84 protein-coding genes, 1 pseudogene and 3 CRISPR repeat arrays (2 of these 88 cut by a window edge) are annotated in these 115,343 nt (G+C 53.1%); of the genes and pseudogenes, 28 read left to right on the forward strand and 57 right to left on the reverse strand.

The annotated features are described in order from the left end of the window. Window positions 1-998 carry the 5' portion of a globin-coupled sensor protein gene (locus tag GON22_RS06880; RefSeq protein ID WP_160395373.1) on the reverse strand. 52 nt of this gene lie to the left of the window's left edge, so the window shows 998 of its 1,050 coding nt (coding positions 1-998); it begins with the start codon at window positions 996-998; its stop codon lies off the left edge, out of view. 152 nt (window positions 999-1,150) lie between these two features. Here GON22_RS06880 and GON22_RS06885 point away from each other — a divergent pair, with 152 nt between their 5' ends. The 6 genes from GON22_RS06885 (at window position 1,151) to GON22_RS06910 (ending at window position 7,010) form a co-directional block, all read left to right on the forward strand. Next, a complete protein-coding gene (locus GON22_RS06885) occupies window positions 1,151-2,023 on the forward strand; it encodes an aldose epimerase family protein (protein WP_160395374.1) in 873 nt (290 codons plus the stop codon). Window positions 2,024-2,168: 145 nt separating this feature from the next. Beyond that, on the forward strand, window positions 2,169-3,038 hold the full coding sequence (locus GON22_RS06890; RefSeq protein ID WP_160395375.1) for an SDR family oxidoreductase: 870 nt from the start codon (window positions 2,169-2,171) through the stop codon (window positions 3,036-3,038). A 180-nt stretch (window positions 3,039-3,218) separates the two neighbouring features. Next, entirely contained in the window at window positions 3,219-3,512 is a 294-nt protein-coding gene (locus GON22_RS06895) for a hypothetical protein (protein ID WP_160395376.1), read from the forward strand. 200 nt (window positions 3,513-3,712) lie between these two features. Continuing rightward, window positions 3,713-4,717 (forward strand): LacI family DNA-binding transcriptional regulator, encoded by a 1,005-nt coding sequence (locus GON22_RS06900; RefSeq protein WP_160395377.1) that lies wholly within the window; start codon window positions 3,713-3,715, stop codon window positions 4,715-4,717. After that, window positions 4,714-5,703 carry an N-acetylglucosamine kinase gene (locus GON22_RS06905; RefSeq protein WP_160395378.1) on the forward strand — a complete coding sequence of 330 codons (990 nt, stop codon included), beginning with the start codon at window positions 4,714-4,716 and terminating at the stop codon, window positions 5,701-5,703. The genes GON22_RS06900 and GON22_RS06905 overlap by 4 nt, the downstream gene beginning before the upstream one ends. Window positions 5,704-5,708: 5 nt before the next feature. Then, the gene (locus GON22_RS06910; RefSeq protein WP_160395379.1) at window positions 5,709-7,010 is read left to right on the forward strand and encodes a 6-phospho-beta-glucosidase; all 1,302 of its coding nucleotides are present in this window, start codon (window positions 5,709-5,711) and stop codon (window positions 7,008-7,010) included. A 66-nt stretch (window positions 7,011-7,076) separates the two neighbouring features. Here GON22_RS06910 and GON22_RS06915 read toward each other — a convergent pair whose 3' ends face one another. The 15 genes from GON22_RS06915 to GON22_RS06980 form a co-directional block, all read right to left on the reverse strand. Further along, entirely contained in the window at window positions 7,077-7,682 is a 606-nt protein-coding gene (locus GON22_RS06915; protein ID WP_160395380.1) for a hypothetical protein, read from the reverse strand. A gap of 348 nt (window positions 7,683-8,030) precedes the next feature. Next, the gene (locus GON22_RS26420) at window positions 8,031-8,162 is read right to left on the reverse strand and encodes a hypothetical protein (RefSeq protein WP_272898774.1); all 132 of its coding nucleotides are present in this window, start codon (window positions 8,160-8,162) and stop codon (window positions 8,031-8,033) included. A gap of 82 nt (window positions 8,163-8,244) precedes the next feature. Beyond that, the gene (locus GON22_RS06920) at window positions 8,245-9,348 is read right to left on the reverse strand and encodes a toxic anion resistance protein (RefSeq protein ID WP_160395381.1); all 1,104 of its coding nucleotides are present in this window, start codon (window positions 9,346-9,348) and stop codon (window positions 8,245-8,247) included. A 19-nt stretch (window positions 9,349-9,367) separates the two neighbouring features. Next, window positions 9,368-10,081, reverse strand: coding sequence for a hypothetical protein (locus GON22_RS06925; RefSeq protein WP_160395382.1), 714 nt, complete (start codon window positions 10,079-10,081; stop codon window positions 9,368-9,370). A gap of 127 nt (window positions 10,082-10,208) precedes the next feature. Continuing rightward, window positions 10,209-11,267: an ATP-grasp domain-containing protein gene (locus tag GON22_RS06930; RefSeq protein WP_160395383.1), complete on the reverse strand. Its 1,059-nt coding sequence runs from the start codon at window positions 11,265-11,267 to the stop codon at window positions 10,209-10,211. 17 nt (window positions 11,268-11,284) lie between these two features. Then, entirely contained in the window at window positions 11,285-12,118 is an 834-nt protein-coding gene (locus tag GON22_RS06935; RefSeq protein ID WP_160395384.1) for an HAD family hydrolase, read from the reverse strand. Further along, window positions 12,115-13,278 (reverse strand): cysteine protease StiP family protein, encoded by a 1,164-nt coding sequence (locus GON22_RS06940; RefSeq protein ID WP_237179058.1) that lies wholly within the window; start codon window positions 13,276-13,278, stop codon window positions 12,115-12,117. Before GON22_RS06940 ends, GON22_RS06935 begins: the two co-directional genes overlap by 4 nt. 31 nt (window positions 13,279-13,309) lie before the next feature. Further along, window positions 13,310-14,860 (reverse strand): phosphoribosyltransferase family protein, encoded by a 1,551-nt coding sequence (locus GON22_RS06945; RefSeq protein ID WP_202113125.1) that lies wholly within the window; start codon window positions 14,858-14,860, stop codon window positions 13,310-13,312. Next, window positions 14,805-16,025, reverse strand: a complete 1,221-nt coding sequence (locus GON22_RS06950; protein WP_160395386.1) for an HpcH/HpaI aldolase/citrate lyase family protein — start codon at window positions 16,023-16,025, stop codon at window positions 14,805-14,807. The genes GON22_RS06945 and GON22_RS06950 overlap by 56 nt, the downstream gene beginning before the upstream one ends. 90 nt (window positions 16,026-16,115) lie before the next feature. Further along, window positions 16,116-16,856, reverse strand: coding sequence for a TerC family protein (locus GON22_RS06955; protein WP_160395387.1), 741 nt, complete (start codon window positions 16,854-16,856; stop codon window positions 16,116-16,118). Window positions 16,857-16,915: 59 nt separating this feature from the next. Continuing rightward, window positions 16,916-18,172, reverse strand: coding sequence for a TerD family protein (locus tag GON22_RS06960; RefSeq protein WP_160395388.1), 1,257 nt, complete (start codon window positions 18,170-18,172; stop codon window positions 16,916-16,918). A gap of 73 nt (window positions 18,173-18,245) precedes the next feature. Beyond that, window positions 18,246-18,827 carry a TerD family protein gene (locus GON22_RS06965; protein ID WP_160395389.1) on the reverse strand — a complete coding sequence of 194 codons (582 nt, stop codon included), beginning with the start codon at window positions 18,825-18,827 and terminating at the stop codon, window positions 18,246-18,248. An 89-nt stretch (window positions 18,828-18,916) separates the two neighbouring features. Beyond that, a complete protein-coding gene (locus tag GON22_RS06970; protein ID WP_006038836.1) occupies window positions 18,917-19,492 on the reverse strand; it encodes a TerD family protein in 576 nt (191 codons plus the stop codon). A 51-nt stretch (window positions 19,493-19,543) separates the two neighbouring features. Continuing rightward, window positions 19,544-20,137, reverse strand: a complete 594-nt coding sequence (locus GON22_RS06975; RefSeq protein WP_160395390.1) for a TerD family protein — start codon at window positions 20,135-20,137, stop codon at window positions 19,544-19,546. Window positions 20,138-20,453: 316 nt separating this feature from the next. After that, on the reverse strand, window positions 20,454-23,273 hold the full coding sequence (locus GON22_RS06980; RefSeq protein WP_160395391.1) for a glycoside hydrolase family 3 protein: 2,820 nt from the start codon (window positions 23,271-23,273) through the stop codon (window positions 20,454-20,456). Between the two features lie 321 nt (window positions 23,274-23,594). Here GON22_RS06980 and GON22_RS06985 point away from each other — a divergent pair, with 321 nt between their 5' ends. Continuing rightward, window positions 23,595-24,317, forward strand: a complete 723-nt coding sequence (locus GON22_RS06985; RefSeq protein WP_160395392.1) for a GT-D fold domain-containing glycosyltransferase — start codon at window positions 23,595-23,597, stop codon at window positions 24,315-24,317. A gap of 52 nt (window positions 24,318-24,369) precedes the next feature. Here GON22_RS06985 and GON22_RS06990 read toward each other — a convergent pair whose 3' ends face one another. Continuing rightward, a complete protein-coding gene (locus GON22_RS06990) occupies window positions 24,370-25,698 on the reverse strand; it encodes a nucleotide sugar dehydrogenase (RefSeq protein ID WP_160395393.1) in 1,329 nt (442 codons plus the stop codon). A gap of 145 nt (window positions 25,699-25,843) precedes the next feature. Between GON22_RS06990 and GON22_RS06995 the strand changes: the two genes are divergently transcribed. Then, on the forward strand, window positions 25,844-26,617 hold the full coding sequence (locus GON22_RS06995) for a glycosyltransferase family 2 protein (protein ID WP_160395394.1): 774 nt from the start codon (window positions 25,844-25,846) through the stop codon (window positions 26,615-26,617). A 76-nt stretch (window positions 26,618-26,693) separates the two neighbouring features. On the opposite strand, the gene GON22_RS07000 is transcribed toward GON22_RS06995, so the two are convergent. Continuing rightward, window positions 26,694-26,903 carry a hypothetical protein gene (locus GON22_RS07000; RefSeq protein ID WP_160395395.1) on the reverse strand — a complete coding sequence of 70 codons (210 nt, stop codon included), beginning with the start codon at window positions 26,901-26,903 and terminating at the stop codon, window positions 26,694-26,696. Window positions 26,904-27,170: 267 nt separating this feature from the next. On the opposite strand from GON22_RS07000, the gene GON22_RS07005 reads away from it, so the two are divergent. Beyond that, a complete protein-coding gene (locus tag GON22_RS07005; RefSeq protein ID WP_160395396.1) occupies window positions 27,171-29,477 on the forward strand; it encodes an ATP-dependent helicase in 2,307 nt (768 codons plus the stop codon). Between the two features lie 204 nt (window positions 29,478-29,681). On the opposite strand, the gene GON22_RS07010 is transcribed toward GON22_RS07005, so the two are convergent. From GON22_RS07010 to gcvH, 3 genes are all read right to left on the reverse strand, one after another. Beyond that, window positions 29,682-31,229 carry a metallophosphoesterase gene (locus GON22_RS07010; RefSeq protein WP_160395397.1) on the reverse strand — a complete coding sequence of 516 codons (1,548 nt, stop codon included), beginning with the start codon at window positions 31,227-31,229 and terminating at the stop codon, window positions 29,682-29,684. A 9-nt stretch (window positions 31,230-31,238) separates the two neighbouring features. Then, a complete protein-coding gene (locus GON22_RS07015; protein WP_160395398.1) occupies window positions 31,239-33,272 on the reverse strand; it encodes a putative bifunctional diguanylate cyclase/phosphodiesterase in 2,034 nt (677 codons plus the stop codon). Between the two features lie 141 nt (window positions 33,273-33,413). After that, on the reverse strand, window positions 33,414-33,815 hold the full coding sequence (gcvH, locus tag GON22_RS07020) for a glycine cleavage system protein GcvH (protein WP_160395399.1): 402 nt from the start codon (window positions 33,813-33,815) through the stop codon (window positions 33,414-33,416). Window positions 33,816-33,955: 140 nt separating this feature from the next. Between gcvH and gcvT the strand changes: the two genes are divergently transcribed. From gcvT to GON22_RS07055, 7 genes are all read left to right on the forward strand, one after another. Continuing rightward, the gene (gene gcvT / locus GON22_RS07025; RefSeq protein ID WP_160395400.1) at window positions 33,956-35,083 is read left to right on the forward strand and encodes a glycine cleavage system aminomethyltransferase GcvT; all 1,128 of its coding nucleotides are present in this window, start codon (window positions 33,956-33,958) and stop codon (window positions 35,081-35,083) included. Window positions 35,084-35,088: 5 nt separating this feature from the next. Further along, window positions 35,089-36,468, forward strand: coding sequence for an aminomethyl-transferring glycine dehydrogenase subunit GcvPA (gene gcvPA, locus GON22_RS07030; protein ID WP_160395401.1), 1,380 nt, complete (start codon window positions 35,089-35,091; stop codon window positions 36,466-36,468). Continuing rightward, window positions 36,465-37,934 (forward strand): aminomethyl-transferring glycine dehydrogenase subunit GcvPB, encoded by a 1,470-nt coding sequence (gcvPB, locus tag GON22_RS07035; protein ID WP_160395402.1) that lies wholly within the window; start codon window positions 36,465-36,467, stop codon window positions 37,932-37,934. Before gcvPA ends, gcvPB begins: the two co-directional genes overlap by 4 nt. Window positions 37,935-38,166: 232 nt before the next feature. Continuing rightward, window positions 38,167-40,059 (forward strand): LTA synthase family protein, encoded by a 1,893-nt coding sequence (locus GON22_RS07040; RefSeq protein ID WP_336604272.1) that lies wholly within the window; start codon window positions 38,167-38,169, stop codon window positions 40,057-40,059. 8 nt (window positions 40,060-40,067) lie between these two features. Beyond that, a complete protein-coding gene (locus GON22_RS07045; protein ID WP_160395404.1) occupies window positions 40,068-40,736 on the forward strand; it encodes a phosphatase PAP2 family protein in 669 nt (222 codons plus the stop codon). 97 nt (window positions 40,737-40,833) lie between these two features. Next, window positions 40,834-41,880 carry a hypothetical protein gene (locus tag GON22_RS07050; RefSeq protein WP_160395405.1) on the forward strand — a complete coding sequence of 349 codons (1,047 nt, stop codon included), beginning with the start codon at window positions 40,834-40,836 and terminating at the stop codon, window positions 41,878-41,880. 87 nt (window positions 41,881-41,967) lie between these two features. Beyond that, window positions 41,968-42,219, forward strand: a complete 252-nt coding sequence (locus GON22_RS07055) for an NHLP leader peptide family RiPP precursor (protein ID WP_160395406.1) — start codon at window positions 41,968-41,970, stop codon at window positions 42,217-42,219. Between the two features lie 65 nt (window positions 42,220-42,284). Here the strand turns inward: GON22_RS07055 and GON22_RS07060 are convergent, their stop codons facing one another. The 6 genes from GON22_RS07060 to nirB all read right to left on the reverse strand — a co-directional run bounded on the left by GON22_RS07060 (window position 42,285) and on the right by nirB (window position 53,655). Further along, the gene (locus tag GON22_RS07060; RefSeq protein WP_160395407.1) at window positions 42,285-44,222 is read right to left on the reverse strand and encodes a sensor histidine kinase; all 1,938 of its coding nucleotides are present in this window, start codon (window positions 44,220-44,222) and stop codon (window positions 42,285-42,287) included. A gap of 231 nt (window positions 44,223-44,453) precedes the next feature. Next, window positions 44,454-44,927: a cupin domain-containing protein gene (locus tag GON22_RS07065; RefSeq protein ID WP_160395408.1), complete on the reverse strand. Its 474-nt coding sequence runs from the start codon at window positions 44,925-44,927 to the stop codon at window positions 44,454-44,456. A gap of 79 nt (window positions 44,928-45,006) precedes the next feature. Next, window positions 45,007-46,260, reverse strand: coding sequence for an ABC transporter substrate-binding protein (locus tag GON22_RS07070; protein ID WP_160395409.1), 1,254 nt, complete (start codon window positions 46,258-46,260; stop codon window positions 45,007-45,009). Beyond that, entirely contained in the window at window positions 46,257-48,833 is a 2,577-nt protein-coding gene (locus tag GON22_RS07075) for a putative bifunctional diguanylate cyclase/phosphodiesterase (RefSeq protein ID WP_160395410.1), read from the reverse strand. Before GON22_RS07075 ends, GON22_RS07070 begins: the two co-directional genes overlap by 4 nt. 227 nt (window positions 48,834-49,060) lie before the next feature. Beyond that, window positions 49,061-51,265 (reverse strand): assimilatory nitrate reductase catalytic subunit NasC, encoded by a 2,205-nt coding sequence (gene nasC, locus GON22_RS07080; protein WP_442954360.1) that lies wholly within the window; start codon window positions 51,263-51,265, stop codon window positions 49,061-49,063. A 5-nt stretch (window positions 51,266-51,270) separates the two neighbouring features. After that, window positions 51,271-53,655 carry a nitrite reductase large subunit NirB gene (nirB, locus tag GON22_RS07085; RefSeq protein WP_160395411.1) on the reverse strand — a complete coding sequence of 795 codons (2,385 nt, stop codon included), beginning with the start codon at window positions 53,653-53,655 and terminating at the stop codon, window positions 51,271-51,273. Window positions 53,656-54,149: 494 nt separating this feature from the next. Here nirB and GON22_RS07090 point away from each other — a divergent pair, with 494 nt between their 5' ends. Both GON22_RS07090 and GON22_RS07095 read left to right on the forward strand, forming a co-directional pair. Continuing rightward, window positions 54,150-54,359 carry a cysteine-rich CWC family protein gene (locus tag GON22_RS07090; RefSeq protein WP_160395412.1) on the forward strand — a complete coding sequence of 70 codons (210 nt, stop codon included), beginning with the start codon at window positions 54,150-54,152 and terminating at the stop codon, window positions 54,357-54,359. Beyond that, a complete protein-coding gene (locus GON22_RS07095) occupies window positions 54,356-55,303 on the forward strand; it encodes a helix-turn-helix transcriptional regulator (protein ID WP_160395413.1) in 948 nt (315 codons plus the stop codon). The genes GON22_RS07090 and GON22_RS07095 overlap by 4 nt, the downstream gene beginning before the upstream one ends. 586 nt (window positions 55,304-55,889) lie before the next feature. On the opposite strand, the pseudogene GON22_RS07100 reads toward GON22_RS07095, so the two are convergent. Next, window positions 55,890-56,396: pseudogene (locus GON22_RS07100) on the reverse strand (acyl-CoA thioesterase); the annotation flags it as partial. Between the two features lie 257 nt (window positions 56,397-56,653). On the opposite strand from GON22_RS07100, the gene GON22_RS07105 reads away from it, so the two are divergent. Next, window positions 56,654-57,571: a LysR family transcriptional regulator gene (locus GON22_RS07105; RefSeq protein WP_160395414.1), complete on the forward strand. Its 918-nt coding sequence runs from the start codon at window positions 56,654-56,656 to the stop codon at window positions 57,569-57,571. A 67-nt stretch (window positions 57,572-57,638) separates the two neighbouring features. On the opposite strand, the gene GON22_RS07110 is transcribed toward GON22_RS07105, so the two are convergent. Next, on the reverse strand, window positions 57,639-58,328 hold the full coding sequence (locus tag GON22_RS07110; RefSeq protein WP_160395415.1) for a hypothetical protein: 690 nt from the start codon (window positions 58,326-58,328) through the stop codon (window positions 57,639-57,641). Between the two features lie 62 nt (window positions 58,329-58,390). Here GON22_RS07110 and GON22_RS07115 point away from each other — a divergent pair, with 62 nt between their 5' ends. After that, complete coding sequence (locus GON22_RS07115) at window positions 58,391-59,293, forward strand: prohibitin family protein (RefSeq protein WP_160395416.1); 903 nt, start codon at window positions 58,391-58,393, stop codon at window positions 59,291-59,293. Window positions 59,294-59,551: 258 nt separating this feature from the next. Next, window positions 59,552-59,916: direct repeats of the CRISPR family, unit length 32 nt; unit sequence GTTTCAATCCACGCTCCCGCATGGGGAGCGAC. An 806-nt stretch (window positions 59,917-60,722) separates the two neighbouring features. Here the strand turns inward: GON22_RS07115 and GON22_RS07120 are convergent. From GON22_RS07120 to GON22_RS07170, 11 genes are all read right to left on the reverse strand, one after another. Continuing rightward, complete coding sequence (locus GON22_RS07120) at window positions 60,723-61,784, reverse strand: Fic family protein (protein ID WP_202113126.1); 1,062 nt, start codon at window positions 61,782-61,784, stop codon at window positions 60,723-60,725. Window positions 61,785-62,003: 219 nt separating this feature from the next. Continuing rightward, window positions 62,004-65,369: a CRISPR direct-repeat array (repeat unit 32 nt; unit sequence GTTTCAATCCACACTCCCGCACGGGGAGTGAC). 172 nt (window positions 65,370-65,541) lie between these two features. Then, the gene (gene cas2 / locus GON22_RS07125; protein ID WP_160395417.1) at window positions 65,542-65,835 is read right to left on the reverse strand and encodes a CRISPR-associated endonuclease Cas2; all 294 of its coding nucleotides are present in this window, start codon (window positions 65,833-65,835) and stop codon (window positions 65,542-65,544) included. Between the two features lie 10 nt (window positions 65,836-65,845). Next, complete coding sequence (cas1c, locus tag GON22_RS07130; protein WP_160395418.1) at window positions 65,846-66,874, reverse strand: type I-C CRISPR-associated endonuclease Cas1c; 1,029 nt, start codon at window positions 66,872-66,874, stop codon at window positions 65,846-65,848. Further along, a complete protein-coding gene (gene cas4, locus GON22_RS07135; protein WP_160395419.1) occupies window positions 66,867-67,562 on the reverse strand; it encodes a CRISPR-associated protein Cas4 in 696 nt (231 codons plus the stop codon). The genes cas1c and cas4 overlap by 8 nt, the downstream gene beginning before the upstream one ends. Next, window positions 67,552-68,412 carry a type I-C CRISPR-associated protein Cas7/Csd2 gene (gene cas7c / locus GON22_RS07140; RefSeq protein ID WP_160395420.1) on the reverse strand — a complete coding sequence of 287 codons (861 nt, stop codon included), beginning with the start codon at window positions 68,410-68,412 and terminating at the stop codon, window positions 67,552-67,554. The genes cas4 and cas7c overlap by 11 nt, the downstream gene beginning before the upstream one ends. Next, the gene (gene cas8c, locus GON22_RS07145; protein ID WP_160395421.1) at window positions 68,393-70,324 is read right to left on the reverse strand and encodes a type I-C CRISPR-associated protein Cas8c/Csd1; all 1,932 of its coding nucleotides are present in this window, start codon (window positions 70,322-70,324) and stop codon (window positions 68,393-68,395) included. Before cas8c ends, cas7c begins: the two co-directional genes overlap by 20 nt. After that, window positions 70,321-71,040: a type I-C CRISPR-associated protein Cas5c gene (cas5c, locus tag GON22_RS07150; RefSeq protein ID WP_160395422.1), complete on the reverse strand. Its 720-nt coding sequence runs from the start codon at window positions 71,038-71,040 to the stop codon at window positions 70,321-70,323. Before cas5c ends, cas8c begins: the two co-directional genes overlap by 4 nt. 206 nt (window positions 71,041-71,246) lie before the next feature. Further along, window positions 71,247-73,682 (reverse strand): CRISPR-associated helicase Cas3', encoded by a 2,436-nt coding sequence (cas3, locus tag GON22_RS07155; protein WP_160395423.1) that lies wholly within the window; start codon window positions 73,680-73,682, stop codon window positions 71,247-71,249. 177 nt (window positions 73,683-73,859) lie between these two features. Next, window positions 73,860-74,625: direct repeats of the CRISPR family, unit length 32 nt; unit sequence GTTTCAATCCACACTCCCGCACGGGGAGTGAC. Window positions 74,626-74,884: 259 nt separating this feature from the next. Then, complete coding sequence (locus GON22_RS07160) at window positions 74,885-75,025, reverse strand: DUF4023 family protein (RefSeq protein ID WP_160395424.1); 141 nt, start codon at window positions 75,023-75,025, stop codon at window positions 74,885-74,887. A gap of 63 nt (window positions 75,026-75,088) precedes the next feature. Next, the gene (locus GON22_RS07165) at window positions 75,089-75,814 is read right to left on the reverse strand and encodes a hypothetical protein (RefSeq protein ID WP_160395425.1); all 726 of its coding nucleotides are present in this window, start codon (window positions 75,812-75,814) and stop codon (window positions 75,089-75,091) included. A gap of 86 nt (window positions 75,815-75,900) precedes the next feature. Further along, window positions 75,901-76,116 (reverse strand): hypothetical protein, encoded by a 216-nt coding sequence (locus tag GON22_RS07170; RefSeq protein WP_160395426.1) that lies wholly within the window; start codon window positions 76,114-76,116, stop codon window positions 75,901-75,903. Between the two features lie 348 nt (window positions 76,117-76,464). Between GON22_RS07170 and GON22_RS07175 the strand changes: the two genes are divergently transcribed. The 4 genes from GON22_RS07175 to GON22_RS07190 all read left to right on the forward strand — a co-directional run bounded on the left by GON22_RS07175 (window position 76,465) and on the right by GON22_RS07190 (window position 82,865). Further along, window positions 76,465-77,238, forward strand: a complete 774-nt coding sequence (locus GON22_RS07175; RefSeq protein ID WP_160395427.1) for a Cof-type HAD-IIB family hydrolase — start codon at window positions 76,465-76,467, stop codon at window positions 77,236-77,238. 109 nt (window positions 77,239-77,347) lie between these two features. After that, entirely contained in the window at window positions 77,348-77,968 is a 621-nt protein-coding gene (locus GON22_RS07180; protein ID WP_160395428.1) for a M15 family metallopeptidase, read from the forward strand. 179 nt (window positions 77,969-78,147) lie between these two features. Beyond that, entirely contained in the window at window positions 78,148-79,764 is a 1,617-nt protein-coding gene (locus GON22_RS07185; protein ID WP_160395429.1) for an SWIM zinc finger family protein, read from the forward strand. Next, complete coding sequence (locus GON22_RS07190) at window positions 79,761-82,865, forward strand: DEAD/DEAH box helicase (protein WP_160395430.1); 3,105 nt, start codon at window positions 79,761-79,763, stop codon at window positions 82,863-82,865. The genes GON22_RS07185 and GON22_RS07190 overlap by 4 nt, the downstream gene beginning before the upstream one ends. 100 nt (window positions 82,866-82,965) lie before the next feature. On the opposite strand, the gene GON22_RS07195 is transcribed toward GON22_RS07190, so the two are convergent. The 15 genes from GON22_RS07195 to GON22_RS07265 all read right to left on the reverse strand — a co-directional run bounded on the left by GON22_RS07195 (window position 82,966) and on the right by GON22_RS07265 (window position 108,873). Continuing rightward, window positions 82,966-84,141 (reverse strand): RDD family protein, encoded by a 1,176-nt coding sequence (locus GON22_RS07195; RefSeq protein WP_160395431.1) that lies wholly within the window; start codon window positions 84,139-84,141, stop codon window positions 82,966-82,968. Between the two features lie 350 nt (window positions 84,142-84,491). Then, window positions 84,492-85,061 (reverse strand): adenylyltransferase/cytidyltransferase family protein, encoded by a 570-nt coding sequence (locus GON22_RS07200; RefSeq protein WP_160395432.1) that lies wholly within the window; start codon window positions 85,059-85,061, stop codon window positions 84,492-84,494. A gap of 31 nt (window positions 85,062-85,092) precedes the next feature. Beyond that, window positions 85,093-86,478 carry a nicotinamide phosphoribosyltransferase domain-containing protein gene (locus GON22_RS07205; protein WP_160395433.1) on the reverse strand — a complete coding sequence of 462 codons (1,386 nt, stop codon included), beginning with the start codon at window positions 86,476-86,478 and terminating at the stop codon, window positions 85,093-85,095. A gap of 78 nt (window positions 86,479-86,556) precedes the next feature. Further along, complete coding sequence (locus GON22_RS07210) at window positions 86,557-87,333, reverse strand: NUDIX domain-containing protein (protein WP_160395434.1); 777 nt, start codon at window positions 87,331-87,333, stop codon at window positions 86,557-86,559. Between the two features lie 214 nt (window positions 87,334-87,547). After that, window positions 87,548-89,851, reverse strand: coding sequence for a GH36-type glycosyl hydrolase domain-containing protein (locus GON22_RS07215; RefSeq protein ID WP_160395435.1), 2,304 nt, complete (start codon window positions 89,849-89,851; stop codon window positions 87,548-87,550). Between the two features lie 37 nt (window positions 89,852-89,888). After that, on the reverse strand, window positions 89,889-91,487 hold the full coding sequence (locus GON22_RS07220) for a response regulator transcription factor (protein ID WP_160395436.1): 1,599 nt from the start codon (window positions 91,485-91,487) through the stop codon (window positions 89,889-89,891). Beyond that, window positions 91,480-93,282 carry a cache domain-containing sensor histidine kinase gene (locus tag GON22_RS07225; RefSeq protein WP_160395437.1) on the reverse strand — a complete coding sequence of 601 codons (1,803 nt, stop codon included), beginning with the start codon at window positions 93,280-93,282 and terminating at the stop codon, window positions 91,480-91,482. The genes GON22_RS07220 and GON22_RS07225 overlap by 8 nt, the downstream gene beginning before the upstream one ends. A gap of 100 nt (window positions 93,283-93,382) precedes the next feature. Further along, window positions 93,383-94,735, reverse strand: coding sequence for an extracellular solute-binding protein (locus tag GON22_RS07230; protein WP_160395438.1), 1,353 nt, complete (start codon window positions 94,733-94,735; stop codon window positions 93,383-93,385). A gap of 105 nt (window positions 94,736-94,840) precedes the next feature. Beyond that, window positions 94,841-95,626: a carbohydrate ABC transporter permease gene (locus GON22_RS07235; RefSeq protein ID WP_160395477.1), complete on the reverse strand. Its 786-nt coding sequence runs from the start codon at window positions 95,624-95,626 to the stop codon at window positions 94,841-94,843. A gap of 48 nt (window positions 95,627-95,674) precedes the next feature. Next, window positions 95,675-96,598 (reverse strand): ABC transporter permease subunit, encoded by a 924-nt coding sequence (locus GON22_RS07240; protein ID WP_160395439.1) that lies wholly within the window; start codon window positions 96,596-96,598, stop codon window positions 95,675-95,677. A 149-nt stretch (window positions 96,599-96,747) separates the two neighbouring features. Next, the gene (locus GON22_RS07245; RefSeq protein ID WP_160395440.1) at window positions 96,748-98,106 is read right to left on the reverse strand and encodes a glycoside hydrolase; all 1,359 of its coding nucleotides are present in this window, start codon (window positions 98,104-98,106) and stop codon (window positions 96,748-96,750) included. Between the two features lie 179 nt (window positions 98,107-98,285). Continuing rightward, on the reverse strand, window positions 98,286-99,479 hold the full coding sequence (locus GON22_RS07250; RefSeq protein ID WP_160395441.1) for an AraC family transcriptional regulator: 1,194 nt from the start codon (window positions 99,477-99,479) through the stop codon (window positions 98,286-98,288). 66 nt (window positions 99,480-99,545) lie between these two features. After that, on the reverse strand, window positions 99,546-105,785 hold the full coding sequence (locus tag GON22_RS07255; RefSeq protein ID WP_160395442.1) for a fibronectin type III domain-containing protein: 6,240 nt from the start codon (window positions 105,783-105,785) through the stop codon (window positions 99,546-99,548). A gap of 194 nt (window positions 105,786-105,979) precedes the next feature. After that, window positions 105,980-107,842: a DUF2264 domain-containing protein gene (locus GON22_RS07260; protein WP_160395443.1), complete on the reverse strand. Its 1,863-nt coding sequence runs from the start codon at window positions 107,840-107,842 to the stop codon at window positions 105,980-105,982. 152 nt (window positions 107,843-107,994) lie between these two features. Further along, a complete protein-coding gene (locus GON22_RS07265) occupies window positions 107,995-108,873 on the reverse strand; it encodes an AraC family transcriptional regulator (protein WP_160395444.1) in 879 nt (292 codons plus the stop codon). A 110-nt stretch (window positions 108,874-108,983) separates the two neighbouring features. Here GON22_RS07265 and GON22_RS07270 point away from each other — a divergent pair, with 110 nt between their 5' ends. Genes GON22_RS07270 through GON22_RS07285 form a run of 4 tightly spaced genes read left to right on the forward strand, consistent with a single transcriptional unit; the run spans window position 108,984 to window position 112,715 of the window. Beyond that, window positions 108,984-110,096 carry a glycoside hydrolase family 88 protein gene (locus GON22_RS07270; protein ID WP_160395445.1) on the forward strand — a complete coding sequence of 371 codons (1,113 nt, stop codon included), beginning with the start codon at window positions 108,984-108,986 and terminating at the stop codon, window positions 110,094-110,096. A gap of 26 nt (window positions 110,097-110,122) precedes the next feature. Further along, complete coding sequence (gene kduI / locus GON22_RS07275; protein ID WP_160395446.1) at window positions 110,123-110,956, forward strand: 5-dehydro-4-deoxy-D-glucuronate isomerase; 834 nt, start codon at window positions 110,123-110,125, stop codon at window positions 110,954-110,956. A 26-nt stretch (window positions 110,957-110,982) separates the two neighbouring features. Then, window positions 110,983-111,738: a 2-dehydro-3-deoxy-D-gluconate 5-dehydrogenase KduD gene (gene kduD, locus GON22_RS07280; protein WP_160395447.1), complete on the forward strand. Its 756-nt coding sequence runs from the start codon at window positions 110,983-110,985 to the stop codon at window positions 111,736-111,738. After that, window positions 111,735-112,715 (forward strand): sugar kinase, encoded by a 981-nt coding sequence (locus GON22_RS07285; RefSeq protein ID WP_160395448.1) that lies wholly within the window; start codon window positions 111,735-111,737, stop codon window positions 112,713-112,715. Before kduD ends, GON22_RS07285 begins: the two co-directional genes overlap by 4 nt. Before the next feature lie 148 nt (window positions 112,716-112,863). Here the strand turns inward: GON22_RS07285 and GON22_RS07290 are convergent, their stop codons facing one another. After that, a complete protein-coding gene (locus GON22_RS07290) occupies window positions 112,864-113,808 on the reverse strand; it encodes a copper amine oxidase N-terminal domain-containing protein (RefSeq protein ID WP_160395449.1) in 945 nt (314 codons plus the stop codon). Between the two features lie 391 nt (window positions 113,809-114,199). After that, window positions 114,200-115,343: the end of a choice-of-anchor I family protein gene (locus tag GON22_RS07295; protein WP_160395450.1), read on the reverse strand. The gene runs 3,032 nt beyond the window's last position; the window shows 1,144 of its 4,176 coding nt (coding positions 3,033-4,176); its start codon lies off the right edge, out of view; it ends in the stop codon at window positions 114,200-114,202.

The raw sequence follows: 115,343 nt of genomic DNA on the forward strand, positions 1-115,343 counted from the left end.
ACAAATGCCGAGAGTTCCTGCGAGCTTGCCGCCTGTCCCTCTGCGAGGAGTACCGTCTGGTCACTGCCACGCTGCACTTGGTTCAACGCCGTGTAGATGCTGCCCAACTTCTCTTGGATCAGCCCGAGCGATTGTTTCGAGTTAGCCGCAAGCTTGCGGATTTCATTCGCGACAACGGCAAAGCCGCGCCCCTCGTCTCCCGCCCGCGCTGCTTCAATTGAAGCGTTCAAACCGATCAGATGCGTCTGGTCAGACACTTCCTTCATTGTCGTGCCCAGCGAACCGATGTCCTCAACTTGGCGGTGAAGCTCCTTCACTTGCTCGTTTGAGCTTCGTTGAAGCTCAGCTGTATTTTCCGCGGAAGCGGCCATTTTGCGGCTGCTCTCGTTGAGTTCTGCGATCATGGACGTCAGCTCTTGGACGGCTGCATTAACGCGGAGGAGCAAGTGCTGCTTCTCTTCGACCATCCTTTGAATTTTATCCTTCTCATCTTCCTCATAAGCTTCCAGTACAATCTGGGAATCAAGATTAAACAGCTTGCTTAAGGACATGACAATGGTTGCCCATTGGTCCGGCAGCGCGCGCTTCAACTGCTGCGTCGCAATCTGGAGATAGAGCATATACGTGCCCAAATACCAGTTCGTCGTAAGCCCGATTCGCGAATGAATGCGTCCAATATGGAGCCGGCGCTCGAAGAACGGCTCGTCGATTAAGCCGTCCGTCAACGATTGGAAATACCAGCGCTGCGTTCCTTTCAACCGATCGAGCGTGCTATGTTTGTTAATGATTTCGGCCAGCTCTGGCTCCTGCAGCAGACGGTCATACAGCTCGTCTACGACCAAGTTCGTGATGGTTTGAAACAGCGCTTCTTGTGAATGAAGAAGCTTCAAATCTTCTTCTGTTATCCCCGTAAATGTAACTTGTTGAAGCCGTGCACCTGTTAAATGGATGCCGAGGCGGCCAGACGCCGTTGTCTGGCCCATCATGTGATTGTTCATTCGGAGTCCCCCCATAAATGGCTGCTATATGGGACTTTATATCGGTTACATAGGACGTAAGGTTTAGATTGACAACGGCCGTTGTGGTATGCTAAATAAAGTTACACCTTTTTGGTGTTGTTGCTAATTCGTCATATTTGGAGGAAATTAAGATGAGCGCACCTTATGCAGTCCGTACGTACCATGAGCATTACACGATGATTGAGCTGTCCGAGGCTTCTACCTCCTCTAGCGTAACCCTTTGCCCCGAACGTGGCGGCATTGCGATCAGTTGCAAGCTGAACGATCTAGAGCTGTTCTATTTGGACGAATCCACCTTCATTGATCCGAATGCAAACATTCGCGGTGGCAATCCTATCTTGTTCCCAATCTGTGGCCAGTTAGAAAATGCAGAATACAACTGGAACGGCACCACCTATCCAATGCGCAATCATGGCGTAGCCCGCACGTCAGCTTGGGAGGTTGTCAGCCAATCTGACGAGGAACAAGCTTCCGTCACGCTGCGCTTGGCCAGCAATGCCACTACGCTGCAATCGTACCCTTTCGATTTCGAGCTGCTCTTCACCTACACGCTAAAAGACGGCCAACTTCTGCTGGATCAGCAATACCGGAATAACGGTTCAGAGACGATGCCCATGTACGCCGGCTTCCACCCTTATTTCAATACGGAAACAAAAAACATCGCGTACGAAACCGATGCGACAGTTTACCTCGACTATAACGATATGGCAGAAAAGCCGTTCGAAGGCTCCCTCGACCTGTCCGGCATGGTCGAATCGGTAACGCTGCTTGATCCTGTGAAACCAACGATTGCTTTCCCAGTTGCTGGCGGCCGTACAGTACGCCTGTCCTACAGCGATAACTTCCGCTACGTCGTGCTCTGGTCGGTCGATGGCAAGCCGTTCTTCTGCGTAGAGCCATGGATGGCAAAAACAACCGAGCTAAATGTGCAGCAGGAGCTCGTAATGGTAGAGCCAAGCAAAACTGTGCATGCTTCGTTAACTATCGCGCTTGACCCCAAGTAAGGATTCATCCAAGGAAGCGAGCCAGGAAGCCTCTTGTACGGCATGTGAATAGAAACACCCGCTTCATCCATAATAAGGACGGGTTAAGTTCGCAACACATTCTAATTCGCAAAATGTGCCATCGCACATAAGGAGGCTTCCTACGATGAGCCCACAGCCACAGAAGCATCAAGTCTTGCCGCCGCAGCATCAAAACCGCCAACCCGGCATCGAATCCGAAATGAATCCGCTGCCTGCATTCGAATCGCCTTCTTATAAAGCAGCCGGCAAGCTGCAGGGCAAGGCCGTGCTTATTACCGGCGGCGACAGCGGCATCGGCCGCGCAGCATCGGTCGCCTTCGCTAAGGAAGGCGCCGACGTTGCAATCATCTACTTGGATGAGCATGGCGATGCGCAGGCGACCAAGGCAATCATCGAGTCGCATGGCCGCCGCTGCTTGCTCATTGCCGGCGATATAGGCGATGAGGCGTTCTGCCAACAAGCAGTCGATCAGGCGAAGCAGGCGCTGGGCGGCGTTGATGTGCTCGTCAACAATGCAGCAGAGCAGCATGTCGTCCAGCAGTTCGAGCAGTTGACCGCGCAGCAGCTAGAACGAACATTCCGCACGAACGTTTTCGGCATGTTCTATCTGACGAAGGCTGCCCTTCCACTGCTTAAGGCTGGAACCTCGATCATTAATACTGCATCAGTCACTGCGTACAAAGGCAACCCACTGCTCGTCGACTATTCCTCGACGAAGGGCGCCGTCGTCTCGTTTACCCGTGCGCTCGCTGTCCAACTTGCGGATCGCGGCATCCGCGTGAACGGCGTCGCGCCAGGCCCGGTCTGGACTCCACTTATTCCTGCGTCGTTCGACGCCCAGCTCGTATCGGAGTTCGGCTCCGACACGCCGCTGAAGCGTCCCGGCCAGCCATATGAGATGGCGGCAGCATATGTGTTCCTCGCCTGCGATGACTCCTCGTATATGACAGGCCAGATGATTCACCTCAATGGCGGCGAAATCGTTAATGGCTAGCTTGCTGAGCTGCTAATGTTGGCTGATCATTGCTGATCATTAGAGGCGGATCGATCCAAGGCGGTGCAGAGCGTTCGTAGCAACTGCATCGCCTTTTCTTATTTCATTTGGGCACATTTATTTCTGTGAGCCTCGCCCAGCATGAAGCGCCGTTGCATTCTATACAATGAGCAGACACGTATGGCCAGCCAAATTCATGCGCCAATGCAGTCTGTACAATGGCGCATCGCGATTGCCCGCCAATCAGGCAAATTAAATTCCCAAAACATATTTTGCATTGCACAAACTGCAACGGCAGCGTATTTATGCCAATTAATTGCTGTTGCCATTGCACCAAATACAATTCTGGCAACGAAAACAGCACGGCTCCCTTTCCTCTGCCCTCACCGGTCTCCCCTTGCCTTAAAGCAACGGATACTAACCGCTTTCCGCTATACACCAGTTGCGGGTTTCGCCTTATTCCGTTATAGTTAATATTAATAAAAGTTTAATCGGTTTAACTTTTAATTATTGATTCATTCATTATCACCGGTCTAACCGTTGCTTGTGCAGCATGAACTTACATCATGAATACATCCATTCAACATACGATTCATTGCTTGCTATTCATCACATCTCGTTCGCCCAAAAAGTTAAACCGTTTTAACTTTATTGCTTCCGGAGGAATGCTATCCATGAAAATCAACATCCATGACGTCGCCAAAAAATCCGGCCTTTCCGTCGTCACGGTCTCCCGCGTGCTAAACGGCTCACCGTCCGTCCGCGAGCATAACCGGCAGAAGGTGCTTGATGCTGTAAAAGAGCTCGGCTACCGCCCCAACGCAGCGGCGCGGTCATTATCGAGCGGCCGCACTGGCATTATCGGCGTCATTCTGACGACGCTGCAGGACTCGATGTTTGACACCGTCGTACAACGGCTCAATGAAGAGCTTGCCATGCAAGGCTACTTCCTTGCCGTAGCGGTCGTCGGCAATATGTCAGAGGATGACAGCCATTATTTGATCCAAGAGGATCGGGTTGACGGGCTCGTGCTCCTTTCTCCAGTCGAGGAAGATGCTTTTATCGTGGAGATGAAGCGGCGCGGCATCCCTTATGTGCTTATTGATAACCAGAAGCCGGACAATGATGCGTGGTCCGTCACGATTGACAATTATACCGGCGGGCAAACAGCGGCACGCCATCTGCTGGAGCTCGGGCACACGTCGATCGCCCATCTATGCGGGAGCGAGCGGTTCCGAAGCACGCGTGAGCGCCGAACCGGCTTTCTCGACGAGCTTCAGCGTGCGGGCATCGAACCGTTCGAGCTCGTGCTGGGTGAATATGATGTGGAGTTCGGCTATGAGACGGCACGAGGGTGGATCGAGGAAAACCGCCTGCCTACTGCCGTATTCGCTGGCGACGACCATATTGCACTCGGCGTGATCAACGCACTGTCCGAAGCAGGCCTGCGCGTGCCCGATGACGTTTCTGTCATCGGCTATGACGACCAAACGCTCGCCTCTAAGCTGCGGCCGCACCTGACGACGATTCGCCAGCCAGCCGATGGCATCGCCCACTCTGCCGCCCACATGCTGCTTTCCCGAATTGGCGGAGCACAGCGCAGCATGCAGCAGAAGCTACAGCCAACATTAATCGTACGCGACACGACAGATCAGCCGCGAAAGGGGACACCAACATGACCGTATATTTAGGAATCGACAGCGGAGGCAGCAAAACGTACGCCCTGCTGACGGATGCGCAAGGCAACATTATCGGCAAAGGCAAAGGCGGCCGTGGCAACCACCAGAATGGGAGAGATGAAGCCGAATTCAGCATTCGAGCCGCAACGGCGCAGGCCCTGGAGCAAGCTGGGCTCACCAAAGAAGACGTCACCCACGCCTGCTTCGGCCTCGCAGGTGCCGATCGTGAAACCGACTACCAAATTCTTCGCCCGCTCGTCGCGTCGATCGATTTTCCTCGATGGTCCATTGAGTGTGACACCTTAATCGGGCTTCGTGCCGGAACAACGCGCCCATATGGCATTGGCATTATTTGCGGCACGGGCACAAACTGCGTCGGCATTAACCCCGCGGGCACTCCGTTCCAATGCGGCGGCTTCAACTATATGTATGGCGATTTTGGCGGCGGCGGCGCACTCAATGTCGAAGCTTTCCGCTCCGTCATCCGTGCATGGGATGGGCGCGAGCAGCCAACCGCGCTTACGCCGCTGCTGCTTGAGCTGCTCGGTTATCCCGATGTTGAGGCGATGTATAACGACTATCTAGACCATGACAAAGCCGTTCCTCTGGATGCGGCGAAGCTTCTGTTCCAAGCAGCTGCACAGAACGATGCCGTTGCAATCGCGATTCTAAACCGGCAAGGCGTTGAGCTGGGCAAATCGATAAGCGCGGTCGTACACAAGCTCGGCATGAGCGGCGATACGTTCGACGTCGTGCTTGCAGGAAGCTTAGTGACGCGTGGCGACACTGGCGGCTGGATTCGCGGCCCAATCGAGCAAGCAACCTTGGCAGCCGCCCCTCATGCACAAGTTGTAACGCTAGCAACCGAGCCGGTCGTCGGCGCCGTATGGCGCGCAATGGAGACGGCTGGACAGCCCGTATCCCCCGATGTCCATCGCAAGATGAGTGCCTATAGCGAATTTAATCAACTACCAGAAGGGATCTGACAATCATGGCAAACGGACTAAAAATCGCAGTAATCGGCGGCGGCTCCTCCTATACCCCTGAGCTTGTAGAAGGTTTTATCCAAAATTATGAGCAACTGCCCGTTCGCGAGCTCTGGCTCGTCGATATCGAAGAAGGCCTGCACAAGCTCAACATTGTCGGCCAGCTCGCGCAGCGCATGGTGGAGCAATCCGGACTGCCCATGCAAGTGCATCTGACGACCGACCGCCGCCGGGCAATCGAAGGTGCTGACTTCGTTAGCACGCAGATGCGCGTCGGCATGCTGGCTGCACGCGGCCGCGATGAGACAATTCCGCTTCGCTATGGCGTCATCGGCCAAGAAACGACCGGTCCCGGCGGCATGATGAAGGCGCTGCGGACGATCCCGGTGCTGCTCGACATTTGCCGCGACATTGAGGAGCTTGCCCCGAACGCTTGGCTGCTCAACTTCACCAACCCTGCTGGCATGGTTACCGAAGCCATTCTCCAGCATGCTAAAGTGCGCAGTATCGGGCTTTGCAACGCACCGATTGGCCTGCGGAAGTGGCTATCCGGCAAATATAGCGTGCCTGCTGACCGCATTTACACCGAGTTCGTCGGCCTCAACCATCTGCACTGGGTATCGCGCGTCGAAGTGGATGGCGTCGATAAGCTAACGGAGCTGCTGAACAACCAAGAAGATTACAGCGCGAAGAATGTGCCGCAGCAAGGCTGGAATCCGGCGTTCCTCCGTTCGCTCGGCGCATTGCCTTCGTATTATTTGAAATATTTCTATATGACGGACAAAATGCTAGCCGAACAACAGAAGGCGCTACAGCAGGATGGCATCCGTGCTGAAGTCGTCAAGCGCGTCGAAGACGAGCTGTTCAAGCTATACGCCGACCCAGCGCTAACGGAGAAGCCGAAGCAGCTGGAGCAGCGCGGCGGCGCATACTATTCCGAAGCAGCGGTCAACTTAATGCGCTCGCTCTACAACGGGACGAACGACATTCAGGCGCTCAACGTTGCAAACCAAGGCGTTCTCGACTTCCTGCCGGACGATGCTTCAATTGAAGTCAACTGTATTGTGACCAAAAGCGGCCCGCTGCCGTTGCCCGTCACGAACGTGCCCGCGCAAGCGAAAGGCCTCATCCACGCTGTCAAAACGTATGAGCAGCTCGCAATCCGCGCGGCTGTGACAGGAGACCGCGGCTTAGCGCTCCAAGCGATGGCCCATCATCCGCTCGTCCCATCCGTTGACACGGCCGTGGCACTGCTCGATGAGATGCTGGAAGCGAACCGCGCTTACTTGCCGCAATTTTTCGCTTAAACCAATGACAAAAAAGACGGATGCCAGGGAGCTTCTCGCTCCTCAAGGTATCCGTCTTTGCTTAAATCACCATCTCTTCCGGTCATCCGGCCGTATATCAAAGTTGCCAAGGTCCGACAATTGATCGTATGCATCTTTATAAATTCGAATAATGGCTTGCACATTACGAAACTCTTCATCCTCTGGCCCATAGCCTTCCATAAACATCTTCTCAATGATGCGCCGGAAGAAGCCCATTCGCTTCTCCATCCGCTCCCGCTCCATTTGAACAATGTCCTCGAAGGTGTTTTCCTCGATAAACGTATCCAGCAGGTCTGGACCGTCCTCTAAATGATTGCGCCTTGAGCGGCTTCGCGATCCGAATCGCTCCTGTTCTCCACTCGAGTCTACATCCCGCGCAGGGCTATCTTGTGGCTGAAGATCAATCGAGGTGCGGAGCGCAGACAATGTAATATTTTCCCGGGCAAGCATGACATGAAAATCTTTGTGCTGGAGCAGCTCGGCGACGACTAACCTGCACATTTCCCGATTCTGGAGCAGCATGCCATCGAACGGATGAAGCGTCCAATTATTCTGCTGGTAATACAGATTGAAAGTAAACATCGCGCTGCCATAACGATATTGCATATTAATCCGTGTCTCATCGATAATCTCGAACGAGAAATCTAGCATGTCTTTACTCCCTCCCGGAATGATCTTCTGTATATTTTATAAATTATACCACATTGCGGCTGGCTGGACTTTACGCCGCTTAAAGATTTACGGTAAAGTAGAAGGTACTGCTACATACGCCTAATGAACGGAGTGTCGCTCCATGAAATTTATACGGGAAAACAAAATGAACCTATGGCTCGGCATTCTCCTTCTCATCAACCTCGTCCTTCTGCTTGCCTTCTTTCGCCCTAACTCCTAATTAATACCCACTTGCTTCGGCTTCCTAACGTTGCTTCACCCCAGCCTTTGGCCACGCCCTGACAGCAAGAAAGGCCGGCCCGCCACGCGCCTTAAGCGCGTAACGGATCAGCCCTTCTTGCTGTCGTTGTTGTAATAAAAACCTTGTGGGTCATTTAATTCCGCGATGGCTTCTGCCCGCTCGCTGCTTGTAATGACAATCAAGACGGCAATGACACAGCCCAATATGACGGAAAGCATCCGATCAATCAGCCTCCCTCCATGCGCAGACGGCTTTTATGCCAATCTATGCAGGGGAAAGCTGGAATATGCCAGTTGTTTCCTAGCTTAACAAGGAGCTGATCTCATTCTCAGCCGGCACAGCGGACTTCAATGCTGGAGCCGATGCATCTGCACCGTGGCCCAATCGGTTCGCAAGCTGCGTATTAATCGACGTCATTTTGTTCGTATAATCGTTGCAGCTATCGATGATGCGCCTGTTCGACTGCTCCGACAGGTCGATTGCTGCCATCAAATCGCCAATGGCACGATTGACCGCTTCCATCGACATCGACGGCTTGGCCAGCAGCTCGTTCGTTTTCTCGGTCGTCTGGCGCAGCAGGCGCGCATTTTCTTGGAACTGGTTTTCAATCGTCTTGTTCGTCGCATCTACAGCGCTAATGACTTTCTCTTGGTCGTTCAGCGCAAGCGCGATCATCGCGGATACGGTAATGAGATTCGACGTCTTATCGATCGCATTGTTAACGGAATCGATCAGCTTATCATTATTGTCATTAATGATGTCCGTTGCCGCAATCGCCTGATTGTAAAGCATAATCATCTCGGTCATCGACTGAATCCGCGTAACTACCTTGCGGAGCCCGCGTTCCAGCTGTGCCTTGCGGCCCGCATTGTCAGGGTTCGCAATCTCCGACTCAAATAGCTCCTTAAGCTTGTCCCCGAACGTAATCTTCGTTTGAAGGGAATAGATCTCTTCTAGGGAACTGCGCTTGAGTTGGCGCATATTGACGATGCTTTCCTCCAGCGTATCCTTGCCGTCACGCAAGCCGTTAATGATGGCGTCCACGTTCGTTTTGACCGTCTGGTACTTGTACACGTAGTTTTTCAACGGGCTTTTACGAAGCATTTTGCCAAGGAATCCGACATTCTTGCTCTGCTGGAGCGATTCGCACTCGCTGCGCAACTTCAAAATCATGTTGGACACTTCCGTGCGGCCGCCGTTCATCAGGTCGTTAACCGGACGGTCGAGCAGCTTCAACGTCTGGCCCGCTTTTTCCTGTGTTTTAATGCCGAGCTTCCCGATTTCGTCCATCAAGGTATCGAGCTGAACCGAATCCGTCTGCGCGACTTGTCCGATCAGCCGGGACGCTTCTTGAACGACCTTCTGTTCATCCTCTTGCTTCAACTGCACCAATTGCGTCGACATCTAACAGGCCTCCCTATCGTTATAGCTCTGATTGATTATACCGCTGGTGAATCAGTTCTGCTTTGGTCTGCAATTCCAGCAAATCCTTATGTTCAATCGTAGATGCGATCGCTGAAATTTTGGAATCAACATCCTTCAAGCCGTTAAGCAGCATTCGGCGGTTTTTGCTCTTCATCTCGCCGCTTAAGCGCAGGAACGGGTTGATTACCCCATTAAGGTCTTTGAGAATCAGCCTGCGAATCGTATGATTCGTGTTGCTGTCCCCAAGCTGCTCAAGCAGCGGAATAATCCGTTGTACACGAGAGAACAAGGAAAGCGACTTCTCAACGATTTCGCTATCGAGATTATGCTTCTGCCCCTCGGAAATAATCATATCTTCAAGCACCTGCAAATACTCAACTACCGGGCCAAAGCCTTCTGGCAACACCGCCGCTGATGCCGCTGCGGATTGCGTTGGAGCTGGCACTGGTGCAGCTTGTGGCTGCCGCCCTCCCGCACCTTGAAGCTGCGGTTGCTGCTGTTGATTAGGCTGCAAACGGTCTGGCAATGGCCCTGCCGGATGGCCGGACACGTCCAAGCTTGGAGCTGGAACACGGTTCCGGGCTGGAAGCAGGCTGCCGAATATAGCGCCTATCGCTGGAATGAACAGCGTCAAAATCTCGGGCAACATAAAGCTTAATACAACTGCAGCAACATATCCAATAGCACCGCCGACCAGTACATTTTTCCTCACGGGCAATTCCCTCCACCTAGACACGTTAGTCTCTCCCACTATTGTAGAAACCCTCGTTAACGCTGTCAATGGAGCCGGGGAAGCATGGAGCCCCCCGCCGCAGGGCGGGGCAGCGCCGTTTCACCCATTATGCCTGCACTCGCTGCAAACTTTCTGCAAAAGTCTGCATGCGCATCGACAGCTCAATATGGCTCGTTGTAATGCCGAACTCCGGCGCCAGCGGCTCAATCGGCTGCCCCAGCGCTGCTTTAACACCCAAATAAGGGAAGTTAATGCCTGCTAAGCAGGTTGCATGCAGCCCGCCGGACATCCGCGGATTAATTTCCAGAAGCTTCGGCACGCCGCCGTTACAACGCATTTGGATATTAAAGTTGTATGGAATCCGATACGTCTCTGCTACGCGATGGGCAATGGCGATCAGCTCAGCATTATTCTCCAGCACGCGCAGCCTCCCATCCGCTTTGCGGCGCGGCACGGCTGCCAGCAGCTTCCCGTCCCGGTCAGCTAAGCAATCGATGCTGTACTCCGGGCCATCCAGCAGCTCCATCACCATCATCTCAGGGAACGTTTCCACTCGGGATAAAATGCCGTATGCCTCATCGAATGTCAACTCGTTAGTCACATATCCGAACAGATCTTTCAACGCATCGCGATTATCGTTCACGATACGGAACCCAAGCCCTCCCTCAGAATCGGTCGGCTTGAAGCAGACACGGTGCCCCGCAGCGGCTAACCGCGCATACGCTTGCTTGAAGCCTTCCGCATCTCGGACAACCTCGTAAGCCGGAACCTCCATAATCCCCGTCGTTCGAACCTCTTCGTAAAACTTGTCCTTAATCGTCAACTTCTCGAGCAACTCCACGTCACGGCATACTGTTACTTGCGTTCCGATTTCATCGAACAGTGCAACGTGGCGGGCGATATCGAGCATATGCAGCCTGGGGATAAAGACATCAATTTCATGCTTTCGGCAGAAGTCAACGCAAAACTGAACATAATCCAATCCGCCTAGCACAGGCTCGACCGTCGCATAATCTGCACCCTGCAGCGCCATATGGCCGGGATCAGGATGCGTGCCGTATAGCTTAAACGCAACGCCGTCCTCATTGTGGCGAATGCTGTTCATATAATGGTAAGCGACGGAAAACCAACGGTTAAAATATACGCGAAGCTCTTTTTTGCTCATGTTGAACTTCCCCCTATTCACTCGACTGCCTTGCCCACTCTTGCATAACCCACTGCCTGCGACGCCACATACGAAACAATTTCTTCGGCTGCGAACAATCCAGACTGCTGCGTAAACCTCCAGCTTCCCTTTATGCCTGTCTCTTGATAAATCCGATAAAGCTCGCCGTGAGCCGGCGCGATGGCATAATCCGCGGATTCCAGCAAGCTGCGATCTAACAAGGAATCGCCTGACGCTGCCAGAGGCAACTCCGGGTGACGCTGGCGAATGTATGCTGCTGCATCACGCTTATTAACTACAGACGGCACGATGTAAACCTTGCGCCCTTGTACGGACAGCTCCCATCCAAGCTCGGCAAGCGCCTGAGCCCGCTCCTGGACAGCCTCCGCCGGCATCCGTTCGCGGTCCATCAGATAGACGTAGAACAGCTCGTCGCAAAGCCGGCTTTCCAGCACCCAATCTTCGCTTACGATCGGCGCAAACGTGCGAAACGCCTCTTCGGGCGAGCATGCTTCTTTTCGCAGCCGCTGTTGAACAAGGCGCTGCCATTGCGTATCCACTTGCCCATTATGCAAAATGTTGCCGCCATTGCTCGTAATCGCATAAGCCGGGACAATATGCTGCTGGAACACTTCAATCCGCTGGTATTGCGCCATCGTTCGCGTCGTTACCGGCACGAATATAACCCGCTCTGCTAGCGCCTTTAGCTCTGCCATCGCAACGTCAGACATGAACGCTCCCGACTTGCCGCCGTAAGTCTCCACTACGCTTATGCCCTGCGTATCTGGTGGCACGAGCATTGCACGATGCGAGTAAATTAACGTCATATCTAGATCGCTTGCATATATCATGGTGTTCCTCCATTGAGCGGTTTAATAATGCCGCAGCAAGAATAAGCAAGTCCCGGAAATACTTCGACCGGGACGCCTCGCTCCTCCGCGAGCAACGTTATATGCTTCAAATGCGGATTATCTGCCCGGTCAACAAGAATTTTCCAAGGCACGCGCCGCAGCAGTACTCGGCTCGTCTCGCCTACACCCGGCTTAACCAGATTCATATCTGTAATGCCATACGCAGCTTGCACCTGCTTAATATCAGCAAGCCCCCGCCACGTCACGGTTGGTGGCACGCGCAGCTGCTCCTCCGCGAAAGCCTTTGCCCGCGTGGCAACCCTATCGTAATGTGCGGCAATCTTCTCGATAAACAAAGCCGAGACATCGATATCCCGCCAATGGCCATAATACTTGGAGCCGTGAAAATCATCCGGCCCAATCAACCCTTCCTTCAGCACCGTTCGGCTCATCAAGCCAGATACGGTTGCATTCAAACAAGCGCTCGGGATGAGATAATCTTCCCTTGTCCCGAATGTTTCCGAGCAATGCCCAGGATCAGCCAACACGGCCAAATCGTCATTCAGCGCTATGCCGTATTTGCCTTCAAACTGTTTGCATGCTTGAATGAGCGTCTTTCGAATGGCCCCTTTGCCCGTCCAGCCATCCACGAATTGCAACTTGGCATCCGCGCCATGCTGCTGAAGCATATAGAGAAGTGCGTTCTCATCGATGCCCTTGCCGCGAATAATGGAAATGCTATAATGCGGCAATGCAACGCCATACTGCTGCTCAATATACCGTTTTATTAATACGCCAATCGGCGTGCCTGCCCGCGCTAGCGAGACGAGCACGCAATCAAGGCCGCGCTTGCGGACGATTAGCTCGGCAACAGCCGCAACGCCCTCTGCCACTAGCTCCTGCGTTGCATCGAGCGAATCATGGAACAATTGCAAATACCGTTCCGATGGCTCGTACTCGGCTGGCAGCATTTCCGAATAATGCACGCCAGACTGAATCGCCTCTTCCCGGTCCTCGGTTGGCATCTCCAATTGAGCGCCTCTTAAATCTTTAAGCAGAAAAGTGACATCCGATGAGGCGTAGCTGCCAAGTGGCATAGGCGGCGCGATGATCCGTTCAAATAACCGGCTCGACGCACGATCCGGACCAGCGCTTCCCATGCCGCCAGATGAAAATGCCGGATAATCCGTGCTACTCATACGCAATAGCCTCCACTCGATCAAATCGCCGGCTCGCACAGCTTACGACATGGATCGCTCTGCAAGGCAACGTCCGGAAAGCGGCCAGCATCGGCGCAAGCCGCTCCGCCGTTGCCTCCCGCTCCAGCACGATAAAAACATCATCATAGGTGTGGGCACGCAGATTATATATAAAATGCTTCACCTGCCCATCGTCAGGCGAAGGGAAGGAAACGCCGTCACGTACCGCATAATCGGCATGTTGAAGCGGATGGATCGGGCTCCGCGTCGTCGACTGGTAATAAACGCCTTCGCCTAGTTCAGCTGCAATGCGCATCGGCACGTACATGAACTCCCCCGTACCGACGACAAGCGTTTTGCCGCTAGTTGCCTGTTCGCCAACAGATTCTGCTGCTGAGCCCAGTTGGGCGCCACTCGCTTCCACACGCTGCTGGCGGATCGCTCGCAGCCGCTCGGCAGCAGCTAGAATAGCCGGCTCGGACTTCACACGGTCGCTGGCGCTAATGCCGAACCGCCCAGTTTCCCGTATATAAGGCGTATCGTTGCGCTGATTGGCCAAGTCAGCCGAAACAGTCAGAACCTCTTCGAAAATGCCGTTCAGTTGATGCATCTGCACGAACGGCTCAATAAGCGGCTTCCTTGCAACGCTTCCAGCAGCCCCGTCAGCCAGCGCTTCGCCACCTTCGAACACTTGGACTAGCCCTTGCGGCGCGCCATCGGGGAAAGCGGCGCCCTCCACCTCGATCGTGCCCCGATACAAGCAGATCGTCTCGATTGAGATGCCGAACTCCTGCTCCATCGCGGCAAAAGCAGCTTCATCCGCCGCGCTTCGCCAATCCAGCAGCGCTGCAACGACATATCGCTTGCGCGAATATTTGCCTTGCATATCACGAATTAAATTGAGCGTCGTCTTGCCCGTTGTCATCTCGTCATCGACGAACACAACGACCTCATCATCGGCCAGAAAATCCTGCTGCTCTGCATAACAACGGTGCGCTACCGCATGGGAATGCTCCTCATCGAATTGGAGCACGGATTCCCGGTCCAGCAGCAGCTCCCGTGTCGTATGCAAGTAGGCCGCCTGCTCCTCCAGCGCATCAAACATCGCATGGCCAAGCGCAGTCGCCGTCTCCGCGAACCCAAGCAGCTTCACCGGCATCGGCTGCCGCAGCCGCTTAGCGATTAGCTGCCTGTATACCTCCGCTGCGCGCGATGGGTCCGTTAAGCCCTCCATCGTCGCTTGCAGCACCGGTGCCAGTTCGCCTTCCCGCTCCGGCTGCAAATGCCGGCACAGCAGCGCAGCGAGCGCGTAACCGCCAAGCAGGGAGGTGTGCGGGTTAATCGGAATATGTTTGCCTAACAGCTTGCTCACGAACAGAAACGACCGCTTCGGATTGTTCCGGGCCGCCATGCTGAACAGCTGCGCAATCGGGAGGCCAAACGGATTATCCGCTTCAGTGACCGTTACCTTCAAGCTGCCGGCGATGTTATAAACGTGCGTAGTCTTGTTCTCGGAATAAGGCCGAGTAGCGTTGTTGTTCATGCAGCACCCCATAGATTTTGGCTCGGGCTATGATGCGCCGTGCCCAGTTATAATGCGGTTTCATCTCATTCATCTTGTTTGAATACTCGCTCTTCATTACGCCCAGGCTGCCATCGCTGCCAGCAATAATGGCATAAGCATCCGTATATTCCTCATGCGTAACCGCGTAGATCGCTTGAACTGCTCTTATATGCGAAGGATGAATCACGGTCTTGCCGATGATTCCGTTCTCTTTGTCCAACATAATTTCCCGCTCAAACTGGCCATTACCGCTCGCCTCTCGCCGCCCTTGCAACAAGGCAGGCGATAGCTCCAGCTCAGGCAATAGCGCCTCTCGCAATCTCGAATCTCTTAAAGATGCTAACGGCAGACGGTTAGGAGACGAAGCGAAATATTCCCACACCGGGCCTGAGATGACGTAGCCATCCTCCGCCCGCCCGAAAACATTAATAATATCGCCAATACAGTCGCGAATCGCAGCAATATCATACACCGTCGAATCTGGGCTTCTGCGCAATCCGAACAAGCTAGAGAAATCAGTCGCCCCGATCCGCACGTTCAACACGTATGGCCTGTAGTAGTCGAGCAAACGCTTGATGCCAAGCAATGACTCCAAACGCGACTCCTTGTAAATGATCGACGCGCTTTCGAGCACTGGCATGCCATATAACGGCGGCTCCCCCGCCGTTCTGGCACAGTTATATCGCTCCAGAAGCCGGAAGTAACGCTCGCCATTAGCCACCGTAAACTTTGGAAAAACAAAACCCGTAAGCACATGGGCCGAATGCCCAAGCTCCTCTATGAATCTCTCTAGCTGATCGGCCGAACGGACGCGAACAAAAAGAAGCGGAAGCCGCTCGAGCGGCATCATGCCGCTCTCGATCGCAAATGCGATCCGGCTAAGCTGTTGGACCGCAGAGCGCTCTGCTGCCTCAACCTCGTTGTCGCCGACCGCATCTTCCAAATCAATAACAGCTGTCACTAAGCTCTCCAGCTTCCCCGTCGTAATATCGCTCGCGATAGTCGTTCGTGTTGCTGGCATATATAGAGCAGCGCCTACTGCGTAGGCTAACAGCTCCTGCGGAGACCGATTCGTAAATGAACCGGGGGGCGAATAGAACACTGCCTGTAGCTCGTCCTCAGACAATTCATTAAAATAGCGCATCGCGATATACGCTCCTTTCTTTCGCCTAATACCAACGAATCCCTCCGAGAAGGGAGGGATTCGTGCCGCAGCTAATGTTTAGTCGCAGTATTATGCTTCTTTGTTTGATTTGTTCTTGCTGCGCATCGCGCTGAGCACCATCGTGCCGCCGAATACGAGAATCATCGCTGCAAAGAACAGGTAGTGGGATACATGATAGCCGAATGCGCCTGCAAGCATTTTCACTGCGATAACCGCGATGAGAATGAATGCCGCTTGCTCCAGCTCTGGGAAGCGGTCGATCAGCTTCAGGAACACTTGTGCAACACCACGCATCATCAGGACGCCGAGAATGCCGCCGACGAACAGTACCCATACTTGGTCGCTGACGCCGAATGCTGCGATAACGCTATCGATACTGAAGGCGATATCCATAAGTTCGACCATAAGCACGGTTTTCCAGAAACCATAATTCTTATTACTCGTTTCCCCATCATCTGAACCTTTGAACAACCCTTTATACGCAATAAATAACAGATATGCCGCGCCTAGCACCTTCACCAATGTAATCTTGACGAGATATGTACCTAAGCCAATCGCTAGGAAACGGAACACGTACGCACCGAGCAAGCCGTAGAACAATGCACGCTTCTGCTGCTCCTTCGGCAAGTGGCGAACCATGACCGCCAGAACGAGCGCGTTATCCGCTGACAACAAGCCCTCCAGAAGAATTAAGCTTGCGATAATTCCCCAGCTTACAGGATCGGAGAATGTCGCCGCAACGTCACTCCAAGAGAAGAAATGCCCGTAGCTTTCCCCTATGCTTTTAATAAAATCTGAAAACCAACCCATCTAAACTGCCTCCATTGCGCAAAATTGTTGTTATGGCATCTCTGCCGACATCCTTCGTGTTACTTCTTGCCTGCTACCCAGCGCATACCCCAGTCATAAGCGCGGTCCAGCTCGGAATGGCCGTTATAAAACTGAACAAGCCGCTCGATGCTGAATGTCTCGTTGCCGACGTTATGAATCATCGCAATGGCGCACATGCCCTTCTGGTTATCATGCTCATTCATATGGACAACAATGTCTGGCCCGCCTTGTTGCTCAATCGTAACGACGCCGTCCGCATCCTTCCAGTTCGCCGCGCCTTGATAGATAAACGTAAATATAAGAATGCGTTTGATCTCGCTAACGCGAGCGCCATTAATCCGAATGTTTTCGCCCGTTGCTACTGTACCTGTCCGGTCATCCCCATCAAGCGCAACATATGGAGCCCGCTCCAGCGAACCGAACGAATTGCCGAGCGCCTGGACAACGCCTTTGCGCCCATCATTAAGCTCATACAAGCAAGCCAAGTCGAGATCGACCGTACGGCTTTTGCTGAATAGCCCGCCCTTGCCCTGCTGCTTGTTCCAATTCAAATTAATCCGGATCTCGCCGAGCACGCCCTTAGGGCCCTTCGTCAGATTAATTTTATCGCCTTTCTTCTTTAACTCGATCTTCTTCAAATTCAAGTTAACCGGCGTTCCTTGGCTCCCTTCAGAAGAAGGCGGCGAAGGAACTGGTGCGGGAGGAGGCGTCGGGACTGGCGGCGTTGGTACAGAAGGCTTGGACAACGAAGGCTCGTCCTGCTGTACGGCAATGCCGAAGTTTTTACATAACGCCTTTAATCCGCCAGAGAACCCGGATCCAATCGCATTAAATTTCCACTCTCCGTTATATCGATAGAACTCTCCGACGACAACTGCGGTTTCGACGGAGAAGTTGTTTCCAAGGTCATACCGGACCGCTTCTTGGCCGGTGGCTCCATTGATGAACCGGATATAAGCATCGTTCACTTGTTTAAACCCTTGCTGCTCATCATATAACGTTAGGCTAAATGCAACACGGTGAATGTTCGCCGGTATGCGCTGCAAATCAATAACAAATTGTTTCTGGTCAGGTGCTTGCCCATTCTCGTAACGAATAAAGCCATTGGAGGGCTGATTATAAAAAATTAAATCTTCGTCGCCCGATGTCATGCCATTCTCGCCAAGCAAAAATGCCGATGTATCGACTTCGACAGCCACAGACGGCTGCCACCCGATCGCCACCCTCAACTGCGTGAGGCCAGGATTGGTTTTCGTAATGTCAACCTTCTGTCCTTTGACTACTGTTACCGCCATATGTGGTCACCCTCTAAGTAAGATAAGTGGAACAAGAAGGCCCGCATGACGGGCCGTCTGGCCTTGCTTGTTATTACTTAGCATCCAATCCGTAGTTCTGGCAAAGTGCCGTCAAGCCGCCAGAGAAACCGCTGCCGATCGCTTGGAATTTCCACTCTTCGCCATGGCGATAAAACTCGCAGAATACAACTGCCGTTTCCGTCGAGAAGTCTTCGCCCAAATCATAACGCATCAATTCACGATTCGTTGCTGCGTCTACGACGCGTACGAAAGCGTTCGATACTTGTCCAAAATTTTGCCCGCGCGACTCATAGTCGTAGATGGTAACCGTAATGCCGATACGGCTAATATTAGCAGGCACTTTGCTAAGGTCGACATCGATTTGCTCATCGTCCCCGTCGCCCTCGCCTGTCCGGTTATCGCCTGTATGCACAACAGAACCGTTGCCGCCTGAAACATTGTTATAAAAGACAAAATCGTCCGCGCCTTTTGCTTTGCCATCTTCATGCAGCAGGAATGCCGAAGCATCCAAGTCAAAATCAGCGCCGCCGTTATATTTATTCGTATCCCAACCGAGCCCGACAACGACCTTCGTCAAGCCAGGGTTCGTTTTCGTCAGATCGATACGTTGGCCTTTGGATAATGAAATGCTCATTTACCTTCATCCCCTCGTCCTCAGTGTAAAGCCGCATGCGGCAGGCGAGCCGCCGAAGCGATCGCCTGCCGCAAGGGCATTCGCCATTCTTATTGCACGCCGTAGTCGCGCGTCAAACCTGCAAGGCCATCTTTGTAGCCGCTGCCGATTGCACTGAATTTCCATTCGCCGCTGTGGCGGTACAGTTCGCCAACAACTACGCCTGTCTCAACAGAGAAATCTTCGCCGAGGTCAAAGCGGATAAGCTCCGCATTGCTGCCTTCATTCATAATCCGTACATAAGCACGGGATACTTGGCCGAAGTTTTGGTTGCGCTCGTTCGCCTCATAGATCGTAATTGTGAAAGCAATTTTCTCTACGTTCGCTGGCACATTCGCCAGATCGATGTTGATTTGCTCATCGTCGCCTTCACCTTCGCCTGTACGGTTGTCGCCCGTATGTACAACGGAACCGTTCTCGTTCTGGCGGTTATTGAAGAAAATAAAATTGCGTTCCGTTTCAACTTTGCCAGCTGCGTTCGTCAAGAACAACGAAACGTCAAGGTCAAAGTCTTTGCCGCCATCATACTTATTCGTATCCCAGCCCAAGCCAACCGTAATCTTGGAGAGGCCCGGGTTTGTTTTCGTCAGATCGACCTTCTGGCCTTTAGTCAAATTAATCGCCATGAAAGAGTACCTCTCTTCTGCCCATATCAGGCATACGTGCTAGCCAAACTCTTACTGATGAGCGGCTGCGATTTGATTCACATGCGTTGCGTGCGTCCCTTCGCCGATTGCTGCGAATTTCCATTCGCCGTCATGGCGATAGAGCTCTCCACAAATTAGTGCGGTCTTGCCAGCATAGCTCTCGGATAGGTTGAAACGAACCAACTCACTGCTGTTCGAACCATCCATGACACGGATGTACGCCGATTTGATCATGCCGAAATCTTGCTTGCGGTTAACGCAGTCATAGATATTAACGACCGCGAGAATCTTGCTCACGTTCGCCGGCACCTTCGACAGATCGATCATAATTTGCTCGTCGTCTCCGTCGCCTTCGCCCGTTAGGTTGTCACCGGAGTGAATAACCGATTGGCAAGGGCTTTGTTTATTATAAAAACAAATGACATGATGCTCATTTGTAAGTTTCGATTGCTCATTCAACATCAGTACGGAAGCGTCACAATCGATATTGGCCTGTTTCTTCTTCACTCCGAAAAACCCACGTGCCTCCACCGGATCCCAACCCAAGCCGATAATGACTTTGGCCAAACCGGATCTGCCTTTTGTCAGGTCGATTTTCTGACCCTTTACCAAACTGATCGACATTGCTTGTTCACCTCCCTTCAAGCGTAATCCCATTCCAACACTTGATGAAATAAGAGGGGCCAAAGCCCTTAATTTCCAGTCTCTAAATCCAACTATACTCTAGTAAGAATCAAAAATCTACTTGCTTATACAAACATTTAGGTTCGGTAAATCCCTTGTGAAATATACATAATTTTCAATATCTGCGCATTGTTTTGCTATCGTATCCGGTATTACGGCGACTCTCCCAAAAGGATTCATTATTTTGTCGCTTTTATGCAAAAAAGCTTTTCCGATCTTATATCCTTGACCGGAAAAGCTTTTTCCTCATGTTTGCTTAGGCCAGTTGAACCCAGCTCAAGCGTACATCGCCCGCCAACACAATATACACGTCCTGGCGCCCAACTGCGCCTTGCAGCGCTGCTGTTACGGTCGTCCAAGCTTGTGCGCCGCCAGTCGCTGGCACTTCCGCCGATCCAACCACGGTTCCTTCTGCCGAGCCAAGGCGCACTTCGATGCGCCCGCCTCTCTCCACGCTTGCCACTCGCGCTTGGAAGGATTGTGCGCCAGCCCCGAGCTCCGTATCGTGGAACGCGATCCACCCACTAACGCCTGACAACTCAACGCATGCATAACCTTCTTTGCTCTCGCCAAGGAACGCGCCCTCGTAATCATCATAATTCTCAGCCTTCACCTGTGCACGCAAGCTGCGGGGCGGAATCGTCTCCCCGTGAATCCGCATAGCCACTCTCGCACGGATATCGTCCGAAGTGCTGCCGATCATCACTGTGTATTCACCAGCTTCCACAGCGTATTGATCCCGTGTAACATCCCAAAGCGCAAGCTCGGCAGCCGGAACCAAGAACGTAACCGTCCGAGCTTCGCCAGGCTGCAGCATGATACGTCGGAAGCCATATAGCTTCTTCAGCGGGCGTTTGACACGCGACTTGCCGCATTTGACATACAACTGTACGACTTCTTCACCCGCTACTTCGCTCGTATTCTGGACGCGCACTGATACGGCAAGCTCATCCTCTGCCCCAATCTCCGCCGCGCCGAGCTGCGGTTCGCCGTAAGCGAATGAGGCATACGACAACCCATGCCCGAACGGATAGAGCGGCTTGTCTTCAAAATACAAATACGTCCGCTTGCTCTTCATGATGTCGTAGTCCATTAGGTCAGAGAGCTGCTCTGCGGAGCGATACCACGTCATATTCAAGCGTCCCGCTGGATTATAGTCGCCGAACAAAACATCCGCCAGTGCAGTGCCGTGCTCTTGGCCCGAGTGTGAGGAGTAAATGACTGCCGGAATATTCGCCTCGATCCAGTTCAACGTAAATGGGTACCCTCCTGTCACCACGACGATCGTGTTCGGATTCGCTTCGTATACGGCTTTTACAAGGCGCTCTTGCGCCTCCGCAAGCTCCATTCCAGGGCGATCGGTCTCTTCCTTGCCGTTCACTAGCGGATTATTGCCAACGAAGACGATCGCAACCTCGGATTGTCTCGCCGCCTCAATTGCAGCTTGCAGCCCATCATGGACAACTTCCTTATCAAAGGTTTCCGTATCGCCATTCGCCTTCGGCTCTTCGTTTACCACAAGCGGTTGATCTGCCAAAGCTGTGACCGTTTTGTTATTCCAAGTTGCCATCGCAACCGCTCCGCCTTCTTGCGGCTCGAGATGAAACACTTCCTTCACGAACCAGCCGAACGCCTCGGTTGCCGAAGCCGTAACTTGCGTCTCATCTGTCGTGACGAATTTTCCGTTGCTCTCCGCTTGCAGCGTCAAGCTGCCCCAGCCCCAGTCGCCGACTTGGAATGTCTCAGCGCCCGCGGCATCCGCTACAGCTGCCAGCTGTCCGCTCTCTCCTTCTGCAATGGCGAGGTATCGCCCGCTCGCCTTGGAGCGAAGCTTGATCCGGTCATTGCCGTCCGCGAATGCAACTGGCTTGCCGGCCAGCTTCTGCTGGATCGCCTGCAGCGGGGTTACTTTATACGGAAACGTGCCGGAATACCAGTCCCGATAGACCGTATCGCCGAGCGGTCCGATAACGGCAACGTTGTTCAGCTTACTTGCATCAAGAGGCAGCGCACCGTTATTTTTGAGCAGGACGATGTTCTTCTGGGCCGCTTTTAATGAAAGCGCCTGATGCTCCGGCTTCATTAGCGAGGAATCGTCGATCGCCGCATACGGGACCAGCTCCTGTGGATCGAACTCGCCGAGGCGCATCCGCACGCGAAACGTATTCGAGAGCGCTTTGTCCAAATCGGGCTCGCTGAGCAAGCCTTGCGCAAGCGCTTCCCTTATTGCATCCGTTACAGCTTTCGCTTCATCCGTAATGCTGTCGATGCCTGCTTTAATGGAATGCGCCACCGCCTGCGCAAACGAATCATAATAATGATGGTCGTTCACGATGCCGATCATATCGCCTGCATCGCTAACGATGAAGCCATCCATCCATTGCTCCTTCACGACGCTATTCACCGTTTCATGCAGCAAAACTGGCGTCCCGTTAACGGAGTTGTAGGCCGTCATCATCGATTGCGCTCTGCTTTTGATGAAGGCTGGCTCGAATGCTTTGAAATAATACTCCCGCATATTGCGGGGGTCGATGCTCGCGGAGCAGCTGCCGCGGTTGATCTCATTATTGTTGCCTAGAAAATGCTTTAATGTAGCAACAGCTTTCAAATACTTCGGGTGATCGCCTTGAATGCCTTGAACCAACGCCGCCGACAATTCGCCCGTCAGATGCGGGTCCTCGCCGTAGGCCTCCTCCGTCCGGCCCCAGCGCGGGTCGCGCTCCATATCGACAGTTGGCGCCCATAGCGTCAGCCCGTTTATTTGGGGATTGCGCTTGTAGAACACGCGAGCCTCCGTGCCAATCACATCGCCAATTTCCTTCATCAGCTCTTGATCCCACGTGCACCCCAGCCCAATCGGCTGCGGGAACGACGTCGCTTCGCCGAGCCAAGCAATGCCGTGCGCACTTTCTGTGCCATGCTTATACGGCTGAATGCCAAGGCGTTCAATCGCAGACTGATATTGCGGCATATTGTTAATTTTCTCTTCCAGCGTAAGGCGGGACACGAGATCCGAGACTCGCTCCTCAAGCGGCAACGATGGATTGCGGAACGGGAATGCAGGCGTACTGTTCATGTTAGAGTGGCTCCTTTATGTATAAGGATTGGATTTAAATAGGCTTAAGCACGATTACTTAGTTTATCCAATAAACAATCTACCCTAATTATAAAGAGCCTCGCCAGCGAAAACAAGAACTAAAACGATTTCGGTAACGCTTACACAAATAGGATGGCGCTATCCAATCCTCCCCTATCCTGTTAAAGATCACTAAACCGCCCCCTCCTATCGGCCATGCTGTGAAGGATTGGGCGCCTCTATTGTCCTCCTGTCGCCAAGATCCCACATATAGTAACAGAGAGCCCGCACGGCTCATGACTGGCGGAAATGAGGGATGCTATGGCAAGTTATCTGAATTTCAAAGCGGTTCTTGAAACCATCGAGCGCGCGCTATACGAAGTTGCTCCCTTGTCTCTCGTGCGGATTGGCGATGGCGAAAATATTGTCATGGCGCAGCAATCCGTATGGCCCATGAGCAAGGTGCTTCGCGAACGTTGGGCGATCAAAGCTAACCAAGGCGAAAAAGGCGTCACGCTGCCGAATTTAGCGCTTCGTGATGAGATGATCCTTTCCATTCGCAAAGCTACGATCGTCGGTTTGCTTCCGCTGGATGATGATCAAATCAAAGCGCCCGACTATTTGAAACGAAAGCTGACGAACCAGATCTTCCAGCATTACCAGCTTAATCCGGCGCTTCGATGCCACGCATGCGTGAATCGAATGATGCCGGGGAGCGAGAAGTTCTGGCGAATGCTGAAGCGCCAACGCATTTTGCTTGTGACAAGAAATCCGGAGCCGTTAAAGGCCCTATTAAAAAGCGACCGATATAAGCTGGACGTCGCTCATACGATTGCTTTTTCCCATTATGACCAGATTGAAAGCACGATGAAGGAAGCCACCTCTATACGCCGCAGATACGATATCGCCCTGCTCTCCTGCGGGGTAAACGCCGTCGTGCTTGCCCCGCGAATGGCGAATGAAATAGGCAAAGTCGCAATCGACTTCGGAAAAGGGCCCGACCGCATTGCGGCTAGTGCAAACCAACTTAACATGCGCCGATAGACTAGCACTAAAACATACGCTCCTCATCCCATCACCACCGCTGCTGTTACTGTTACAACTGGCTTCCGTCGCCCAATCTCGCAAGCTTGCCTCGGCTGCTCCTGCCACGCGTTACATTGCGTGTATCATAGATCGCTGCCGCATGTTCCATGATTTGGCCAATCGGAAGCGCTGCATGGTCCGTATGGATGAGGACGCAATCCGCCGCCGCAATCGCTGCGTCCGTTAATGCGATGCTGTTCCATGACGCTTGCCCAATTCGAACAGTTGGGATATACGGATCATAATAAGCCACCGCCACGCCTGCAAGGTGCAGCAGCTCCATTAGCAGCAACGCGCTCGATTCCCGCAGGTCGGCAACGTCCCTTTTGTACGTAACGCCGCATATAAGAATGTTCGAACCCGCTAGCGCCCGCTCCGGCAGCAGAAGCTGCTCCACTCGACTCACGATATAGCTAGGAATCGACTCATTCATATCTCGGGAAAGCTCGATAAATCGGCTTTCCGTCCCAGCCCCTCTAGCTTTCCATTGCATATACAAGGGGTCAACCGGGATACAATGGCCGCCTATGCCAGGTCCAGGATGGAAGCTCATGAAGCCGTACGGCTTCGTGCCCGCTGCACGAATAACCTCCCATATATCCAGGTGGAGCTGGTCGCATAGCTTGGCAAATTCATTAATAAATGAAATGTTCACAAGCCGGAAGCTGTTCTCGAGCAGCTTGGCAGCCTCAGCCGTATCCGTTGACGATACCGGCACAACTTGGCTAAACACCGTGCTGTAGAGTGATACGACTCGTTTTAAACACAGCGCAGTCAGCCCGCTTACCACCTTCGGCACGTCTTCTACAGGTGTGTCTGTGTTGCCCGGATCAATTCGTTCAGGCGAATAAGCCAAATAAAAAGACTCCCCTGCCCGCAGCCCGCCAAGCTCCAGCAACGGCTGGACGACCTCACGCGTTGTGCCGGGATACGTTGTGCTCTCGATGATGACAAGCTGGCCCTGTTGCAGATGCGGCTCCAGTTGCCTGCAGGCATTCGTCAGAAAGCTTAAGTCCGGCGCCTGCTCTGCTGTGAGTGGCGTCGGTACACATATAACAATGCTAGAAGCCTCTGTTAGCAGTGAAAATCGAGAGGAAACGGCCAGCTTGCCCGCTGCCAGAGCATTTGCAATTTCAGCGTCTGCAACATCGCGAACGTAGCTTTTTCCACTCTTAAGCATTTCCAGTTTCCGAGTATCCACATCAATCCCAATAACGGAAAAACCGCGGCGCACAAAGGCCATAGCAAACGGCAAGCCGACATAACCGAGACCGATTACGCCAATTGCGCCAATGCCGCTTGGCCCGTTATCTTCCGCCTTAGCAGCCTTGTCAAGCATGATGCCACCCTCCCAACCTACTCTTCCTTACGCTCTCTCAATAAGGTACGAAGTAGAAGGTTTCGTGCACACGTCCAATGACGGGGGATGAACAACCATTTTGCAAGAAAGCCAGCTGTTCGAACAATGAAGGAGGAGCTTCTAGATGACGGAGATGGCAATGGAGATGGAAATGGAGCGCCACGCTGCAGCAGGGGTGACGGTCGTCAGCCCTACGATGCGGCCACAGTTAATGAAGCAGCTGCTAGACAATTACGCGCGGCAGCAAGGGGTTCGCAAGGAGCTTATTATCGTCCTCAATCGCAAAGGGATGAGCATGAAACGTTACAAGCTTGCTGCCAGCCAGTATGAAAATGTACGCGTCCTGCGGTTGCCCGGGCGTCGGCCTCTGGGGGATTGCCTGAATTATGCCGCTTCGCAGGCACGTTACCCATACATTGCCAAGTTCGATGATGATGACTACTATGGGCCGGCTTATCTGTCAGAAGCGATGAATACGTTTCGTGTGACGAAGGCAGACCTTGTGGGCAAAAGCTCCTTCTTCTTCTATTTTCCCCATCGGCAAACGCTTCTGCTGCGAAGGCAGCCATTTCGCCCTTACTCTGGCGTGAAACGGATTGCTGGCGCGACGATCATGTTCCACCAGCGTGTATTCCAGCGCGTTAAGTTCGGCAAGAAGAGGCAAGGCTCTGACGTCCAATTTATTCGCACTTGCCTGCGAAGGGGCTTCCGGGTGCGTACGTCATCCCGGTACCATTTTGCCGCGATCCGCAGAGCGAACCGGATGTCCCATACGTGGAAGGTTCGAGAGCAGCAGCTGTTTCGGGACCGCCGAGCAATCGTCATTCGCACCAAGGCGTTCAAGCCTTATGTCAATCGGCAGCGCGCACTGCGGCGGGATGAGGAGTTAATCGATTAACGTTGTTGCAAAAGGAGAAGAAGCCCACTGCTGGGTTAACCAAGCAATGGGCTTCTTTTTATGCTATCGATGTTATCTAAATGCCATACCGCTTAATAATCTCTGGAAATATGTCTGCTCTATTAAGGAGAAATTCTCTCGCTCTATTAATATCTGAACGCGGCAATTTCCCAGATTCTACACCAATAATAATGTCCATTCCACTGTTGTTCGCTTGAGCATATACAGCCGAACTGCCTGCTGCCAGCGACGCCACGACAGCATATAGAATCAAAATTTTCTTCAATTTTCTTCCTCCTTTCCCACAAAATATACACATAACGTTTGCCAATGGTTAAAGGTTTTCTTTCTAGAGATAAAATGTAAATATGCTGCGCTAGCCAATGTCCGCAAGCCTCATGCCATGCATCGCGCCACGCTTGTCCCGGCATGGTATAATGAAAATCAGCATCTAATGCTCTAATCGCATGGACTCGCAGAAAGGACTAATACCCCTATGCAGCAATATCGTTACACGATTACTGGCGCCTCTCGGCCTGTGGAGCCCGCATCCATGATCAGAAGGCTCGCCAATCAGCAAGCCTCCTCCCATGATGCAGGCGCCTCGTCCCCTACGGACGCCGAGAGCGCTCTTTCATATGATCCCAGACGGGATGCCGGTTTCCTGCAAGCGCTCGATGAGCGCAATGTGATGCTCAACAACGCGCAATTGCAAGCAGTCCGGCATGGTGAAGGGCCGCTGCTCACCATCGCAGGCGCAGGGTCCGGCAAGACGACGACGCTTGCCTGCCGAGCAGCTTACCTCATCGCTGTACGCCGTATCCCGGCACGCCAGCTGTTGCTCGTGACATTTTCCCGTAAAGCAGCCGATGAGATGAAGCTTCGCCTTGCCGGATTACCCGGCATTTCGCCAACCACCGCCAAATCGATTGAAGCGCGCACCTTTCACTCCTTCTGCCTGCAGCTGCTGCGCCGGCGCGGCAACCAATCTGCCGTGCTGGGCGATGCCGGGCAGCAGCGCATGACCGTGAAGCGGTTGCTGCGGGAGGTTGGCACGACGCTTGACTATGAGCCAGAGACACTGCTGGCGCTGCTGTCCTCTTACAAATGCCGGCTGCTGACCGCAGCCGACATGCCGGAGAGCTCGACAGCCGAACGCGAAATGAAGCGCGTTCTGCTCCGATACGAGCAATGGAAAGCAGAAAGCCGCGCCATCGACTTCGACGATGTGCTGCTGCTCGCCCATCGCATGCTTAGCGAAGACGCTCAACTGCTCGAGACGCTCCAGGAGCGGTTCCGTTACGTGATGGTGGACGAGTTCCAAGATACGAACACGGTCCAATATGAGATCGTGCGCCTCATCGCCGGCAAATCGCGCAATCTCATGGTGGTCGGCGATGATGACCAGACGATTTATTCCTTTAATGGCGCGAGCGCCGACGCGATTCTATCGTTTGATAAGATTTATCCCGATGCTCGCATCGTTACGCTTAGCATCAATTATCGTTCTAGCGCTGCGATTGTCGGCCTCGGCAACGCAATCATTCGCGGCAATCGCAATCGCCGGCCGAAGACGCTGACGGTGCCAGCATCACGCGAAGAAACCGCAAACCGCAGCCTGGCAGATGGCGATGCTGCCGCAGCGGGGGGCGAACCACACCCTGCTGATGAAGCAAAGCTGTCCAATATGGGCGCTGGAGCGGCAGCCGGCGTCCCCGCTGGGGCAATTGCAGCAACGGCGGAGGTTGCTGCTGCTGGAATAGCCGCTGCACCGGATGGCGCCAGCTTAGGCACAATCGGCAAGCCGATGTTCGCCCGCCCTGCTACAAGCGAGGAAGAAGCCTCGCTCATCACAGCGTCGGTCCGCAAGCTGGTGGAATCAGGGCAGTATCGTTATGGCGACATTGCCGTCCTCTACCGTTCGGCCGGAAGCGGCCGGGCGACGATTGAGAATTTGCTGCAAGCCGGCATTCCGGTCGAAGAACATGGCGAAGGGCATTCCTTCTACGAATCATCGCTTATTCGTCCGGTTATGGCGCATCTGCGGCTAGCGCTTCACCATCGGGACAAGCAAGCCATAGAAGAAATGCTGCCTACACTATATGTTAATCGCGATGCTGGAATGAAATGGATTGACTCCCAGGAGCACGAACGGGCAAAAAAATGGCCGCTCATCCATCTGACCAACTTCCCTCGCCTGCAGCAATTCCAGAAAGATCAGGTGCTGGAGAGGCTGCGATTGATCAAAGCCATCGCTTCGATTGGCCCTGCAACTGCCATCCGCCGGATCCGGGACGCTTTCTTCGATAAGTATGCAGAGACGAACCGCGGCGGCACGCCGCATAAGGAGTTAATGAAGGAGCTGTTGGACGAGCTGGAGACATCAGCTGGCAGATTCGACACAGTGGAAGCCTTCCTTACTTTCGCCGATGAGATGGCCAAGCGGCAGGAGGCTGCACGACACAAACAAAAACAGGTCCACCAGCCTGCCAGTGCAGGCGCAGAGCAAGACCCGGGCAGCGTTCAGATGATGACCATTCATAAGTCGAAAGGTTTGGAATTCCCAGCAGTATTCGTCGTCGGCGTAACGGAGAACATTATGCCTCACCGTTCGGCTACCCAACCGCAGCAGCCGAAGCAGGCAATATCGCAGGAGGAAGCAGCGCGGGACAAAGCGGAAGCAATCGAGGAAGAGCGCCGTTTGCTCTATGTAGCCGTAACGCGAGCCCGCGAGCGGCTATACGTAAGTTCGCCCGCCTTTTACCATGGGCAGAAGACCGACATTTCGCGTTTCTTAGCTGAGGCTGGAGGAGCCCAGCATCCGGCGAATAAGCCGAAGACGGTATCGGGAAGCCGCTAAAAAAGAATGGAGCCGCACTATGCGGCACGTTAGCCTGGCCAATAGGGCACTTTTTTCTGCCCTATTCGCGCTTTAGCACGTTAGACGGACCAATAGCGCACTTTTTTCTGTCCTATTCGCGACTTGGTGCGTTAGCCAGCCGTAGTTCGTCGAGACGATCTCGACACCAAAAATGACGGGGCCGCGCTACGCGGTCCCGTCATTTTATTTTCCCCCACGCATATTTAACAAGCGCGAAGCTTCGCCCACGATGTTGTACATCGATAAGCTGAGCAAATGCGTGACATCGCTCGCCCGAAGCGGTGAAAGTGCGGCGGTTCGGAACGATACAGCGAGCGGCTTGTCGCTGCGGTTGCCGAACGAGTCAATCGCTATGACCTTCGCAACGTATGCCGTATCGGGCGTCAGCCCTTTCAGATCGAACGACAGGCTTGCCGGCATCGGATGTTTATAAAATTCGGAAAACGCATGAACCGTCAGCGCGTGCTTGCCATTGCTTTCCCTGCTCACATCGATGTCATACGCGTGAACGAGCAAATTATCCGTTGCTTGGTTGAACGTTATCGTCGCTCTGGTCCCATGAATGCTGCCTGGCACAATAGACGCCTTCGCGGTTGGGCCGAATTTCGGCTTGGCCTTATCGCGGCCATCCGTATAGCGGAATGCAGGCTTGCGCGCTGGGTAATCGACAATCCAATCCTCACCGGTCCAGTCGTCTCGATGAAAGTCACGCCGCTTTACGATTACTTGTTTGTCCTTCACTTGAACAATATAGCCCTGGGCGATATCATCCGATGGATGATTGCCCTGCACCATGCCCGATTCAAGCTCTGGGTAACGGATTGCGGATGTGCCAAACGACGTGAAATCCCGTTGATGTACGCTTCGCGGGTCATCCAGCATATAGTGCGAATGGCCAGAGAATGTGATAGCTTGTGGATAGCGGGCCAGTATCGCATAGAGCTGCTTATGCTTTTGCGTATGCCCCCACTCGTCGCTGCCATACACCGTATTGCTAATATGCTGATGAAAAATGACAAATATCGGCTTGTCCACGCTAGCATGGTCCGCAAGCTTTGTGTTCAGCCAGCCAAGCTGGCGGTCGGAAAGCGTGCCATTGGTCGTCTTATTCTCACTGCCGATGACGATAAAGTGGTAGCCATTAATCCACGTGTCGTAGTAAATGCCTGGCATGCCGGTCTTGTCCATGAACAGCTTCTGCGCTCTTGCCGCGCTAGAGGTGCCATAATAATCATGGTTGCCAATCGCTAGCAAATGGCGGGCAGCCGCCTGCTTATGGCCGTTGTAAATCGCCATAAACGTTTCATACTGCATAGCTTCCCCTTTATCAGTCAAATCGCCTGCGCTTACCATCGCATCATACTGCGGCGCAATTCGGTTTATTTGCTTCAAAACGTTTGCGAATTTCGTAGCGGCCTTGTCCCCAGCTCCAATATGAATGTCGCTTATGACCGGAAAAACGAGATTCAACCCATCGCTCCGCTTCACGGTCGTATACCGATCAGCCATTTTTGCTTCCGTTGCCGTTGCAGTTACCGTTCCAGCGGTCGCCTTCGCGCCCGTTCCCACTGGGTTTACGCCCGCATTTGCGCCAATTAAGCCTGCCCCTATGCCCTGCACAAGAAGCAGGGACGCGAGAGCCGTCGCCACGCGGCTTGCCAGCCGCCTTGTTTCCTTGATCACGCCTGATGCACCCGTTTCTTCTAAATGGTTAACCAGCCAATGTTCCACTAGTATGCGTCACAAGCCCTCGCCGCATGCAGCTTCCTTATACGCCAAATCATCTAGCCAAACACGCACACGGATATCATCCATCGGCTTGCCGAAATAATAGCCTTGAATAACCGGGCAGCCCGAATCGATAAGCAGCGCAACCTGCTGCTCCTCTTCCACGCCCTCAGCCACAACCTCTAAGTTAAGCTGCTGCGCCAACGTTACAATCGTTCGTATAATCGCCTGCTTGGCCGGCAAATGGCTTTCGTTAACGAACATCCGGTCGATCTTCACCGTGTCGATCGGAATGCGGTCAAGCGTCCCCAGCGAGGAATAGCCGGACCCAAAATCGTCCATCGATACTTTCACGCCAAGCGACCGGATTTCATTCAGCTGCCTAATGACATCGGCCATATCGTGAATGACGATCGATTCGGTAATTTCAAGCTCCAGCCGTTCAGGCGGCAGCATACACAGCTCAAGTGATTCACTCACCATGTCGTGCAAAATGTGGCTGTCAAACAGCTTCACAGAGGTGTTCACCGCAACCGTCAGTTCCCCATAGCCATCCCGCTCCCAGCGAAGGCAATCATGGCAGGCTTGCTGAAGGACGAAACGCGACAGCCCGACAATCAATCCTGTCTCTTCAGCGATCGGAATAAATTCCGAAGGCGGCACGAGCCCAAGCTCCGGATGCTGCCAGCGAACAAGCGCCTCGAAGCCAGAAGGCCTGCCGATGCGTGTATCCCATTTGGGCTGGTAATACACGACGAATTCACCGCCCCGTTCCATCGCCCTGCGCAGATCCTTCTCCAATGCCATCCGCCTTACAAGCCGCTGCTCCATTCCTTGATTGAACAATTGAAATCGATTTTTGCCTTTGCTCTTCGCGTCGTACATTGCCGTGTCAGCTGTCTTCAGCAGCATCGACTGATCGCGGCCGTGCTCAGGGAATAAGCTAATCCCCACGCTACATGTCACATATAGCTCATGGCCTTCCAGCTGAAACGGGCGATGGATGCTGGCAAGCAGCTGGCCTGCCAATTCTTCCGCTTCCGATTGCCCGACATTCGGGATAATTAACAAAAATTCATCGCCGCCGATTCGAAACACCTGCAACGACTCCGACAGCTGGGCCAGCCGTTTGCTTGCATCCAAAACGAGCAGGTCGCCAACCTCATGCCCCAGCGTATCGTTAATCGTCTTGAACTGGTCAATATCCACGAACAGCACAGCCCCTTGTTGAGCGCGTTGCAAAAACAAGTCGAACCGGCGGCGAAGCTCGTACCGATTCGGCAGGCCAGTCAAGGGGTCGGTGTATGCCATCCGAATAAGTACCGCCCGATCAATATAAACTATGCCCCATGAAATGAGGAGCAGCAGCAGCATTGCAGCCGTTACTGCACTTACCAAAAACAAATTGAGCGGCGACTCGCCGAACATCTCCGGGCTGCCGCACCAGAACGATACGGAGCGCATGCCTGTGTAATGCATGCCGCATACCGCTAAACCCATCAGCGCAGCTGCAATCCATTTGCGAAGCATGGAACGGTTCATGTTGGTGCGCACACGGCTGAACAAAAACAAAGCCGCGTAGGACACGATGATGGCAACCAATACAGATAACATCACATAAAAAGAGTCATACCGCATCTCGCCCGGCAGGCGGAGCGCGGACATCCCAATATAATGCATGCCCGCGATGCCCAGCCCCATTACGATACCGCCGACAAAAACCAAGCTGCGCCTGGACTCGGACCTTTGGGTCAAATAAAACGCTATATATGAAGCCGCAATAGCCGCCACCAGCGAGAGCGCCGTAGCAGACACATCATAAGTAACTTTCACATTGAGATGAAAAGCAATCATTCCGACAAAATGCATGGACCATATGCCGCATCCCATAACGACGGCGCCTACAAACATCCACCCCAATTTGGAACGGCCATGCGCTTGTAATACCCGTCCGATCGTATGAAGCGCAGAAAAGGAAGATAACGCCGCAATAATAAACGAAAGTGCAACGATTCCTAGGCTATACGTCCCTTGTAACATAATCATGCTGTTTCTCCTCCGATGATGGCGTTGCCTATACTTGCCTAGGTAAGATTATACATCGCATCCGCTAGACTAACAGCCATTTTCTATCGGGAGGAGCTTATTTTCCCTGTAACCCCCCTACTTTTGCCCCATTCCCCTCTCCTAAGGCACTAAATCGACCCGTTTCTGATACTGCTCCGCCGTCAACAACCCGCTTAAAGCAGCCTCGGCATCATTGCGCACGAGGATGTCCACGAGCCATCCCCCTTCGTACGGGTCCTCATTCACCGCCTCCGGCATGCCAGCCAATGCCTCGTTGACTCGAATAATGACGCCGTTAACGGGGCTATACAGGTCCGATACCGTCTTCACTGACTCAATCGTGCCCATCGGCTGCAGCGCCACCACCTCCGTGCCTATGGACGGAAGCTCGACATATACAATATCCCCAAGCGCACACTGCGCGTGATCGGTAATGCCTACCCGAACGACGCGGCGATCAGCCTGCAACGCGACCCACTCATGCTCCTCTGTATAATGCAGTCCCGCCCTTACTTCACTCATGTTCAACACCCTTTCCGCGTATGCATGAATACAACAGGCTTAATGTGCTTTGCTCCCTATTCACTCCTATGACGAACAAGCGCGCGATAGCCCATTCTTTTCTTTATGCAGCCCTATCCTTCGCGAAGAGGTGATCCCTGATGAAAACACTCCGGCGTACGCCCTTATTCTCCTTGTATAGCCAGCATCCCGGTGTCCGCACCATTGATTTTGGCGGTTGGGAACTGCCCATACAGTTCACAAGCATTGTCAAAGAGCATGAAGCCGTCAGGCGCTCAGCTGGATTGTTTGATGTTTCGCATATGGGCAGGCTGATCGTTACTGGGTTATTCACTGAAACGTTGTTGGAGCGGCTTACGACTAACCGCCTATCCGCACTTACAGACGGCCGCGCCCAATACACCTTGATGTGCAATAGCGAAGGTGGCACCATCGACGACCTGCTCATCTACCGCTTGTCTGCGGACCAATACATGCTTGTCGTCAACGCCTCCAATACAGCACAGGTGCTAGAATGGCTGCGCGAGCAGCTCATTGGCGATATTACAGTTGAAAATACAACCGGGCAGACCGCTCTGCTTGCGCTGCAAGGACCGGATGCAGCGGCGATTCTAGGCGAAGCCTGTGACGCTGCGACTTGCACTGCATTGAACCGCTTAGCCCCATTCCAATTCACCCCATCGGCTGCTGTATGCGGCGTATCCGCGCTTGTCTCTCGCACTGGATATACCGGTGAAGATGGCTTTGAACTGTACGTGGATGCGGTTGATGCGCCGGTACTTTGGAACGGCCTCTTGCAAGCTGGCGAGCGCTACGGCGCAGTGCCTGCCGGGCTAGGCGCGCGGGACACGCTGCGTTTAGAAGCTCGCCTCCCACTATATGGGCATGAGCTGTCGGCTTCCGTTTCGCCAATCGAAGCTGGATTGCGCGCTTTCGTGAAAACAGGCAAAGGCGAATTTATCGGGCGCAGCGTGCTGCTTGAGCAGCTTGCTGTAGGAGCGCCTCGCCGCTTGGTTGGCATCGAGCTGGGCGAGCGCAGCATTCCAAGAGCGGGCTACGCCATATACGCCGATGGCATGCAGGTTGGCCATGTCACATCCGGCACGCATTCCCCGACGCTTAAGCGAAACATTGGGCTTGCGCTGGTGCACGCAGATTACGCATCAATAGGCACTCGGCTCCTCGTAGATGTTCGCGGCGTTTCATCGCCTGCGACCGTGGTGCCTACTCCCTTCTACCGGCGATTGCAAGCGCAGGGCGGGAGGTGAGCGCTATGCATGCTGATCCGCAATCGTATCGCCATCGCTATATTCCCATGACCGAGCAGGATGAAGCTGAAATGCTGCAGGCCGTCGGCGTTTCATCAATTAGCGAACTGTTCCGCGATATTCCCGCCTCGGTTCGCTATCAGGGCCTGCTGCCCGTTTCTGAGCCGCTGGATGAGCTTGCGCTCTGGTCACATATGCGCGAGTTAGCCAGCCGCAATCTCGATACCTCCCGAATGGCCAGCTTCTTGGGTGCTGGCATTTACGATCACCATATTCCCGTCGCTATTAACCATGTGCTGTCGCGCTCGGAATTCTACACTGCCTATACGCCTTATCAACCCGAAATTAGCCAAGGAGCGCTGCAAGCTATTTTCGAATTTCAATCGTATATATGTGAGTTGGCCGGAATGGCTGTCGCCAATGCCAGCATGTATGATGGCGCTACGGCGCTTGCCGAAGCCGGGCTGCTTGCAGTTGGCGCAACGAAGCGCAAACGGCTTGCCATCTCGCGCGGCATCCATCCCGAAGCGCGGCAAATCATCGCCACGACAGCCGAAGCGCTCGGGATCGAGCTTGTTGAAATCGGCCTTGCGCCCGGCATCGGCACGACGGACCTGAACAAGCTGGAGAATGCGGTTGATGATACCGTCGCAGCAGTCCTTATCCAGTCGCCGAATTTTCTCGGATGCATTGAAGATCTCGCTTCTCTCGAGCCGCTCGCCCATCATTGCGGCGCGCTTCTCATCGTTAGTGCAAACCCGCTCTCGCTCGGCGTCCTGGAGCCGCCTGGCAGCCTCGGTGCGGACATCGTCGTCGGGGATGCCCAGCCGCTGGGCATTCCCCAATCGTTCGGAGGGCCCACCTGCGGCTTCTTCGCAGTGGCAGAGCCGCTTATGCGCCGCATGCCCGGACGAATTGTCGGACAGACCGTTGACCGCGAGGGCAAACGCGGCTTCGTGCTAACGCTGCAAGCGCGCGAGCAGCATATTCGGCGCGAGAAGGCGACATCTAATATATGCTCCAACCAAGCCCTGCTCGCCTTAGGCGCAGCAGTCTACTTGTCGGTGATGGGGAGAACGGGTTTGCAGGAAACTGCTGCACTCAACGTGCGCAAAGCGAGATACGCAGCCTCCGTTATCGCTGCCCTTCCCGGCTATCAGTTGCCGCTCAGCGCCCCTTCGTTCAATGAATTCGTTATTCAATTGCCAAAGGGCCGCTCGTGTACGACGGCAATCGGTCACTTGCTGAAGGACGGCATCCTTGGCGGATATAACCTTGAAGCGGACTATCCCGAGCTGCCGGGCTGCATGCTGCTCGCCGTAACAGAGAAGCGAACCAAGGCAGAAATCGACCGATTAGCCCTACGATTGGGGGAATTGATATGACTATAGAAGAACAACCCGCGCCACCGCTCATCTTTGACAGGAGCCGGACTGGACGAATCGCCTGCTCCTTGCCCGCATGCGACGTGCCTGAGCTGCCGCTAGAAGGATGTATCCCCCCTTCCCTCCTGCGAAAGGCTCCCGCTGCGCTGCCGGAGCTGTATGAGGTTGACGTTATCCGGCACTACACCGCATTATCGCGCCGCAACTTCGGTGTCGATAACGGCTTCTATCCGCTCGGCTCGTGCACGATGAAGTACAACCCGAAACTGCATGAGGATATCGCCCGGCTGCCGGGAATCGCCAGCCTGCATCCGTATCAGCCCGAATCGACCGTACAGGGGGCGCTGGAACTGCTCCACACGCTGCAAAGCGATCTCGCCGCCATTACCGGCATGGACGCGGTTTCGCTTCAGCCAGCCGCCGGCGCGCACGGGGAATGGACCGGCCTGCGCATGATTCGCGCTTATCATGAAAGCCGCGGCGAGCAGCGCAAGCAAGTGCTCGTGCCCGACTCCTCCCACGGCACGAACCCGGCAAGCGCCTCTGCTGCCGGATATACGGCCGTGACGCTAAAGTCCGACACACGCGGGCTCGTTGATCTTGATGCGCTTCGCGCAGCGGTTGGGCCAGATACCGCTGCGCTTATGCTGACAAACCCGAATACACTCGGGCTATTCGAGGAGCAGATCATCGAGATTGCGGACATCGTTCACCAAGCGGGCGGACTGCTCTATTACGACGGCGCGAATGCGAATGCCATTATGGGCATCACCCGCCCCGGCGACATGGGGTTCGACGTCGTTCATCTCAACCTGCACAAAACGATGAGTACGCCGCATGGCGGCGGCGGTCCCGGCGCTGGCCCCGTTGGCGTCAAACGGTTTTTGGAGCCTTTTTTGCCCAAACCGCTTATCGCCAGCCGCCCTGACGGCACCTATTTCTATGATTACGATCGCCCATTGTCCATCGGCCGCGTAAAGCCATACCACGGCAACTTCGGCATACTCGTTCGGGCTTATGCCTATATCCGCTCTTATGGAGCGGAAGGGCTGCGGCGTGTGTCCGAATGTGCTGTCCTTAACGCCAACTATATGAGGAGCAGGCTCAGCGCCGCCTTCGAGATGCCTTTTCCCCGCATCTGCAAGCATGAGTTCGTCTTATCCGGATCAAGGCAAAAGGCGTACGGCGTCCGTACGTTCGATATGGCCAAGCGATTGCTCGACTTCGGCTTCCATCCGCCTACCGTCTACTTTCCTCTCATCGTAGAAGAGAGTATGATGATTGAGCCGACCGAAACGGAAAGCAAAGAGACGCTGGACCGTTTCATTGATACGATGCTCCAGATCGCCTGGGAAGCTGAGCATGCGCCAGAGAAGATTTTGCAAGCGCCAGCGGGAACAGCCGTCAGCCGTCTCGACGAAACGCTAGCCGCACGCCGGCCGATTCTGAATTGCTCCTGCGAATGAAGAAGATGAACTGCATCAGCAACCACGCTGCAGCTCCTGCTCGGGATTCGGCAAGTGCAGGAGCTTTATCCATTTCATGCTTCCAAGCGCGGTACTTAACAATGGCGACATTTAATATGAGTTGTATTCATCCACACAAATCATTAAAATTATTAATTAGTTTACAAACGTCAACGAAGTAGATCGGGAGATCGAGGTGGGGTTGGTTGTGAGTCACAATCGGAGAACGTGGTTGTACAGTCCTTTTTTAATTTTCACAATTGCAATGATCATTAAGGTTTATATGTCGTGGCAGGTCATTTACGGCACCGGCTTCAGTTGGAAGCCTCTGCTGACTGAGCTTCCCGCGATTTGGGCCGTATTCGCGATCATTGAACTGTTAGCATCCAAGCGCAAGCTTGGCATATATTTGACCGTCAATTTGTTGCTAACAGCCGTGTACTTTGCCGTCATTATGTACTATAAGTATTTCGGCATTATCGTCACGTATCATGCGCTTGCACAAGTCGGGCAGGTTGGGGAGGTCAAAGGGAGCGTATTCCAGCTTATGCATCCCTCCTTCCTGCTCATCTTCATTGATATCGTCGCTATTGCCCTGACACTAACCTTCAGCAAAAAAGCGCGCAGCTGGGCTGCCATCTCAGCTGCACGTTTGCCGCGTCCAGTGACTGCTTCCTTATTAACCGTAGCGGCAGCTGCCGCACTCATTACGGTATGGCAGCATAAGGATGTCATTAACGAAGTTCGCCAGACTGAAGAGATGGGCATCGTCAATTATGAGCTATACAAGGTTGCGACTAGCGGCAAGGACGAGAGAACCGTCGCCATTACGGAAGTGACACCAGAAGCAATCATGAAGCTGAAGGGCATCGCACCTGTCTCCGGCGGGGACAAGCCTGCTCATTGGGCTGCTGCGCAAGGGCGCAACGTTATCGTCCTCCAGATGGAAGCTTTCCAGAACTTCTTGCTCGGGTTAAAGGTAGATGGCCAAGAGGTTACGCCTAATCTGAATAAGCTGAAGGAAGAATCGGTTTATTTTAAGCATATGTTCCAAATGGTAGGGCAAGGCAACACGTCTGATGCTGAGTTTATGACCAATACATCGCTGTACGTGCCGCCTGTCGGCGCTGCAACGGATGCCTATGTCGACCATGCAATTCCATCTCTGCCTAAGCGGTTCGAGAAAGCTGGGTATCTTGCCGCGACATTCCACACGAACGACGTGAAGTTCTGGAACCGTGACAAGCTCTACAATGCGCTCGGATTCAATTATTACTATGATAAAGAATGGTATGGCACGGACGATACGATCGCATTTGGTTCATCCGACGATATTCTCTATGAGAAAGCCATCCAAGAAATTGCGGACATTAACAAATCGGGTCAACGGGTATATGCCAACTTGATCTCGATGTCAGCTCATCACCCGTTCAATTTCCTGCCCGACACAGTGAAAAAACTGCCATTGCCTGAACAATTCGAAGGCTCCTTCGCCGGCAATTACATTCAGTCGCAGCATTATGCGGATGAGGCTATTGGCATTCTAATTGCGAAACTGAAGGAATATGGCCTCTGGGATAACACCATGCTCGTCATTTATGGCGACCATATGGGATTGCCAGTCTACTCACTCAATGATACCGACCGTGAGCTGCTGCAATCAATCCTTGGCACGCCGTATTCTTATACGGATATGCTCAACATCCCTTTGATTATTTCTGCTCCCGGAGCGCTTCAGCCCGAAGTGCGCATGCAAACAGCCGGGCAGATTGATATCATGCCGACCATTGCCAACTTAGCGGGCATCCCGCTTGATCATGAGATTTATTTTGGCCAGGATTTAATGAATCATACGAGCAACCTGTTGCCAGAGCGTTATTATTTGCCATCAGGATCTCTTATTAATAACAAAAGCATTTTCGTGCCTGGCGAACAATTCAAGGATGGCGTTGTTTACCCTCTTCCTGGAGATACCGGTGAAGCGCCTTATCCGGCGCAATCGGAATTCGACCGTGCGCTTCAGTTGCTCGAATTATCGCATACCTATGCGAAGTCGCTTCCGCCTGCCGAAGGGCATGTCCCTTCAGGCGCGACGCGTACAACAACTCAGAATAAAGGAGATTGATACTCATTATGCCCATCCGGACAAAGTGGTTGAGCCGCGAGCGGCTGGCCTTTTTCGCTCCGCTGCTCTTGATGCTCGTTTTCCCTGTTCTTGGTTACTTGTACAAAGTATTTAATCAGCCGGACCATGAGGTCTATAGCCTCGTTACGTCATTCGATAAGGCGACGCCGTTTCTTCGGGCATTCGTCTTGCCCTACAGCGTATGGATTGTTTATATTTACATCTGCCTAGTTTATTTCTTCTTCAAGGACCGGACATCGTACTATCGCGGCGTGCTCATGTACACGCTCTGCGCGTTGACATGTTATATGATTTACTCGGTGTTCCAAACGACTGTGCCGCGTCCCGAAGTAATCGGCGACGACGTGTTCTCACAGCTAATGCGTTACGTGTATGAACGGGACCGCCCATTCAACTGCTTCCCGAGCATTCATTGCTTCTCCAGCTACTTGATGATCCGCCTGCTGGCCGTCAGCCCAGCACGTAACAAGCTAAACCGGACGCTGATCTATGGGATGTCTTCAACGATCATCCTGTCGACACTGTTCGTGAAGCAACACGTGCTCTGGGATGTGATTGGTGCCGTTGCGCTTGTCGAGGTTATGTATCTGCTTGTTATCGTGCTTCTGCCACGCCTGATCGGCACTCGCCAACGCCAGCGTGGATTGGATGCTTAAAATGAAGAAGAGCCGTGCGACATTCTCGCACGGCTTTTTCTTGTATAATCATGTATAACTAGAGCGGCGACTATGCCTTGGAAAGGACTTTTCTCCTATGAATTGGTTCACCGATTATAAAGCGGCATTATCCGTTATTGCCACCCAAGTATCTGAACGCATTCAAGCTTTCCCCGAGCCTCTCGCAACTGCTGGCGGCGCGTATTGGCGTGCCTATAACCCTCTGGAACAAGGCAGCACCAAAAACTATGTCTGTTACCTGCTCCCATTATGGACGAATGAATCATGCAAGCTCCCTGAGGATCAGGTCGAGCGGCTAACGGCTGGCTGCATATTCGCCATGCTTTATTTTTTCCTGCTGGATGATCAAGCTGACGGCCAGTTGGATGGCAAACTTGCGTCAAATCCTGCGCCTGAAGACAGTGAAAGCAGCAGCTCCTGTTCCGCCATCCCCGCCTATGCTGTCGCCTTGACCGCCCTCTTCCATGCTGAGATGATGCAGCTGTTTCAAGCGGAATTTCCAGCCGCCTCCCCATTCTGGGCGCTGTATCGGCGTTACTTGAATGAATGGGCAATCGCTATTGCAACTGAGCAGCAGCGCTCTCTGCCGAAGCCGAGCGATCCGATAGAAGCCGGGGACAGCTTCAATTTCACCCATAAATCCGCGCCCGTGAAGCTAGCATCCGCTTGCATCGCGCTAGCCGCTGGACAGGCATCGTGGATTCCGAAGCTCGATGCAAGCATCAACAGCATTCTTCTTACGCTGCAGATGGCAGATGACTGGAAGGACTGGGAGGAAGACTGGGACCATGGCAGCAACAGCAACTTGTTGATCATTCACTTGAACAATCGTTATCACGCAAGCTTGCCCGAAGGCGAGCCTCGAATCCCCCTCACCCGCGAGCAATTGGAGGATGAGCTATATCTAAAAAGCGGCTTGCGTTCATTCGCAGCCATAGCCTCCAAGCATCATCAACTGTTGTTAGATGACTGCAACATGGAAAATCAGTTAGAACATACTATGAGTCATCTCCATACATTCCATGGCACTATAACTAAACAATTAAATAATGCAGCGGAACTAATAGAAAATAAAAAATCACAATTTATTCATGGCGGATTATTTAATATTTTGTCGAATTAGGTATTTTTAGGATGGATTTATATTCTTTTGCATGATATTATTAGGAAGAAAGAACTACTACTATCGTGCGAAGGGATTGGAGATCACATGGCGAATGCGGAACTATTAAAGCAACAACTTATTCAAAAGGCATGGGAAGATGAGGCTTTCAAACAATTACTGCTCTCTGACCCGAACGCAGCTTTGAAGGACGCCTTTGGCATTGATGTACCGGCTAACTTGAAGCTGAAAGCACTTGAAGAAACCGATAATGAGCTCTACCTCGTGATTCCCCAGAAACCGAGCAATACACAATTGAAGTCTAGTAATCTTGACGCTGCTGAGGACTCTTCATGGTAACGCTCTATTAATCAAATAGTGAAAAGAACTGCCTGGCCACCATGCCTTAGCAGTTCTTTTTTTCCTCAACCTACCTGATTATACTCAGCAGCAGCAGACGGAAGCCTGATGATTGCCTCTGTCCCTACACCCTTCTGGCTGCGAAACCGCAATGTCCCATTCATAACTTCAATAATGCGGAAGGTGACCATTAGCCCCAATCCGGTTCCCTTGGATTTGTTCGTAAAGTAAGGCTCGCCTAACTTCGCCAGCGCGTCTTCTTCAATCCCTTCACCGTTATCCGCAATGCATACGACGACTTCGTCGCCTTCAACCCGTGCAATAATTCGAATCCACCCGTTACTCCGGCATGTCGCTTCCAAACTATTCTTCACCATATTAATAAGCGCCTGTTTGAACTTTGCGGTGTTGCCATTCGCATACAGATTAGGTTCAACATCCAGTTCAATCTTGGCTCCTTGCATCGTCGCAAGCGGCGACATCATCGCCTCAATCTGGCTTAGCTCATCAGTTATACAGAGCAATGTCACATCTTCCAGCTGAGGCTTGGCAAACGTTAGGAAGTCGGTAATAATGCTGGATGCCCGATCCAGCTCTTGAATCGCCATTTGCAGAAATCGCTTATCCTTCTCCTGTACAAACTTATCTCCCATCAACTGGAGAAAGCCTCGCGTCACTTGTAGCGGATTACGGACTTCATGCGCAACCGATGCTGCCAATTGGCTAATGATTTCCATCTTCTCCGAGCGCTGCAGCTCATGATTGAATACCTCCAGCTCTTTGGAGTAACGGATTACCCGATCATAATTGCTGGAAAACTGCCTGCCCATTACTGCCATTAAGGAGACAATAAAGCACAATAGCCCCCATTTCCACCACACTAAATGATAATTGTAATCGTGGTAATATCGAATAAGGTCATACATTCCCGCACACGAGAAAAGCGAAAAGCCCATTGTAATCGTTAATGCGTTTCGATTCCGTTTTATTGTGTATGCGATCGAATAGCTGGACAAAATAATAAACTGCATGACAAAAGAAATGCCCAGCATGGGAACAAGATTGATGCTACTAAATATATCATCATTGATCCTTTCAAGGGAAGCAAGTATAATTCCGATCACAGAAGCGACCGCCTGCGCGATACGCAGCTTCTTGATTATTCCGTATCGACCGCTGCCAAATACAGCTTCAAAAAATAACGTAAAAGTCGGGATGATGATGAACATGCCATAAACAAAAAGGTTGAAAATTAATTGGCCAAATTCGCCACGCGCATAGTGCTGAAATGACTCAGAGTAAGCTAAGACCATAACACCGATACATAAGAGGATGAGGCATAACGAAAACCATAACGTCACCTGCTGCCTCTTAAGGAAGAACAAGCACACCATCATAATAAGAGCCATGAAAATAAAGGTGCCGCCATAAACTAAATCTATTATTTTGTAGGATGCGTAGTCGGGTTCCAATTGTATATAACTTCCAACCAGAACTTCTGACCTCAGCGAGAGGCGGTCGTAGCTTGTACTCAGTTTGATCGTCAGCCAGTTGCCGCCATCCGTTTTATTCAGTGGGAGCAGCATATAATTCGTGTCAAATTCATCGTAATTAGTCGGCCGCTCGATTTGAAAGAAAGGTTGGGATTGCCCATCCCTGAAAATATAGATGCGCTGGCCGTAGATTTCCTTAATCCAGATTGCAGGCGTCACCCAGTCGAGTTCGGGCAGCTTCAATCGAACCAATGCATTGCTCACGCCATCAGGCTTGTCAGGCATTGGATGCTGCGCATCCGCCCTCAACCATCCTTTATCGCCAGCAACCCGGCTGATCGGTTCCGCCGCTTCAGCATCAGAAAGCCACTTATACTCCCAATGTGTGATCGAGACAGCTGGCCGTTCCACCGCGTTAGGCTGGCCTGCAGCTTCAGCAAAAGGTGCGATACAGCCTATCCCTATGACGATCATCACTAGCCATAACATTAGATTAACGAACGCTTTCATAATAAGCCCCCAGTATCCAATTAGAGCAAAATATAGAAATGGCGAGAAATTACCCCGATATTATCTCATCTCCTATCATTCGACAGTATTCGATATTTTCCCTGCCGAAAGTAGCATTTTTATACAAATTTAATGTTGTCCGTCGCTTCGCATGGCACACACAAAAAACCGGCCATCACTAAGGTTCAATCCCTTGTAAAGGCCGGCTTCTTCTCACTCATGATGCGAATGTTATTTGCTGCCAATCAATTTGAAATCATCATAATGGAAACCAGGTGCAACGACGCAAGATACGAGTACAGGCTCATCGCCAAGCGGGCGCGCCTTCTGCCATACACGGGCAGGCACTAACGCTTGCGGATGTTGGCCAGCAGCTATATCAGCACCGAGAATGATGTCGGTCTCTTCTCCTGGCAATTCGCCGTCGCCGCCTAGCGTCAACAGCAGCGGGCTGCCTGAATGCCAGAGCCACAGCTCATCGGATAGAACCGTGTGCCATGCGGATTGCTCTCCCGGATGAAGGACAAAATAGATCGACGAGGCTGAGAAACGTGGACCCGAGTAGTCCCCGCCCAATGTTTCCTGCGGAATTGTAAACGATGCTTTCCACAATTCTTTGTACCAACCGCCTTCTACATGCGGCTTCAGCCCGAGTTGCTCTACAAGCGGCGAAATTTCGATTGTTGCGGTTTTCGAATTGCTCATCTCCCTATCACCTATCCAATCTCTCTATTTGGTCACTCGTTATAGTTTAGACCGAAAAAATTGGAATGTAAATGGAAGATCATTGATCTCCTGAATGAAAATAGTTAGCATTGTATGGCGCAATTAATCCGAGCTGATCCGACAGTTCGCTTCGAATGGCCGATTCAATCGTTTCAATCACCCGCTCCGGCGCCATCAAGGTCGTATAGCGCCAGCCGATCTCCTTTTCCCATATTGCGCTCGCCAGCGTATCCAATGGAGTCGTATAGACAGGCTGGAGCTTGCCATACCATTGGGACATGTAAAGCGAAGAACGATAGCGCTGCTCATTCTCCAACTGGTACTGGATATACGCCCACGCAGCTTCCTTGTTCTTGCTCTGCTTCGGTATCGCGTACACCCAACCCGAGAGGACGCCGTACTGGTTAAACGGAAGCCGGGTTACTTGCCACTTGTCCATTAGATCTGGCGTCCACTCGGACAATTGGTCCTTCGCCCATTCTCCGCTGACGAACATGACCAATTCGCCTTGGCGGAGCGCCTCCTGCCCAGCAGTATCCCAGATAGACGCCCCTAGCGGCAGTTGCTCTTGGTAGGAAGCTCTCGCGATCCGCAGCGCATCGATATATTCGCTCGTGTTGCGCACGAAGGAGCCATTCGACCGGAAAAACCCGTTCGCCAATCCATAAATCTCAAAAGGATCAGTCGGCTGCTGCATTGCACGTTTGCCTTTCTTCGCCAGCACCCTGACCATCTGAAGCCAACGTTCAGCACTTTCCATATAGATGCCAAGCTTTTCTGGGTCGCTTGGGAACCCATTCTCCTTCAGCACATCTGCCCGGTAAAAGGTAACGCCCGCGTGCAGCGATCTTGGCATGAATACAAGCTCCGCGCTCCCTAACGAGCTGAACCGCTCCAAGCTAAGGCCAGGAAAGTAACGATTCGCTGCTGCAACTGCATTGTACGGCGGCTGCGACAAATCCTCGAACGTATCAAAATTAATGAGGCCTTTCATCCTGTCATATTCAAACTCTATTAAATCTGGCGGGTTGCTGCTATCCAGCGCATCCAATATTTCATCGACAGAGCCGCTCGACGTGCCTTCCCTTTGCATCTTAACGTTATGGCTTTTCTCGAATGGCTCAAAACCCGCTTCCTCAAAAGTATAGGAGGTTAATAGGTGCAACGTTTGGCCTTCTCCCGTCGCTGCTTGTTTTGCTGATTGGACGGCAGGCCCCTCGCGAAAAACATGCTGCACCGGCGTGCAGCCCTGAATAAGCAACATCACGCTCAGCAGCACAACTCCCGCTCGCATCCCCTTCCCCTTGTTCATCGCCCTTCCCTCCCAAACCACTTGCTTACCTTTTGCGCCGGCAGCGCTTTGCTGTAATAGTACCCTTGCTGCAAGCAGCATCCGGCAGCCTTCAATGCCGCCGCTTCGCCATTCGTTTCGACGCCTTCCGCAACGACAAGCCAATTCCTCGCTTGGGCGAGCAGCATCATCGTATGGATGATCGATAGCTTGTCCGTGTCTTCCTCCAGCCCATGAACGAAAGTCCGATCAATCTTAAAGCCATCGACTGGCATGCGATTCAATAAACCTAACGAGGAATATCCCGTGCCAAAATCATCGATCCACACCTTCACGCCGCGCTGTTTCAGCCGATGTAGCTCAGCTATAACCCGCTCCGGATGCTTCGCGAATACTTCCTCCGTAATCTCGACCTCCAGCAATTCAGGCGGGATGCCCGTTTCCGTCAATAGCTGCTCCAAATAATCCACGATGCCATACAGCTGAATTTGGGTAGGGGACAAATTAATCGCCACCGGAACGGCCGCCTCCCCGTTATTTTGCCATTCCTTGATCTGCCGGCACGCTTCCCTGGCGACCCATTCCCCGATCGGCTTCAGCAATCCACAGCTCTCAGCCATCGGAATGAACAGCCCCGGAGAAACCAGGCCCTGCTCAGGATGTGTCCATCGCAGCAGCGCTTCAAGCGATATAACCCGTTCGCTCTCCCGATCATAGATCGGCATGTAATGAAGCATAAGCTGCTGGCGGTCCACTGCCTTGCGCAGCTCAAATTCAAGCCGCATCCGATGCGACAAGTCAGTTGTTGGCGGGGTAAAGAAGCAGTACCCGTTGCCTCCGATCGCTTTGGAATCATACATGGCGAAATCAGCATTTTTGACAATCGTCTCCGCCTCATAGCCGCTAATAGCTGACGAGCCAATGCCTATGCTTGCCGTCACATATAGCTCCTCTCCACCAATGTGGAATGGATTCTCCAAATCAGCAAGCAGCTCGATCGCCAGCGTACGGGCTTTCTCTTCCTCCGCGATTAGCACGAGCACGAACTCATCGCCCCCTAAGCGGGCCATAAACATATGCGGATCCAAATCCCTTGAGAGCCGCACCGCTACCTGCTCTAGCAGCAAATCGCCGACAGTATGGCCAAGCGTGTCATTAATATGCTTAAACCGGTCCAAATCGACGAACATCACATAAACTTCCTGCCCTTGGCGCTTAGCCTGCCCAACGGCATTTTGCAAATGTTCATTAAAGTGAAGGCGATTCGGCAAGCCAGTCAACGAATCATAGTAAGCCTGCTCTCTTGACTCCATAAACATCGAGCTCAGCTTCTCAGTCACAACGCGAAAATTGCCCACGAGCCAGTTAATTTCCTCCAGCTTGGATTGCGGCCACATCGGCGCCACGCCTTCCTTCACCTTATCCGGAATGCCGCCAGACACCAGGGCAAGCCGGTGAACAGCACGCACCAGAAACCGATGTATAAACAACGCGAACAGCCCAAAAATGACACTAATATATAAACTGCTCACTAGCTGCGCAGCATAGACGCCGTACATCTCATTGCGATACGTATCGAGCGGCAAGCGGACATGCAGAATAAAGCCGTCCATATAAACGGAATAGATATACGACATCTTCGTCCATTGGGCACCTGCCAGTTCTGGCCTTGACGGCTCCGGCGACCAGGTTTGCCCATGCAGCGAACCGTACTCTTGCCGAGCAATAAGGCTATGCCACTGCTTCATCGGAGCAGTCCCATTCGACACATTCAGCAGTTGCCGCCCATCATGCGAAGTTAATATAGCTTCATAAGGAGCAGACGATAGCACGTTTCGTATCAGATTATGTGCGGCCGCCCGCTCAAGGTAACCGTTAAGCCGAAGCCCCCGGCGCTCCGCCTTCGACATCGCTTTGAACCCCAATTCCAGCGTCAAAGCCGACTGGCTCGCCTGACGGCTCAAATCCCGCATCATATTCTGCTTGAAGGTATGTCCGCCGCTAATGAAAAACAGCATGGAGGAGCCTAACATTGCAGCTAATGTAAGATGCAGTAGCGCACGGGAAATTCGCAGCGTAACAACCTGCCCTTGCTTAGCATGGCCGAATAGCATGCCAGCCCGCCCATATACAGCTGCGAATTCAGCCACGAGCGCATTCCCTAGCCCACTGGCCATCACCGCATAGGTGAAAAATAATGTTTCCTGCGTAGGGCGGCCCGCATCAAACTGGATAAACAGCTGCATCGGGATGCCGATACAGAGCCAATAAAGGGCACTAGCGCCGATTAGCCCAAGTCTCGGCCAACGGCTCACTAGCGCCATAGCAATAACGAGTTCACCTGTATGGAGCAAAAAGGCCGAACTAGGCGGCATAAAACATAGGATAGCCCCATGTACAAGCACGAGCATTAACAAGCCTGCCCGCCACCCGAGCAGTTGGGACGTTAACAGGATAAGCGCCGCGCCGCACGAAAAGCCTATCCCGAAAAACAGCTCCACGGGATAGGCGTATGAGAAATAAGCCGCTAGGCCTACTAATATAAATACGATTATTAATCTGCTAATTCGAACAGTTGGGAGTAGATTCGTCATGGTGTCTCCTTCTAGATGCTGAATCCGTGATCTTAGCTGCATTGGCCCGTTTAAGCTGGACGCCCTATATCCTTTTCATCGGCTAAAATAGGGCGCTAATCGAGTGAATTGGATGGATTCTACAGCAATTCTTACACTTTTTCAGGAAGGATATCTAATCCAGCAAATAAAAAAGGAAGGCGCTCGGCGCCTCCCTAACCATATATTCCCTTAGCTATGAAAATGAATTAGGCATAATGCTCGGCAACTAGCGGCCGAACATGAACCGCGCACACCTTGAAGCCCGGCATACGGCAGGTAGGATCAAGCGCTTGGTTCGTCACTTTGTTCACATTTTGCACATCGCCCCAATGCATCGGAACGAAAACCGTATCCTCGCGAATGGTGCGCGTTACCCGGCAGCGAACGACAATTTCGCCGCGGCGGGACGTTAGCGTAACGAGCTGGCCGTCTGTAACGCCAAACCGCCTTGCCGCATTCGGGTGAAGCTCGACGAACGACTCAAAATCGCGCGAAGCGAGTGTATGGCTGCGCCTCGTCTGGACGCCAGTCAAGTAATGGCTAAGAACGCGCCCTGTCGTCAGATAGATCGGATAGGCTTCATCCGTTCGCTCATCCGGGAAGTGATTCTCGACCGGAACAAGCTCCGCCAACCCGTCTGCATGGGCGAATGATTGTTCAAATAGCCGTCCATTGCCAACGTGATCAGTCGACGGGCAAGGCCAGTAGACGCCTTCCTCACGGCGCAGCCGATCATACGTAATGCCGTAGTAATCCGCCACCCCGCCTTTGCTCGCAATGCGCAGCTCTTCGAAAATATCTTCAACATCAGCGTATTCAAAGTACTTGCCCCGTCCTAGCCGCTCTGCAAGATCACATAGAATCCGCCAGTCATGGCGCGCCTCCCCCGGAGCTGGGCGATCGCCTTCCCGCAGCAGCACACGCCCTTCCAAATTCGTCAGCGTGCCTGCGTTCTCGAGATATGACGTTACTGGCAGGATGAGGTCAGCCGAGCGCGCTGTCTCTGACATGAACATGTCAGCCACGACGAGAAACTCCAACCGTTCCATCGCTTCCTCTACGAGGTTCGCATTCGGATTGGATACGACTGGATTCGAGCCCATGACGATAAGCGCCCGAATTTCGCGTTCATGAACTTTTTCCATCATTTCATAGGCAGAGACGCCTTTGCCGGGAAGTTCGCTTGGATCAATGTTCCAAACGCTAGCGATATATTCGCGGTGGGTCTCGTTCTCAATTAAGCGATAGCCCGGCAGTTGGTCAGCCTTCTGCCCGTGCTCGCGCCCGCCTTGGCCGTTGCCCTGTCCCGTTACCGCGCCATAACCGCAACCTGGCTTGCCGATCTTGCCGGTCAACAGGGTTAGGTTTAAGAAATTGCGAACGGCCATAAAGCCATCCGTCTGCTGCTCGACGCCGCGTGCCGTAAATACCATCCCCGTTTCGGCTTTGCCGAAGGCGATTGCTGCCTTACGAATCGATTCTGCCGGAACGCCGGATAGCTCCGCGATCTCCTCAACGGATTGCGTTTCAATATGCGTACGCAGTGCATCATAGCCTTTGGTCCGGGCGCGAACGAATTTCTCGTCTACTAGCCCTTCCTCGATGAGCGTGCGCAGCATGCCATTCGCCAGCGCTGCATCCATGCCCGGTTTCACGCGCAAATGCAGGTCTGCCATCTTCGACGTACCCGTCTCACGCGGGTCAATAACGATAATATAAGAGCCATTTTCTTTGGCTTTCGTAAAATACGGCGTCAGCGTAGGCTGGCACTCCGCAATGTTCGTTCCTGTCAGGATAATGCACTTCGCTAACGGAATGTCAGAGAGCGGATTCGTTAAGCCACGGTCAATTCCGAACGTTTTGTTGCCAGCTGAGGCAGCCGCGGACATACAGAAGCGGCCGTTGTAATCAATATAGCGGGTGCGAAGCGCCACTCGGGCGAATTTCCCTAGCAGATAAGCGGACTCATTCGTCAACGAGCCGCCGCCATACAAGCCAATCGCATCCCTGCCATGCTGGCCTGCGATCGCCTCGATCCGCTCCGCCATCATCGCGTTCGCTTCTTCCCAAGAGATTCGCTCGAACGCGCCGCCCCGTCGAGCCATCGGGTACACAATCCGGTCATCGCTAACGGCGTGTTGGTAAGCGTTCATGCCTTTGACGCATAGACGCCCTTCGGATGCCTTGTTTGGCTTCGCCTCAACCGAATATTGTACAGCAGGCGCGTACTGGCCATAGCCAAACGCCGGCACGCTGCCGCCTAAAGCTGCCGAGGATGCATCAGGCATATACTCGGTCAGCCGCATTTTGCACTGCACGCTGCAAAATGGGCACTGCGTCTCCATGACGAAGGGGCTAGCCGAAGCCCCTTGATTTGCTCCTTGCACGTCTTTTACGGGTTGCGTATTCATCCTCGTCACCTCGCAACAGCCTTCGGCTGCTCTTCGCTATTGGTTATATGATCTATCGTTCCATTCGCTCGTATGGGTCCCACCGCCCGCGCGAGCAACGCTCGGCGGCTTCGCGGATCAAGCAGCCGTTCCCGCACCTGCACGGCACCGGTACGATCTAGCCATTGCCAGAGCGGCTCACCGAAGTAAGCCTCCTCGCTGTACAACTGCAGCAGCGCCGCTACCGTATCCGGCGCTGCCCCCTCCTCCTGCTCGGTGAAGAGCAATTTCGCTTCCTTCACCTCAGGGCTAGCGCTGCCGCCGGCATAAAGCTCCCAACCGCCAGGCACGCCGACAAGGCCAACGTCGCGAATGAGCGTGCCTGCCCGGTGTAGCGGGCTGGCTGAGACGCCTGCGCTAACCGAGGCTGGCAATTGCATCCGTTCCAACCGGCGTTCCAGTGCTGCGCCGAGCGCGACGGAGTCACGAAGCGCGCCGCGCTCATAAGAGGAGCCGCCACAGGTGACGACGGATGCTACTGGCCGGCCATGCGCCGCTTGTGCAACTGGCACGCCGAGCGCTTCTGAAGCGTTCGCTGCCGCTTGTGCGTTCAAGCCGAGCAGCTCAAGCCGGCCATCGCCGTTCATTTTCGCCAACGGCACGCCGTAACGCTCGATGACATCCGCAATCCGCCGCAGCTGCTCCGCCGTCATGACGCCGCCATACAGCCGCGGCTGTATCGCATACGTCCCGTCTGCGAGCACCGGATACGAAGCAGCTGTTTCAGTTGCTGCGAAATCGGGCTCGGCAGCAGTTACGCCGACATAGTACTGAACCGCCGGGCGGCAAATGCCGCAGCCTTCCGGCGTGCGCCAGCCGAGCGCCTTCATCGCGTCCGCAGCGCTTGCATAGCGCCCAACCGCCGTCGCCGCCTTCAACTCTTCCCGCCCAAGCGAAGTACAGCCGCATACCGGCAGCACTTGCTGCTCTTCCTCGTCACCGCTTTCCAGCGTCACTTTCAATAGCGAGGCGACGAGCGGCTTGCATCCGCCGCAAGAGCTTGCTGCGCGCGTGCACTCGCGAACTTGCTCGAACGTATCGAGCCCCTTTTCGCGAATCGTCGCGACGATGGCACCTTTTGTTACACCATTACAGGAACAGATCGTTTCCGTATCCGCTAGCGAGCATATATAATCATCTCCGCTAGCACCGCCTGAGGAGGATGCAGCCTCCGCTTCCAGCACAGATATATCCGCCCGTTGTTTCACATAACCGAGCAGCTTGTTGCCATCCGCACTGTCTCCGAACAATACCGCACCGACAATGCGATTGTTGCGAATGCCGATTTTTCGGTACGTTTTGCGTATGCCGTCGAAGTTCATCATGGACGTGTGAAGCTCAGCATCCTCAATATCGCCGGCCGAGAACACATCCACGCCCGATACCTTCAGCTGTGAATACAGTACAGACCCCGTGTATCCTTCCGTTTCTTCCCCGCATACTGCACGGGCAAGCACCTTCCCTTGCTCATACAATGGAGCGACGAGCCCATACACGATATCGCGATGCTCTGCGCATTCGCCGACCGCATATATATTCGGAACACTCGTTTCCATCCGGTCGTTGACGACGATAGCCCGATTAACTTCGATGCCGCTATCCATTGCCAACCGCACGTTTGGACGAATCCCTACTGCAACTACAACCAGATCAACAGCAAGCTTCGTGCCGTCCGTGAACTGTAGCCCTTCCACTCGTTTCTTGCCCGTAATTCGTTCTGTATTCTTTTCCAGCAAGAACTTCATGCCTTGGCTCTCCAGCTCTCGCTTGAGCATGTCGGCTGCGCGCCTATCTAGCTGGCGATTCATCAGATACCGATAGTTATGAATGACATGAACGTCTTCCATTCCGAGATTCAACAGCCCCCGCGCCGCTTCCAGCCCGAGCAAGCCGCCGCCGATAACCGCCGCGCGCTTGAACGACTTGCCCGCTTCAATCATCGTCTGGCAGTCCTTCATATCGCGGAACGCGGTCACGCCTGGCTTATCGATGCCCGGCAGCGGCAGCATAAACGGCAAAGAGCCCGTTGCAATTATGAGCTTGTCGTACGCAGCCTTCCGGCCTTGATCGGTATAGACCAATTGGCGATCCTTATCAATTCGCGTCACAGTCTCTCCAGTATAGAGCGTGATCCCCCGATCACGGTACCATTGCCAGTCATTGATCGTAATTTCGGACATGGGTGTGTCCCCTTGCAGCACTTTCGACAGCATGATCCGGTTATAGTTTGGGTGCGGCTCGGTGCCGAATATCGTCACGTCGAACGCGTCCGGCTGCAACTGCAATATTTCTTCCACGCAGCGGACGCCCGCCATCCCGTTACCGATGAGGATAAGCTTTTGCTTCGTCATTCCGTCCCCTCCAGGTTCCTATTCGCCGCTCTACTCATTCAAGACAGGTGAAAGGATATGTGACATAGATATATTTCTAATTCAAAAGAAACAAGCATATCAGTTTTTTATGTCAGGTTATATTACACTAACTCTACTGTAACCGACGAGCGCAACACAATCAATAGCGAATAAACAGCAATATGTGTCCTGATTTCAAACGATTTAGCTACATTTTCTCACTTGATGCGACATGTCAGTATACATAACATCAATTTAAGGCGCTTTCATATGCACTCGTTAATCAGAATGGCGCTTCCCGGGTGACATATGTCGTTAAACGACATATGAAACGCAAAATGTCTTTTTTTTATTTTGAATTCACCGTTATTTCCTCGGAAATAGTCGAACGCCCTCATAACCCGTTGCGGCCTGTCAACAATGTGCTCACATGCCCATTTCCGTTATAATGAATTTTACCAACTATCGCATGATCAGGAGGCTAGACGAATCTGATGGACTATGATGAAACCCGTTGCCCGCTATGTGGAGGAGACAACCGTTGCGGACAGCTCATCCCTTCTTCTAATGGCGAAGGATGCTGGTGTATGCGCACTTCCATTCCCTCCGCATTGCTTGCGCTTGTGCCTCCCGAGCTAAAAGGCAAAGCTTGCATATGCCGCAACTGCGTGGAAGAAGCCTTGCAGAAGGAGCTGCAGCGATGAAGTTAGAACGGCTGCTCGCCATCACTATGCTGCTGCTCAATCGCAAACGGATTACAGCCAAAGAGCTGTCTGAGCGATTCGAGGTGTCACTGCGCACGATTTATCGCGACTTGGAGACGCTCAACATGGCAGGCATCCCCGTCGTGTCCTACGCCGGCATGGCTGGCGGCTATGAATTGACGGAGCGTTATGGCATCGAACGGCAGTATTTGTCGCTCGATGAGCTGCAATCGATAATGACGGCGCTTCGCGGCATTCGCACAGCAATGGATGAGACACATGTCGCCGGCCTACTCGATAAAGTAGGTGCGCTGCTGAATCATACGGAACAGCATTATGCACAGCAGCGATCGCGGGAGCTCATTATCGATATTAATCCATGGCATCAGAACGACCCTTCGGAGCCATCTCGCCTTCCGCTCATCCGGCAAGCGGTCCGGGAACAGCGGATTGTCGCCTTTTCCTACACCGATGGCCAAGGGCAGCTATCCCAGCGCAAAGTCGAACTATACAGCGTCGTGCTAAAAGGATACGTCTGGTATGCTTTTGGCTACTGCCGAATGAGAGAGGATTTCCGCACATTCCGATTGACCCGCATCATGGACCTTCGTTTGGATGGCGAACGATTCGAATGGCGGGAAGATGCAGTTGAGCGTGCCAGCAACTTACGGCTGAAGATGCCACATCGGGCTTACGAACCGATTGCGGTTTCGTTCTTATTCTCGCCAGCAGTCCGCCCCCGCGTGTTCGATTATTTCAAGCCTGAGCAAATCACCGTGCGTGACGACGGCTACTTGCTTGTCAACGCACAGCATCCGAATGAGCCGATGCTATACCGTTCCCTGCTGTCGTATGGATCCGATGTGGAGGTGCTGGCTCCCGTAGAGCTGGCGAACCGCTTGCGTGATGAAGCCCTTCGCATGGTGGCCATGTATAACAAATGAGGCTTTGGCTCGCCTGCGAGCCCTTTAGGGCAGGTTTTTCTGCCCTATTCAGGCTTCGGCTCCTAAAAGGAGCCTCTAAACAAAAGAAAAACCCTACGTTTTGAAAACCGTGGGTTTCTCTAAAATGTAAATTTCTCTCAAAACAACATGCGCTACTCCAATAAATCTCTCTCGAATACACAGCTTCCCCTACAGCATGCAGTTTGCATCCCCCGCCTACCTTACCTACCAAATATCCCTCGCCGTCTATGTCAAAATGTCAATCCCAATCCGATTCCCAGCAACATGCGAACGCATTCGCAGGAGCAGCAGCATCCTCTCCGGCCGGCGCCAGCTGCGTTGGTGGCGCCGAAGCAATCCCGAACAAACGAGGGACCGATGTAAACTGGCTCAACGCGGGATTGATGCCGCCTTTGCCCGCTTTCGCGATGGATAGATGAGGCTTCCGCACTTGCACCTGTGCAGCCGAAGCGTGCTTGCTTGCAGAACGATGCTGCGGCTCCCTTGCCGCCGAAACCGTCCCCGTTTCTTGCGGCTTCATTGCGGCAGTTGACGGTTGTTCAGGAGAGGATTCAACGTTCTCGTTCCATTGATAGCTTTCCCCGAAAATGTCCGCAAAATGCTTGCTTTCTTGCCGCCGTACTTTCCGCGCCTCTTTGCGCAGCGGAGCGGTATCATATAATTGTACCTCTTCATTAGATTCTGGCAAAACAGGTGGCACTTCCGTCGGCTTGCCATCCTCGCCTAAAGCTACAAAGGTAAGGAACGATGTCGCGCACACCGTACGGCCACCCGTCAGAAGGTCTTCTGTAACGACCCGCACGAAGATTTCCATGGATGTCCGGTTCGCCCACGTCACGAATGCGGTCAGGCAGACCGAATCGCCTTTGCGCACTGGATTCAAAAAATCGACAGAGTCAGTCGATGCCGTCACGACGGGACGGCGTGCATGCCGCGTCGCCGCAATCGTCGCAACATCATCAATATAGGCCATCAGCTTGCCACCAAAAATCGTGCCGTGATGGTTCGTATCCGGCGGCAATACAAGCGAGCATTTTACCGTGCGCGATGCACCGGCCGGCTTCGCTTCCATCGTCGGCCGGGATTGTTGTTCGTTTCTTACTTGTTTTAGTGCATTCATCTTTCATCACCCTTATTATTGATCTTACTTACTATAGGCCTGTTGAAGGTATAGATAAAATACATTTTTCGAATCGTTTTCATTCCATTTGTCTATACTTAAAATCGAACAATCCCTGCAATCCGCGCCAGCGCTGGATTAAACCACTATCATAAATTCAGCCAATGCTCGCGATCTGCCCGCCAGGAAAAAGAAGGAGTACATCGCTCATGGACATTCGCCATCTTACTTATTTTATCGCCGTTGCGCAGCACCGCAGCTTTACTGTCGCATCCCGCCACTTGAACGTGACACAGCCCACCTTATCGAAAATGGTTCGGCTGTTGGAGGAGGAGCTGGGCGCAACGCTGCTGGACCGCTCCGGCAAAACGATCCGGCTTACCGATGCCGGCGAAACGATTTTGCGCTCCGCACAGCAAGTTACCAAAGCAATGGACGATATGGCCGCCCAGCTAGACGACCTGATCGAACTCAAGAGCGGCACGATCCGAATCGGCATTCCGCCGATGATCGGGGGACGCTTCTTCCCATCGGCTATTGAGCAATTCAGCACGCGTTACCCAAATGTTCAGCTCCATCTCGTGGAGCAAGGCGGACGCCGCAACGAGCTTGATATCGACAGCGGCGATCTGGATATCGGCATCGTGCTGCTGCCCGTGGAAGGTGCAGCACGGTTTCATCTTCACCCCTTGCTGGAGGAGAAGCTCATGCTGCTCGTCCACCTTGGCCACCCGCTCGCAAACCGGACGAATTTAAAGCTATCAGAGCTGCGGGACGAGCCATTCGTGCTGTTCCGCGAAGACTTCACGCTTCGCCACCTCGTCGTCGAGCATTGCCGGACGGAAGGCTTCGAACCTCGCGTCGTATTCGAAAGCTCCCAATGGGACTTCATGACCGAGATGGTCGCAGCTAAGCTCGGCATCACCCTTTTGCCAGAATCGGTATGTCGCTCGCTCGACCAATCCCGATTTTCAGCTATCGAGCTTGATGAACCTAGAATGGTCTGGCAGCTTGCCATGGTATGGAGCAAAGAACGCTACCTTTCCTATGCGGCCCGCACGTGGATTCGTTTTATACAAGAGGAGTTAGGCAAACTCCCTGTTATCGCAGCCCCACCTACCCTCTAGAACGCGTCTGGTATCCAGTTGCCTTCGTGCCCGCTCCCCTCATTCCGTTGTGTGCACCACTCGCCGTTCACCTGGACACGAGCTCTAAAAAATTCCCATCCGCCGCCACCCGATAATGCTGCTCGCCTTGCTCGTTATACAGAATGAATCGGCGAGCAGCATCGTCATAAGAGACACCCTTGGCCGCATGAAGCGCTTCGCCTACACTCGCAGAGATAAGTTTGCCTCCCCACCGCTGGATAAGCACAACATCCAGCGGCATCCCCTCTTGATACAGCAGCTCATTCATGCCATCCCCATTCCAATCCGCTACCCTTGCTGGCGCGTTCAGAAATAATAGCGGCACAGGCATGCCATCCTTCACTTCAATATAATGCTCGACGGCGCAGTTCGCGCCGCAATAGCCCGCTAAGCAGATGTACGGCTGGCCGAACAACGCAACGGAACTAGCCTCGACTTGGCTCTCGTACGCTTCTCCGCCAATCGTTCCGATGCGGTAGACGGCACCGTCACGCTCCAGCCCGATCCATCGCTCCTCCGGATCGGCTGCTTTTGGCTGCGAAAAGATGATGAACGTGTAGCCCCTACCGCGAACCACCCCGCCACTATGATTACAATCACCAGCACAGCCGCCATATCCCCTGCTCTCTTCATCCTTGTTTCGCACGCCCCATTCCCATCTCATCTGGCGATATAGACGCGCTGGCGGCGGGAAGGTTGCACCGCAATAAGAGGCATAGTTCGCGAATTGGCACATACGATTACTCCGAATGCATGTGAAGGAGAAAATCAGAAACCCCCTATGAAGGAGGCCGTCCAATGCGCCCGCCAGATCCCAACGTGACTAACATTCGCCGTAAAGGCACTAGCCCTTGGAAAATCATTTTGAGCATCATCGGCATTCTGATCCTGATCATTATCGGCTTTAATAGCTATGCTACCGTCCAATACGGGCATGTCGGCCTGTACAAAACTTTCGGCAAGCTGAACAGCAACGTGCTCGAACCCGGCATCCACCTGAAAGCCCCATTCTTCCAGTCCGTTATTCAAGTGAACACACAAGTCGCCAAAGCCGAAACCGACTCCTCTGCCTCGTCGATGGATTTGCAGCCGGTGTCCACCCACGTGGCCGTCAACTACTCCGTCGAAAAATCAGCAGCGTTCACCCTCATGAACAATGTCGGCGGCAACTACGACAACATCATCATTAATCCGGCTGTCCAAGAAATCGTCAAGGAAGTGACCGCCCGTTATCCGGCAGAGGACCTCATCGCCAAGCGCGACATCGTTGCGAACGAAATCAGCGACCATTTGACCGCACGTCTAGCCAAATATAATTTAATCGTCAAAGAAATTAACATCGTAAATTTCAAATTCAGCGACGCATTTAACCAGTCCATCGAAGCGAAGCAGGTCGCCCAGCAGCAAGCGCTGAAAGCCGAAAACGACCTCAAGCGCATACAGATCGAAGCCAAACAGACTATCGCCCAAGCGCAGGCTGAAGCCGAATCGCTCAAGCTGAAGAAGCTAGAGGTCACAGCGGAGTTGGTGCAATACAAGCAGATCGAGGTACAGGAGAAAGCGTTGGAAAAATGGGACGGCCACCTGCCGAACGTCACGGGCGGCGCCACCCCGTTCATTGATTTGAGCGCGTTCATCGGCCCCGGCACGAAGCAAGTGGCGACAGCGCCTGCGGCAGCGGAGGAGGGAGCGCAGCGGTGAGGGCAAGGAGTTAAGGCTGAGAGGGACGAAGCCCCGCAAGTCGGATACTCCAAGGAGTGTCGCTTGCGGGGCTTGTGGTTTTATCACAGTTATATTATTTATACTAATAGTTTTGGAGCAAGTGAAGCCCACAATCTATTTGTTATTAGTGCAGTAACGCAACTGTTGTGGATCAATACTTTGGCCAATCAGGTTTTAATTCACACTCTGCGTGGGAGCGTCATCTTCCCACTCCCACCCCGTCAGATCGTTGCCCATGTTTCAATCCACGCTCCCGCATGGGGAGCGACGCAGCGGCGTCACAGGTAAGGCGTGGGTCGATTGGTTTCAATCCACGCTCCCGCATGGGGAGCGACACCCGTTCGCCGTCGTGACCACATATTGACTGTAGTTTCAATCCACGCTCCCGCATGGGGAGCGACATATTTGATCCGTATATTGTTATATCCTGCATGTGGTTTCAATCCACGCTCCCGCATGGGGAGCGACGCGGGATGCGTCAATGTCTACCACATAACTCGAAGTTTCAATCCACGCTCCCGCATGGGGAGCGACACCTGCTTGGCGACACCTCGGAATAGATGGAACTCTGTTTCAATCCACGCTCCCGCATGGGGAGCGACAGCACCCTCTCCAACCCCCTATTAAATCAAGGTTTTCAGAGTAAAATTCGCGAACCTCGCATTAACCTCTTCAAACGCCCGTCGATTTCCTCTTCAACTCCTAACAAACCCAATAACGGCGGGCTGCGCGAACCTCCTAGGAGAATCATGTGAGCTCCAGGTTCGCAAAACCAGTATACCAATTATTTGGGATTTAAAACACCCAAACAAACAGCTCTCTCATCCCAAATAGAGTGAAGTATCTCCGTATCAAGAAATCTATACGGGTTGCTTTTCGTAATAGAAACAAAGAAACGAAAACACAAGACATACAGCATCGAAACAAAGAAATACGCGATTGAAAGGTGAGTGTAAGGAATTACGAAGGATTGGGTTTCCAAGATACTAGACATCGCGGATATCGATCTTTTTGAAAAAGAGTGGATGCGCCGTCTCAAGTAAACAGGAGACTTCGTTCTTACAAATACTCGGGGAAAAGAAAGAGTGCGTTAATGAGGACAGCTATATCAAACGGCATGATTTGGAGATCACTATTCTAAAAAAGTCGCAGGCCATTATGAAAGAGGCTCTTCTTACATTAGCAGATAAAGCACTCTATCCACAGTAATTCGATTAATCGAGAAAACACAAAGACACATTGACCGTCAACGTGCTTAAAAAGTTAAAAAGCTGACACCTGTACGTTACCAGAATCAGCTTACAAAATAGTTTTTTATCGTCCCTTAATAAAGGTCGCAGCGAACGCCGCCAGGCGGTTCTTTATTATTATGAACGTGGCAAACTTCGCTAATACTGAACAAATTCGCTTAAAACTCTTCCTGCTCTATTTTCCGCCAACGAGCATTCCGTCCCTTTGTAATAGCCATTATCAAACCTTTCTTAGACATACGGTCAAGCACCTGTCGAATCGTAGGCCCTGTAATGCCGGGACAACGATCAATTAATTCCGCTAAGCTAAAGTCCCCCATCAGATGTTGAATGACTGTTTCAACTTGCCGGGATTTCCATCCTTTTGTTCGATCTAACCCACCCATACGCTGCTCGAAACGCCGATGTGCCTCAATAAGGGTAGTTAAAAAATATTCAACCCATGGACGGACATCATTAGTTTCCTCATGCCAGCCTACAGACGATTTTTGCAACGCAGCATAATACTGGTCTTTTGTATCCTCGATGCATTTTTCCAAACTTACGTAACGACCTACTTCATAACCCGCTTGATACAGAAGCAATAGAGTTAAGAGTCGGGCCATGCGTCCATTACCATCAGAAAAAGGATGAATAGAAAGAAAATCTAACACAAATATAGCTACCAGCAGAAGTTCAGGGTAAATCCCTTCTTCTCTTCTCTTACGAAAGCCTAACACAAGATTATGCATCGCCTCATTGGTTTCAAAGGCCGACACTGGCTTAAAACGGATAATCTTCTCTCCAGTTGGCAACTCTTCCGTAATATCATTGTCACTCATTTTATACTTCCCGCCACTACCAGTTGCATACTGCAATAAGTACCGGTGCATTTGTAAAATAATATTCGATATTATTGGCATATGATCAGAGGACCCGTGTATCGTTTTCAGAACATCTCGATAGCCTGCAATCTCCGATTCTGACCTATCCGCCGGCTCTACATGACCGTTCACAATATCAGTTAATCTTTTGCTAGTTACTACGATTTTTTCAATGCGGTTAGATGATTCTATACTTTGAATAACCGCCACATTTCTCATGGCTGTTAATATTTCTGATGACTGCTGAAAGTACAATGCCTGCTTTCCTTTAAATTCTGCGACACGCTGCAGCATGTTCATCGTTGTCGGTCCCCACAGCACATCTTTTAACCGATCTGATGAAAAAATCAATCTCACAAATACACCCCCTCCAAAAACATATATATACAACACACTGCAAAAAATATCTATATATAACGTGCCTATTTATATAAGAGCGGCTGATACAAACCTACTTCTTAACCCGTAATACATACGTATTGCAAAGCATTATGAGAATCAAGGACTGCCCTATCAACAATTTCCATTTTATGGATATTAGCGTTACTCTCGGCTTCGATGTAAGGATGTTTTATGGTTTCGATCCACACTCCCGTATGGGGAGTGACCAATTAATAAGGACCAATTCTATGCTGCCTTTGAGTTTCAATCCACACTCCCGCACGGGGAGTGACAGGGGCGAATTCGGAATTCAAGTAGTTACTGGTAAGTTTCAATCCACACTCCCGCATGGGGAGTGACCGCTTGTAGAAAGGCAATGCTTCGTATTCCGACAAGTTTCAATCCACACTCCCGCACGGGGAGTGACACGAATTGGACTTTTTTTCCTTTATGTTCAATCAGGTTTCAATCCACACTCCCGCACTGGGAGTGACTTGTAAGCCCCAGTGACACATCATTTGTACCCATGTTTCAATCCACACTCCCGCACTGAGAGTGACTTATTAATAAAATGCAGTGAGAAAAACTGCGAGATGTTTCAATCCACACTCCCGCACGGGGAGTGACTTGTGCGCGTTTTTGTTTTACCAACTTAATAGAGTTTCAATCCACACTCCCGCACGGGGAGTGACGGATGCGGGCATGAGCATGCGCATCGTGGCGCAATGTTTCAATCCACACTCCCGCACGGGGAGTGACAGACCTTGTATTGTGTTGTCCATGATGCGAGGAGTTTCAATCCACACTCCCGCACGGGGAGTGACATTGACGACTTTGTGGTGGATTATATTCGCGTCATGTTTCAATCCACACTCCCGCACGGGGAGTGACTCAGCATCGTCATAGTTTCCCTTTTCCTTGTACCGGTTTCAATCCACACTCCCGCACGGGGAGTGACCCGCTAGTCGATTCGACTAACGGGCGATGGAGGTTTCAATCCACACTCCCGCACGGGGAGTGACGTTAAAGGATGCCGAGCTGGATCGGATAAAAGCGGAGTTTCAATCCACACTCCCGCACGGGGAGTGACTTCTCACGGATAATGGTTATATCAGCAATTCGAGTTTCAATCTACACTCCCGCACGGGGAGTGACTAGAGTTACGCCTTTCCATTTGGACGCATTAGAGGTTTCAATCCACACTCCCGCACGGGGAGTGACAGGGCAATTATGATTCCGTCAAGGAGATCGATCGTCATGTTTCAATCCACACTCCCGCACGGGGAGTGACCCGAGTAAATTGTCCTATCTCTCCTATCGAGATGTTTCAATCCACACTCCCGCACGGGGAGTGACTCGCGCTTATCGTGACTTGCGGTCAGGTGATGCGGTTTCAATCCACACTCCCGCACGGGGAGTGACAAATTATCAAATGCTTCCCGCCGTTGCTGGTGCAGTTTCAATCCACACTCCCGCACGGGGAGTGACAAGTCCTCGGTGTCGATTATCGAATCTATCGCGAAGTTTCAATCCACACTCCCGCACGGGGAGTGACTCATCATCCAACGTTCAGCTGGCAATGTCGAAAATGTTTCAATCCACACTCCCGCACGGGGAGTGACGGAGACGTATGTCAAGACAAACCCATCGACACGGTGTTTCAATCCACACTCCCGCACGGGGAGTGACTCGCTGGCGGCACGGTAACGGTGAGCGGTTCCCTGTTTCAATCCACACTCCCGCACGGGGAGTGACGTTAGATGCGTATCACGGTGGTTACGTTGCAATGTTTCAATCCACACTCCCGCACGGGGAGTGACGGGGAGCCATTTTAATGTCCTTTACGATCATAAGTTGTTTCAATCCACACTCCCGCACGGGGAGTGACATACAGTACGCTGCTACGCTCGCGGGTATAAGGTACGTTTCAATCCACACTCCCGCACGGGGAGTGACGCTGCTCGTGATTGCTCTATCAAGCAGCCATACGATGTTTCAATCCACACTCCCGCACGGGGAGTGACTCGGCTTGCGACAAACCCGCATTCGTTTTTCGGTGTTTCAATCCACACTCCCGCACGGGGAGTGACTAACATCTCGTAGTTATGTTTTATCTAGTCTGGGGTTTCAATCCACACTCCCGCACGGGGAGTGACGCTATCCAATCACGCTACTTACGAGCATATTCGATCAGAGTTTCAATCCACACTCCCGCACGGGGAGTGACTATGACGCCGGACCAAACACAGTATCCGCTTAGGTGGTTTCAATCCACACTCCCGCACGGGGAGTGACAACATGGGTGGATTTTTTGCTATTGTATACTATTGTTTCAATCCACACTCCCGCACGGGGAGTGACGAGCGTCGCGCCTTAAGCAGCTACATAGCCTTTAAGTTTCAATCCACACTCCCGCACGGGGAGTGACTATGGTGGATGTAATTAGATATTTTCCCGGTGGGTTTCAATCCACACTCCCGCACGGGGAGTGACCAGTATTCCATTGTGCGCCTCCTTTAAGTCATGGTGTTTCAATCCACACTCCCGCACGGGGAGTGACGTTGTTGATGGTGACGTCAACCGCGTTAAGGATTTGTTTCAATCCACACTCCCGCACGGGGAGTGACCGCCCCACGTCTTCTGGATGAGATGATTTAGACGAGTTTCAATCCACACTCCCGCACGGGGAGTGACACCAGAGCATTCTGCTTGCCCTAACACTCCCAACTGTTTCAATCCACACTCCCGCACGGGGAGTGACGGGCGACGACGATGATGGTAAAAAGGGCGATGATGTTTCAATCCACACTCCCGCACGGGGAGTGACCACCTTTTTTTATTTTTATTTAATATTGCTAAAAGTTTCAATCCACACTCCCGCACGGGGAGTGACGATGCGTTACCTGAGATCCCCGAGCCGGGACCGTGGTTTCAATCCACACTCCCGCACGGGGAGTGACCGTCCTCATTCAATTCCTTATACAGACTCGACAGCGTTTCAATCCACACTCCCGCACGGGGAGTGACCTGGCTTGACTTAAATCTATCAGATTGTGCGAGAGTTTCAATCCACACTCCCGCACGGGGAGTGACGTGCTAACGATCCTCATCACAATGGTATTCGGTAAGTTTCAATCCACACTCCCGCACGGGGAGTGACAACCAAGCCAAAAATATTGCGCCAGCGCAACCCATTGTTTCAATCCACACTCCCGCACGGGGAGTGACGTGGGTTGGCTATGTGGCGTTGCGCCTACTGTAAGGTTTCAATCCACACTCCCGCACGGGGAGTGACATGTTTAGCATGTCGATACTAAAGTCAATCGTTGTTTCAATCCACACTCCCGCACGGGGAGTGACTGCAACGCTTTATATGGACTTGCGGCGAAAAGGGGTTTCAATCCACACTCCCGCACGGGGAGTGACCGTCCGCGACTTGTCTGGAGCGTCTACCGTCATCAGCGTTTCAATCCACACTCCCGCACGGGGAGTGACATACTCGGGGACGCGTAAGATGGCTGGATATGAGGTTTCAATCCACACTCCCGCACGGGGAGTGACTGCCACCCTTGAAATGCCTTGATATTCGCGGCTTTAAACGTGCTTTTTCGCGAACCTCTTCAAATCACCCAAGGGCGGGTACTTCATTTCATACAAAAACCACTCAAACCCTTGTCCCCACTGATGCGCGAACCTCCCAGTGATTTTATGTGCGCTTAGGGTTCGCGCAAGACTAGTCCAGCAACAATAACCCTTCAGGATCATACCCTGGCTTCGCCCCTACGTGTTCAACGCGGTTTCGCCAATTTTTCCCGAGCATGTAATATCGTAAGCTATCACGTTTCGGATCAATCGCGTCTTCCAGTTTGACTTTCAACTGCTTGAACTGCAACGGATCTACTAAACATTCAAAGACGGAATTTTGCACACGTTGTCCATAAGCAAGGCACAGCTTCGCTACTTCGCGAAGCCTTCTTTTCCCCTCCGCCGTTGTCGTCTCTACATCATAAGTGACCAGCACCAGCATCGGCTTCCCCCTATCTCCACAGGAACGGCGGGTATGTTTCCAAATCGCCCCTCACATATCTGGCGAGCAGTAAGGCCTGTACATACGGCAACAACCCGAGCGAAATTTTCTCTTTCAGAAAAGGATGCGTAATCTCCTCTTGCTTGCGTTTCTGCCATGCAGCGATCAGCTCTTTTTTCAGCTCGGGCTTGAGCAGCACCGCCCCATTTTCTTTAATGAGAAATTGTTTGGCATCGACTTGTTTGCGATTAACCAAACTAAGAACAAGTCGATCGACCAGATACGCACGAAGTTCCTCCATGACGTCCAGCGACAGGCTTTGCCGACCCGGGCGATCCCGATGAAGAAAGCCAACTTGCGGATCAAGTCCGACAGTTTCCAACGCAGCAGTCACATCGTTCCGCAGTACGCCGTACAGATACGATAACATCGCATTGATTCGGTCAAGCGGCGGTCTTCGGTTTCGCCCTCGCAAGAAAAAATCCTTTTTGCCCACAAGAATCAACTGATCGAAAGCCGAAAAATAACGTCTCGCCGCGTCTCCCTCCAGCCCTCGCACATCATCTAAAGTCGTAAGCTTCATGATCTTGCCCAGATACCGCTTCAGAAACTCTGATTCCCTGGACACCGTTTCCGATTTGATTTCATCAGCATGATCACGCAGCCCTCTATTGAGCACTACTCGGGAGTTAGCTATTTTGGCAAAAATAAACGCTCGGGCCAGCCCTACTGCCTCCGTTCCATCCGCCATCTTGTATTGTCTGCGCCTTAATAGCACATTTCCTTTAACCGCACCCTGAACCCGAGCAAGAAACTGCCCCGATTCTTTGTGAAAAGACAGCGCTACTCCACGCTCCGCACACAGATGCATCAGCGCGGGACTGGCTCCAGCATGCCCGAATGTTATGATCGCTTCGAGATTATGGATTGGAATACGGAACGCTGGCCGCTCCTCCATTCTCACAACCACATTCTCCCCATCCCGGGCCAAATAGCTATCCGGATTCGTTACATACAGCGTGTTCAACAGCTTACGCATCGCGATCCTCCTTCGATCCCGCAACCAACGTCAGATAATTCTCTAGATACCCGGCGGTACGCTTACCGAGCATTTTGGGCTGGCAGCCTTCATAAAGCGAGCATCGCTCACAGCGTTTGTCATAGGAAGCAACGGGCGTTCTTCCTAAAGCTATCCAATCGTGCATCTCCCCCAGCAGCGTCTCCGCCTGGTTCCTTAGCGATGTATCGATATCAACGCGTGTGCGCCGTTCAATTTCTCCGTAAAATAGCGCGCCTTCCTCGATCTGCACACCGAACATCTCTTCCAGACATAAGGTCTGTACGCATAATTGCAATTCATCGTGAGCGCCTTTCTTCGGCTTGCCGCGCTTATACTCGATTGGATACGGGCGCCACAGTCCTCTCCTCGCCGGAATAGCAGCGCCTGGCTCCTCCCCCGTACACCGATGAAACTCCACTACATCAGCTACGCCATAAACGCCGAGCCGATGAGAAACAAGCGGCATGGAGCGCGCAATAATGAGATCGCCCCGTTTTTCGCCGATGCAGGGGTTGTCCGCTTTCTCGTGCAGCCGCTGGCCTTCGAATGTCAGCACATTGTCCGACCAGTACTGCTCGATATGAATGAGTGCCCATTGCCTTTTGCAGAAAGCGTAGTGTTGGATGCCTGACAGCATCAGATAATCATCTTCGTGTCTATCTGCCATCAAGCTGCTCAACCTGCAGTCCTTCCAACGGCTGAATGACAAACTGATAATCCGTGTAGGATCGTGGCTCGGCAGCTAACCGCTCTACCAGCAAAGATCGGTGCACTTTAGCCGACGAGTACTGCCCCAGTTTAGAACGATGCTCCCACCAATACACATGATGAATCTCCATACTGCCTTCCGGTCGCGCAGATGAAGCATCATTTTCAAAGAGTGAGATAAGCGCTTCTTTCACCTTAATAGCATCACCATTCGTAAATCCGGTCTTTTCTGCTAATTGGGGGTTGATACTGCCATAAAAAATATATACACCCGAATCAACACGATGCTTCATCCCCATCGTATCCGATCCCTTACTCGGTCCCGGTTCAGAGTTAACACTTTTTGTGATTTGCACACTTGCAATATCAATCGGATCAATACTAGTGGCAGTATGAATCGATACTGGCCCACGCACACCGACGGAAACACCCGACCCTTTATCCGCCTTAAACGCGAATACTTGACCAAAGCTGCGAACATCAATCCATTCCTGACAAGCAATTCGAGCAAAATCATCATTGGAGACTGTCTTGGATTTAAACATCTTCCCCAGTTCAATATTTGCTTCCGCACGTTCTCTTAAGCTGCCGAACTCATCCACTTTACGGTCATTGGACTGGACAAATATCGATTCTCCCATGTCCTGCAGCCGATTGCGAATTTTCCGTTTAAGTGCAACATCAGATATTTCCCCATGCCCATCATAGTTTTGCCGCGGACGATTGCCATTCAGCGGGTCCCCATTCGGATTAGCCTTAGTCACGGACAATACGACAGCAAAATCAATTTTATGATTCAATGTGGTCATCTTTAATCTCTCCTCTGAGTTCAGATTGTTGCGTTTGCTGAGCTGCCGCTTTCGGTGGATACAGCGCGTGCCTTTGGCTGTAATAACCAAGCAGGTAGATATTGGACAACGGCTTGTTCGTAAAGCTTTCGATAGGCAATCGAGAGCCGATCTCGTCAATCAACTTGACCCATTTGGTAGCCCTAACTCCTAATTTAGCCTGGTAAGGCTGTAAGCTAGCTTGTATCGTCTCCCAAGTTCGAGCCGGATGTCTTGAGAAAGCATTCATATAACGAATGGCATTGGTAGCTCGTTTCTCGTCTTCCAAAGCAAAACGTTCAAACACGTCAGCGACAGCCAATAAACGGCCGAATAAATAACTCCGATCATCAATACTTTCATCTAACGCCACATCTAATCTCTCCCGTCTATTAATTAATGAACACGCAATACTCAGCGTCTTCTCCCACTCCCAGCTTTCTATTGCAAGCGGGTTCGATGCTCGGCGTGCCGCACTCGAGACGATATCCTGCGGTATTGACCGACCATCAATAATGCAAGGAAGCATTCGTTCCATTAAGCCTTTGACCACTTTCTCACTGGCTTTGGGCCCGTATGCGGCAAAAGCTATATCCTTCGTAGCCGGCGCCCCATAATATTGCACAGCCTTCCCTATGTCATCTTTTCGATATCGATGCAGCCACATGCAGGACGAGTGCCAGTCTATCAGCCTATTGATATAAATTTCTTTATCCATGTTACGGTAGTACAATACTGCCATCCGTCCCGTAGTAGCGGAATCAAGCACTAGAATGTTAACTTTCACATGCGGATTGGCAATCCGTCCGCGATAGCCGTCCAATGCTTTAGCGAACTGTTTAGCGTATTCTGGATTGGTATAAGAGATAGCTTTACTAACCTCAGCTTCCTCTTCCCCGTAGTCAAAAAAACCATCGTCCGGATCAAGTTGATCCAGTTCTTCATTCCCCCAAGTTAGAAAAACACGCTGGTCAATCATTTTACCTTGGCGGTTAATCAGCCATTTAAGCGCATTATGCGCCTTCTGGGAAACTTCGTAGCTAATGTTGGCCGCCTCGCCACTCTCCGCAAACCGCCCGCGGTACGTGAACCCGCTCGTATCATTGGAGGAGATCAGCTTCGCCTTATCAGCCGCATTCCTGATTTTGTTGGCATGCTTCTCCGTAGCCGGGAGTGATTTCCCCGTAACGTAACAGAGATCCTCGTCTCCCAAACGCTCATTGTAATAACATATAAATGATTGATACATCTCCGGGTCTTTCCAGACTGGAATATGGATTTTTTTGTCAGGTGAATACACATCAAACCTCACGAACGCACTCGTCTGTTCCCCGGCAACTGCCGAGAAGATAGGCGGCTTGTCCCCATAATGTTGTTCGGCTTGCTTGTCCCATTTGTCTATGAGTTTCTTGTTGGAGTCAATGTAGAGGATTCTTGGGTGGTGTTGCACGAGGTCTTCGATTAATCTTCCTTGGCGCAAATAAGCGTAGATGCTCTTTAATTTTGGAGTCGCGTAAGGTGACTCCGCCCAAGCTGCTAGCTGTTGGATGTAGTGGGGGAAAGGCTCTTCTTTTTTAATTTGCCCGCCATATGCAACATAGTCTCCCGCAACATAGCTTAACTTGTCGTGAAGCGGGTAAGGTGCAATTTTCGAGCCTGCACGGCTGGCGGAGTCTTCCGTACATGGAATCAGTGTATTCGCATTGTTCTTATCAATAACTGTAGCAGAATGAAACTCGCCCGACTCAGTAATAAGCACTTCAATATGAGCATTTTGCGTCGTATGTGAAACCGGAAGCAAGGTATATTCCCTTTCGTTACGTGTGAGTTCAATAACGCCCACTTGATCCGAATTGGATTTGTAGGTGTTATATAAATTGAGCAACCAGCTCATGAACTCCCCTCCGCTTCCAACTGCGCAAATAATTCATCAGCAGACGTGACAGAGTGTTGGTCAAAGTGCTTGGACTCCATTTTGGATACTACGCGTACTTGACTGCAAGCTTCAGGTCGGTCGAACTGAATAACGCCGTTTCTCATAACGGGATTCCACAGCCGTACCTCTAACTGGTTTCGGCCCGTTTCATCTGGGTAATTTAATCCATGTACCATATTTCCGAAATGCAATTCGCCATAATTGTCATAGAAGCCGTCACCCTCGCCAAAAACACACGGCTCTACATAAGCTTGGCATTCTCGCGTTCCAAGGTATATATCTCTTCGCCCTCCGGCATGCAGTGAACGTTTAAGGATATTGTGATGCTTATTTTCGTTGCGATCGTATGCGAGATCCGGTCGATGCAGATTGAAATCGAAATGGGCTCGGACTTGATAGCGAGGCGATCTTAAATAAGTGTAGTTAGCCAATGTATTGCCTCCGCCGTACTCCAACGGTCGGATTCCTTTAGACTCCATACGAATTGGATTCATAACTCTAACCTCATCCACAATGATGAGCAGAGTCGGTTTCCAATATATAGACTCAACTATCCCTTTTAGCGCCTGGTAGGAAGGAATCTGATAGCTTAGTTTTTCCCCTCCAAGCTTAGTCAATGGGTCTGTAAACAAGGCATACTCCCCATAAACAACAAATTCAATTCCGTTTCGCACACCAACACCTCCTTTTTTCTGAATTTCCAACATCTGTATCTTAACTAAGAAATGAACTTTTCGTCAATATGCATTTAAGACATTATATGAATTCCTTCGATAAGTACGTTTGTGCTATAATTAACCGTCGCTGCCTTCTTAGCGTGGATTGAAACATATAATGTCTGAAATGAGAAACCTATCTTTCATCAGATAGGTTTCATTTTTCACCATAGGTATAGTCCCCACTCGCCGTTATTTTCAATGTTTACCCCATAATCCTCGTTGTAAGCCGTCTCCTTAAGTGCTAACACATTCCCTTCCAGCAATGGGATCAGAGCATTATCCTTCTCCAATTGTTTCAGTTCATGATCGAACAAGTTAACCGTATACCTCTGTGCTTTACGAAAAGCCTTTGACAAATTTGAAATTGAAATCGAACCATTCAAGCAAGCTATTATTTTTTTGCCTTCCTCATCAAAGGGCACAATCACCGAAGTCGTCGGACTGTCAATTACCCGGAAATTATTCGCTCCTGTACGATAACTGTTGACGTTAAAAAGCGATAACGGCTCCTCTCGATTATGCTTGTATGCTTGCGCCCTTGTCTTTCTAGGAGAATACAACAGGTCCGTCATATTCTGCTGAAGACTTGGAATGAAATAGTTTAACTTGATTTGAAAGGCCGTATAGAACGCTTTGAAATAATGTTCCATCGCTTGGACAGACAGCACATGGCCCCCATGACAATTTGCTTCACGTTTAAGATCCTTTAACATTCGAAGTGTTATTTTTTTGCCTTCCGCTATTTCGGGCAAATTAGATAACTTTTCCTCTGCATGATCAATAATGTAGACATTTTGCAGTTTGTATTCCCTATGGCGATTACATCGTCCTGCAGCCTGCGCAATGGAATCGAGACCTGCAAGTGACCGAATGACGCAGTTAAAACTAATATCAACCCCAGCCTCAATTAGCTGTGTGCTAACACAAACAACTGGCTCTTTATCGTCTAGATGCTGTCGAACTTTATCCAGAATGCCTTTTCGATGCGCTGCGCACATGCCAGTGCTTAGGTGATAAACAGCGGCAGCGGCTTGAAGGTTAGCAAGTTCTTGATAAAGACGCTTTACTACTGTTTTGGTGTTTAGAACAACCAATACACTGCCTCGCTCTTGCACAGCCTTAACAACGAACTGTGCTAAACGGACCGTATTATAGCTCTCCTCCGAAGCAAGATCGATAACCTCTACCCTTTTGAACTCATCGGAAATGTTGTGTAAATCGGAAATAATCTCCGACCCCTCAGATAAATCCAGTTGTTGATCAACGAAGCCAAGGGCGGGCTGTGTGGCTGTACATAATATGAGACTCGAATACCCAAAATCTTTTAATAAATTAAGTGCACGGTTAAACAACGAAATACAATGCACCGGCACCTTTTGCACTTCGTCGAAAACAATAACCGCCTCAGTAAGATTATGCAGCCTCCGGACATTCCTGTATCCCTTGGCATATAGAATATTGAGAAACTGAACCATAGTCGTAAAAATAATAGGCGCATCCCAGTTATCTTTCGCTAACCGCAATTTCTGGCCGACGTTAACGATCCCATCCTCGAATTCATCATCTTCTTCATCAGTGTTATCAACAACATTAGAATGGTCTTCCAAAACATTAAATCGATCTTCTACAATACGTCGAACCTCATCAGCGTTTTGTTCAATAATTGTTGTATATGGCACAACATAAATAATGTGCTTTTTCTTGAATTCCAGAGCATGCTTTAATGCATAACGTAAGCTGGCTAGCGTCTTCCCCCCACCAGTTGGGATTGACAATGTATATATACCTGATGGCCGGCGTGCAAATTGATCGCATTGATCGGACATGGCTCTTCGAAGCCGATTAATCGCTGTTTGGGCATATGGGCTCTCTTGCAAGTCATTAATATGACAAATCAATCTCTCGTAATAGGTTTGGAATCTATTTAGCTGAACTGACTCTTGCCTTTCCGTATCATCCTCCTCGTTTTCTTCGAACAAACGTGCATCAGTATGATCTGCATCTACTAAAGCGCTAAATACATACTTAGTTAAAAACAGCAGTTTACTTTCCAAATGCTCCATAGAGTTTTTTCTTAAGTACGTCACCAGTTCAGCAGCAGCTTGCTTGATATATTCCTCTATTTCCACCTGAGTCATAGCCCGTTGATAAAAGAGAGCCAATATGTCTTCCAAATCATCTACTGGCTTGTCTCGAACACGACTAAGATAGGGCGACTCTAAATCCAGACTGAGATAATCATGAAGATAAGAATGGTGTGAAATCACAGAGTTTCCGACTATCTCGGAAAGCATATAAAGATGTTGATTACGGGGCATTCTTTGAACGTACTTATGAAGAAATTTACCACCCGCAGTGGAATGGTCCACACTCCCCCTCGTCGGAGGGGAGTCAGGATTATCAGCAGCTTTACGAATATAAGTTTGAAACTGCTCCGAGTATTTCCCCATGTCATGCAACATACCTGCTAGTCCCGCTATATGTGTAATCCCGATCTTATTTCCGATGAACTCTGCCCGTTTCCGAACATTATGCAGATGTTCTTCAATCGTTTGAGCTACTCTATCACTCTTGCGAATATGGGCAATATAATTCATTACACCAGCCCTCCGATCGATTATTTAAATCACCACATTTGTTTCAAAACTATATCGGTTTGCCATAAAGAGCGACTCATCTAGAATAACCACGCTTCGCACAATATTATGATTCAACTCATGCCCCCTGCACGGGGAGCGACATGGTGACTACGCACTATTTTCTCGCCCAGAGATGTTTCAATCCACGCTCCCGCACAGGGAGTGACGCCTCTTTACCGCAAGCCACACACACGTCAATTTTGTTTCAATCCACACTCCCGCACGGGGAGTGACGAAACGCCGTTGTTGTAGAGCGCGATCGTGATAGGGTTTCAATCCACACTCCCGCACGGGGAGTGACGCGCAAATTCAAATTCAAAGGAGCAAATAAAAATGTTTCAATCCACACTCCCGCACGGGGAGTGACGCAGATCGGAACGCAGTCAAGTTGAGCTCAAGATCGTTTCAATCCACACTCCCGCACGGGGAGTGACTCGGATGGTTCGTTATTACAGTAACAGCGGTTGATGGTTTCAATCCACACTCCCGCACGGGGAGTGACCGTAACATTGGCACAGGCGGGATTGGAAAGCGGATGGTTTCAATCCACACTCCCGCACGGGGAGTGACAACAACTGTACCTATCGAATACCAAACAAGAGGCGTTTCAATCCACACTCCCGCACGGGGAGTGACGGGACGCCCAGGTAAAACAAAACCCGGACGTTGTGGTTTCAATCCACACTCCCGCACGGGGAGTGACTTTTTAGTTAGCATAAAGATTGCGACGAAGATAGGTTTCAATCCACACTCCCGCACGGGGAGTGACGTCGCGGGATATGCGACCGATCCCCAATACCCGACGTTTCAATCCACACTCCCGCACGGGGAGTGACTTTTTAGCCTCCCTTCGTTATCATCCTTTAGCGGTTTCAATCCACACTCCCGCACGGGGAGTGACAGCACCCTCTCCAACCCCCTATTAAATCAAGGTTTTCAGGGTACATTTCGCGAACCTCGAAAATAACCTCTTCAAAAGTTCATCGATTTCCAATCCAATCCCCGCAAACCCATTAACAGCGGGCTGCGCGAACCTCCTAGGGAAATCATGTGAGCTTCAGGTTCGCAACATCAGTATACCAATTATTTGGAATTACAAACAACAAAAAACAGCTCTCACCTTGGAGAGCTGTTACACCTTTGATTTTCCTTAAACATTCCTACTTATTCGTCGAATGCTGTTTCGTCTGCAACGCCGCCTCCGGCGAGCCTTTGCCCCGGTTTTTGTTCAAACGCTGCTTATTTTGCTGCTCGTTCACCTTTTGTACAAACTGCCCCGTGTCTAGATTGTTAAAGCTCATAGTCGTTCGCCTCCTTTACTAGTCCAATCATAGACTGTCCCCTGGGGCGCTCCCTTATTCACCTTAATCTCGCCGGCGGCGTGAGCCAGCAAACCCAACGATGCCAGCTACCAACAACAAGCCTGCTCCCATGCTAACGGCGGTTACGATAAACCGCATTTGCTTATCCAGATGGCCGTCCTCATGCCCGTCATCACGGTCCCCCGAAACGCCTCGATGATAATCATCATGCATACGCCCATGTTTATGCCCATGCCGATCCTGATCCGGTTCCCACCCCGCATCACTGCCAAAATCCCTCCCGACATCGGTGACAACATTCGGGCGCTGGGGCGTCAACTCATCAAGCACGCCGACTGATTCCATCCATTCCTTAACATCACTGGCCGCATAATAACGCGAGTAGAACGAACCATCCTCCTCCAGCCGAATAAAGCCTTGATGCACGCCCGCAACGTGATAGTCGCCATCCCGTTTATCCAACAAGAGCACATAACGTTCATCCAACTCCATCACGCCTTCGTCACCAAACGGCAACAGCAAAACGCCGATCTCGTCACCTTCATCCACATTGCCTTTTACAACCTGTTGAATCACAACGTCATACCGATCTTTCCCATGCTTCGTTTCCTCTTTATGTTCCGGAACCCCGACGACAATAACGTCCGCCTCATCTGCCAGCTCCGGCAGCGGCACCATCGCGAAGTTCAGCGCATACGCCGGAGTTACAAGAACCATTAACCCAAGCAAGAAAGCCAGCAAAGCACCTGCAAACCCTCTCTTTATCATCGACACCCAGCCCCCTAAAAACCTGTTTCTTCCTCGACGTGGATGCTGATACTAAAGTTGCGCTACGCTAAGCAGGGAGCAGAATTTTATTCTCGCTTGTTCGCTAGATAAACTCTTACGATAAGATAATAGAGTACCACCTCAACGGCTAGGCAGATTCCTGTCAACATTGCCGTGTCTGCGTCACCTAACGATAGCAAGCCTCCTCCTTCACCCGGAAGCGTCAATAAAAATACAAATAACGTAATCATAAATATAGGCACTGCAACAAGAGTCACCAAAATAAGAGACAATTTCCCCATACTCAAACCCTCCATTAAACACCCAAATATTGTATGAACAAATTGAATAAGCCCATACTATACGATAATCCAATTTATGTTTGTCGAATCAAGTCGAAAACAATCATTATTTAGCATTTCTTTAGGTAATCAACGATATTTCTGTTCAAATCATTAATTTTAAAATCTTTATTCAAAGCTCACTCGTTTCATCTATGACGCAATCATTCATGGGCTATACAAGCCCCCTGCTTCTATTATCTTCTATCCCCTCTTACCCTCGACGCACACAGCCGGTCCATAGTATGATAGGCGGTAATCAACGCAATCTACTAGAGACCCGTGAGGGATAGGATAGGAGCGACAATGATGGGTTATAAAATTGTATTTTTCGACATTGACGGTACGCTGGTAAACGAAGAGAAACAACTTCCACGGGACACGATCGAAGCGCTTCGCGAGCTGAGCAAGACGGACGTCGAGGTCGTCATTGCGACGGGCCGTGCCCCTTACTTCTTCAAATCGATCGCCGAGGAGCTCGGCATTAACTCGTACGTTAGCTTAAACGGCGCATATGTCGTCCACCAAGGCCGCGTGCTGTTCGAGCGCCCAATTCCGCGTGAGCGCTTGGAAGCACTTGTAGCACAAGCCGGGCAACATGGCCATCCGCTCGTATTTGAAGGCGGCGAAACGTACTTCGCAGACACGGATTCGCATCCGCATATGCTGTCGTCGGTCAACTCGTTGAAAGTAGATCTGCCTGGACATGATCCGGAATACTGGCAAAAGACGAATATCTATCAAGCGTTCCTCCATTGCGAAGCGCATGAGGAGGAGCTTTATGCGGAATCGCTCCCGGGCTTGCGCCTCGTTCGTTGGCACAAAACAGCCATGGACGTGCTGCCGGAGGGCGGCTCCAAAGCGCTTGGCATCGAAGCAATGCTCCAGCATCTAGGCATCGCAGTCGAGGAAGCTGCTGCATTCGGCGATGGCCTCAACGACAAGGAAATGCTGGCGGCTGTTGGCCTTGGCATCGCGATGGGCAACTCGCATCCAGAGCTGATTCCGCATGCGGATTACGTGACCGCGCATGTCGATGAAGGCGGCATTCGCCAAGGGCTGAAGCACGCTGGCCTGATCTAAGAATAGGACGGTCCACCTACAGGGCGGCTGGCCTGCGGCAGAGCGGCGACCGAATCGCCGCTTTTTGCCGTTCCGCGTTGTTTTTTTCGTATAGGAAGGAGCTTCACTCGTGCAATATAACACCATGCCGCATACGCCTGCCCGACTGTCCGTGAAAAAAAGCCGCCGTCGGCGCCGCCTCATGCTCTATTTGCTGCTGACGTTAATCGTCATTATTGCCGCTGTCATCATCGACAGGCAGCTGTTAGACATGACTAAGCCGAAGCAGCTTCAAATCGAGACCGCCCAGCTCCACCCGATCGTGCGCAAGCAAGCGGATGAACTTGTTCGGCTCACGCAGCAGCAAGGCATCCGCATCCTGATTACGGATGGGTTTCGAAGCGCAGCTGAACAAGACGCACTCTATCGCAAAGGCCGCTCCGATGAAGGGTCGATCGTAACGAAGGCCAAAGGCGGCCAATCGTACCATAACTTCGGGCTTGCAGTGGATTTCGCTCTCCTTAAGGATGACGGCAGCGCGAGCTGGGAGATGAACGCCGACCTGAACGGCAACGGAAAATCCGACTGGCAGGAGGTCGTTGCAATTGCCAAATCATTGCATTTTGAATGGGGCGGAGACTGGTCCAACTTCCCAGATTACCCCCATCTGCAAATGACGTTCGGCTACAGCATTCGCGAGCTGCAACGCGGCGCAGACCTGAGCGCTATGACGCTTGAGGACGCCGAGTAGAAACGCCAGCCAACAAGAAAATAAGCTTGCGAATGCGCTCCTTGCCGAGCTTTTCGCAAGCTTATTTTTTTATCCAGCACCCCCTCATTCATACGAACGCTTGATCGCTTTATTGGCCCGCCATAATGTATAATAGAAATAAGATATTCAATCTATGACCGCTTAGGAGAAAATGAACGATGAATCCGTCATCCCCTACGCTAGACGATAACAGTTGGCACAACTTATTAGTGAATGCCGCCAAAACCTTCAGCGATGTGACGCTGTCGCGCGGCTTTCAATATTACAAGCAGAAACGCGTGCAATCGTACACCGAGCTGCACGAGAAGCTCGTCATCGCATTGGTATCCGGAACGGAGTTATATAACGTCAAACTGAATCCGGAAGCGATCGCTTCGAGCCGCTGCGAATGCCCCGTTGGCAACAATTGCAAGCATATCGCCGCCACGCTGCTTCAATATGTGCATCAGCACGGCCGTCCCGTCGCTTCGGTTGTGAACGCCAAGTCAGCCGCCGATCTCTCGCAGCTGAACCACTCCTCCCGCACGGGCCCGCTAGAACAGCTTCAGCAGCAAGCGAAGCTGCTTGCCGAGCAACCGATTGCCGAGTGGCACGCATTGTTCGAGCAATGCGTGAAGCTGCTCCCCGAAGCGCGCAGCGCGGCGAACCCGCAAGCGGTGCTCGCCGCAATTGCACGCATCAAGCCCTCGCTTCCGCCTGAACAAGAGGCGCTATTCGAGGTGCATGCGCAGCTGTTTGCTCTAGAGAAGCTGCTCACAACGAGCCACCAGCAATGGCAGACTGCCGGCTATTATACTTCTGGCTATCAATCGCAGGAGACGATCCCTGCATTAGCACGGGCAATCTCGGAACAACTGAATGCCGCGCCCGTTAACACAGCTAGGGCCAATCCCGATATTCAGCAGCGCCTGGCAGACACGCTCGCCTATGTCCGCAAGCAGATGCTAAGCGAGCCCGGCAGCACGCGCGCTTTTCTGAACATATACCTGATGCTATGGGCGACTTGGCTGAAGCCCGCTTCCAACGAGCGCCAGCGCTATCTCAACGAGCTGGAGCAGCTGCAAGAAGCTGAAGCAACCGCCGACGCAGCCCGCTCCCGGCTTCCCGGCCAATTGGCGAAGAGCTGGATGCACTTCTATCTCGCCCAAGACGAGGAAGCGCTGGCGCTTCTGCGCGAAGCGAACAAAGCGTCCACCATGCGCCCGCATGACCTGATGGGCTTCCTGCAAGATTTGTCGCCAGAGGAGCAGAACGGTTCGCGCATGCAGCGTTGGCTCGAAGCGATTGGCGATTTGCTGAGCACCCATCGCAGCCGCGAACTGCCTGCCTATGTAGCCCATTGGGAAGCGGTCATTGAGCAAAACCCCGAAGCAGAGCCTGCCATGTGGCGGACGTTGATCGGCATGCTCCCCTCCTCCAAAGCGATCTACGAGGAAGCGATGCTCGCCCGCGGGAAGTGGCAGCAATGGATTGATTACCAAATAAGCATGGGCGAAGATCCGCTTTCGTATCGCGTGGCTGTCCTGCAGCCAATTGAGAAGAACGCGCCTGAGGCGCTGCTGCCCTTCTATCATCAAGCGGCCGAACGTTATGTCCTGCAAAAAAATCGCGACGGCTACAAATCAGCGGTCAAGCTGATGAAGCGCCTTGCGAAATTATATAAGAAACTGAAGCAGGAGACGCGCTGGGAGCAATTCATTACAGCATTCGCCGACCGGCACAGCCGGCTGCGCGCCTTGCAAGAGGAGCTTCGGAAAGGAAAGCTGCTAGGATGAAGCAATATTTTGTAGAAACGATCCATATTCAAATCAGCCTGACCGGCTACGGGGACGCGCTCATTTACGGCAAGTTGGAGAACGACTCTTACATGGTGTCAGGGCTGTTCATCAAGCAGCGGCTGTTCGCCTTGCATGAAGCTTCCTTCTATGGCACCGAGCTTGCAGCCAAAACGATTCAAGATGTCGAACTCACCGTGCTTCCTGCGGAACAGGTCATTCCTTTCTTCGCCGAGCAGCGCTTGCTGTCGCATGTCGAGTGGGTTTGGGAAGGCGATGCTTCGCGGATCGTGGAGCTTGCGCCGCTGCTCGCCGATTGCATTGAGCAGCGGCGATTCAAGCCGAGCTTTGCCGCGCTGAAGGCGGGCAAGCCGCTGCAATGGACATGGGACGAGGAAGCGCTTAGCGGCGAGGAGCAGGCTTTGCTCGCTCGATTGGCAGCACCGCAATACAGCTATGCCGAAGGGCTTCAAGCTGCATTTTCTGCGGCTGTCTATGAGCGGCATTATGCCGATGAAGCAGCAGCGGCGGACCTAAAACGTGAGTTTCCGTTATTGTTCGGCGCCGCAGACCAAGCCGCAGCTAATGGGCTTGACGAGCCGTCGTGGCTTATCGCAACAGGCTGGAAAGCGGACGAAGCTCCTTTCCGCCCACTGCTGCAATTGCTGGAGCCAGATGAGACCGATCCTGACTGGCGCATGAAAGTTGTGCTGCAGGACAAGCAAGACCCTACGCTGCTCGTGCCTATTCGATTGGCATCCGATGGCGAAGCGTTCGGCTCGTGGCCAGCAGCATGGTCGCCAGTCGTCCACGAGCGCTCTGCCGGCTGGCTTGATCGGCTGCGCGCCTGCTTGCCGCAGGAGCGCTTCATGGGCAGCCGCGACAATTGCCTGAGCGGACCAATGAGCGATGGCGCCGCTTGGCAATTCTTGACCGTGGATAGCCAGCGCCTGCTGGAGGCTGGCTGGCAAGTGCTCCTCCCCGCGTGGTGGGAAGCCGCCAGCCGGAAGAAACCGCGGCTGCGCGCCAAGGTTCGCGCCGAAGCAGGCGCACGGGGCGCTGCCCAATCGCTGTTCGGCTTGAACGCCATCGTCAACTTCGATTGGCGCATTGCCATTGGCGACACCGACTTATCCGAAGCCGAATTCATGGAGCTAGCCGCACGCAACGAACGGCTCGTCCGGTTCCGCGGCCAATGGATCTCGCTAGACCCCCATCTGCTCGCGCAAATCCGGCGCGCAATGGACGGGATGGACCAGTCGCAAGGGCTGACCTTCCAAGATGTGCTCCAGCTGCATCTGCTAGGCGCGGGGCAGGACGATCCAGCCACGGGTGCTGTTTCGCCGGAAGAGAAAGCTTCACGGGAAGAGCGAATTAAGCTTGAGGTTGAATTAAACTCGCATCTCATCGGTTTGATCAACCAACTTGGGCAGCAGTCCGACTGGCCGCCGCTTGACCCGCCTGCCGGGCTTCGCGCAGAGCTTCGCACCTATCAGCGGGAAGGCTTCGCTTGGCTGGCTTTCCTGCGCCAGTTCGGGCTAGGCGCCTGCCTCGCCGACGATATGGGCCTTGGCAAGACCGTACAGCTCATCGCTTACTTGCTGCATGTGAAGGAGACGGCAGACGGCCAGCAAGCCGGGAACACCGCCGCAGATTCCACCGTGGATGTTGCATCCGCCGGGACGATAGGCACCGCCATGCCTTCGGCCGCTTCATCATCCCCCGGACGAATGCCGGCGCTCGTCATCTGCCCGACCTCCGTACTCGGCAACTGGCAGAAGGAACTAAGCCGCTTTGGCCCTTCGCTTGGCGTTATGCTGCACTATGGCAGCAAGCGCGGAAGCGGCGAAGCTTTCTATGAGCAAGCGAGCCAAGCGGACGTTATTCTGACCTCCTACTCGACTGCGACGCTCGACCAAGAAATGCTGCAGGGCTACAACTGGTCTGCGATTTGCTTAGATGAAGCGCAAAACATCAAAAACGCGCAAACAAAACAGTCGGCCGCGATTCGCAGCTTCTCCGCCGATCACCGGATTGCGCTGACCGGTACACCAATTGAGAATCGGCTGTCCGAGCTTTGGTCGATCTACGATTTTATTAACCCGGGCTATCTAGGCAGCTCGAATGGCTTCCAACAGCGGTTCGCCAATGCGATTGAGAAGGAACGCGACGAGCAGCGTACGCAAGACCTGCAACGGCTTGTGAAGCCCTTCATGCTGCGGCGCAAGAAGAAAGACCCGAACATTCAGCTCGATCTGCCGGACAAAAATGAAATGAAAACGTACGTGCATCTAACCGCCGAACAGGGCGCGCTGTATGACCAGACTGTTAATGCATTAATGGAGAAAATGAAAATGCTCGAAGGCATCGAGCGCAAAGGGGCCATCCTGTCCGCCCTCACGCAGCTTAAGCAGCTGTGCGACCATCCGATGCTGCTGACGAAGGAACCGATGCCAGAGCTGCCCGCTTCTATTGTAGGTGCAGCCGTGGCCCCGGCAATCGAGAGCAACCCTGAAAGCTCCGACGCAGCCGAGATGGTCATCTCGCGTTCATCCAAGCTGGAACGCTTGCTTGCGATGGTGAAGGAGCTGCGGGAGGAAGGCGACCGCTGCCTTATTTTCACCCAATACATCGGCATGGGGAATATGTTGCAGCAGGTGCTGCAGCATCAATTGCAGGAACGGGTGCTCTATCTGAACGGCAGCACGTCCAAGACGGCGCGTGACCAAATGATTGAGCAATTCCAATCCCAAACGCTGTCCGCCGAGGAGCAGCCGAATGTGTTCATTCTATCGATCAAGGCAGGCGGTGTCGGCTTAAACCTGACCGCTGCGAACCATGTGTTCCATTTTGACCGGTGGTGGAACCCTGCCGTGGAGAACCAGGCGACAGACCGTGCGTATCGCATGGGCCAGACCCGTGATGTCCAGGTGCACAAGTTCATTGCGCTCGGCACGCTAGAGGAGAAAATTGACGAGATGCTAGAGAGCAAGCAGCAGCTCAGCGATAACGTCATTACAAGCTCAGAAGGCTGGATAACGGAGTTGTCTACGAACGAGCTGAAGGAGCTGTTTACGCTGCGGCGTGATTGGAACGGGTAACGATGCTAAGCAGGCATGCCAAAAAAGGAGCATCCCCTCTCTTATGAGTGGCGATTGCTCCTTTTTTATAGTTATCGGCCTGACGCTTACCCTGCAATCCTTAAATCGCCACGCTTCCGTCGACTGGTTTAAATGTGCCCACAATACGTTCCAGCTTATCCAGTTTGCTGCTATGCCGATCCCGGAAGCTGCGATAGTTCTCCCCTACTTGCCCCTCCTCGGATAGCCAAGCAACGATGTAATAATAGTTGCCCTCGTCGCCCGTTACCGTAACCGAATAGGCTTGTACCTGTCCCTCATCATCATAGCCATTCATCTCAAAGCGATAAGCTTCCATGCCATTGAGGCTGATTTGCTCCGATTCCTCATCCCCCAACTCGGCATCTAGCGCTGCGGGCAGCGAGTATCGCATAGCCATTTGATAATCCCCTAACGACAACTCGCCATCAGGCATGCCTGAATCCACTGAACCTACAATAATGTTATAACCGGATGACCAACTGCTGGCTACGAGTTCGCTATCCGTCGTATCGTCAGCAGTCCAACCTCCTGGCACCGTCAATGCGTAGCGGCCGTCCTTCGTCTCTAGTATCTGGTCCGCTGTAATTCCCTTCACAACAAAACTTATTCCCCCAATTAAACTAGCGAGCGCTAACACGATGATCGTGATATGGGTCACGCGCATGCCTACTAACCTATTCCGCTCCAATGGTTCCAAGTGGCGCACCTTTAAGACGAATGTTTTCGCCGCCATGTCACCGAGCCGTTGCCTCTTCTGGTGTGCGAGCACCAGAATGCCTGCGATAATGCCGTTCAACATAAGCGGGCAGAACTCCAAGATGCGCAATAAATTTCGAATCGCAGCTTGGCCTATTCCTGGCAATTGCCCGTTCGCATTCACGACCCGGATGCGCATCGCCCATTTGCCCACCGTCATGCCGAAGAATGTTTCTAGCAGCCAATAATAAATCGGGCCCAGAAGCAAATAACTGCCTACCCACATGAATGGGGCGAATATTTGCCACGGGCTGTCCTCCTTCGGAGATAAATCTATGCTCCACATTAGCAATCCAAACAATATTAGGCAGATCAGAAAGCTATCGATGAAGACGGCCGCCCAACGCCTGAAGAAGACAGACGCACTATCATAAGAGCGCACGATCGCCTCAGCGCCTTGCGGTACGCTGGATAAATTTTGATCAGCTTGTAAATCATAGTTCAGCATAAAAGTGCCAGGCTTATCATTGTTGTTTTTGCCCAGTTGTATGGGATCCAAAAGATAATTCCCCTCTCGCAATCTATAATTAATGAGAAATAGCGGGTTGATCGTAGCACGAAATCCAGCATTTTACTAGATTAATATAACGATCTCCACGCTCATGCGTGCACGCACACAAAAAAAAGCGTATGCCTGCTCCACTAAATGGAAGCCTACATACGCATGCATACGATATTGGACATTTAATAGTACCTTCTCCGTCGGCGCAATTGCTTCATTATGAAACTCCTGATGCCCAGTGCCGCTCCAACAATTATGATGGCGGCGACAGCCGGAAGTATAGCTGTACTCATCCTATCCACCACCTTGCTTTCTATCTGGCAGATAGATTTCGCTGTCTATATCTGTTATTCCTGCTTATTTTTGTGATGGAATTGTGAAAGAAGCTTCTCCCGAATATGGGCGTATTCGTTATGAATAGCCGGATTCGCATTCGCCTGCCAAAATGCTTCGTCACCCGCGATAACCGCCTCACGCAGCTTCGTCGCGCTAATTGGCAGCTTCATGCGCGGAATGACCAGCCGCCCAACATGCGCCAATCGCTCCGCCGGGAACCAATGGTCCCGCTCCTCATCGCTGCCAGCGACCATGAGATCCAGCTCTGGCCAATCCTGCCCCCGGCCGAAACGCTCGACCGCATCAAGCAGGTAGTTGCCCCAAGCATGGCTATGATCGCCCTCATGCGTATAATCATTCAGCGCCATCAGCTGGATTCGATCGCCATAGACTGCGCGAAGCAGCTCCATCCGATAGGCGGCAGGGAACGGATTGCGCTCCGTCCCGCTCAGCTGTGCCGAGCCAACCACAACGAGCAACCGCTCGCATACGTCCAGCGCTACATCGATCATTCGCTCATGCCCGGCATGCACGGGCTGAAACCGGCCTAATATAAATCCGAAGCGAAACGGCTGCCCCATTGTGATTCCTCCTCTTAATCGCCCAGCTTTATTACAAATATTGTACAACGAATGCGTCGATTTTGAACTGAATTTTCGCCGACAGTTGAATATTCAATTGCGTGGCATCCTGCTGCTGCACCTCGTTCCAGAACGCTGGCCCAGCAGCCAGCAGCGCAGGCTCACCTATACCATCATGGCGATAAACCATCTCGTATGCGCCATCGCGATCCGTTTCATCCGCCGCTTCTACGACGAGCTCGCCGCCAACACGGACCAGCTTCACCTTGCCGGGAATGCTCCGTTTGATCGGAACCATCGAAAATTTCATCCGGTCCTTGCCGTTGCTGTAAGCCGTCTTCATCGCCCAACCGTACGTATCACGGTCAATATGGTTATAGAAGCCCGATCCAACCCCATACGCCACGAACGGCAATGGCACGCCTTCCGCCTCGAGCCGCAGGTCATAACGCTTCACTTGCTCCGCATTCATGCCTTCGCCGATAATGACACCAACGGCATCAAGCAGCCCGTGCTTGCTCGCTACCCCATAAATATCGATCGCTTGCTGCAGCACATCGCCGCTGTCTGGGCGAAGGACAATCCGAACGCCGCGTTCGCGGGCACGAAGGCCAAGCTCAGGCAAGTACTGCTGAATGACGCGATTCGCATCATACGTATCAATGACGAGTGCGACCATCCGCTCGCCGGCGGCTGCCGTCTCATCGATTGCACGCAGGAAGCATTGCTTCTCATCGTCGAATTGCTGCGTTACCTTGTGCGCAAGCGCTGCGATGCTGCCGATAACCGCATGCGGCGTATGCTGGGTCGTGTGAAAATCATCCGTCCCTTGCAGCGACAGGTTCCATGCCGTCCCTGCCCAGTAAGCATCCTCCAAGCTGCGGTGTCCCCGGAACCCGAAGCTGTGAATTCTCCATAGGAACGACTCATCATGGCCGTGCTCCGCCTGCTTCGCGTCCAGGTAACGGCGCAGGTGGAACGCCTCCGTTGCGCAGCCGCTCGGGAAATACGCATGCATGAACATGCCTTCCCACCATGTAACAAGCTCGCCGAATCCCTCTACCGTGTTAAACACTTGGGCAAAAGGCGTTCCCGCCGGGCACCATGTGCCCTCCGGCAGCGACTCAACCGCGATTGGCGCGTAACCGTTGCATTCGCGAACGATGCGAAGGAACAGCTGGCTTGGAAATGTAAGCCCCTGCATCGCCGCGCACTGCTCTGCTTCCGTTACATGCGCCTCCGTAATTTGGATCGATAACAGGTCTCCAACGATCTCGCGGAAGCCGTATAAAATCATGCCTTCCTTACGGTTATAAAGGTGGCTAACCTCCCAATCCATATTGCATTTCAAACGCGGGTGCGAAAGGTTGTAGCTGTCCGTCAGAAGCAATGGGTTATTGCGGATCGATTTTATCATCGTTAATTCCTCCAGTATATTGCTAGTATAAGTCGTTTCGACCGTATAAATTTTGAAAAGCGATTCCGAACCTTCCCATTAGAAAAGCCCGGAGTTGTATATCGATATATTCGGTTCGTAATCGGTATAAGTGTAGAGCTGTGCTGGACGATTGGAATTGCGGTCTGTCGCCTTCGGCTGGCCGTCCTTATCGAGCGCTTCCTTGATAAGGCCTTGGCGCGTCTTCGTTGTGAGCAGATTGCGCTTGAAGTTCGGGAGGTCCTCCTCGAACGCCGGAACGACGGTTTGAATGACTTGGTACAGCTCACGGATCGTGAATTCAACCGGCAAAAACTGCTTGGCGAGCGTCGTCGCCATCATTTTGCCCCTCACGTAGGTTAGTGCATCTTGGAGCAAATCGTTATGGTCGAATGCAAGCTGCAGCTGAAGCGCTTCTTCGATTGGGAACAGCCGAACCTCGTCGGCATCCGTGTCCGCTGCCAGATCCAGCAGGTACTCTTCCTTCACCAGTGCGCAGTAGAGCACCGATGGCATCCAGCCTCGCGGATCGCGGCCGGGGTAGTACACCGTCTTAATCTGCTCGATCATAACGTCGCGGTCGACGTTCGTCTCTTCTTTCAATTCACGATACGCGGCTTCCAGCAGCGTCTCTTCCTCGCCTGAGAATCCGCCCGGCAGCGCCCAATAACCCGGGTACGCTTCTGATGAGGCACTCCGCTTGACGAGCAGCACATCCAAGCGCCTATCCGCCAACATTTTATAATTGCTAGGCTTCGCATGGGAGGTAATGGTGAATATTGCAATATCGACCGGCAGCCCATCTGGCGTCCGGTACTTTGGAGCTTCGTGTGTCATCCGAGCACCTCCTTCTTGTTTCTTAGTATATGCTTCCATCGCTATATTGTCAATACGACTATATAAAATATTTTGAGCATTCGTCTTCGCATGGTTTCCTGTGCCAAATAAAGCGGGAGCACGCCAAGAAGCGCGGCAGCATCGTGCGGGACCAGGCCAAGCCATGCCCACGCTCCAATGCTGCCGCGCTCCTACTTGTTACCCTATAAGGCAATCAGCCCCGTTTGCGCAGCGTTACCTCCACCTGATAGGCCGCCCCCGGTTCGCATGGCAGCAGCGTACCGCGATGCGCGCTTCCGTTGACGATCATATCCGTCTCACCCGTCTCTAAGCGGTCGGGATTAAAGACGCTGATCACGTAGTTGGCGCCCCCGAACGTTCTCGTCACTTTGTAGAAGGGCCATTCCACCGGTATGCAAGGGGCAATGGCCAAGCCTTCTGCCGTCGCCCGCACACCCAGCACATAATCCATGACGGTCCACAGCATCCAGCCGACCGTTCCCGTTTGGTTATGATGGCTCGACTTTCCGAAGTTCGGCGATTCGATCAGCCCGAAGTAATAGTTCGGAATGAAGATCGGAACCTGCAGATTGCGCGCAGGCGGATTGTCCGGATTGGTCGGCAGCGTCTTGCGGATCGTCTCATACGCCTGGCCGCCCCGTCCCGCTTGGCAGTCTGCAAAAGCTTTGAACATCGAAGCATGGCAATACACTGAACCGTTCTCCGTCGTGCCCGCCAGCTTGACGCTGATTCGGCCCCACTTGGCATTCCAATCGCTGAACGCCGGCTTTAGCAGCAGCGGCCCCGCTGGCGTGTCCAAGCTGTCGATGGCCGCCAAGCATTGGTCCAACCGCTCCCCTCTTGCGCACTGGCTCATAATCGCCCACGTCTGCGTGTTCAGGAACAGCTGGCCTTCGGCATCCTTCGCTGTTCCGAACGCTTCGCCCTCGTCATCGAATCCCGCCAAATACCACGCCCCATCCCAAGCCGCCAAGTTGACCGCACGGTCGAGCCTGTCGGCGATTTCAGCCAAGTGCACAGCAGCAGCCTCGTCTCCCCGCAAGCGGCATAGCGGCAGGAGCGTAAGAATAGCGTATTTGAGCGCCATCGTGCTCCACACCGATTCGCCCTTGCCCCGTCTGCCTGGACCGTTGATCGGGTCATTCCAATCCCCGTCTCCCATTCGGCACAAGCCGTGGCTTCCTGTATCCTGCGCCATATAATCAACAGCCATCAACAGATGCTCATAAATCGAAGCCTCGCCGCCATCCTTAAAGCCGACCTGCCGGTCCAACAGTCCCGGGCGGCCCGATTGGTTAACCAGCGCCGTGAAACAGATGATCAGCCAAACTGGACCGTCTTTATGCGTCAACAGGCATAGCTTCGAAGGCGGCGATCCATCTGTCATAATCCATTGCTGGATAAATCCGCTGCGCGATTGCCCCGACAGGACCACCTCCATCGCCGCGAGCGCGCCGTCGAGATCGATCATTGAGAAGCCCATCGCATCCTGCAGCTGGTTGCGGATTGGGCAGTAGGTGGACATCCGATTGGTGCGCGTTTGCAGGTCGATTTGCTTTTTCAGCCAAAAATTCATAAACGCATTCAAATCGCTATCTGGCGTCTCCACCGTGAACGTGTTGGAAATGGTGCTCCAGTAGCGATCAATGGCCTCCAGCATCCCATCGAAGCCGCTCTCCAGCAAGCGAACCCTCGTCTCTGCCGCTTCCTCTGGCGTCCGCGCGCAGCCCATAACGAGATTGATCGTTTCGCTGCCGCCGGGCGCGATGCTCAGCGCATGCTGCAGCACGCCGATCGGATTTTCCCCTTCCGCTTTGCCGTTCGAACATTTTCCTGCTGCGACTTGCGGCGGAAGCTCGCCAGTGTCATCGCCCCCGAAGAAACGGTTTTCGCTGCATTCGAAGCTCTCCACCGTACGGTCGGCGAATAAGTACACCCGATTCGAATGGTTATCGCACTTCTCCTTCTCTTCATAGAACACATGATAAGGATACGAATAACTCGACAGAACTTGTGCGTTCGCATCGAAATCGCATACGCTGCCCATCACCCCGCCGTTCTCCAGTGCAAAGGCGGAGAATAGGGAAAGCCTGCGGCGGCTGTCCGTCTCGTTCGTGACCGTAACGCGCCACACCTCGCACATTTCGTCCACGGGCACGAACACCTTGATCGATACGCGAATGCCGTTGTGAACGGACCGAATCTCGCTCCAGCCCAAAGCATGAATACATTCATACTGCTCCGGCTGCGTCTTGAGCGGCTGGTACGCCGGGCACCAAACCTCGCCAGTGTCGCCATCCCGCAAGTAAAAATATTTATATCCCTCGCGATTAAACGTCCGATGCTTGGGCTGGAATACCATGCTTTTGCCCTGGCCGGTTTGCGACACCTCGACATAATAGGAATCATTGAATAAATAATTGAACCATCGGGCCGGCGTGCGCGGCGTTGCGATGCGGTATTGCGACCCGTTTTCTTGAAAGCTGCCTAACTCCATCCGTCACTTCCCCTGTCTATCCATAAGTGCACAACGTTTACTTCTGCCCGCGATACTCCACCGGGGATACGCACATCACGGTTTTAAAACATTTGTTAAAATAGCTTTTATGCTCATAACCAAGCCGGCTGGAAATATCCTCAATCGTCAAATTTGTCGCATCGAGCAGCTTGCACGCCTCCTGCATTTTCATCCGGGTCACATACTTAATGAACCCTTCCTTCGTCCCTTGCTTGTAGATGCGGCTAAAATAGCTAGGATTCAAGTGCAAATAGGCGGCTGCCATTTCCGTCGAAATTTTTTCGTTCATATGCTGTTCGACGTAGTTTTGCGCCTTTACTATAATCGAATCCTGCACATGGCCAAGGTCCATCGGGGCCGTCAGCCTTTCAATATATACAAGCAGCCACTCCTCAAGATGAAAGATCGTTTCCATGCGCAGAACTTTGCTATGCACGACCTCGTCGGAATAGGAGGACATAAAATGCTTTAAGGATCGCAATTTCATTTGCAAATCCAGCACTAGCTTGAGCACCCACTCTTTCACGAGGGCCGGTGGATATTTTTTGCTTGCGATGAACGCGAGCCACTTGGCAACGACCTCCTGCAGCTCCTCGATGTTATCTTGCACCAAGGAACGCTTTAGCTCCTGCTCCGCCTCGGCGTAATGCTGAAAAACATCATCCTCCGCAAACGGCTCTCTGCTGATCGGCCCAATAGACCCTTCTTTCTCGTAAAAATGCCGATCCAAATGCAAGAGCATCTCGGCAGCCCCGCTCCGCAATTGCGCAAGCGGCTGCTTGCCTCCGATAAAGTACGACGTTGACGATTTCAAATGCCGCTTTACTGCCGACTGGACGCCGGCCAGCTGCTCCTTCACCTTATCGAACGCATTAACATGAATCGAAGCGGCAGCCGGAAAAAACAGAAACGCACGATGGCTGTCTAGCGGCATGAACATGCCAACGCCCTGCTCCCGCAAATACTCGGACGCGATATTGTCGAATGCGAACTTGTACGTCTCATCGTCCAACCGCAGCTGGCGAATCGTCTCCTCGCACCGGTCGACCCGGCATAGAACAGGAATAACCGGCTCCTGTATAAAATGCAGCCCCTGCTGGCCGCATTGCTGCGCCCAGGCGCGGTAATCCCAGATCGGCTGATACAACAGTTCCCGCAACAGCCGTTCTTTAATAACGGAGCGGTGGCGGCCTTCAAACCGTTTCAGCCGCTCGTTCTCTTGCTCCATCGTCCGCTGTGACTGCAGTTCCTGCACAAGCGCCTCAAGCATCTCGCTGAGCGCCCCGGCGCTCAGCGTCTCCTTCAGCAAGTAGTCTTTGACCCCTAGCTGCAGCGCTTGTTTGGCGTATTCGAACTCATTATGGCAAGAGATGACGATCACCTTCAGGTTCGGCGCCTTCGCCTTCAACGCTTTGACCAGCTCTAGCCCGTTCATCTCCGGCATGCCGATATCCGTGATCATAATGTCCGGCATCGACGCGAGCCCAGCCTCCAGCGCCTCCTTGGATTTCTCGTATGTTCCCGTCAAATCGAGTCCCAGATCACTCCAATTTACCCGCTTAGCCAAATAGTTGAGCACCGGCACATCGTCGTCGACCAGCATCGCCTTAAACATCGTCCATCGCCTCTTCCGCCAAATTCGCAATCGTGATCGTAATCTCGGTTCCCGCGCCGGCACGGCTCTTCACTTCGATGCCCGAACGGTCGCCGTATATGATGCGAACGCGTTCAGCGACATTTATTAAGCCGATGCCGTTCAGCTTATTGCCGTTCTTGCGGACATTCGGCATAACCCCGTCCAACCGCCGTCTCAGCGCTTCCAGCATCTCTTGGTCCATGCCCTCCCCGTCATCCGTTACGACGATAATGAGCTTGTCCTCCACTATGCGCGATACGATCGTAATCGTTCCGCTGTTCTGCTTGATGCCGTGCTGGCAAGCGTTCTCGATAAGCGGCTGAATAATCAACCGAGGAATTTCCCATAGCAGCGTCTCCTGCGCAAGCTCGATCAGCAAGCGAATAGGCTGGCTGCGCCGGAAATTGAGCAGCTCCAAATAATGGCGCACGACCTCGGCCTCTTCCCGCAGCGTAACGAACGCGTTGTTGCGGTCGATCGTCATCCGCAGCACCGTGCTGAGCGACTCGATAATGCCCGCGTTCTCTTCATCGCCCTTCAGTAGAACGCGCATCCGGATTGAGTTGAGAATGTTAAACAGAAAATGCGGATTAATCTGTGCTTGCAGCATAGCGATTTCAGCTTTGCGTTTAAGCTGTTGCTCCAGCTTGATCTTCTGAATCATCTCTTTGATCCGGTCCAGCATATGGTCGATTGCCCGGCCCAGCGCGCCGATTTCATCCATACCCCGCACGTTGGAACGGATCTCCAGATTGCCCCCGTTAATTTTCCGAACGACGCTCGATAAGTAATGGATTGGCTTCGTCACTTGGCGAATGAGCAAGATCAACACGACGAGAAAGAACGAGAAGAAGAAGATCAGCATAAGCAAAATGTTCCGGCTGATGTCGGTAAATTTGCCGATGATCTCTTTGTACGGCATCAAGCTGGTGAGGCTCCAGTTATAGAACGACATATCCATCCGCGTAACCAGATAATCCTGCCGGTCGAAGCGAACGAGTGATGTGGCGGATGGATCGGCTTGGCCGTCATAAGCTTTCGAGGGCTTGCCAATCTGAGACGGATCGAGATGGGAGACGACCTTCCCTTCCCGGTCGGTCAAAATAATTTGCTGGTCGGCGGCATTCTGCTCCCACACCTTGTGAAGCCGGGTTTCCTCCATGCTCACGACAACGTAAGCGGCAGGGCTAGAGGTCGTTAATTTGAGCGCACGCACGGTTGTAATTAAATAGCGCGACTTCGAGCGGCTATCCATACTGTTCTCGTGCACGCCGACCCACGCCCGCGTCGATGCCAGTGCGCTCCGTACGCCGCCAAACCAAGGCTCGCTTTGCATCGCAATCAATTTATCGTTACTGGCAGCGTAATTGCTATAGGCTTTGCCGTTGGGCAGCAGTATGCTGATATACAGCTTTTCGCCCGAGGAGGACAGCGTATCCAGCGTTCGCATCAGGCGAATCTGCCGCAAATACCGGTCATAGGCTTGCGCCTTTCCATCGTCTTGCAATTCTTCGCGCAGCAATGTGCTCATCTCGCTGTCGAATTGAATAAAATTCGCAACGTACATCATATTGCTGAATATGGTTCGTACGGACTCGTTCACAATGCGAAGTGACTGTCTAGCGTTCTCCTCCGCATTTTTCCGCAGCATGTCCTTGGTCAATAGCTCGGAGGAGGTCATCGTAATCAGCATAGGCACAAGAATGCATACCAATGCCGCGAGCACCAGCTTTGTTCGAATGGTAGGTTTGATTAGGGGCCGCTTGATGATCATGATAACTCCGCCTTCCGAGCGCTATGTTAAGTTAGGTTAGAAAAGAGAAGACCTAAAGGCCTTCTCCTCTGAATTATGGCTAATGGGCGATTAAGACGGTTTAGGGCTTATTCGCATCGATGATGCCCTGAATCGTTTCTTTAGCCGATTTCATTGTTGTATCGAGATCCTGCGCACCCAGCAAATACTTTTCCGATTCCTTGATGAACGCATTTTCCAGCTCGGATTGGTACGACGGTACGTTCGGCACGCCCGCTTTGGAATGGTTCAGGACATACATCAGCGATGTTTTATCGATAAGTTCCGGACGCTTTGCAAACTTCAGCATATTCTCGACTACTTGGTTCATGTCCGCTTTCGTCCAGGACGGGAATTGCGAGCCTTGGTACACGATGCCTTCCGTCGTCAGCCAACGAAGGAACGTAAACGCTTCTTTCTTATGCTTCGAGTTCGCCGCGATGCCGTAGTAATCCGCGCTTGCGCTCGTATAGCCGGACGGGTCATCCTTGCTGTTCTTCGGATACGGAGCGAACACCGTCGTGTGATCGTATGCAAATTTGTCGTTGCCGCCCGCCTCGACGATCATCCAGTTGCCGATCGGAATCATGCTCGCCGTTTGGCCCGAATAGACGTTGCGATAATGCATTTTTTGGGACGTTACATCCGCATACGAGTAAGCCGATTTGTCGACGTTCATCGTTTGGTTCAAAATTTGAAGAGACTTCGCGAAGCCTGGGTTGTCCATGTTCGAGCTGCCATCCGCCTTAAGGAAACCATTGTCCGTCGGCTGGTTAACGACCGCTTGTTGGAAGAAGACCGGCCACGTATGGAAGTAAGCGCCGTAACGCTTCGTTGCGCCTTCGCCCTTCGTTAGCTTCTTCGCGTATGCCATGAAATCGTCCCATGTCCAGTCCGTCGGAACGGGCAGCCCTGCTTCATCGAGATGGTTTTTGTTCAACAATACCATATATTCGACATACTTTCCTGGAAGCGCATACACATGGCCATTGAAGGAGGGATCAATCTTGTAATCATCCTTCACCGAAATGCTCTGCTCCTTCAGCAGGCCGTCCATCGGGGCGAGAATGCCCATGGCCGCATGCTGGTTGTATTTCGGCGTATCCGGGAATACGACGATGTCCAGATTCTCGTCGGAGGAGACTAGCAAGTCCAGCTTCTTGATGCTCTCAGTCGCGTCGCCGTTGTCGACGAGCGGCACGTAATTGATTTTGATGCCAGGATGCGTTTTCTCAAACTGCTCGATCGTGCCCTTCAGGTTCTCGTTCTCAAGAATGTGCCAGCTGTGGAAATTGATCGTAACCGGCTTATCCGCTGTTGCTGTATCGCCTGATTTTGCCGGTTCCGCCTCCTTGCCGCCTTTGTCGCCGCCATTCGAAGAACAACCCGCGATGACGACAACAAGCGCCACTAACACCGCTAACCATTTTCTCATGTCCATTCCCCTTTTTGTTTTGAATTCGTTCGACCCTTCTCAATTCTGCCTTTTTTCAGGACGCGTTATAATCTACTTTTCTTACTTAATTGAAACAAAAATGACTTACCCTTTGACGCCCCCTAAAGCGATGCCTTCAATAACCTGCTTCTGGCCGAACAAGAATATAATGAGCAGCGGGATGATGGCCGATACGGCAGCTGCCATCGTCAGCGAGTAGAACTGGCCGTAGATATCAGAAAACTTGTTCATGGCAAGCTGCAACGTATACAGGCGATCCGACCGAAGGAAGATTAATGGGTTTTGGTAATCATTCCAGGTCCAGATAAACCGCAAAATCGCATAGGTCGCAATGGCAGGCCGCATCAGCGGCAGCGCGACATTTAGAAAGATTTTAGCATGTCCAGCCCCGTCAATTTTGGCCGCCTCCATGAATTCCTTGTTAATGCCGAGGAAAAACTGCCGAAGCATAAACGTGCCTAATACGCTAAAGCTGCCTAGCAAAATTAAACCCAAGTGAGTATCGAACAGCTGCAGCTCTCTCATCAACAGAAACTGCGGCACGATAATGCTCTGGTACGGCACCATATAGGTTGCCAGCACGACCAGGAACAGCACCTCGCGGCCGCGGAACTGGACTTTCGTGAAACCATACGCGGCCATGCAGGACACGAGAACCGAAGTGAAGGTCGTCAGTACGGTCACTTTAATCGTATTCCAATAATACAGGTAGAACGGGTAATCGCCACTCCATACTTCCTTGTAATTGGCGAAATTGAACCGGCTCGGGATCCATTCAATCGGATATTTGAACACATCCTGCTCGAATTTGAATGAGGTGCTGATCATCCATATAAACGGCAAGAAGAAGAGAATTCCGAATACGAGCATAACGGCCGTTAGGATGATTTTAGAAATGTTCACGCTTGACTCCTCCTCTTAGTAGTTGACCCATTTGCGTTGGCCGAGCCATTGAATGAGCGTAATCGCGAGCACGCATACGAACAGCACCATTGCGATTGCTGAGGCGTAGCCCGTCTTCAAGCTTGTAAACGCCACCTCGTATAAGTAATAAACCATAACCGAGCTGGAGTTGGCCGGTCCTCCTTTGGTCAATACAGCGATCAGGTCGAACACTTTAAACGAGTAAACGACGCCCGTTACAAGCAGGAAGAATGTCGTTGAAGAGATCATCGGCAGCGTAATGCGCTTGAATTGCTGCCAAGACGTCGCGCCGTCAATGCTCGCCGCCTCGTACAGATCCTTCGGGATATTTTGCAAGCCAGCCATGTAGATGATCATGTTAAAGCCAATCTGGACCCAGATTAGAATCAGCATGACGGATGGCAACGAGAAGTGAATATCGGCCAGCCATTTTGGCGGATTATCCACGCCGAGCATCGTCAGAAATTGATTGATGGGACCAAGCGAAGGGTGAAACAGCACCTGAAAGACGACAGCTACCCCAACAACGCTCGAAATGTATGGCATGAAATAGATGATTTTGAACAAATCCTTGAAGTACACCTTGCCGTTGATTAGAATCGCCAGCAGCAGTGAGACAGCCATCGCCACCGGAATAGCGAGCATCAGAATAAAATTGTTTTTCATCGACGTTAGAAACGTTTCGTCGGTCGACAGCTTCTGAAAATTATCAAGCCCGACAAACCGGATGTCTCCGACGCCTCTTATAAAGCTCCAGTCCGTGAAGCTAATCAGCACCGAAGCGATAATCGGAATCAACGTAATAAACAATGTTCCAAGCAGCATCGGGCCGACGAATATCCATCCCGCCAGATCTTCCCGGCCGTTCTTTGCCCGCCTTGCCTTCTGCGGTTTTTCGACTACAACACCAGCCTCCACGCTCGCACCTCTTTCTGTTTGTTTTCATCATGATATAATTTTCCGGGCTATGGACGGCATCAACAATTGTTACTCATTCGAAAAATAATTTACCACATTAAAAAAAGCTTGCCGCCCGGTTCAGGGCAGCAAGCTTGCGTTAATTGCTGTTAAAATTCGGAGAAGCTCGTAATCGATTTGCCCGGAAGCGTAACCTGTACCGAGCCGCCCGTGACAGCTAAATCCGCCAGCTTCGCCAAGCTTTCCGTCGCACTCGTGCGCCTAGCTGACAGCTTCGACATCGTCAGGCCGGATAAAGTTGTCGTAATCGCGCTGCTGCTGTTGTTAATGATGACGACCGACGCCCTTCCCGTCGCATTCGTCCCGGCGACGGATACAAGGTTGCTGTCGCTGGAGGAAGCCAGCACCCGCGTATCGCCCGGGCGCAAATACCGGCTAAATTGCCCCAACGCGTAGAGCCGCTTATTGACGGCATACGTGTCGTTCGGCTGAAGATTGATCAGCCCCTCTCCAGTCGTATTGGACGCCGGATTAACCGCCCACCAATACAGCCACCCCCGCTCGCCCCGCTTCAAATCGGCAGCGATCATGTTCGCCCACTTTAACCCGTCCGTAATTGTCGGATCGTTCGGGTTCTGAAAATCGCATGCTTCGGTGCTTAACGTGGGCTTGCCAAAATGATTCACGTCCGTATAGGTGCCATAGTCATGAACGGCTACGAAATCCAGCTTGCTTCGCGTTGCCTCGCTCATATTCACCATGTAATTGTTGGAGGCGGTTCGGTTCGAGCCTTCTGGCGCGCCTACGAGCACCCCCTGATTGAGGCTATGAATGGCGTCCGCCGCTTTGGCCAGTACCGTGTTCATTTCCTGATTCGTATATTGCGCCGAGGCGTATGGCGTCGCCAAGTCCGGCTCGTTCTGGACGCTAACCCATTTGATGTTGAAGCCTAGCGTATTGCGATAGTAGTCGACGTACGATTTCAAATAATTAGCGAACTTATCGTAATTGCTGGCAAGCAGATGCCCGCCGTTATTCGGCGAGCCGTTATCCTTCATCCAGCCGGGCGGGCTCCACGGCACGGCGTAGAACTGGTTCATGCCGCGGTTTTCGGCCTCCTGTGCAAACCATCGCTGATGACCGTCGGTATTCCAGTCATAGACGCCATCTGCGGGCATGAACGTTCGCTGGACCGAATCCTGAGCCGACGTATACGGATTGATCTCAAGCCGGACAATCGACAAGCCGGCGTTCGAATCGTCGCTTCGGAACAGCTTATCCAAAATTTCGGCCTGCACGCCCGCGCTGTAATTCGTTTTCAATTCGTTGACCGGATGGTTCGCCGCCGCCCCGAATCCCCAAATCGACTGATACGCCGTACTCTTGTAGACCGTCACCGTGCTGGTCGCCGCGTGCGCCACGGGCATAACGGGTGACTGCAGCAGCAGCGCCAGGGCGAGGGGAGCCGCCAGCCACCTCTTTCTCGCAATTCCAATTCGAGCCTTCATTACGGTTAGCCTCCTTATTCCGTTCTTGCCTCTTATGTTAGATTGGAATCGCTTACAAGTAACTGTGGCAAAAAACCGATTTACTGCATGGATCGTATGCAATTGCACAATGGCTGCGGTGCTGCCGCAATCGAAGCTCGGCCCGTATTGACAGTCACGTTGCAGCCAATGGCCGCCCATCACCGCTTGCCCGTGAACTTGCTCCTGTAATCGACCGGATTCATGCCGTGGTGCTTCTTAAACACTCTCGAAAAATGAATGCTGTTCCCGTAACCGACGCGCAGCGCAATCTCATAGCTCTTCAAAGAAGTAGACAGCAGCAGCTCCCTGGCCGCCCGCATCCGAGTCGCAATGCAGTACGCCCATATCGTCATGCCCGTATGCGCTTTAAACATCTTCGCCATATGCCCACGGCTGACTGCCACATGGGCGGCCAGCTCGCCCAAGGTGAACTGGCGCGCGTAATTGGACTCGATGTACGACTTAATTTCGCTGATCGGATCATTCTTCGCACGCAAGCGGGCTTGCGCCGCTGCCGCAAGCATGCCACCCGCCGCATGCTCCAGCCATTCCACGGCCTGCAGGCGGTAAAGTAGCCGCGCCTCCTCACGCTTTAGCGGCGGCTTCGCATTGGGTCGCAGCGGCTCTGCCGGTGCCCGTGGCTGCGGCTTCATATCGGTGGGAGCCAGCCCTGCCGACACCCGCGGCTGCGGCTGCGCAGAAGCCGGAGGCGCTCCCGCCTCCGGCACCTCGACGCCTTGCTTCTTCAGCTCGTGAGCTGCAAACCGTGTCCATGCTCGTGCGAGCTCACAGATTGGTTCAAAGCGCCTCTCCGTCCACGCCTCCAGCATCGCCAGCGTGTCGGAGATAATGACGGGCAGCACATGCGCATGCACCGATGCAACCGCCTCTAGCCATCGCTCCAGCATGCTTCCATGCTGGGACAAATGAGCCAGCATGAGTTGATTGGCTTCATGCCTGCGAGCAGCTGCAATTTGCCAGCGTGCCTGACGGACAGCCTCCGGCAAATCGCCAAGTGTTACAGGATTCGTCAGGCTTCTCGCGCCCAGCTGCCCAATTGGCCGAGATAGACCCTGCTCGTTCTCCCCACATACAAGTGCAATGCCGCACATCCACGGGCAATCAAGATGGATGTTGTCTAGCAATCGCTTCCAGCCTGCAGCCGTGGTGCTGACAATGCAAATATCCGCATAATGTTGGCGCAGCCACAGCCAGGCTTGCTCGCTATCGACCGCTAAGGCGTCAATTGCAACCTCCTCCGAGGAAGCCTCTACTATTGCCGCCAGCTTCCCCATTATCCGTTCCAAATTCGTTTCATCCACCCCAACAAGCACAATTCGATCGTTCATCATTTCGGTCTCCCCTAACAAAAGCGCCGTGCCAACGTAAGGACATCGGCACGGCGCTTTTGCTTATATTTAGCGATAGACGTAATTAAATAGGCGGTAGACTAGGACAGCAGCTTCTGCCCGCGTCGTCGTGCGCTTCGGCTCGATTCGATTATCGCTGCCTTGCGCCAATCCTGCTTTCACCATCGCCGCAACCGAACTGGACGCATAAGGCGACACCTCCCCGCGATCACCGTACAGCGACAGCTCTAGCCCGGATGCTGCAGGCAGGCTCCGGCCCGTATGCTTCAAGGCGTTAGCTGCAATGACCAGCATTTCCTGCCTTGTGATTGGCGCGGCCGGGCGGAATTGCCCATCTCCCCCGCCATTGACGATGCCGAGCGCATAAGCGGCCGACACCGCATCGTAGTAGTAGGCGCGCTCAGACACGTCTTGGAAAGCAGAGCCGCGCGCCTCTCCTGCCGCTCCGGCCAAGCCAAGCGCCTCGATCACGAGCTTCGTGAAGTCGGCGCGGCTAACGTTCGCTTTCGGCTGGAACGCGCTCGGCGATACGCCGTTAACGATGCCCTTGGCAGCGAGTGCTTGGATCGCTTGCTTCGCCCAAGCGACTGAGCCTAGATCCTCGAATGCTGGGGCATATTCCGCAACGGCGAACCGTCCGGACTGGCTCGTCTCGAACGTCACTTGCCCCGTTGCCGCATCGTAGAAACCGCTTGGCACCAGCACGGCGCGGCCGTTCTCGTCAATGCGCCACACGGAAACCGATTCAACGTCCTGCTTCCCGGCCAACTGATAAGAAATACGCACCTGTACAGCTGCATCCGGGTTGCTATACGCTAAAGCCTCTCCACCGGATATCACCTGCAACTCCAGCACAGGACCGGCGGTTCCTTTCACGTTTGCCTGCTTCGGCAGCCCTGCTTCTGCAATGCTGATCGTGACTGAATCGCGCTGCATCGCCGCCACATTGTTCGCAAGCATATTCCCCGGAAGCACGAAGCTTCCGATCGGCGTGACAAGCGTGATCCGCTTGTCTTTGCCGCTGCGGCCAAGAACATCGGCCGGCAGCTCGAACGTGTAGCCCTTCACAGCAGCTGCAGCCGAAGCAGGCAGCGCAATCGCGATAGTCCGGTTGCCATCCACATCTTCGCTCGTTTGGGCGAAAGCTTGCGTAATCGTTCTCCTATCGACGCTCACCGCAACCTTCCCGTCCACCGGCTGAGAGCCGGATACGTGAATCGTTGCCTGCCCGTTGCCCGGCTGCGTAATCGGCCATCCCGCCCCGCCGGTTGGCGGCGTTACAGGCGTTGTCGACGCCGCCAATGTCTTCACAGCTAACGTTGGGCCACCGCTCGACCAGTTGTTCAGTGTATCGGCCGCCTCCACCTTGAAGGCGTACTCCGTATCCGGCTGCAGCCCGTCAACAAACCAGTTCGCGACCGAAGGGGAACCAATCAGCTCACCGTTCATGTATACATTGTACAAGCCAATTCCCAACGGATCGGACGCCCCTGTCCACGTTAATGCCATCGACGTAGACGTGATGCCACTCGCCGTCAGCGAGCTGTTGCCGGACCAGGACGGAGGTGTCGTATCGACCGGAACCGGTATGTCCGGGTCGTTCGTGCGCAGGCTGCTCGGCGTCCGATTGCCGGTCGCATCCACTGCCTCAATTCGGTAGACAGCCGTACTGTCCGATGCGCCACTTACCGTATAGCTCAACTTATCGCCGTTAACTGATGCGATCCAGCCACTGCCGCTGTATATGTCATAGCGGCTGACGCCTTCATTGTCCACCGCCTCGTCCCATTGCAGCTCAGCCCCGCCTGTATCCAGCGATGCCGTCACGCGTGAGCCCGTCGGCCAGGCAGGCGCAATGCTGTCCTGCGCCAGCGTTCGCACCGGCGCGCTTGCCAACGGAGCTGACGTATTGCCTGCCGCATCGACGGCTACGGCCGTGAACGTGTACGCCGTCTTCGCTTCAAGCCCTTGAATGTAGTTGCGCGAAGCGGTGCCTCGCAGCTCCGCCGCCAGCGAATCGCCGCGATAGATGCGATAAGCGGTTATCCCTGTGTTGTCAACAGCGGCAGGCCATTCCAGCAGCGCGCCCGTATCGCTCAGTTGAGAGACTGCCAGCGTTCTAACGCCCGCCCATGTCGGAGATTCAGCGTCTGGGGCAGCCGTCGCGACATGGAAATCAAGCGCCGCCGATTCATTCCCCGCTTTATCTAAGGCGATCAGCTTAAGCGCCGTAACGGTCCCTGCCGGCAGGCCTTGAATCGTATAAGCTGCCGCATTCCCCGCGATTGTCGCCAACAACTCGCTGCCTGCATATATGCGGTATTGGGCAACGCTATAGTTATCCTCGGCAGCCGTCCATTGAAGCGATGCGCCGTGGCGGCTCTCCTCCGTCACGATAACCTCGGCGCCTTGCGGCCATGCCGGGACCATAACATCCGCACCTGGCGTCGTAACCTGTACCGAAGGGCCGCCCGTGCTTTCCTGCACCGCATCGAACGCCTCAACCCGGAATTCGTACGGGGAGGACGGCGTCAACCCGGTTGCCGTGAAGGCTGTCCTATCTGCCCCAACCGTGCCGGCGAGCGCGCCGTCCCGGTAGATGCGGTAACCATTAATGCCCCGTTGATCCGAAGCGCCTGACCAGCTAAGCCTAACGCTGTCCGGCTGCGTATCCGATGCGGCAAGGCTGCCGCCGGTCCATGCTGGCGCGTCGGTATCGGTAGCTGGCGCCTCGGTGCTTACGGACAAATACGGCCATTGCGCCGCATTCGCAGCTTCCTTGGATGGGAAATCGACGTTCTGGTCGCTCCATGCGTCGTCTTGTACCAGGAAGCTAACGTATTGGTCCCCGTTTGCTTCCGAAACGACGTAATCGGTGACCGGGACGCTTTTCCAAAACCCCTGATTTCGAATGGCCGAACTGCCGAGCTTCGTGCCTTGCACCGGTTTATTCGCCCAGTTAATGGACGTCTCCGTCCACTGGTCGCCAGTGGCGTACACATCCATGGCAATGTCCATGTTCGCCGTCTGCACGGCTGACACGTACATATTGAGCGACGCCTCATAAATGTTGCCCGTTACGGCGGATAGCGGGAATTTCATGTACACCCTTCTGTTGTTGCCCGTGTTTTTGTTCTGCTCGCTGCCGGACACACCCGCTGCATTCTTATAGCGGAGATAATTCAAGTTGTTCGTCGTGCCCGCCCCGCCGAATACGGCAGGCGCTTGCGTGAAGGCATCGTCGCTCGGATACAGCTTATGCGTTTCCCTTACAAGCCCCTGTGATGTCCGCACGGCCAAATTAGGCCCGCCAGAGGAAACATTGCCGCTGGCGTCCACTGCCTCGATACGGAACGCATAGGAGCGGTCGGCAGCTAAATTCGCCACAGCGTACGAGGAAACATCGGCAGCAGCCGTACCGAGCAGCGTGCCGTCCTGATAAATACGGTACTCGGAGACGCCTATGTTATCTTGCGCTGCGGTCCAATTCAGCGTGACGCCGCGATCCGTCAGCACAGCATATTGCAAGCTTCTCGCGTCCGGCCATGTTGGCGCCTCAGCATCACTGCCCGCCAATGTCGTGGCTGCTACGCTCGGACCGGTGTCCGACCAGTTGTTGCCGGCGTCGCCAGCCTCCACCCGGAACGTGTACGGTGTATTAGGCTTCAGCCCTTCGACGCGGAATCGTGCCGTATCCGCAGGCAGCGTCACAATCTCTTCATTCCCCTCAAACAGCCGGTAAGCCGTAACGCCCCGGTTATCCTGCGCCGATGTCCAAGCGAGCGTCAGCCCATCCGAGGATAGCTCGGAAGCGGTTAAAGCGGGCGCATTCCACGTTGGGCTTGCCGTATCGCTTGCCCCTAACGTCCGGAATGCGGCAAGCGGTCCGCCTACGGAAATATTGCCGCTCTGATCCTTCACCTCAACGCGAACGGTATACGGTGCGTATGCCGCCAATCCCGTCAGCTTATAGCTAAGCTGGTTCGTATCTCCGGCGTATTTGCCGTTCACATAAAGACGGTAGCCTGCCACCTCCACGTTATCGACCGCGCGCGGCCAGCTAACCATCGCTTCATGCTGCCTAAGCTCCGTTACCGTCAAATACGAGCCTTTCTTCCAGCCCGGCTTCGTATCGTCGTCTCCGGCGGCCGTATTGGCGCGGATCGGCTGGCTCGCCGCTGATTGATTGCCATCGGCGTCAACCGCGACAATCGTGAACGTGTAAGCTTGGCCCTTCGTCAGGTTCGTCACGTCATATGCGGTTACATCGGAAGGAACCTGCTTCGCCAAGCTGCCGTTTTGATAGATGAGGTAATGATCGACTCCGTTGTTGTCATAAGCTTCTGGCCATGCCAGCGATACAGAAGTAGGCGACGCTTCCGATGCCATAAAGGAGCTGCCATATGGCCATACCGGAGCGGTAATGTCTGCGCCAGCATTCGGGATAGGGAGCGGCACGAACGGCTTAAGCTCGTTGTTCGATTGCTCCCCGAGCGTAATGGTAACCTTGTTAGCTCCCCCTTTCGCCAGCGACGCATGCAGCGTCTGCACCTCTCCGCCATAGCTCATCGTCACGTCATATTCGCCATAAAAGCCGCGCGTCTTATACGAGCCGTTCGCATCAGTAGCGCCCTGCACATCCGTCCACCACTCATCATAGATAAGCCTGCGCCATTCTTCGCCTGACGGCTTTAGCGTCCAATCGGCACGGAACAGCGGCGCGTTATTTTGCCAATGCGCACCGTCCCAGAAACCCCACATCATAAAGGATTCCACGTTCGGGTGGCTGAAAGCAGCAATCAAAATATCCCGTGTAAACTGTGCTTGAATATCCTCGCGCGGTGAGTTCATATCGAACTCAGTGATAGCAATTTCATTGGCATATTGGGTGAAATGCGTAAGCTGATCGTAAAATTTCATCGGGCTCACTGGCGTGCTGCCAAAATGCGCTTGAATGCCGATGCCGTCCAGTGGCGCGCCTTGATCCTTCATCACCTGAAGGAAATTGGAAAACTGCCCGATGACCGGCGCGTCCAGCCCCAAGATTTGCGTCTCGTTAATGTACAGCTTGGCGTTCGGATCGGCCTCCTTGGCATATTTCAGCCAGTCGGCGGCAATCGTATCCCCATAAACGCCGCGAATCATCTTATTGGCGGTCGGCTCGTTAATAACGTCCCAATCATAGAGACGCCCTTTGAAGTAGCCCGCTACTTCGTCCATATGGTCCCGAATGCGCTTGTTCAACGCCTCTTTATCGCCAACCATTCCGGGAATATCACTCGGCACACGGGTCTGCCCGTCCCAAATAAGCGTATGCCCGCGCACGTCGAACCCGTTCTCGCCCAGCCAATTGTACAGCCGAGCCGCGCGCGCCTTATCGCCCTCCCACCACGGCCACTTCTGCTCATTCTCCATGACAACCGCGTTGAAATTTTCTTTCAGCTTGTTCCGGTACATTTCCGCATCCGCGCCTGTTCCAAAAATCATGCTGCTGTTCACCGCGGTACCGAAATGAAAATCATGTTTGGTCATTGCAACATGCACATCAGCGCCTTGAACCGGCTTTCCGTCTTTATCCAGCACGACAACCTCAAGGTCGCCCTTTCGGTATTGCTCGATACGCTGATCGGCTTCTGCGCGCCATGGCGCGTCCGGCTCCATTCCCTCGTAATAAACCGGCGTGCTCGGCAAATCGTCGATCGTTACCGCCTTCTTGTAATTGACCGCCTGCAGCCCGGCGATCTCAATGACCTGCGGCTTATAGCCGAACCGCAGCGTCACCTGCGACTGGTCCGCCTCCATCAATAGCGCCGCCTTGATCGGCACGAAAAACTGCTTCCACTGCGGCGGAATCGACATCGTTTCCTTAATCGATTTCTCCCAAGTGCCTTCGCGCTCCATGACGAGCGTCACCTTGCCCTCTGCCGTCTCATGCGTCGAGCTGATCGTCCGGGCGTAGAAGCTCGCGAGAATGACGTCATCCTTCTCAATCGCTGCATGAATCGGCATTTCGAGCTGCAGCAAATAGTCCGCAGACGGCTCTGCCGCCGTCGTGAGGCGCAGTGCCTCCGTGAACGGCTCGCCCTGCACGGCGGATTTTCCGATGCTGCCGTATGCAGGGGCTTCCGGATTCAAAATGCCCTCGTCGATATTCGCCTGCGACAAAATAACTTCGCCAGGCGGAAGCTGCCCGGCCGTCATCGCTTGCGCCTGCAACGTGTACAACGGCTGTAGCGCCAATAGCGCTGTCAGCATGAAAGCGAGTATCGTTTTATATTTTTTGATCATATTGCTCATCCTCTCGTTCGATGGTTGATGCCGGATAATCTTGAATAAATCCGCTAACTGCTTCTGTTGCTAACGCTAACGCGGATGCTGGCACTGACGTTGGCTCACCCCCCTCATCCCAACCAGTAATTGTAAGCGCATTCAAATCTCTTTTTAAAAGAAACAGGCCACTGGGGACCTGTCCGCAACTATTGCTAGGTGCCAATCGCAATCGACCAACTGCTTCTGCCGCTGCCGCTGTCGTCGCCGTACTGAATAACAATGCTGTCCGGCTTCACTAGAACGCTTGGCAGGTTCACCCAACCATCTTCTGCCGCCATCTCAGCCATTTTTCCGCCAAATACAGCCGCAGCCAGCCAATGCTCGCCCGGCGGAAGATAGCCCTTCAGCGTCGGGATGCCCGTCCTGCGATGCAGCAAATTCGTATTCGGCATTGCCTCAATGTTCAGTGCCTCCCGCTCGCCCAGCAGGTTAACGATGCCGCTGGCTAGTCCCGATTGCTTCAGCATAATGCGATCGCGCCCAAGCTCTTCTCCCTCCCCCGCCAGCGCCGGACGCAGCTCTGCGCGCGGAATTGCAAAACCGCCCTCGGCCGCGAACAGCCCCCGGCCCGTCCGCACGCGGTGCACCCGGACATGCCACGGCAGACCTGGAAGCAGCCACGTTTCCACCTCGACATCCCGCCAAGCCCGCCACCTCGCGTAGATGGCTTGCTCCTCCACGCGATACGCTTCGCATTGGCGGCGTCCCCTGTAATAATCGTCTTCTTCGCTAAACGCCAGCATCGAGTCGAAGGCCCCTTGCGCCAGCCCAAGACCGCCGTTGCTGACGCTGAATCCGAATAAATTCGAATAGGCGAATTTCTCGTATTTTGCAGACGCGGCAACCGGCTCAAACGCCGCATATTGTCCGGCTGTGAAGGCGGCAACATGCCCATCCTTCCGGCAGACGGCCATATGCGGATGCGGCTGCACGGCGCGAGCGTTCAGCTTCGGCAGCGGCTTCGCCTCCGCCGTCCAGAACGGATGCCCGTCATCCAGCGCCAGCGGAAGAAAAGCTTTCAACGCCCAGTACGGCGAGCCTTGCGCGTTGTACTCCTCCGCCATGTGCATGTTCGGATAGGCGTACCCGATCGTGAGGAGCCCTTCCTTCGTATAGATCGGCTGCTTCAGCCACCAGTCCAGATTGCGAAGCGCCAGCCCTTTGATAACGCCCCATTCGAACGCCTCTACGCCGGCAAAAGCAAGCGCGCCCCAGAACGCCGATTGCGCGAACCGGTACGTCAAGCTCCGGCCGAAGGGCAGCGCCGAGCCATCCTCGGCAAACCAGTAGATGAAATCCTGCGCAAACAATCGCGCCCGCTCTTTAAACCGCTTGCAGCGTTCTGGATCCTCACCAGCCATCACCCCGGCATAGACCAACGCATAGTAGTGCATTGCGAACGCGATATAATAGTCGCGCTGCTCCGTCTTGCCGTCCGCATACCATCCGTCGCCCAAGTAGCATTCGTCGATAAAGGCAAGCGCTTGGTTCATCGCCGCCTCGCCGTAAGGCGCACCGACCTTCTTTAACCCAAGATTCACAAGGACAATAAAGAAACGCCAATTGTTTTGCGGCATGTCATGGCGATTGATCTGATCCAGCCACGCCGCAAGCTGTGTGCGCTCCTGCTCGTCCAGCGGAGCCCAGATGCGGTCCGGCGTTAATAACAATGCCAGCCCGATCGCCGCCATCTCGACGAACCGTTGGTCCGTATCCCCCGTTGTCCCCCAGTACTCCGCATGCGCGGGATTCGTGCCGTTGCGGAAGCCTTCGGCATATGCATCCCACAAGTCCGTTTCGCCGCCTCCCGCCGCAAGCGGAACCAATCCCCATAACGGTCTTGCGAACGCCTCCATCCGCGCTATGCCGTCCTCGTACTTCGCGCCGGTATCCGCAAGGTGAAGCCCTGCCCTGCCTTCGCTGTAATACGGGCGCAGCGGATCGCATAACCGCAGCAGCGCTTGTTGTGCGTCCCTTTTCGTCCGTAATTCGTTCGCCTCGATCGTCTTCGTCATCTGTTCGCTCCTTTAGACGTACATGCCAGCAAGCCGGCCTCTTGATTTCTATAGTAGGGAGCAAACGGGAGCGATTTAAGAAACAACTCTGACTCATTTGAAAATTTTCTTACTTGTTGTTGGTGCAAAAAAATAAACCCGCGATGCAATCGCTAGGTTTGGGCAGCGTTTCGTTTGTATTTGTAAGGTGTGGAGCCAACAACCTTTTTGAACGCACGGATGAAATAGGACGTATTGGACAAGCCAACGCGTTCGCCAACGATACGGATGGGCAAATCCGTCGTTTGCAGCAAACGGCAGGCCTCCTTCATTCGCCGCGCTGCTATGTAATCAGTCAAGCTGCTGCCGGTCTCTCTCTGGAACACGCGGGAAACGTACGCTTTGGACAAATGCAGTTCCTCGGACAGCCGCTCCAGCTCGAACGCTTCACTATAGTGCGCCTCGACCCATTGCATAATCACTTCCGAATAACGAAGCGTCCTTGCGCTCGCATTACCCGGCTGCATAGCTGCCAATCGGCGGTTCACTGCGGACAAAAACTGCAATAGCAGCAACGCCGCCTCCTCGTCGTCGTTCGCCCGCTGCTTCCCTTGCGCCTGCGATCGTGTCCGGCTGAACGCTTCGCACGCGGGCAGGAGCACGTCAAGCTCCTCCGTCATGTCGAACGCCTGCTCCGTCATCATCCCTTGCTTCAGCTTCATATACAACTGATGCAGGTGCGGAAAAGGGGCCAGTCCCCGCTCAAGCGGCGCGGGATCAAAATGAAACACCGTCCGCACATACGGCGTTGCAGTATCAGCCTCGACAAATACATTGTGCAATTGAAACGGCTGAAAAAAGAACAGCATCCCTCTACGGATATCATAGGTTTGCTGATTGACGATTACTTTGCCGACGCCTTCGTGAACGAGCAGCAGCTCGCATCCCTGATGCCAGTGGTAATACCCTTTGAAATGCTCGGTGGAACGCATCGCATGCGCCCATAAGCACGGCTTCCCTTGAAATTGCAGCAACTCGAATAGCCGGTTCATAGCCTCCCCCTCATTAGGACAATAGAACGGTATTTTTAATCATTGTACTGCAACTTCCCCCTCCCTCCAACCTCTATAATCATCCATAACGACAAGAAGGAGGAATTGAAATGGACGCTGCCTATAAGGCAAAAGTGATGGAACGAATTGAACGCAAGGCCGAAAGCATGCTTGCGCAAATCGGGGACAAGTCTCCCCATGTAGCAAGAGCAGACGGGCTATATGACGATATGCCGCACTGGTGGTGGACCTCCGGTTTCTGGCCTGGCATGCTGTGGCTGATGCATGACTGGACCGGCAATGACGCGTTCAAGCAGGCCGCATGGGATTGGGATTCGAAGCTTGAACAGTGTTTCTTGCAGCACCCAGTGGACCTGCATCATGATGTCGGCTTTCAGTTTCTGCCAACCGCTGTAATCAAGCATCAACTGACCGGAGACCAAGAAGCGCTGCGCATCGGCTTGCGGGCTGCCGACTTTATGGCGGGACGATTCAATCCGGCTGGAAACTTCATTCGCGCTTGGAACGGGGACCTGGCCGGTTGGGCGATCATCGACTGCATGATGAACCTTCCCTTGCTGTTCTGGGCCAGCCGCGAATCCGGCGACCCGCGCTACAAGCACATCGCCATGCGCCATGCTGATACGATTCTCACCCATGGGTTGCGTCCGGACGGCTCCGTCGTCCACATTCTCTCCTTCAATCCGGAGACGGGCGAATTTATCGAGCCGCTCGGCGGCCAAGGGCATGGGCCGGACTCGGCATGGAGCCGCGGCAACGCTTGGGCGCTGTACGGCTTCGCCTTGGCCTACCGCTACACGGGCGAGCAGCGTTATCTCGACGCAGCCAAACGGACCGCGCATCACTTTATCGCTTGCTTGCCGGACGATGCGGTGCCACTGTGGGATTTCCGGGTCGACCAGCCCGAGTCCGAGCCGCGGGACAGCTCCGCTGCGGCGATTGCCGCATCCGGCCTGATCGAAATCGCAGAGCATGTGCCGCAAGCGCAGAAACATATCTATCAAGGCGCCGCCGAGCGCATACTGGAGTCGCTGACCGAGCGTTACGCAACGTGGGATAAGCCGGAGCATCAAGCGATTTTGCTGGAAGGAACCGGGCATAAGCCAGCAGGAGAAAACGTCAACGTCTCGATTATTTACGGCGACTACTATTACATTGAAGCCTTTGCCAAGCTGAACGGCTGGCAGCGGCGCATTTTTTAACCAAATCCACTTAGAGGTGATGAACCATGGAAATTAGACAAGCAACCAGCCCGCAAGAAGCACGGCATTTAACAACTGAGGAGCTGCGCGAGCGGTTTTTAATCGAAAACTTATTCCAAGCTGGCCAAGTAACGATGGTCTACAGCCATTATGACCGAATGGTCATCGGAGGGGCTTTCCCAACATCCGAAGCGCTGGAAATCGCCGATCCTGATACGTTGAAAACCGATTATTTTCTGGAACGGCGCGAGGTCGGCTTTATTCATGTCGGCGGTGGGGCAGCGGTGATCGAGGCTGACGGCGAGCGTTACGAGCTGGCGAAGCTGGACGCGCTGTACGTCGGAAAAGGCACACAGAGCGTGCGCGTATCCAGCGCCGATTCCGCCAATCCAGCTAAACTATATTTCTGCTCCACGCTGGCACATGCCGTCTATCCAACCGTCAAAATCGCGCTGGAAAACGCGACGCCGAACCATCTTGGCACGATGCAGGCCTGCAACGAGCGCACGCTGTATCAATACATCCATGCCGGAGCCGTACAAAGCTGCCAGCTTATGCTCGGCGTTACGGTTCTGAAGGAAGGCAGCATCTGGAACACGATGCCAGCCCATCTCCACGACCGCCGCATGGAAGCTTATTTGTATTTCGACCTTCATCAGGACGCACGGGTATTCCATCTCATGGGCCAGCCATCCGAAACGCGCCATCTGGTCGTTGCGAACGAGCAAGCGGTCATTTCGCCGAACTGGTCGATTCATTCTGGCGCAGGGACAAGCAACTATGCGTTCGTTTGGTCGATGGCGGGCGAGAATTATACGTTTAAGGATATGGATATCGTGGCGATGAGCGATTTGAAATAATAATGCGTGAAGGGAGATAGCGAAGGATGGAACTGTTCAACTTAAGTGGCCAATCCGCGATCGTGACCGGCGCTGCGCGAGGGCTGGGGCAAGCACTCGCCATCGCACTGGCCGAAGCAGGCGCTGATGTTACGCTCGTGACGAACAGCTCGCCGGCCGACGAAACGAAGCAGGCGATTGAGCGGATCGGGCGCCGCGCTATCGTTGTAAAGGCCGATGTGAGCGACCAAGCGTCGCTCCCTGGCATCGTCGATAACGCCAAAGCGGCTTTCGGCCGAATCGATATTCTTGTCAACAATGCCGGCATTATTCGCCGCGCCCCGGCTGCCGAACACGCCTTTGCCGACTGGCAGGCCGTATTGGCGACGAATCTCGATTCCGTCTTCACCTTATGCCAGCTGGCAGGCGCCGAAATGCTTGCGCAAGGGTCCGGCAAAATCATCAACATCGCTTCCATGCTCTCGTTCCAAGGCGGCGTCAACGTTCCAGGCTACACGGCGAGCAAGCATGCCGTTGCCGGGCTGACCAAAGCGCTGGCGAACGAATGGGCTTCGCGCGGCGTACAAGTAAATGCGATCGCACCCGGCTATATGGCAACCGACAATACGGCGGCGCTACGCGCGGACGAAGCCCGCAGCCGGCAAATTCTCGAACGGATTCCCGCAGGGCGCTGGGGAACGAATGACGATCTCAAAGGCGCAATCACCTTCCTCGCCTCCCGCGCCTCCGACTACGTGAACGGGCATGTCTTATGCGTCGACGGCGGCTGGATGGTTCGATGATTCCACAACAAGAGCAGCCGAAGCAACCGCGGGAGCCTTACGCCATTACATTCGGAGAATCGATGGGCCTGCTCATCGCTCCTTCTGCCAAAGGCATCGAGTATGCCCATGGGCTCGAGCTGTCGTTCGGCGGAGCGGAGACGAACGTCGCGATCGGCCTTGCCCGGCTCGGCATCCGTGCCGGCTGGTTCGGCAAGCTCGGCAACGATCCGATTGGCCGGTCAATTATCACCCGCGTGCGCGGGGAAGGCGTCGATGTGTCGCGTGCCGCGCAGGATGGCGAGCGGCCAACAGGGCTGATGCTGCGGGAACAGATATCTGGCCGGGCATCGGTCTACTATTACCGCAAGCTGTCCGCAATGAGCGCCATGCAGCCGTCTGAGCTAGATGAGGCTTATGTCGCTGGCGCCAGCATGCTGCATGTGACGGGCATTACGCCCGCCCTGAGCGCTTCCTGCAAGGAAACCGTATTTGAAGCGGTTAGGATCGCCCGCCGGAACGGCGTGAAAGTATGCTTTGACCCTAATCTGCGGCTTAAGCTGTGGAGCTTGGAGGATGCAAGGGAAACACTGCTCGCGCTCGCTGAACAGGCCGACTACTTCCTCCCCGGCATGGACGAGCTCATGCTGCTGTACGAGACAGAGGATGCTGAACAAGTTATGGATAGGCTTCGTCAGTTAGACGCGGCAAGCGTCGTGAAGGGCAGCCGGACCGAAACGCTTCTGTTGGAAAAAGGGCAGCTGACCCGCATTCCCTGCTTTCCGGTCGAACGCGTCACAGACGCTGTCGGAGCTGGCGATGGTTTCTGCGCTGGCTTTATCGCCGGCCTGCTGAAGGGGCACTCGACAGCGGAGGCTGTCAGGCTCGGCAACCTGGTCGGCTCGCTCGTCGTTCAAGCCGAGGGAGACTGGGAAGGCCTGCCGACATGGAGCCAAGCGGAATCCGTTCTATTGGACAAGCGACATGTTGAGAGATAGCAATCAATGACCTGCGGTACCAGGCTGGATCCGCTTCCGGTTCTGGCTGTGCTTCTCCCGTTTTAAAAATCAAAAATGGCGGTGCTGGGAAGGTTGTCCCCGCACCGCCTTTTCTGGCTTTTGGTCCAATGCCGCTTATTTGCCGCAGCTACGCCTCTTTCCGCTTCTCCCCCGGCAGCTTCAAGTCCAACGTTCCGGTTTCAATAGCCTTCTCCCCATCCACAACCCGTTTCATGCCTGTCTCTGTGACCGTGCCGTCATTCGCGAGCTTGCCCGCCGTAATGATGGTCGTCGTCATCGCCTCGCCAATGCGGTAATAGAAAAAATCTTTGCCTTGGACAGGCTTAGGGCCTGTGGCGTCTGTAATTTCACCGTTCAGGAACGAGTGCTGCATATCATCCGTGCCGACTGGAATATTCGCTTCCCATGTGACGACGAAGAAATCTCCCTGGCGTTCATAAAACCAAACGGTGTATTCAGAAAGGAGATAGAAACGGTTGGCTTCCCCGACCGGGAATAGATAGGTTGTGGAATAGCCTTCCCATTGTTTCGGCAAGGATGGAATAGGCTTGTTTGCAAAATGTTCATTACGCAAAGCTTTGCCCATCACGTACTTCCGCGCACTCGCAAGCTCGCCCGTCGATAACAGCTGCTGCTCATACTGGCTAAACGGCGAGTTGATCGTCACCCTGCCATCCTTGGTTGTAAGTTGATAGCCATAGAAATCCGAGAGGAAGCGGACTGGGACATAAACTTGGTTATTGGCGACCCTAACCGTCGCATGAAGCGCAAATAAGCCGGACTCATACCGTTTGGCAAAATACGCCTTGTCCTTCCCTTCGGTGAACTTCACCGTTTCTGTCCATTTATGTATAGCGGCCGTGCGGGACTTCGGATTCCATGTTACGGTCGCGCCAATTGTCTCTGCAATCACGCGAATCGGCACTAGCAATCGCCCATGATCATTGATCGTTTCAGCGCTTAGCTCGACTCGTTTCCTTGTGGCGATGCTCTGATCAGGCGCACCTGCGTAGGCAGTTGCGGATACAAGCAGCAAGCTTGCGGCTGCCGCCGCCAAAACAAATTTCTTCATTGTTACACGCCTCCCTTTTACTGGATAGACGTGATCATGGCTCAGATTGTTTCACTGCACCTAGCAGGCACTGCACCCAGCAGCTTTAGCAATGTTCCCCCTTGTGCGGTGTATACCTCATTTCTAACGGACCTCAGCGCCCCTATCCCCTCCGAAAATGCCTTATGCAAAACGTAACAGACCTCACAGCCGTTATTTAGCCATTTTGCCGCCTCAAGAGGGCAATATGGTTCAAGTAGCGACCGCTCGGTCCGTTAGAGCAGAAATATGGCTGATTTTGATCAAATAAGGGCTGCTCGGTCCGTTAGCGTTCCCAGCAAAAGGTTTCTTTGTTTTACAAATGAAAAAGGGACCCCCAAGTTTACGCTTGTAGGTCCCCCGCTTTCTTATGTTACACGCTACCCCACAACCCCTGTACCAACAGCGCAAGCAGCTTGACCGTCTCGGCACGTGTCGCCGGAGCCTGTGGCGCGAAGTTCGTGCCGCCGTCTGCCGCTGGGCGGCCTGTTACAAGGCCCGCCTGCTGCGCAGCCGATACCGCAGGCGCCGCATACTTAGCGATTGCGCTTGCGTCCGAGAATGTGTTCGGTTCATCGCTGTTAGGCAGCTCATAGCCAACGCTAGCCGCGAAGCGAACAAGCATCGTTACCAGTTGCTCTCGCGTAACGGTAGCGTTCGGCTCAAACTTGCCGCCGCCCGTGCCGCCAACAATGCCGAGATCCGTTGCCCACTCGACCGCATCTGCGTAGTACGAGTTTGCACCGATATCCGTATAGCGGGAGCCCGTGTAGCTGCCCGGCTCTACGCCCGCAATCCGAGCAAGCAAGAGCACCAGGTCAGCGCGTTTCATCGGCGCATTCGGCGCGAATTCGGTTGCGCTCACGCCTGTAATTACTCCCCTTGCTGTCAAATAAGCAATTGCATCCTGCGCAAAGCTATTATTCGTATCTTGGAATGCCGCTGCTGCATGGCCGACCGTATAGCCCACCTGCAGCTGGCTCGTTCTAAAGTAAGCCTCACCGCTGCTTGCATCATATCCGCTCTGTACAATTGGCTTCGCCGATCCGTCACTGCCTACCGTATATGGAATGATCGCATTCGGATTATCACCCTGCAACGCCTTGTATGGCAAACGAATTTCAACTTTGCCTGCCAACTGTTGAACAGGCTTTCCGTTCGCTTGTACGCGGATGCCGACGACCGGCTTCCCTTGGTTCGCCCCTTTTCCTTCCCTTGCGTTAACCGACACCGCCAACTCTCCATCGCCCGCCGCCATTACTAGCGCATTCCAAACCGCGCGATCCAGCGTGATGGTTCCCAGATTCGTCTCCAGTACAACGGTGGTGAGCCCTGCTTTCGCAAGACGCTCGACGCTCTCATGCGACAGCTTAACCGTCCCGCCGCCAGCCGCGAACGTAGCGCTCAACTCCAGCCCTTTTGCTCCGCTACCGGATTGGTTGATGATGCTAATGGCTTGATCAACCAAGGCCGTAGCCACCGTGGATTCCAGTTGGCCGTTAGCGGCTTGGCCTGTT

Source organism: Paenibacillus sp. MMS18-CY102, assembly GCF_009789195.1.
Taxonomy (GTDB): domain Bacteria; phylum Bacillota; class Bacilli; order Paenibacillales; family Paenibacillaceae; genus Paenibacillus_T.

Bases quoted from the DNA above. Each gene is read 5' to 3' on its own strand.
- GON22_RS06885 (WP_160395374.1), top strand. From the start codon at position 1,151: ATGAGCGCACCTTATGCAGTCCGTACGTACCATGAGCATTACACGATG.
- GON22_RS06890 (WP_160395375.1), top strand. From the start codon at position 2,169: ATGAGCCCACAGCCACAGAAGCATCAAGTCTTGCCGCCGCAGCATCAA.
- GON22_RS06895 (WP_160395376.1), top strand. From the start codon at position 3,219: ATGGCCAGCCAAATTCATGCGCCAATGCAGTCTGTACAATGGCGCATC.
- GON22_RS06900 (WP_160395377.1), top strand. From the start codon at position 3,713: ATGAAAATCAACATCCATGACGTCGCCAAAAAATCCGGCCTTTCCGTC.
- GON22_RS06905 (WP_160395378.1), top strand. From the start codon at position 4,714: ATGACCGTATATTTAGGAATCGACAGCGGAGGCAGCAAAACGTACGCC.
- GON22_RS06910 (WP_160395379.1), top strand. From the start codon at position 5,709: ATGGCAAACGGACTAAAAATCGCAGTAATCGGCGGCGGCTCCTCCTAT.
- GON22_RS06915 (WP_160395380.1), bottom strand. From the start codon at position 7,682: ATGCTAGATTTCTCGTTCGAGATTATCGATGAGACACGGATTAATATG.
- GON22_RS26420 (WP_272898774.1), bottom strand. From the start codon at position 8,162: ATGCTTTCCGTCATATTGGGCTGTGTCATTGCCGTCTTGATTGTCATT.
- GON22_RS06920 (WP_160395381.1), bottom strand. From the start codon at position 9,348: ATGTCGACGCAATTGGTGCAGTTGAAGCAAGAGGATGAACAGAAGGTC.
- GON22_RS06930 (WP_160395383.1), bottom strand. From the start codon at position 11,267: ATGAGCAAAAAAGAGCTTCGCGTATATTTTAACCGTTGGTTTTCCGTC.
- GON22_RS06935 (WP_160395384.1), bottom strand. From the start codon at position 12,118: ATGATATATGCAAGCGATCTAGATATGACGTTAATTTACTCGCATCGT.
- GON22_RS06940 (WP_237179058.1), bottom strand. From the start codon at position 13,278: ATGGGAAGCGCTGGTCCGGATCGTGCGTCGAGCCGGTTATTTGAACGG.
- GON22_RS06945 (WP_202113125.1), bottom strand. From the start codon at position 14,860: ATGAACAACAACGCTACTCGGCCTTATTCCGAGAACAAGACTACGCAC.
- GON22_RS06950 (WP_160395386.1), bottom strand. From the start codon at position 16,025: ATGCGCTATTTTAATGAATTGTCTGAGGACGAGCTACAGGCAGTGTTC.
- GON22_RS06955 (WP_160395387.1), bottom strand. From the start codon at position 16,856: ATGGGTTGGTTTTCAGATTTTATTAAAAGCATAGGGGAAAGCTACGGG.
- GON22_RS06960 (WP_160395388.1), bottom strand. From the start codon at position 18,172: ATGGCGGTAACAGTAGTCAAAGGACAGAAGGTTGACATTACGAAAACC.
- GON22_RS06965 (WP_160395389.1), bottom strand. From the start codon at position 18,827: ATGAGCATTTCATTATCCAAAGGCCAACGTATCGATCTGACGAAAACG.
- GON22_RS06970 (WP_006038836.1), bottom strand. From the start codon at position 19,492: ATGGCGATTAATTTGACTAAAGGCCAGAAGGTCGATCTGACGAAAACA.
- GON22_RS06975 (WP_160395390.1), bottom strand. From the start codon at position 20,137: ATGTCGATCAGTTTGGTAAAGGGTCAGAAAATCGACCTGACAAAAGGC.
- GON22_RS06980 (WP_160395391.1), bottom strand. From the start codon at position 23,273: ATGAACAGTACGCCTGCATTCCCGTTCCGCAATCCATCGTTGCCGCTT.
- GON22_RS06985 (WP_160395392.1), top strand. From the start codon at position 23,595: ATGGCAAGTTATCTGAATTTCAAAGCGGTTCTTGAAACCATCGAGCGC.
- GON22_RS06990 (WP_160395393.1), bottom strand. From the start codon at position 25,698: ATGCTTGACAAGGCTGCTAAGGCGGAAGATAACGGGCCAAGCGGCATT.
- GON22_RS06995 (WP_160395394.1), top strand. From the start codon at position 25,844: ATGACGGAGATGGCAATGGAGATGGAAATGGAGCGCCACGCTGCAGCA.
- GON22_RS07005 (WP_160395396.1), top strand. From the start codon at position 27,171: ATGATCAGAAGGCTCGCCAATCAGCAAGCCTCCTCCCATGATGCAGGC.
- GON22_RS07015 (WP_160395398.1), bottom strand. From the start codon at position 33,272: ATGATTATGTTACAAGGGACGTATAGCCTAGGAATCGTTGCACTTTCG.
- gcvH (WP_160395399.1), bottom strand. From the start codon at position 33,815: ATGAGTGAAGTAAGGGCGGGACTGCATTATACAGAGGAGCATGAGTGG.
- gcvT (WP_160395400.1), top strand. From the start codon at position 33,956: ATGAAAACACTCCGGCGTACGCCCTTATTCTCCTTGTATAGCCAGCAT.
- gcvPA (WP_160395401.1), top strand. From the start codon at position 35,089: ATGCATGCTGATCCGCAATCGTATCGCCATCGCTATATTCCCATGACC.
- gcvPB (WP_160395402.1), top strand. From the start codon at position 36,465: ATGACTATAGAAGAACAACCCGCGCCACCGCTCATCTTTGACAGGAGC.
- GON22_RS07045 (WP_160395404.1), top strand. From the start codon at position 40,068: ATGCCCATCCGGACAAAGTGGTTGAGCCGCGAGCGGCTGGCCTTTTTC.
- GON22_RS07050 (WP_160395405.1), top strand. From the start codon at position 40,834: ATGAATTGGTTCACCGATTATAAAGCGGCATTATCCGTTATTGCCACC.
- GON22_RS07055 (WP_160395406.1), top strand. From the start codon at position 41,968: ATGGCGAATGCGGAACTATTAAAGCAACAACTTATTCAAAAGGCATGG.
- GON22_RS07060 (WP_160395407.1), bottom strand. From the start codon at position 44,222: ATGAAAGCGTTCGTTAATCTAATGTTATGGCTAGTGATGATCGTCATA.
- GON22_RS07065 (WP_160395408.1), bottom strand. From the start codon at position 44,927: ATGAGCAATTCGAAAACCGCAACAATCGAAATTTCGCCGCTTGTAGAG.
- GON22_RS07070 (WP_160395409.1), bottom strand. From the start codon at position 46,260: ATGAACAAGGGGAAGGGGATGCGAGCGGGAGTTGTGCTGCTGAGCGTG.
- GON22_RS07075 (WP_160395410.1), bottom strand. From the start codon at position 48,833: ATGACGAATCTACTCCCAACTGTTCGAATTAGCAGATTAATAATCGTA.
- nasC (WP_442954360.1), bottom strand. From the start codon at position 51,265: ATGAATACGCAACCCGTAAAAGACGTGCAAGGAGCAAATCAAGGGGCT.
- nirB (WP_160395411.1), bottom strand. From the start codon at position 53,655: ATGACGAAGCAAAAGCTTATCCTCATCGGTAACGGGATGGCGGGCGTC.
- GON22_RS07090 (WP_160395412.1), top strand. From the start codon at position 54,150: ATGGACTATGATGAAACCCGTTGCCCGCTATGTGGAGGAGACAACCGT.
- GON22_RS07095 (WP_160395413.1), top strand. From the start codon at position 54,356: ATGAAGTTAGAACGGCTGCTCGCCATCACTATGCTGCTGCTCAATCGC.
- GON22_RS07105 (WP_160395414.1), top strand. From the start codon at position 56,654: ATGGACATTCGCCATCTTACTTATTTTATCGCCGTTGCGCAGCACCGC.
- GON22_RS07110 (WP_160395415.1), bottom strand. From the start codon at position 58,328: ATGTGCCAATTCGCGAACTATGCCTCTTATTGCGGTGCAACCTTCCCG.
- GON22_RS07115 (WP_160395416.1), top strand. From the start codon at position 58,391: ATGCGCCCGCCAGATCCCAACGTGACTAACATTCGCCGTAAAGGCACT.
- cas2 (WP_160395417.1), bottom strand. From the start codon at position 65,835: ATGCTGGTGCTGGTCACTTATGATGTAGAGACGACAACGGCGGAGGGG.
- cas1c (WP_160395418.1), bottom strand. From the start codon at position 66,874: ATGCGTAAGCTGTTGAACACGCTGTATGTAACGAATCCGGATAGCTAT.
- cas4 (WP_160395419.1), bottom strand. From the start codon at position 67,562: ATGGCAGATAGACACGAAGATGATTATCTGATGCTGTCAGGCATCCAA.
- cas7c (WP_160395420.1), bottom strand. From the start codon at position 68,412: ATGACCACATTGAATCATAAAATTGATTTTGCTGTCGTATTGTCCGTG.
- cas8c (WP_160395421.1), bottom strand. From the start codon at position 70,324: ATGAGCTGGTTGCTCAATTTATATAACACCTACAAATCCAATTCGGAT.
- cas3 (WP_160395423.1), bottom strand. From the start codon at position 73,682: ATGAATTATATTGCCCATATTCGCAAGAGTGATAGAGTAGCTCAAACG.
- GON22_RS07160 (WP_160395424.1), bottom strand. From the start codon at position 75,025: ATGAGCTTTAACAATCTAGACACGGGGCAGTTTGTACAAAAGGTGAAC.
- GON22_RS07165 (WP_160395425.1), bottom strand. From the start codon at position 75,814: ATGATAAAGAGAGGGTTTGCAGGTGCTTTGCTGGCTTTCTTGCTTGGG.
- GON22_RS07170 (WP_160395426.1), bottom strand. From the start codon at position 76,116: ATGGGGAAATTGTCTCTTATTTTGGTGACTCTTGTTGCAGTGCCTATA.
- GON22_RS07175 (WP_160395427.1), top strand. From the start codon at position 76,465: ATGGGTTATAAAATTGTATTTTTCGACATTGACGGTACGCTGGTAAAC.
- GON22_RS07185 (WP_160395429.1), top strand. From the start codon at position 78,148: ATGAATCCGTCATCCCCTACGCTAGACGATAACAGTTGGCACAACTTA.
- GON22_RS07190 (WP_160395430.1), top strand. From the start codon at position 79,761: ATGAAGCAATATTTTGTAGAAACGATCCATATTCAAATCAGCCTGACC.
- GON22_RS07200 (WP_160395432.1), bottom strand. From the start codon at position 85,061: ATGGGGCAGCCGTTTCGCTTCGGATTTATATTAGGCCGGTTTCAGCCC.
- GON22_RS07205 (WP_160395433.1), bottom strand. From the start codon at position 86,478: ATGATAAAATCGATCCGCAATAACCCATTGCTTCTGACGGACAGCTAC.
- GON22_RS07210 (WP_160395434.1), bottom strand. From the start codon at position 87,333: ATGACACACGAAGCTCCAAAGTACCGGACGCCAGATGGGCTGCCGGTC.
- GON22_RS07215 (WP_160395435.1), bottom strand. From the start codon at position 89,851: ATGGAGTTAGGCAGCTTTCAAGAAAACGGGTCGCAATACCGCATCGCA.
- GON22_RS07220 (WP_160395436.1), bottom strand. From the start codon at position 91,487: ATGTTTAAGGCGATGCTGGTCGACGACGATGTGCCGGTGCTCAACTAT.
- GON22_RS07225 (WP_160395437.1), bottom strand. From the start codon at position 93,282: ATGATCATCAAGCGGCCCCTAATCAAACCTACCATTCGAACAAAGCTG.
- GON22_RS07230 (WP_160395438.1), bottom strand. From the start codon at position 94,735: ATGAGAAAATGGTTAGCGGTGTTAGTGGCGCTTGTTGTCGTCATCGCG.
- GON22_RS07235 (WP_160395477.1), bottom strand. From the start codon at position 95,626: ATGCTCGTATTCGGAATTCTCTTCTTCTTGCCGTTTATATGGATGATC.
- GON22_RS07245 (WP_160395440.1), bottom strand. From the start codon at position 98,106: ATGAAGGCTCGAATTGGAATTGCGAGAAAGAGGTGGCTGGCGGCTCCC.
- GON22_RS07250 (WP_160395441.1), bottom strand. From the start codon at position 99,479: ATGATGAACGATCGAATTGTGCTTGTTGGGGTGGATGAAACGAATTTG.
- GON22_RS07255 (WP_160395442.1), bottom strand. From the start codon at position 105,785: ATGATCAAAAAATATAAAACGATACTCGCTTTCATGCTGACAGCGCTA.
- GON22_RS07260 (WP_160395443.1), bottom strand. From the start codon at position 107,842: ATGACGAAGACGATCGAGGCGAACGAATTACGGACGAAAAGGGACGCA.
- GON22_RS07265 (WP_160395444.1), bottom strand. From the start codon at position 108,873: ATGAACCGGCTATTCGAGTTGCTGCAATTTCAAGGGAAGCCGTGCTTA.
- GON22_RS07270 (WP_160395445.1), top strand. From the start codon at position 108,984: ATGGACGCTGCCTATAAGGCAAAAGTGATGGAACGAATTGAACGCAAG.
- kduI (WP_160395446.1), top strand. From the start codon at position 110,123: ATGGAAATTAGACAAGCAACCAGCCCGCAAGAAGCACGGCATTTAACA.
- kduD (WP_160395447.1), top strand. From the start codon at position 110,983: ATGGAACTGTTCAACTTAAGTGGCCAATCCGCGATCGTGACCGGCGCT.
- GON22_RS07285 (WP_160395448.1), top strand. From the start codon at position 111,735: ATGATTCCACAACAAGAGCAGCCGAAGCAACCGCGGGAGCCTTACGCC.
- GON22_RS07290 (WP_160395449.1), bottom strand. From the start codon at position 113,808: ATGAAGAAATTTGTTTTGGCGGCGGCAGCCGCAAGCTTGCTGCTTGTA.